This is a genomic window from Tenacibaculum ovolyticum DSM 18103, from assembly GCF_000430545.1.
Lineage (GTDB): Bacteria > Bacteroidota > Bacteroidia > Flavobacteriales > Flavobacteriaceae > Polaribacter > Polaribacter ovolyticus.
This window is the reverse complement of sequence record NZ_AUMF01000014.1, coordinates 1-115,343: the sequence shown is the minus strand read 5'-3', so window position 1 is coordinate 115,343 and position 115,343 is coordinate 1. Positions and strand designations below refer to the sequence as shown.

The 115,343-nt window shown below is 29.0% G+C and carries 97 protein-coding genes, 1 rRNA gene and 3 pseudogenes (1 of these 101 running past the window's edge); 69 read left to right on the top strand and 32 right to left on the bottom strand.

Annotation, left to right across the window (positions count from 1 at the left end; all coding sequences use genetic code 11):
* Both H518_RS0105080 and H518_RS0105075 read left to right on the top strand, forming a co-directional pair.
* Positions 1–84, top strand: the 3' portion of a protein-coding gene (locus tag H518_RS0105080; protein WP_028888065.1) for a DUF2271 domain-containing protein. The gene continues 390 nt to the left of window position 1, outside the view; only the last 84 of its 474 coding nucleotides appear in the window; the start codon falls outside the window, past its left edge; it ends in the stop codon at positions 82–84.
* Positions 85–126: 42 nt separating this feature from the next.
* Entirely contained in the window at positions 127–2,295 is a 2,169-nt protein-coding gene (locus H518_RS0105075) for a PepSY domain-containing protein (RefSeq protein ID WP_028888064.1), read from the top strand.
* 425 nt (positions 2,296–2,720) lie between these two features.
* Here H518_RS0105075 and H518_RS0105070 read toward each other — a convergent pair whose 3' ends face one another.
* Positions 2,721–3,017 (bottom strand): DUF721 domain-containing protein, encoded by a 297-nt coding sequence (locus H518_RS0105070; RefSeq protein ID WP_028888063.1) that lies wholly within the window; start codon positions 3,015–3,017, stop codon positions 2,721–2,723.
* Positions 3,018–3,097: 80 nt separating this feature from the next.
* Complete coding sequence (recF, locus tag H518_RS0105065; RefSeq protein ID WP_028888062.1) at positions 3,098–4,177, bottom strand: DNA replication/repair protein RecF; 1,080 nt, start codon at positions 4,175–4,177, stop codon at positions 3,098–3,100.
* 114 nt (positions 4,178–4,291) lie between these two features.
* Between recF and H518_RS0105060 the strand changes: the two genes are divergently transcribed.
* The 7 genes from H518_RS0105060 (at position 4,292) to H518_RS0105030 (ending at position 10,632) form a co-directional block, all read left to right on the top strand.
* A complete protein-coding gene (locus H518_RS0105060; RefSeq protein ID WP_028888061.1) occupies positions 4,292–5,077 on the top strand; it encodes a tetratricopeptide repeat protein in 786 nt (261 codons plus the stop codon).
* Positions 5,078–5,173: 96 nt separating this feature from the next.
* Positions 5,174–5,680 (top strand): 6,7-dimethyl-8-ribityllumazine synthase, encoded by a 507-nt coding sequence (gene ribH / locus H518_RS0105055; protein WP_028888060.1) that lies wholly within the window; start codon positions 5,174–5,176, stop codon positions 5,678–5,680.
* Between the two features lie 177 nt (positions 5,681–5,857).
* A complete protein-coding gene (locus H518_RS0105050; RefSeq protein WP_028888059.1) occupies positions 5,858–6,142 on the top strand; it encodes a hypothetical protein in 285 nt (94 codons plus the stop codon).
* Positions 6,142–7,986 carry a DNA mismatch repair endonuclease MutL gene (gene mutL, locus H518_RS0105045; protein ID WP_028888058.1) on the top strand — a complete coding sequence of 615 codons (1,845 nt, stop codon included), beginning with the start codon at positions 6,142–6,144 and terminating at the stop codon, positions 7,984–7,986. The genes H518_RS0105050 and mutL overlap by 1 nt, the downstream gene beginning before the upstream one ends.
* 9 nt (positions 7,987–7,995) lie before the next feature.
* Positions 7,996–8,721: a rhomboid family intramembrane serine protease gene (locus tag H518_RS0105040; RefSeq protein ID WP_028888057.1), complete on the top strand. Its 726-nt coding sequence runs from the start codon at positions 7,996–7,998 to the stop codon at positions 8,719–8,721.
* A 20-nt stretch (positions 8,722–8,741) separates the two neighbouring features.
* A complete protein-coding gene (locus tag H518_RS0105035) occupies positions 8,742–9,614 on the top strand; it encodes a rhomboid family intramembrane serine protease (RefSeq protein WP_028888056.1) in 873 nt (290 codons plus the stop codon).
* Between the two features lie 4 nt (positions 9,615–9,618).
* Positions 9,619–10,632 (top strand): endonuclease/exonuclease/phosphatase family protein, encoded by a 1,014-nt coding sequence (locus H518_RS0105030; protein WP_028888055.1) that lies wholly within the window; start codon positions 9,619–9,621, stop codon positions 10,630–10,632.
* 79 nt (positions 10,633–10,711) lie between these two features.
* Here the strand turns inward: H518_RS0105030 and H518_RS0105025 are convergent, their stop codons facing one another.
* Together H518_RS0105025 and H518_RS0105015 are read right to left on the bottom strand one after the other, a co-directional pair.
* Complete coding sequence (locus H518_RS0105025; protein ID WP_028888054.1) at positions 10,712–11,917, bottom strand: MFS transporter; 1,206 nt, start codon at positions 11,915–11,917, stop codon at positions 10,712–10,714.
* Between the two features lie 102 nt (positions 11,918–12,019).
* A complete protein-coding gene (locus H518_RS0105015) occupies positions 12,020–14,467 on the bottom strand; it encodes a GNAT family N-acetyltransferase (protein ID WP_028888053.1) in 2,448 nt (815 codons plus the stop codon).
* Positions 14,468–15,007: 540 nt separating this feature from the next.
* Here H518_RS0105015 and H518_RS0105010 point away from each other — a divergent pair.
* The 4 genes from H518_RS0105010 to H518_RS0104995 all read left to right on the top strand — a co-directional run bounded on the left by H518_RS0105010 (position 15,008) and on the right by H518_RS0104995 (position 18,988).
* Positions 15,008–16,147, top strand: a complete 1,140-nt coding sequence (locus H518_RS0105010; RefSeq protein ID WP_028888052.1) for a geranylgeranyl reductase family protein — start codon at positions 15,008–15,010, stop codon at positions 16,145–16,147.
* A gap of 95 nt (positions 16,148–16,242) precedes the next feature.
* Positions 16,243–16,809 carry a nucleotidyltransferase family protein gene (locus H518_RS0105005; protein WP_028888051.1) on the top strand — a complete coding sequence of 189 codons (567 nt, stop codon included), beginning with the start codon at positions 16,243–16,245 and terminating at the stop codon, positions 16,807–16,809.
* An 18-nt stretch (positions 16,810–16,827) separates the two neighbouring features.
* Positions 16,828–17,706 carry a M90 family metallopeptidase gene (locus H518_RS0105000; RefSeq protein ID WP_028888050.1) on the top strand — a complete coding sequence of 293 codons (879 nt, stop codon included), beginning with the start codon at positions 16,828–16,830 and terminating at the stop codon, positions 17,704–17,706.
* A gap of 61 nt (positions 17,707–17,767) precedes the next feature.
* Positions 17,768–18,988: a glycosyl hydrolase family 18 protein gene (locus H518_RS0104995; RefSeq protein ID WP_028888049.1), complete on the top strand. Its 1,221-nt coding sequence runs from the start codon at positions 17,768–17,770 to the stop codon at positions 18,986–18,988.
* Between the two features lie 79 nt (positions 18,989–19,067).
* Here the strand turns inward: H518_RS0104995 and abc-f are convergent, their stop codons facing one another.
* Positions 19,068–20,699, bottom strand: a complete 1,632-nt coding sequence (gene abc-f / locus H518_RS0104990; RefSeq protein ID WP_028888048.1) for a ribosomal protection-like ABC-F family protein — start codon at positions 20,697–20,699, stop codon at positions 19,068–19,070.
* A 91-nt stretch (positions 20,700–20,790) separates the two neighbouring features.
* On the opposite strand from abc-f, the pseudogene H518_RS21600 reads away from it, so the two are divergent.
* Positions 20,791–20,892: pseudogene (locus H518_RS21600) on the top strand (IS110 family transposase); the annotation flags it as partial.
* A 126-nt stretch (positions 20,893–21,018) separates the two neighbouring features.
* Here H518_RS21600 and H518_RS0104985 read toward each other — a convergent pair.
* From H518_RS0104985 to H518_RS19250, 3 genes are all read right to left on the bottom strand, one after another.
* A complete protein-coding gene (locus H518_RS0104985; RefSeq protein WP_028888047.1) occupies positions 21,019–21,873 on the bottom strand; it encodes an alpha/beta fold hydrolase in 855 nt (284 codons plus the stop codon).
* Positions 21,874–22,438: 565 nt separating this feature from the next.
* Entirely contained in the window at positions 22,439–23,002 is a 564-nt protein-coding gene (locus tag H518_RS0104975; protein ID WP_043706495.1) for a Crp/Fnr family transcriptional regulator, read from the bottom strand.
* A 533-nt stretch (positions 23,003–23,535) separates the two neighbouring features.
* Positions 23,536–25,287 (bottom strand): WG repeat-containing protein, encoded by a 1,752-nt coding sequence (locus H518_RS19250; RefSeq protein ID WP_155995163.1) that lies wholly within the window; start codon positions 25,285–25,287, stop codon positions 23,536–23,538.
* A 159-nt stretch (positions 25,288–25,446) separates the two neighbouring features.
* Between H518_RS19250 and H518_RS0104965 the strand changes: the two genes are divergently transcribed.
* The 6 genes from H518_RS0104965 (at position 25,447) to H518_RS0104940 (ending at position 33,452) form a co-directional block, all read left to right on the top strand.
* Complete coding sequence (locus tag H518_RS0104965) at positions 25,447–25,932, top strand: hypothetical protein (protein ID WP_028888045.1); 486 nt, start codon at positions 25,447–25,449, stop codon at positions 25,930–25,932.
* Between the two features lie 101 nt (positions 25,933–26,033).
* Entirely contained in the window at positions 26,034–26,873 is an 840-nt protein-coding gene (locus tag H518_RS0104960; protein WP_028888044.1) for a LytR/AlgR family response regulator transcription factor, read from the top strand.
* A 125-nt stretch (positions 26,874–26,998) separates the two neighbouring features.
* A complete protein-coding gene (locus H518_RS0104955; RefSeq protein ID WP_028888043.1) occupies positions 26,999–27,661 on the top strand; it encodes a CPBP family intramembrane glutamic endopeptidase in 663 nt (220 codons plus the stop codon).
* 609 nt (positions 27,662–28,270) lie between these two features.
* Complete coding sequence (locus H518_RS0104950) at positions 28,271–28,711, top strand: hypothetical protein (protein WP_028888042.1); 441 nt, start codon at positions 28,271–28,273, stop codon at positions 28,709–28,711.
* A 138-nt stretch (positions 28,712–28,849) separates the two neighbouring features.
* A complete protein-coding gene (locus H518_RS19245) occupies positions 28,850–29,575 on the top strand; it encodes a tRNA-uridine aminocarboxypropyltransferase (RefSeq protein WP_262509209.1) in 726 nt (241 codons plus the stop codon).
* Positions 29,576–29,756: 181 nt separating this feature from the next.
* Complete coding sequence (locus H518_RS0104940; protein WP_028888040.1) at positions 29,757–33,452, top strand: YobI family P-loop NTPase; 3,696 nt, start codon at positions 29,757–29,759, stop codon at positions 33,450–33,452.
* Positions 33,453–33,718: 266 nt separating this feature from the next.
* On the opposite strand, the gene H518_RS0104930 is transcribed toward H518_RS0104940, so the two are convergent.
* Both H518_RS0104930 and H518_RS0104925 read right to left on the bottom strand, forming a co-directional pair.
* Positions 33,719–34,939, bottom strand: coding sequence for an ammonium transporter (locus H518_RS0104930; RefSeq protein ID WP_028888039.1), 1,221 nt, complete (start codon positions 34,937–34,939; stop codon positions 33,719–33,721).
* A gap of 4 nt (positions 34,940–34,943) precedes the next feature.
* Entirely contained in the window at positions 34,944–35,282 is a 339-nt protein-coding gene (locus H518_RS0104925) for a P-II family nitrogen regulator (RefSeq protein WP_028888038.1), read from the bottom strand.
* A gap of 872 nt (positions 35,283–36,154) precedes the next feature.
* Between H518_RS0104925 and rapA the strand changes: the two genes are divergently transcribed.
* From rapA to H518_RS0104895, 6 genes are all read left to right on the top strand, one after another.
* The gene (gene rapA, locus H518_RS0104920) at positions 36,155–38,980 is read left to right on the top strand and encodes an RNA polymerase-associated protein RapA (RefSeq protein WP_028888037.1); all 2,826 of its coding nucleotides are present in this window, start codon (positions 36,155–36,157) and stop codon (positions 38,978–38,980) included.
* Positions 38,981–39,030: 50 nt separating this feature from the next.
* Positions 39,031–39,588, top strand: a complete 558-nt coding sequence (locus H518_RS0104915; protein WP_028888036.1) for an RNA 2'-phosphotransferase — start codon at positions 39,031–39,033, stop codon at positions 39,586–39,588.
* Between the two features lie 49 nt (positions 39,589–39,637).
* Positions 39,638–40,327 (top strand): hypothetical protein, encoded by a 690-nt coding sequence (locus tag H518_RS0104910; protein WP_028888035.1) that lies wholly within the window; start codon positions 39,638–39,640, stop codon positions 40,325–40,327.
* Between the two features lie 76 nt (positions 40,328–40,403).
* Positions 40,404–41,327, top strand: coding sequence for a hypothetical protein (locus tag H518_RS19240; protein ID WP_051263666.1), 924 nt, complete (start codon positions 40,404–40,406; stop codon positions 41,325–41,327).
* Between the two features lie 44 nt (positions 41,328–41,371).
* A complete protein-coding gene (locus H518_RS0104900) occupies positions 41,372–41,815 on the top strand; it encodes a hypothetical protein (RefSeq protein ID WP_028888034.1) in 444 nt (147 codons plus the stop codon).
* An 11-nt stretch (positions 41,816–41,826) separates the two neighbouring features.
* Positions 41,827–42,513 carry a DUF6058 family natural product biosynthesis protein gene (locus H518_RS0104895; protein ID WP_028888033.1) on the top strand — a complete coding sequence of 229 codons (687 nt, stop codon included), beginning with the start codon at positions 41,827–41,829 and terminating at the stop codon, positions 42,511–42,513.
* A gap of 125 nt (positions 42,514–42,638) precedes the next feature.
* Here the strand turns inward: H518_RS0104895 and H518_RS0104890 are convergent, their stop codons facing one another.
* Together H518_RS0104890 and H518_RS0104885 are read right to left on the bottom strand one after the other, a co-directional pair.
* On the bottom strand, positions 42,639–43,553 hold the full coding sequence (locus H518_RS0104890) for a PorP/SprF family type IX secretion system membrane protein (RefSeq protein WP_028888032.1): 915 nt from the start codon (positions 43,551–43,553) through the stop codon (positions 42,639–42,641).
* Positions 43,554–43,556: 3 nt separating this feature from the next.
* Positions 43,557–50,378 (bottom strand): T9SS C-terminal target domain-containing protein, encoded by a 6,822-nt coding sequence (locus H518_RS0104885; protein WP_028888031.1) that lies wholly within the window; start codon positions 50,376–50,378, stop codon positions 43,557–43,559.
* Between the two features lie 233 nt (positions 50,379–50,611).
* Here H518_RS0104885 and H518_RS20400 point away from each other — a divergent pair, with 233 nt between their 5' ends.
* On the top strand, positions 50,612–51,259 hold the full coding sequence (locus H518_RS20400) for a CbrC family protein (protein ID WP_051263665.1): 648 nt from the start codon (positions 50,612–50,614) through the stop codon (positions 51,257–51,259).
* Between the two features lie 55 nt (positions 51,260–51,314).
* On the opposite strand, the gene holA is transcribed toward H518_RS20400, so the two are convergent.
* Both holA and H518_RS0104870 read right to left on the bottom strand, forming a co-directional pair.
* Positions 51,315–52,316, bottom strand: coding sequence for a DNA polymerase III subunit delta (holA, locus tag H518_RS0104875; RefSeq protein ID WP_028888030.1), 1,002 nt, complete (start codon positions 52,314–52,316; stop codon positions 51,315–51,317).
* 73 nt (positions 52,317–52,389) lie between these two features.
* On the bottom strand, positions 52,390–53,082 hold the full coding sequence (locus H518_RS0104870; protein ID WP_028888029.1) for a fibronectin type III domain-containing protein: 693 nt from the start codon (positions 53,080–53,082) through the stop codon (positions 52,390–52,392).
* A 101-nt stretch (positions 53,083–53,183) separates the two neighbouring features.
* On the opposite strand from H518_RS0104870, the gene H518_RS0104865 reads away from it, so the two are divergent.
* The gene (locus H518_RS0104865; RefSeq protein WP_028888028.1) at positions 53,184–53,627 is read left to right on the top strand and encodes a type I restriction enzyme HsdR N-terminal domain-containing protein; all 444 of its coding nucleotides are present in this window, start codon (positions 53,184–53,186) and stop codon (positions 53,625–53,627) included.
* Positions 53,628–53,673: 46 nt separating this feature from the next.
* Complete coding sequence (locus tag H518_RS0104860; protein ID WP_028888027.1) at positions 53,674–54,672, top strand: glycosyltransferase family 2 protein; 999 nt, start codon at positions 53,674–53,676, stop codon at positions 54,670–54,672.
* Positions 54,673–54,692: 20 nt separating this feature from the next.
* Here the strand turns inward: H518_RS0104860 and H518_RS0104855 are convergent, their stop codons facing one another.
* Entirely contained in the window at positions 54,693–55,142 is a 450-nt protein-coding gene (locus tag H518_RS0104855; RefSeq protein WP_155995160.1) for a hypothetical protein, read from the bottom strand.
* Between the two features lie 116 nt (positions 55,143–55,258).
* Complete coding sequence (locus tag H518_RS0104850; protein ID WP_028888025.1) at positions 55,259–55,879, bottom strand: L-threonylcarbamoyladenylate synthase; 621 nt, start codon at positions 55,877–55,879, stop codon at positions 55,259–55,261.
* 127 nt (positions 55,880–56,006) lie between these two features.
* Here H518_RS0104850 and H518_RS0104845 point away from each other — a divergent pair, with 127 nt between their 5' ends.
* From H518_RS0104845 to H518_RS0104835, 3 genes are read left to right on the top strand one after another with little or no spacing between them, the layout of a single operon-like run.
* The gene (locus H518_RS0104845) at positions 56,007–58,391 is read left to right on the top strand and encodes a TonB-dependent receptor (protein WP_028888024.1); all 2,385 of its coding nucleotides are present in this window, start codon (positions 56,007–56,009) and stop codon (positions 58,389–58,391) included.
* A gap of 19 nt (positions 58,392–58,410) precedes the next feature.
* Entirely contained in the window at positions 58,411–58,998 is a 588-nt protein-coding gene (locus H518_RS0104840; protein WP_028888023.1) for a Crp/Fnr family transcriptional regulator, read from the top strand.
* A 2-nt stretch (positions 58,999–59,000) separates the two neighbouring features.
* Positions 59,001–59,456: a DoxX family protein gene (locus tag H518_RS0104835; protein ID WP_028888022.1), complete on the top strand. Its 456-nt coding sequence runs from the start codon at positions 59,001–59,003 to the stop codon at positions 59,454–59,456.
* A 94-nt stretch (positions 59,457–59,550) separates the two neighbouring features.
* Here H518_RS0104835 and H518_RS0104830 read toward each other — a convergent pair whose 3' ends face one another.
* Positions 59,551–60,036, bottom strand: a complete 486-nt coding sequence (locus H518_RS0104830; RefSeq protein ID WP_028888021.1) for an IS1096 element passenger TnpR family protein — start codon at positions 60,034–60,036, stop codon at positions 59,551–59,553.
* Between the two features lie 58 nt (positions 60,037–60,094).
* Here H518_RS0104830 and H518_RS0104825 point away from each other — a divergent pair, with 58 nt between their 5' ends.
* From H518_RS0104825 to H518_RS0104815, 3 genes are read left to right on the top strand one after another with little or no spacing between them, the layout of a single operon-like run.
* A complete protein-coding gene (locus H518_RS0104825) occupies positions 60,095–60,511 on the top strand; it encodes a PaaI family thioesterase (protein WP_028888020.1) in 417 nt (138 codons plus the stop codon).
* Complete coding sequence (locus H518_RS0104820) at positions 60,512–61,351, top strand: alpha/beta fold hydrolase (protein ID WP_028888019.1); 840 nt, start codon at positions 60,512–60,514, stop codon at positions 61,349–61,351.
* On the top strand, positions 61,348–62,397 hold the full coding sequence (locus tag H518_RS0104815; RefSeq protein WP_028888018.1) for a chorismate-binding protein: 1,050 nt from the start codon (positions 61,348–61,350) through the stop codon (positions 62,395–62,397). Before H518_RS0104820 ends, H518_RS0104815 begins: the two co-directional genes overlap by 4 nt.
* 132 nt (positions 62,398–62,529) lie before the next feature.
* On the opposite strand, the gene H518_RS0104810 is transcribed toward H518_RS0104815, so the two are convergent.
* Both H518_RS0104810 and H518_RS0104805 read right to left on the bottom strand, forming a co-directional pair.
* The gene (locus H518_RS0104810) at positions 62,530–62,901 is read right to left on the bottom strand and encodes a PUR family DNA/RNA-binding protein (RefSeq protein WP_028888017.1); all 372 of its coding nucleotides are present in this window, start codon (positions 62,899–62,901) and stop codon (positions 62,530–62,532) included.
* 83 nt (positions 62,902–62,984) lie between these two features.
* The gene (locus H518_RS0104805) at positions 62,985–64,739 is read right to left on the bottom strand and encodes an ABC transporter ATP-binding protein (RefSeq protein ID WP_028888016.1); all 1,755 of its coding nucleotides are present in this window, start codon (positions 64,737–64,739) and stop codon (positions 62,985–62,987) included.
* A 162-nt stretch (positions 64,740–64,901) separates the two neighbouring features.
* On the opposite strand from H518_RS0104805, the gene H518_RS0104800 reads away from it, so the two are divergent.
* The 14 genes from H518_RS0104800 to H518_RS0104735 all read left to right on the top strand — a co-directional run bounded on the left by H518_RS0104800 (position 64,902) and on the right by H518_RS0104735 (position 82,727).
* A complete protein-coding gene (locus tag H518_RS0104800; RefSeq protein WP_028888015.1) occupies positions 64,902–66,002 on the top strand; it encodes a Glu/Leu/Phe/Val family dehydrogenase in 1,101 nt (366 codons plus the stop codon).
* Positions 66,003–66,079: 77 nt separating this feature from the next.
* A complete protein-coding gene (gene nusB / locus H518_RS0104795) occupies positions 66,080–67,018 on the top strand; it encodes a transcription antitermination factor NusB (RefSeq protein ID WP_028888014.1) in 939 nt (312 codons plus the stop codon).
* A 43-nt stretch (positions 67,019–67,061) separates the two neighbouring features.
* Positions 67,062–67,529 carry a DUF1573 domain-containing protein gene (locus tag H518_RS0104790; protein WP_028888013.1) on the top strand — a complete coding sequence of 156 codons (468 nt, stop codon included), beginning with the start codon at positions 67,062–67,064 and terminating at the stop codon, positions 67,527–67,529.
* Positions 67,530–67,531: 2 nt separating this feature from the next.
* Positions 67,532–67,849: a preprotein translocase subunit YajC gene (gene yajC, locus H518_RS0104785; protein WP_043706488.1), complete on the top strand. Its 318-nt coding sequence runs from the start codon at positions 67,532–67,534 to the stop codon at positions 67,847–67,849.
* A gap of 81 nt (positions 67,850–67,930) precedes the next feature.
* A complete protein-coding gene (locus tag H518_RS0104780; protein ID WP_043706486.1) occupies positions 67,931–68,854 on the top strand; it encodes a CdaR family protein in 924 nt (307 codons plus the stop codon).
* Positions 68,854–69,444 (top strand): dephospho-CoA kinase, encoded by a 591-nt coding sequence (gene coaE / locus H518_RS0104775; RefSeq protein WP_043706485.1) that lies wholly within the window; start codon positions 68,854–68,856, stop codon positions 69,442–69,444. The genes H518_RS0104780 and coaE overlap by 1 nt, the downstream gene beginning before the upstream one ends.
* 109 nt (positions 69,445–69,553) lie before the next feature.
* Positions 69,554–71,119, top strand: a complete 1,566-nt coding sequence (locus H518_RS0104770) for a sensor histidine kinase (protein ID WP_028888009.1) — start codon at positions 69,554–69,556, stop codon at positions 71,117–71,119.
* A 10-nt stretch (positions 71,120–71,129) separates the two neighbouring features.
* Positions 71,130–71,828: a response regulator transcription factor gene (locus tag H518_RS0104765; protein ID WP_028888008.1), complete on the top strand. Its 699-nt coding sequence runs from the start codon at positions 71,130–71,132 to the stop codon at positions 71,826–71,828.
* Between the two features lie 113 nt (positions 71,829–71,941).
* The gene (locus tag H518_RS0104760) at positions 71,942–72,841 is read left to right on the top strand and encodes an ABC transporter ATP-binding protein (protein ID WP_028888007.1); all 900 of its coding nucleotides are present in this window, start codon (positions 71,942–71,944) and stop codon (positions 72,839–72,841) included.
* A 7-nt stretch (positions 72,842–72,848) separates the two neighbouring features.
* Positions 72,849–73,697 carry an ABC transporter permease gene (locus H518_RS0104755; protein WP_028888006.1) on the top strand — a complete coding sequence of 283 codons (849 nt, stop codon included), beginning with the start codon at positions 72,849–72,851 and terminating at the stop codon, positions 73,695–73,697.
* A 442-nt stretch (positions 73,698–74,139) separates the two neighbouring features.
* A complete protein-coding gene (locus H518_RS0104750) occupies positions 74,140–75,522 on the top strand; it encodes a T9SS type B sorting domain-containing protein (RefSeq protein WP_081411154.1) in 1,383 nt (460 codons plus the stop codon).
* Between the two features lie 64 nt (positions 75,523–75,586).
* Positions 75,587–79,666 (top strand): T9SS type B sorting domain-containing protein, encoded by a 4,080-nt coding sequence (locus tag H518_RS0104745; protein WP_028888004.1) that lies wholly within the window; start codon positions 75,587–75,589, stop codon positions 79,664–79,666.
* Between the two features lie 66 nt (positions 79,667–79,732).
* A complete protein-coding gene (gene uvrB, locus H518_RS0104740) occupies positions 79,733–81,721 on the top strand; it encodes an excinuclease ABC subunit UvrB (protein ID WP_028888003.1) in 1,989 nt (662 codons plus the stop codon).
* A gap of 88 nt (positions 81,722–81,809) precedes the next feature.
* Positions 81,810–82,727 carry a PhzF family phenazine biosynthesis protein gene (locus H518_RS0104735; RefSeq protein ID WP_043706484.1) on the top strand — a complete coding sequence of 306 codons (918 nt, stop codon included), beginning with the start codon at positions 81,810–81,812 and terminating at the stop codon, positions 82,725–82,727.
* On the opposite strand, the pseudogene sucC (H518_RS20765) reads toward H518_RS0104735, so the two are convergent.
* The 3 genes and pseudogenes from sucC (H518_RS20765) to sucC (H518_RS0104720) form a co-directional block, all read right to left on the bottom strand.
* A pseudogene (gene sucC, locus H518_RS20765) lies at positions 82,728–82,910 on the bottom strand (succinate--CoA ligase subunit beta); the annotation flags it as partial.
* 73 nt (positions 82,911–82,983) lie between these two features.
* The gene (locus H518_RS0104725) at positions 82,984–83,547 is read right to left on the bottom strand and encodes a hypothetical protein (RefSeq protein ID WP_028888001.1); all 564 of its coding nucleotides are present in this window, start codon (positions 83,545–83,547) and stop codon (positions 82,984–82,986) included.
* Between the two features lie 88 nt (positions 83,548–83,635).
* The gene (gene sucC / locus H518_RS0104720) at positions 83,636–84,832 is read right to left on the bottom strand and encodes an ADP-forming succinate--CoA ligase subunit beta (RefSeq protein WP_028888000.1); all 1,197 of its coding nucleotides are present in this window, start codon (positions 84,830–84,832) and stop codon (positions 83,636–83,638) included.
* Between the two features lie 226 nt (positions 84,833–85,058).
* Here sucC (H518_RS0104720) and H518_RS0104715 point away from each other — a divergent pair, with 226 nt between their 5' ends.
* The 7 genes from H518_RS0104715 to H518_RS21395 all read left to right on the top strand — a co-directional run bounded on the left by H518_RS0104715 (position 85,059) and on the right by H518_RS21395 (position 96,297).
* Positions 85,059–87,524, top strand: a complete 2,466-nt coding sequence (locus H518_RS0104715) for a DUF5916 domain-containing protein (RefSeq protein ID WP_028887999.1) — start codon at positions 85,059–85,061, stop codon at positions 87,522–87,524.
* An 87-nt stretch (positions 87,525–87,611) separates the two neighbouring features.
* Positions 87,612–88,274 (top strand): ABC transporter ATP-binding protein, encoded by a 663-nt coding sequence (locus H518_RS0104710; protein ID WP_028887998.1) that lies wholly within the window; start codon positions 87,612–87,614, stop codon positions 88,272–88,274.
* A gap of 47 nt (positions 88,275–88,321) precedes the next feature.
* Positions 88,322–88,873, top strand: coding sequence for a CPBP family intramembrane glutamic endopeptidase (locus H518_RS0104705; protein ID WP_028887997.1), 552 nt, complete (start codon positions 88,322–88,324; stop codon positions 88,871–88,873).
* A gap of 1 nt (position 88,874) precedes the next feature.
* A complete protein-coding gene (locus H518_RS0104700) occupies positions 88,875–89,636 on the top strand; it encodes a TIGR02757 family protein (RefSeq protein WP_028887996.1) in 762 nt (253 codons plus the stop codon).
* A 575-nt stretch (positions 89,637–90,211) separates the two neighbouring features.
* Positions 90,212–92,851 (top strand): glycoside hydrolase family 19 protein, encoded by a 2,640-nt coding sequence (locus tag H518_RS20395; RefSeq protein WP_081411153.1) that lies wholly within the window; start codon positions 90,212–90,214, stop codon positions 92,849–92,851.
* Between the two features lie 71 nt (positions 92,852–92,922).
* Positions 92,923–95,685: an Ig-like domain-containing protein gene (locus H518_RS20390; protein ID WP_028887995.1), complete on the top strand. Its 2,763-nt coding sequence runs from the start codon at positions 92,923–92,925 to the stop codon at positions 95,683–95,685.
* Positions 95,686–95,916: 231 nt separating this feature from the next.
* On the top strand, positions 95,917–96,297 hold the full coding sequence (locus H518_RS21395) for a DUF6122 family protein (protein ID WP_081411152.1): 381 nt from the start codon (positions 95,917–95,919) through the stop codon (positions 96,295–96,297).
* A 159-nt stretch (positions 96,298–96,456) separates the two neighbouring features.
* On the opposite strand, the gene H518_RS0104685 is transcribed toward H518_RS21395, so the two are convergent.
* From H518_RS0104685 to rimO, 7 genes are all read right to left on the bottom strand, one after another.
* Positions 96,457–97,197, bottom strand: a complete 741-nt coding sequence (locus H518_RS0104685; protein ID WP_028887994.1) for a Dph6-related ATP pyrophosphatase — start codon at positions 97,195–97,197, stop codon at positions 96,457–96,459.
* 54 nt (positions 97,198–97,251) lie between these two features.
* On the bottom strand, positions 97,252–98,163 hold the full coding sequence (locus tag H518_RS0104680) for an NmrA family NAD(P)-binding protein (protein WP_028887993.1): 912 nt from the start codon (positions 98,161–98,163) through the stop codon (positions 97,252–97,254).
* A gap of 1 nt (position 98,164) precedes the next feature.
* Complete coding sequence (locus H518_RS0104675) at positions 98,165–98,560, bottom strand: hypothetical protein (RefSeq protein WP_028887992.1); 396 nt, start codon at positions 98,558–98,560, stop codon at positions 98,165–98,167.
* A gap of 10 nt (positions 98,561–98,570) precedes the next feature.
* On the bottom strand, positions 98,571–99,485 hold the full coding sequence (locus tag H518_RS0104670) for a DUF6268 family outer membrane beta-barrel protein (protein ID WP_028887991.1): 915 nt from the start codon (positions 99,483–99,485) through the stop codon (positions 98,571–98,573).
* A 170-nt stretch (positions 99,486–99,655) separates the two neighbouring features.
* Positions 99,656–100,231, bottom strand: coding sequence for a Crp/Fnr family transcriptional regulator (locus tag H518_RS0104665; RefSeq protein WP_028887990.1), 576 nt, complete (start codon positions 100,229–100,231; stop codon positions 99,656–99,658).
* Between the two features lie 142 nt (positions 100,232–100,373).
* Positions 100,374–100,661, bottom strand: a complete 288-nt coding sequence (locus tag H518_RS0104660; RefSeq protein WP_155995159.1) for a hypothetical protein — start codon at positions 100,659–100,661, stop codon at positions 100,374–100,376.
* A gap of 227 nt (positions 100,662–100,888) precedes the next feature.
* Entirely contained in the window at positions 100,889–102,253 is a 1,365-nt protein-coding gene (gene rimO, locus H518_RS0104655; protein ID WP_028887988.1) for a 30S ribosomal protein S12 methylthiotransferase RimO, read from the bottom strand.
* A 315-nt stretch (positions 102,254–102,568) separates the two neighbouring features.
* Between rimO and H518_RS0104650 the strand changes: the two genes are divergently transcribed.
* The 6 genes from H518_RS0104650 to H518_RS0104620 all read left to right on the top strand — a co-directional run bounded on the left by H518_RS0104650 (position 102,569) and on the right by H518_RS0104620 (position 107,835).
* Positions 102,569–103,501 (top strand): RHS repeat domain-containing protein, encoded by a 933-nt coding sequence (locus tag H518_RS0104650; protein WP_028887987.1) that lies wholly within the window; start codon positions 102,569–102,571, stop codon positions 103,499–103,501.
* A gap of 393 nt (positions 103,502–103,894) precedes the next feature.
* On the top strand, positions 103,895–105,019 hold the full coding sequence (gene tssD, locus H518_RS0104645) for a type VI secretion system tube protein TssD (RefSeq protein WP_028887986.1): 1,125 nt from the start codon (positions 103,895–103,897) through the stop codon (positions 105,017–105,019).
* A 14-nt stretch (positions 105,020–105,033) separates the two neighbouring features.
* On the top strand, positions 105,034–105,534 hold the full coding sequence (locus H518_RS0104640; protein WP_028887985.1) for a hypothetical protein: 501 nt from the start codon (positions 105,034–105,036) through the stop codon (positions 105,532–105,534).
* Between the two features lie 285 nt (positions 105,535–105,819).
* Complete coding sequence (locus H518_RS0104635) at positions 105,820–106,332, top strand: hypothetical protein (RefSeq protein ID WP_155995158.1); 513 nt, start codon at positions 105,820–105,822, stop codon at positions 106,330–106,332.
* 105 nt (positions 106,333–106,437) lie between these two features.
* Positions 106,438–106,908: a hypothetical protein gene (locus tag H518_RS0104630; protein ID WP_028887983.1), complete on the top strand. Its 471-nt coding sequence runs from the start codon at positions 106,438–106,440 to the stop codon at positions 106,906–106,908.
* 366 nt (positions 106,909–107,274) lie between these two features.
* Positions 107,275–107,835 carry a hypothetical protein gene (locus tag H518_RS0104620; RefSeq protein WP_028887981.1) on the top strand — a complete coding sequence of 187 codons (561 nt, stop codon included), beginning with the start codon at positions 107,275–107,277 and terminating at the stop codon, positions 107,833–107,835.
* Between the two features lie 57 nt (positions 107,836–107,892).
* Here the strand turns inward: H518_RS0104620 and H518_RS21595 are convergent.
* A pseudogene (locus H518_RS21595) lies at positions 107,893–107,982 on the bottom strand (transposase); the annotation flags it as partial.
* A 693-nt stretch (positions 107,983–108,675) separates the two neighbouring features.
* Here H518_RS21595 and H518_RS0104615 point away from each other — a divergent pair.
* The 4 genes from H518_RS0104615 to H518_RS0104600 all read left to right on the top strand — a co-directional run bounded on the left by H518_RS0104615 (position 108,676) and on the right by H518_RS0104600 (position 110,945).
* Positions 108,676–108,909 carry a hypothetical protein gene (locus H518_RS0104615; protein WP_028887980.1) on the top strand — a complete coding sequence of 78 codons (234 nt, stop codon included), beginning with the start codon at positions 108,676–108,678 and terminating at the stop codon, positions 108,907–108,909.
* 62 nt (positions 108,910–108,971) lie between these two features.
* A complete protein-coding gene (locus H518_RS0104610; RefSeq protein ID WP_028887979.1) occupies positions 108,972–109,229 on the top strand; it encodes a DUF2024 family protein in 258 nt (85 codons plus the stop codon).
* A gap of 404 nt (positions 109,230–109,633) precedes the next feature.
* Positions 109,634–110,374, top strand: a complete 741-nt coding sequence (locus H518_RS0104605) for an AAA family ATPase (protein ID WP_028887978.1) — start codon at positions 109,634–109,636, stop codon at positions 110,372–110,374.
* A complete protein-coding gene (locus tag H518_RS0104600) occupies positions 110,364–110,945 on the top strand; it encodes a MarR family winged helix-turn-helix transcriptional regulator (RefSeq protein WP_028887977.1) in 582 nt (193 codons plus the stop codon). The genes H518_RS0104605 and H518_RS0104600 overlap by 11 nt, the downstream gene beginning before the upstream one ends.
* Before the next feature lie 12 nt (positions 110,946–110,957).
* Here the strand turns inward: H518_RS0104600 and pdxR are convergent, their stop codons facing one another.
* Positions 110,958–112,364 (bottom strand): MocR-like pyridoxine biosynthesis transcription factor PdxR, encoded by a 1,407-nt coding sequence (pdxR, locus tag H518_RS0104595; RefSeq protein ID WP_028887976.1) that lies wholly within the window; start codon positions 112,362–112,364, stop codon positions 110,958–110,960.
* 89 nt (positions 112,365–112,453) lie between these two features.
* On the opposite strand from pdxR, the gene H518_RS0104590 reads away from it, so the two are divergent.
* The 3 genes from H518_RS0104590 to H518_RS0104580 all read left to right on the top strand — a co-directional run bounded on the left by H518_RS0104590 (position 112,454) and on the right by H518_RS0104580 (position 114,807).
* Positions 112,454–112,912, top strand: a complete 459-nt coding sequence (locus H518_RS0104590) for a cupin domain-containing protein (RefSeq protein WP_051263662.1) — start codon at positions 112,454–112,456, stop codon at positions 112,910–112,912.
* Between the two features lie 21 nt (positions 112,913–112,933).
* The gene (locus H518_RS0104585) at positions 112,934–113,818 is read left to right on the top strand and encodes a dihydrodipicolinate synthase family protein (protein ID WP_028887974.1); all 885 of its coding nucleotides are present in this window, start codon (positions 112,934–112,936) and stop codon (positions 113,816–113,818) included.
* A gap of 263 nt (positions 113,819–114,081) precedes the next feature.
* Complete coding sequence (locus H518_RS0104580) at positions 114,082–114,807, top strand: YggS family pyridoxal phosphate-dependent enzyme (RefSeq protein WP_028887973.1); 726 nt, start codon at positions 114,082–114,084, stop codon at positions 114,805–114,807.
* Positions 114,808–115,118: 311 nt separating this feature from the next.
* Here H518_RS0104580 and rrf read toward each other — a convergent pair.
* Positions 115,119–115,227: ribosomal RNA gene (rrf, locus tag H518_RS0104575) — 5S ribosomal RNA — on the bottom strand.
* Positions 115,228–115,343 lie beyond the last annotated feature (116 nt).

Below are 115,343 nucleotides of genomic sequence, written 5' to 3'. Positions count from 1 at the left end.
GAATTTGAACTAACATCTGAAAATGTAAAAAGTAAAATCGAAGGAAAGGGTTTTATACGCTACATTAGAATGATACCTCAATAAATCTCAATTTAGCTTGATCTAACATACATTAAAGTATTAAAAATGACCATTTCAATTTGGAGATATAGCCATTTAACATTGGCTATATCTTCTTTCTTATTTATAGTTATTGCTGCTATTACAGGTATAATTTTAGCTTTTGAACCAATATCTAATCAGCTAAAACCATATGCAATACAAACCGATGAAATTACACTTTCACAAACTATCTCTTCATTAAAAAAAGAGTACGAAGAAGTTATTACCTTAAACGTTAACCAACATAATTTTGTTACTGCTTCTGTAATTACCAAAGAAGGAAAAAGCGAAACATTTTACATAAACCCCACTACAGGTAAAAAAATTAGTCGCATTATTTCTAAATCACCTCTTTTTAAATGGACTACAAACTTACATCGTTCTTTATTTTTAAAATCTACTGGTCGTTTTTTAGTTGGACTCTTCTCTTTCTTATTATTCTTAATTACAATAACAGGAAGTATTTTAATTATAAAAAGGCAAGGTGGAATTATTCAATTTTTCACCAAAGTTGTTAATGAAAACTTTAAACAGTATTACCATGTAATTATAGGGCGTTATACATTAATACCTATCATTATAATTACGCTAACAGGAGTATACCTATCTTTAGAAAAATTCTCCCTTTTACCAGAAACCAAAATCAAACATACTTTTGAGTTTTCTTCTATTTCTTCTGATAAAAAAACTCCCATTGAAGAATTTTCAATCTTTAAAAACATCAAATTAAATGAAGTTAAAAGTATTGAATTTCCTTTTTCTAATGATATTGAAGATTATTTTTTCTTAAAATTAAAAACCAAAGAACTTATTATTCATCAATACTCTGGTCAAATAATTAGCGACAAAAATTTATCATGGGTTCATATTTTGTCAGACTGGAGTTTATTCTTACATACAGGTAGTGGTACTATTATTTGGTCTACAATTCTAATTCTTTCTTGTATTGCTATTTTATTTTTTATTTACTCTGGTTTTTCAATGACCTTAGAAAGAAAGCGTAAAAATTTACTTCCTAAAAATAAATTTAAAAAAGACGCTGCTAAAATCATTATTCTTGTAGGTTCAGAAACAGGTAATACTTTTAGCATTGCTTCATCTTTATTTAATTCTTTGCTATCTAACAAGCAACCTGTTTACATAACACACCTTAATAAATACAGCACCTATAAAAAAGCAACTCAATTAATCGTCTTAACATCAACTTATGGTGATGGAGAACCTCCTACAAATGCAGCTAACTTTTTAACTCTTTTAAAAAACACCAAGCAACAAAATAAAATAAACTTTGCTGTAATAGGTTTTGGCTCTTTAGCATATTCACACTATTGTAAATTTGCTATTGATGTTGATAATGCTCTAAACAATAAAGATAATTTTAGAAGTACACTACCTATTCATAAAATAAATAATCAAAATTTTACTGACTTTAAAAACTGGGGCTTACAATGGAGCAATAAAACAAACATTGAATTACAATTAAAACAGCAACAATTTAAACCAAAAAAACAACAACCTTTTTTGGTAGTAAGTAAAACTGACATAAATATAGATAGTTCTTTTTTAATTCGATTAAGACCTGCTAAAAAGCTAAAATTTACTTCAGGTGATTTATTAGCAATCACTCCAAAAGAAGACAATATTGAGAGACTGTATTCTATAGGTAAAATTGATAATGATATCTTATTAAGTATTAAAAAGCATGAATTAGGTATCTGCTCTAATTTACTTTTAAACCTTAACATAGATGAAACGTTATTTGCGAGAATTCAAGAAAATAAAGAATTTCATTTTCAAAAAAAATCAAAAAATAATATTTTAATCGCTAACGGAACAGGAATTGCTCCGTACTTAGGAATGTTAAACGCTCCATCAACAACTCATTTGTTTTGGGGAGGAAGAACTGAACAGTCTTTAAAAATATATACTCCTTATTTAAATACTTTAAGCACTAATAATATTCATATTGCTTATTCCAAAGAAAAAAATAATCAATATGTACAAGATATTATTTTAAAAGAAAAAAAATTAATTGCCTCAATATTAAAGAATGGTGGTACAATTATGATTTGTGGTTCTATTAGTATGATGAACGGTGTTTTAGCAGTATTAGAAGAAATTACCTTAACTCAGTTAAACACCCCGTTAAACACATTTCAAAAAACAAAAAAAATTAAAACAGATTGTTATTAAACAAACGGCCTAAATTTATAAATAAGTATATAAGAGATTGAGAGGTAATTGAACCTTTTTAACATCTTCTATCATTAAAAAAAGAAAATAAATTAGGATTAAAACATCCAAAATATTAAATTCTCAAGATTTTATTGTGTTTTTAAAGATAGACTAAATCAACTTTACCTAAATTATACATCTATACCTAAACACGTTATCTTTTCATTTATTATCAACATCAACTTACTAAAACTTAAATCTATTTTGATATAAGTTTTTTCTATCAAAATAAATATTAACATCTCTATTAAATTTATAATTTTGCCGCCATAATTATTTCGGGGGATTTAATTAAAAAAAAGAAAGAAGCTGTAATGGTTTCTTTCTTTTTTATTTTAACAGAAAAATAAATGAACGTAAATGTTTCAACTAGATTAAAAAAATTATACTAGCATTAGTTTTTTTACTAATTCCTCTCCCATTTCTTCATTAATCATTCTTATAATTTTTTCTTTACCGTAACTTAATTGTTCTCTTAATGCCGAAGAAGACAAACGAACAATCAAAGTTTTATTCTGTAATTTAACTTCCTGAGTATATGAAACTACACCAGGCCCCATCATTTTACCCCAAGCTTCATCTATATGAATTTTCTGAAAGCCTTTATTTAAGCTTCCTTCTTTTATATAAGTTCCTAATAAATCTTTTATAGAAAAACTATCATTTTCTCTTTTTGCCATAACTAACTGTGCTAATAGTATTTTATTGCGAACAAAACCACGCAATTAAAATTACGCTGCCATTCTTTATCGTAATAACATTACATTTTAAAAATCTGATATTCTTGGTTACTCTTTTTTATAACGCTCTCTGTACGGTCAAAATGTGTATCTGTAATAAATATTTGCCCAAAAGCATCATTATTTACTAAATCTACAATTTGTTTTACTCTGTTCTCGTCTAATTTATCAAAAATATCATCCAATAATAAAATAGGAGTTACTTTTGATTGTTTTTTAATAAACTCAAATTGCGCCAATTTTAAGGCTATTAAATACGATTTTTGTTGTCCTTGAGAGCCAAATTTTTTAATCGGATACTCACCTATCTCAAAATTTAAATCATCTTTATGAATTCCTGACGATGTATATTGCAACATTCTATCTTTTTCTAAACTTTTTGCAAATAACTCTTCTAATGAAGCTTCGTGTAACTGACTTTTATAGCCTAAATTAACTACTTCTTTAGCACCTGATATAATTTCATGCTTTTCATTAAAAATAGGCACGAATTCCTCTAAAAAAGCTTTTCTCTTGCTATAAATAATGTTTCCATATTCAACTAATTGCTCATCATATACTTTTAAGTTTAACGCATCAAAAGTTCTATTAGCTGCAAAATATTTTAACAATGCATTACGTTGACTTATGATTTTATTGTACGAAATTAACCCTTGCAAATAGTTTTTATCTTGCTGAGAAATAACACCATCAATAAATTTTCTACGAGTATCACTACCTTCTACAATTAAATCTCTATCGGCAGGAGAAATAATAACCAATGGTAACTGCCCAATATGTTCAGAAAACTTTTCATAAGCCTTTCCGTTTCTCTTTAGCATTTTTTTCTGCCCTCTTTTTAAAGAACACAAAATTTTCTCATTTCTATCACCTAAAAGGTAATCTCCTTCAATCATAAAAAAATCTTCACCATGACGAATATTCTGTCCTGCAACCGAATTAAAATAACTTTTAGCAAAAGATAAATAATAAATTGCATCCAACACATTGGTTTTACCAATTCCGTTACTCCCAACAAAACAATTTATTTTCTTCTGAAAATCAAAAGTTTGAGTCTCAATATTCTTAAAATTTACTAATGATATCTTTTGTAAATACATGAATTTGGATTGTTTCAAAAAAGAAAGCGCAAATTATTGTTTTTTTTACGAATAATCGATTTTTAAAATCCAATTTAAAAAGCTATTTTTGTCGCCACTAATTTTCAAGCAATTATGGCTACATATAAAAAAAGAGGATACAAACCTAAGAAAGAAAAAGTTGCACAAGAAGTAGAAGAAAACTTTGATGAATCTCAAAGTACTACTGCCGAAGTATTTAATACTTTAGATGAAACTGCAAACAAATCTGAGCAGTGGATTGAAAAAAACAGCAAACCTTTATTTTTTGGACTAATAGCTGTAGCGGTTATAATTCTTGGATATTTAGGGTATACTAAATTTATATCAGAACCGAATCAACAAGAAGCTTCTAACGAATTAGCGTTCCCAAGAACTTTCTTTGACAAGGCAGAAAAATCAGCTGGTGTTGCTGCAGATTCTTTATATAACATTGGTTTAACTGGTGGTAGTACTGGAAAATACGGTTTTACAGACATTGCTGATGAATTTAGCGGTACTAAAGCTGGAAACATAGCAAATTATTATGCTGGTATTTCTTACTTAAAAATGAAAAAATACGAAGAAGCAATTGAGTATTTAAGTAATTTTAATTCTGATGATGAATTATTAGGTGCAACTGCATTAGGTGCAATTGGTGATGCTTTCGCTGATATTAACCAAACTAAAGACGCGTTAGATTACTATCAAAAAGCAGCTAATAAAAAACAAAATGATTTTACATCTCCTTTATTTTTATTTAAAGCAGGGCAAACTGCAATGTCTTTAAAAGAATATAGTACTGCTGAAAAATTATTTACAACAATTAAGCAAAAATACGCTAATACTGATCAAGGTAGAGATATTGAAAAATATATCAATAGCGCTAAATATGCTCAATAATTAAAATATTTCGTCATTTCAAAATAAAAAATAACGAGGTGAAATAATACTTTTTAGAGTACCTCATTTTTATTAGAGATGACATAAAAATGATATATGGCAACAACAAATTTATCTTATTACGATAAAGCTTCAATCCCAAATTCGAAATCTTTTCGATTTGGGATTGTTGTTTCAGAATGGAATCCTGAAATCACAAAAAACTTACAAAAAGGTGCTATTGAAACACTTTTAGATTGTGGAGCAGAAAAAAACAATATTGTTTCTTGGGATGTACCAGGTAGCTTTGAATTAGTTTACGGTTGTAAAAAAATGATTGAATCACAAAAAGTGGATGCAATTATAGCTATTGGAAACGTAATTCAAGGAGAAACAAAACATTTCGACTTTGTTTGCGATGGTGTTACTCAAGGAATTGTAGATTTGAATATTAAATACGATGTTCCTGTAATTTTTTGTGTATTAACAGACAATACTAAACAACAATCAATAGATCGTTCTGGAGGTAAACTAGGGAATAAAGGTATTGAGTGTGCCGTGGCTGCAATTAAAATGGCTGCTATGAAAAATCTTGACACTCCATCTAATCCTTTAGGTTTTTAGGCTAAAAACAACATAATATACTTATAAAAAAGAATCAAAACACTTTCTGTTTTGATTCTTTTTTTAACTTTAATTTACTGATAATTTTTGACCGCTAATCTATAATTCAGTAACTTTGAATTTCGTCTTAATTTGGTGTGATTTTTGTTGCACTATACCTTTAAACAAGCAACTTTTATGGGATTTATTAAAAGAGAAAATAAAAAATTTGACTACAAACCTACTTATTACAAAGGTGAAGGGAATCCATATCAAGTAAAACATAAATTTGATAAATTCAGAACAACTGTAGGAAAAAACAAAGGACTAAAAGGTAAATTTAATGCTGCTATAGATGAATTTAAGAATTCTGAAAATGGCGGATTTAATAGTACTATTTTAATCATAATTGGTATTTTGATATTTCTTTTTTTATTATTTATCGATTTTGACCTTTCTATCTTTTTATCAAAAAACAACTAATGTCAGATATTATACAATTGCTTCCAGATCATGTAGCAAATCAAATTGCTGCAGGTGAGGTAGTACAACGTCCTGCTTCTGTTGTAAAAGAATTGATAGAAAACTCTATTGATGCAGGTGCTAGCTCCATTAAACTCTTAATAAAAGACGCTGGAAAAACTTTAATTCAGGTTATTGACGATGGTAAAGGTATGAGTGATACCGATGCTCGCTTAAGCTTTGAGCGTCATGCTACCTCAAAAATTAAAGATGCTCAAGATTTATTTAATTTAAACACCAAAGGGTTTCGTGGTGAAGCATTAGCCTCAATTGCTGCTATTGCTCATGTTGAATTAAAAACAAAACAAGAAAACGAAGAACTTGGTTCTCAAATAAAAATAGAAGGTAGTAAAATAGTTTCTCAAGAAACTATATCTGCTGCTAAAGGAACTAGTATTGCTGTTAAAAACTTATTTTACAACATACCTGCTCGTAGAAATTTTTTAAAATCAGACACGATTGAAACTCGTCATATTGTTGATGAATTTCAAAGAGTCGCTTTAGCACATCCTGATATTTCTTTTTTATTACACCACAATAACAACGAAGTTTATCACCTAAAAAAAAGTAACCTACGTAAAAGAATTGTAGCTATTTTTGGTGCTAAAATGAATGAAAAATTAGTTCCTATTTCAGAACAAACGGATATTATATCTATTAATGGTTTTACTGCTAAGCCAGAGTTTGCAAAGAAAAAACGTGGTGAGCAATACTTTTTTGTAAACAATCGTTTTATAAAAAGTTCTTACTTAAACCATGCTGTTATTAATGCTTTTGAAGGGTTATTAGAATACGGATCGCATCCTTCTTACTTTTTATATTTACAAGTACCTCCAGAAAGTATTGATATAAATATACATCCAACAAAAACGGAGATTAAATTTGATAACGAAAAAGCATTGTATGCTATTTTACGTGCAACTGTTAAACATAGCTTAGGGCAATACAATGTAGCGCCAGCTTTAGATTTTGATAGAGACGCGACCTTAGATACGCCTTATGACTACAGTAAGAGTAGTTCGTCAGCAATACCTCCTATAACTGTAGATCCTACATTTAATCCGTTTAAAACTGAAACTAGTTACGAACCAGAAACAAATGTTTCTAACAATTCGGGTTCTGTAAGTTTTCAATCAAATTTTAAAAAAGACACAGGAAACTGGGAAGCTTTATATACCAATACCGAACCTTTAGAAACAACAAAGCAAGAACAACTTTTTGAATCTCACCAAGAAACAGAAACAGGTAAAACTTTTCAAATTCAAAAAAAATACTTGTTAAGTTCTATTAAATCAGGTGTTGTTTTAATTAACCAATCACTCGCACATCAACGTATTTTATACGAAGAGTTTTTAGAAAACATTACAGTTAAAGAAGCAAGTAGTCAACAATTGCTGTTTCCTGTAAGTATTCCTTTTTCTAAAGCTGATATAGAAATGATATATACCATAAAATCAGACTTAGAGAGTGCTGGGTTTATGTTTGATGAATTTACAAAAGAAAGTGTTACTATTGGCGGTATACCTACTTCTATAACAGAAAGCCAAATTACTTTAATTCTAGAGCAATTATTAGACGATATTAAATTAGAAGTACCTGATACTAGTTTTAGTCATTTTGATGTAATGGCAAAGTCTTTCGCAAAATCTTTAGCTATAAAAACAGGAACAGTATTAGCTGTTAAAGAACAAGAAAATTTGGTAGATGACCTATTTTCGTGTAAAGAACCAAACACATCTCCATTTGGTAAACCAACATTTAAAACATTGACTTTAAACGAAATTGATACCATTTTTAATAAATAAGATAAAAATATGGGAAAATTAACTGACGCTATAAAGCATTTAATAATCATTAACGTGATTATGTATTTTGCTCCACAGTTTTTAAACTTAGATTTAACAAATATTTTTGCCTTGCACTTTCCGCAAAACGAACATTTTGGTGTTTGGCAATATGTTACGCATGCTTTTATGCATGGTGGTACAATGCACTTACTTTTTAACATGTATGCATTATGGGCTTTTGGTACACCTTTAGAACAAATGTGGGGTAGAAATAAATTTTTATTTTTTTACTTCTCTGCAGGTATAGGTGCAGGTTTAATTTACACACTTGTAAATTACTATCAGTTTAACGGAATCTATGAGCAGTTAGTTACATTAGGAATCTCACCTTCTGAAATACAAAACGTTTTAAATACAGGTCAATATAATGATGACATTATAACACTTTCTAATAAAACAATGAGTGAGTTTTATAGCTTATATCACACCCCCGCTGTTGGAGCATCTGGGGCTGTTTATGGTATTTTAGTTGCCTTTGGATTAACTTTTCCAAATGCTAAACTGGCCTTAATATTTTTTCCGGTACCAATTGCCGCGAAGTACTTTATTCCATTAATGATTGCTAGTGATTTATTCTTTGGTGTTACAAAATACTCTATTGGAAATGTAGCTCATTTTGCACATGTTGGAGGAGCTCTAATTGGTTTTATAATTGCTTGGTATTGGAGAAAAAAACAACTTAAATCTTACTAATTTATTAAAGTAAAAAACTGATGAACATATTAGATAACTTAAAATATAGATTTAAAAATGCTGGTATCATAGAGAAACTTATCTATGTTAACCTAGCTGTTTTTCTATTAGTTTTCATAACCAACACTTTCGGTTTTTTATTTCAATCTAGCAATAACTTGCTTATTGAATGGTTTGCTTTACCTGCAAATTTCAATGAATTCTTATCAAAACCATGGACGATTATAACTTATGGTTTTTTACACACCGGCTTTCTTCATATACTCTTAAATTTAATTGCCTTATTCTATATAGGTCATTTATTTAAACAATATTTCACTTCAAAACAATTACTTAATTTTTATATTTTAGGAACACTTTTCGGAGGAGCTATTTTTATTGCTAGTTATAGTTTTTTTCCTGCACTACAACGAGTAGCAGACAATAGTGTATTACTAGGAGCATCTGCTGGTATTTCAGCTATTTTTATAGGTATAGCTACTTATATTCCTACTTATGAATTAAAATTTCCTTTAGTTGGCTTCGTTAAATTATGGATACTTGCATGTATTTGGATAGCTATTGACATTATTCAAATTCCTGCTGGAAATGCAGGTGGACATTTAGCACATATAGGTGGTGCTTTATTTGGTTTTTTATATGTTGCTAGTGCAAGCAATAAAGAGTTAGAAATTTTTAAACCTTTTAAAAAATTCTTTGAGAAGAAAGAAAAACCTTTAAAAACAGTTTACAAATCTGGTAAAAAACCAGTTAAGAAAACAACACCTAAAGGAACTTTTAATAAATCGAAAAACCAACAAGAAATAGATAATATTCTAGATAAAATTGGTAAATCGGGTTATGATACATTAACTAAAAATGAAAAAGATTTTTTATTTAAACAAGGAAAATAATTAAATGAAAAGATATTCAATTTTACATAAACTTCTTTTCTTTATCAATTCAGTTCTTGCAACTGTTTTGTTATTTTCTTATGTTTTACCATATGTGTCACCTAAAGTAATACCTGCAGTAGCAGTTTTTAGCTTATTTGTACCTTTATTAATAGTATTGAATTTTGCTTTTTTTATATACTGGGCATTTAACCTTCATAAAAATGCGTTACTTTCTTTTTTCATTTTAACTCTTGGTGTTTTTATTTCTTCACCACTTATTAAATTTTCAAAAAAAGAACTTATTTTAAATAACGATGTAAAAGTAATGAGCTATAATGTTCGTTTATTTAATCATTACAAACATTTAGAAGATGAAACTACCGAGCAAAAAATATACGAATTCATTAATAATGAAGATCCTGATATTCTTACAATGCAAGAGTTTTATCAATCTAAATCATTAGACATAAAACTTCCATATAAATTCAAAAAATACAAATCAAAAGCTAATAAATTTGGTCTTGCAATTTACTCAAAATACAAAATTATAAACTCAGGTTCTTTAGATTTTAAAAACAGTGCCAATAATGCTATTTTTGTAGACATTATTAAAAAAAAGGACACTATTAGAGTATATAATGTTCATCTAGAATCATTAAAAGTAAACCCTAATAAAGAGAATTTTGGTGAAAAAGATTCTGAACGCTTATTTAAACGTTTAGCAAAAGGTTTTGTAAAACAGGTAGACCAAACAGAACTTATTTTACACCATGAAAAAGGTTGGAAAGGTAAAAAAATTATTTGTGGAGACTTTAATAACACTTCCTTTTCTTGGGTATATAACCAGCTTATAAAAGATAAAAAAGATGCTTTTATAGATGCCGGTATTGGTTTAGGTAAATCTTTTAGATATGTGTACCCAATGCGAATAGATTTTATTTTAACTGACAATGAAGCTACAATAAATCATTATAAAACTTTTCATATGGTTAAATTATCAGACCACTACCCTATTATGACTCGTTTGCATTGGTAATTTTTTACACTTTAAAACTAAAAAAAATGGATAAGAGAAAACTCATCCATCTTTTTAATTTTATTATTAATATCCTTTTTTAAAAAGTACTTTTTTTAAGTTCGTTATTCTTATTTTTCACAAAAACAAAAGCTACAACAAGTAAAACAATCATGAAAACCCAGGTTTTTGCATACCCTAAATAGTCAACTAACTGTAATCCTACATTTAATCCAACAAGTTTACCTATTGCCACAGAAATAGTAAAATACCCCATATCTCTTCCTTTAGTTTCAGAAGAACTTTCATTAAGTACTAATGTGTTTAGAAAAGGAAAACCAATAGACTGTGCTAATGAAAATAATATAATAGATACTATTATAAATACAATATGGCTCGGCATTGCTAATAGTAAAAAACTGGCACTAAACATCACTAAGCTAAACTTTAAGATTTGTTGCTTTGCAATACCTTTTCTCTCTAGATAATGAACTAATGGCATTTCAAAAACAAAAATTAAAAAACCATTTATTCCTATGATAATCCCTATAACAACTTCAGAAAACGAATATATCTGTTTATAAAACAATGGTAGAGTAGCTAACAGTTGTATGTAAACAAAAGTCATGATAAATGTAACAATCATATAACTAAAGAATACTTTTGAAACTTTTAAAGTTTTTTTAGATTTAACTTTCTTTAAACTAGCTGTTATTTCATTTTTTTTCAAAAATAAAACGACAAAAACCCCTGATAGTATGCAAGTAATTCCATCAATAAAAAAAAGGCTCTTATATGTTGTGTATACGATTAAAAAACCACCTAAAAAGGGCCCTAATGATAAACCTAAATGAATAGAAAGTCTTAATAACGATACTGATCTAGTTCTATTTTCATCACTACTATAATTAAAAATTGCCACAAAAGCTGCTGGTTTTGAAAACTCAGCTAGCATTGCAATGATAAAAACACCTGTACAAAGCATATAAAATTCCGTTAGATAACCTAACGGAATTAAAAATAAACCTGGTGTTATAAAACCTATTAGTAGTATTGGGTAAAATCCTTTTTTATCTGATAAAACTCCTCCAATATAAGAGCCAAACACGCCTCCTAATCCAAAAGAAGATAATACCCAAGCCACATCTGTTAACGAATACTTATAATGCGATGTTAAATACAAAGACATAAAAGGAATAACCATAGTACCTGCTCTGTTAATAAACATTGCTATCGATAAATACCAAACTTCTTTAGAAAGTCCCTGAAATGAAGAAGCATAAGTAGTTAGTAATTTCTTAAACATTTATACTTTTTAAAATAAGAGATTCACCCAAAGCTACCAAACCGATATTAAAAGGCGCTAACCGAACATTTAAATAATCTATTATCTTGGTAATGCCCATAATTATTTATTTAGCGCTAATTCTTTTTTTGCTATAGAGGGAAATTGTTCCGAAAAATTTGATTTTGTATTATAAAAAAGATTCGATGTTTTATGAGGTTGCTCAATTACCTTATCTAAATAAAACCCTGCTCTTTCTAAAACAATAGCCATTGCTTTAGCAGCTACATCAGGTTCTAGAATACACTTTTCTACCTGTGGAAAACTAAATAAATAGTCTGCCACCGCTTTTAAACAAACAACTGTTTCTCTCTTTTCTTTTTCTTCTGTTGCTATTAAAAAATGAAAACCATAATCGGTAGGCTTAGCATCATAACATCCACCTACAACATCGCGCATTGCCCAGTAAGGCTCAAAAGTAAAACAAGTATCTCCGTTAACTTCACCTATATATGCATGTGAAAAATCCATATCTAATAGAGAAATATAAAATGCTTCTAACTTTTTTATCGATCCATCCATTTTCCAAAAAGCTAAAGCTCGCTCTCTATTAAACCAATCATGAACCATATTTAGATCTTTATTTATATTAAAAGGGCGAATCTTTATAGCCACACCTTCTTTTTCAAAATAGTTTTCATAACAATAATCCATAGATGAAGGGTGCAATAATTCATTTTCGTAATATGCATATAATAAAGGATTTTTATAAGCAACATGTATTACTCCATCTACAGGATTCATTGCCTCATCTTCTCCACTTAATCGGGTTAATAAATTACTTTTCACCTTCCATGTTCTTCTTTTTAAAATGAAATCAATAATTCCTGAATCATCCTTATTTTCCCATTTTTTAAGTCGCTTAGTAACCATTTTTAATAAAGTATGCTCCTCTTCTAACCCGTTACTTCCAAAAGTATTAATTAGCCCTATAATGTTACTAATCATTATATAATTTACATAAATAGGTGTAAGTACATCATCCGACAGGAAAGAATGAGATTCTAAGGCAATATGTGGAATGTAAGCAGCTGCTAATTTCAATTTATTTTCTCGAAAAATAATCCCTTGACTATCTCTAAAATACACACTACTAGGATATCCTTTTTCATCAAGTTCAATCATAGTATTTTGACCATGCGCTTCGAAAAACATACCAAAATTTATATAACCATCTAAAATTCCTTCTAAATAAAACTCTAAATACAAATCAAACCATCTTCTAGATACTTCACTTACTGAAATACCATCTTGTTTTGCTATATCTGTTATATTTTTATGCAATCGATTGCTATGCCCTAAAACTCCATCTTGACATATTTCACCCAGCATTGTTACTTTTTTATCATTAAAAATGGCTTTTGTATTATCTCTAAAACTGGTATTAAATCCTTTTATAACAACACCCTCATGATCTTGTAATGTAATATATGCAGGGTCTTCAATAATTTTAAAATTAGGGTTTGATGCTTTAAACTTTGCTCCGAATTCTGTTCTAAACAACGCACTTACCTCGCAACCTCTTAATAACTCATGATATAAATTACAACGTTCAGAATTTGTTATTTTAACATGTAATGATAATTTAACCATAAATCGACTGTCTTTATTATATAAAGTTCTAACAGAAGAAGTTGGTGTATATAAAGGTCCTAAAGCACCTAATTCAATTAATTTGTTTTCTGAAATTAGTTTTTGAACTGATGTATTATTTTTCTTCAAGTAAGAAAGTTCCCACGGATGTATTGGTATCAATTTCCAATCTTTATGAGAATCAAACAATACTTCTATTTCAGGAGTTATATACCCTCCTTCTTGTAGATCCTCTTTAATTTCTGTTGTAATAGCCTTTTTCCTAGCGCTATTTTCTAAAACAAATTTTGGATTTGCTAATAAATAAACAATTTGAAAACTTGCTTTAGTTTCTGGTGAATACTTAAACAATTCTTCATCTGTCATTCTAGACCTACTTTTTGGTACTGGGTGCATAGAATGCCCTGTTAATAATGATTGTTCAGCATCAATAAATGAAATTTCTTTATTAAAAATAGTTGAAATGTCATTCGTTTCTTCATTTCTAAACTTTAAAAATGCTGCTGTGTTTGCTTTACTATTTTCTAAACTTTTTACAAATTGAACAGCAGCATTTGATTTAGAAGAAACAGTAGAATTGTGTTCTTCTATTAATAACTCAGAAAGAGCTAAAAATTCTAACTCTTTAATAGCACCACTATTTCTATCTTTAACAATACAAGGAAACTCATACTGATGTCTTCCTGTTAAAGAGTAGTAACTTAAAGCACAAAATACATCTTGCTCTAAGAAATTTAATGCAATTTTTAACCACTTTGTATGTGCTCTTTCTTCAAAATAAGAAGCTAATACTAAATCATGTTTTGGTTTTCTAAAAAACTTTTCTCCACCTTGCTTAACATCTCTTATATAACAGTTTAAAAAAGCTGTTTGAGTCATCTTAGAAGCTAATTGCGTGTAATTAGTTTGTTTTTCCATAATTTCTTCTTTTATAAATAATCATTTCAATAATATTTTTTATTGTTAACGGGGGTTTAACATGTTAAATTTCAGATATTTTGCAATTGCTATCTCATTTCTTATTACTAAAACAGTATTTGTTTAATCTGCATATTAATTAAGTCATGGATTTTATCTTCTTGAAACTTATTTACACATACAATTCCTTTTTATATATTTTTCATCTATAAACTACCAGAAGAAAGATCAAATAACTGTTAATAATTATTTTCACTTTCTTTTTTATTATTTTTATTAAGTCTAAATAACAATACATCAAATATATATAATAAATACTTACAAATAATATAATTTTAAGGCTAATTAAATTAGCCTTAAAAAAAAGAAACTTTACTTCTGTAAATCAAACAATTAACACTCCTAAAAACGATTAACAAAAATTTTCAAAAAAAGATATCTTCCTATTTATAAAGCAATTAAAATCTGAATATTATACGGCTACCATATACTATCATATTTTGTTTGTAATCCTTATATTGCAACTCCAAACAACTAACTATGAAGCATTATGATGTGGCAATTATTGGTAGTGGACCTTCAGGGGCTTCAACTGCTTTTCATTTGGCCAAAAACGGTATATCAACTGTACTAATAGAAAAAGAAACTTTACCTCGCTATAAAACTTGTGGCGGTGGTTTTGTTTACAGAGGTCGTAAAGATTTACCTTTTGATATTTCTTCAGTTGTTGAAAGAGAGTTTCACACTATTGATATTTACTTAGGAGATAAACTACACTTTAAAACTGAAAGAGAAGACCCAACAGTTACTATGATTATGAGAGATTCTTTTGATCATTTAATTGTGAAAAAAGCAAAGGAATTTGGAGTTACCTTATTAGAGGATCACAAATTAAAAAAACTTCATTTTTCTGATGATAAAATTACCTTAGAAACTTCTCAAGGAGAACTTACTGCTAAATTTGTAATTGCAGCTGACGGTGCTTTAAGTCCTACCGCAAAAATGGCAGGATGGAAAGAAGATACTCGTAAACTAATACCTGCTTTAGAATATGAAGTAGAAGTACCTGAAGAAGATTTTAACCGTTTAAAAGACGAAGTTCGTTTTGATATTGATGCGATTCCTTATGGATATGCTTGGAATTTCCCTAAAAAAAATCACTTATCGGTTGGTGTTGCTTCTGCTCGTAGAACAAAAATAAATTTAAAAGAATATTATAACGAATATTTAAAAACAATAGGGATTACTACCATTCTTAGTGAATCACAACATGGTTTTCAAATTCCGGTAGCTCCAAGAACAGATGGTTTTGTAAAAAATAACGTCTTTTTAATTGGTGATGCAGCTGGTTTTGCAGATCCTATTACTGCAGAAGGTATTTCTAATGCAATTTACAGTGGTAAATTAGTTGCAGATGCAATTGTTGAAGCTAATTTAGATAGTGCAAAAGCAGAAGAATTGTACTTAGAAAAACTAAATGAAAAATTAGTACCAGAATTAGAAACAGGGTTATTTTTATCTAAATGGTTTTACGAACAAAAAACGCTTCGTAACATGGTCTTAAAAAAATATGGACAGCACTTTAGTGAAGCTATGGCTGATGTTTTTCATGGTAAACGCTCATATCCTAAAGACATAAAAAAATCTTTAGCAAACAAAATAAAATCACTAGTATCATAAAAAATAAAAAACAATTTAGTCTATCTAAATTGTTTTTTTACTTTAAACGTAACTTATCTGTCAATTAAAATACAAAACATCGTTCTTTACAGGAAATGAATCAAACATTAGAACACAAGCTTATACAAATTATTAAAAGTGATGAATGGATGCTTACTGTTTTAAAAACAGTAAGTAATTTAAACCTTAGTGATTGTTGGATTGGTGCTGGTTTTGTTAGAAATAAAATTTGGGATGAAGAACACCAAAAAACCAGAACAATACTTAATGATATAGATGTTATACATTTTAACAAAAATAACATTGTAAAAACGTACGATATAACACTTGAAAACGGCTTAAAAAAAAAGAATCCCAATATAAATTGGTCTGTAAAGAATCAAGCAAGAATGCACGTAAAAAACAAACACAAACAATATATAAATTGTAATGATGCTATTTCTTTTTGGCCCGAAACTGCAACCGCAATAGCAGTAAGATTAAATTCAGAAAATAAAATTGAGTATATTGCTCCTTATGGTTTAGATGATTTATTTAACCTTTTGGTGATACCAACACCAAATTTTAATTTATCTGTTTACAAAGCTAGAATTGAAAATAAAAATTGGATTGCTAAATGGCCTAATTTAAAAATAAACACCGATTACAAAATAATTAATTAAAAATTGCACGCTTAATAAATGATCTTATTTTCCTCTGTAATAATTATTCTTGTTATTTTTTTAATAAGTAATAGTAACAAAAAAACAGCAACTCCTAAATCGATAACACCAAGTACTTCTTTTTCTAAAGAATGGACTATTACTTTAACAAACAAAGTTGCCTTCTATAACGCCCTATCTGTTGATGAAAAAAAGTTATTTGAATATAAAGTACATGAATTTATACTAAGCTGTAATATTATTGGTGTAGATACCTCTGTTACTATTACAGACAAACTTTTAATAGCCTCGAGTGCTGTAATACCTATTTTTAATTTTCCTGAATGGAGATACCCAAATATTTCAGAAGTTATATTATATCCAACAATGTTTAACGAACAACTTGAAACCGAAGGAGACAATCGTAGGGTTTTAGGAATGGTTGGTAATGGTTATTTAGAGGGAAAAATGATTTTATCAAAACCTGCTTTACATTTAGGTTTTGACAATGAATCGGATAAAAAAAACACAGCCATTCATGAATTTGTACATTTAATCGATAAGCTCGATGGTAATATAGATGGCGTACCCAACGTATTGTTAGAAAAACAATATACTATTCCCTGGATAGATTTAATTAATAAAAAAATGGAAGAAATTTACAATGAAACTTCTGACATTAATCCTTATGGTGGTACTAATAAAGCAGAATTTTTCTCAGTAACTAGTGAATATTTTTTTGAACGTCCTAAATTATTAGCAAGAAAACACCCTGAACTATACCTTCTTTTAGAAAAAATATTTAAGCAAGATATGGATGATAAAAACTTACATTTAAAACGAGTTGATGCTTCTAGAAACGATCCCTGCCCTTGCAACAGCGGACTTAAATATAAAAAATGTTGTAGCCTTAATTAAACAGTGCTACTATTAAACGAACATAAATCTTATATATTTACAGAAACTATATTCTCATTAAATGGATCTAAACACTTTCAATCTTAAAAGAAATATAGTTTTAGTAAATAAAACAGCAATTATATTGCTATTATTTAATCTATTACTTAGCTGTGAATATCAAAAAGAGTATAAAAACATAACCAGTTCACGAAGTTCACGTTTTAAAAATACGAAGAGCTTTAGTGAAACTAAATGGGACAGTCTTAATCACATTTCTAACAAAAAGACGATACATAAAAAAGGAAAGTTGAATTCAAAATACAAAACCTTTGGTTGGCATTTATACTCAAATGGTTCTTCTTATAAAAACTATAATTTTGAAATGCTTTGGGGAATTTCATATTTCTCATATATTGTTAAACCAGAAACTGGTGGTTATAAAAGCATTCATCAATGGAAAACAACTGCGTTAATTGATAGCGCGAAAGCACACAATTGTAATGTTTTTCTTTCTGTATCTAACTTCGGAAGAAAAAATAATAGTACTTTTTTAAATAATACAAAATCTCAAGAAACTTTAATAAATAACTTAATTGATTTACTAGCTTACAGAAAAGCTAATGGAATTAATATTGATTTTGAAGGTATTGCTAGAAAAGACAGAAAACAACTTAGCTCCTTTGTTTCTCTAATTTCAAAAAGGCTAAAAAAAGCGAATCCAAACTATATGATTTCTTTGTGTTTGTATGCCAATGACTGGAATAAAGTTTTTAATATTAAAGAACTGAACCCTTTCATTGATTTTTACACTTTAATGGGCTATGATTATTATGGAAGTTTTAGCTCTTATGCGGGGCCTGTAACGCCTTTAAAAAACAGCAAAAAATTTGGTAACGGATTAGAGAGTTCAATAAACAATTACTTAAAAAAAGGTGTAAAAGCACAAAAACTAATTGTTGGATTGCCTTATTATGGGGCGGAATGGTACACCTCTAATAAAAAAACACCTTCAAAAGTAAAAAAGTTTAAATCTCACCCAGCTTATAAAACTATTAAAAGAATTTACATCGACTCTTTAAAAATACCATTACAGTTTGATTCTGAAAGTGCCTCTACTTATCTTAGCTTTAAAGATGTTAACGCATATAAAGAAATTTGGTTTGAAAATAGCAAATCTTTAGCCATAAAATACGATTGGATAAAAAAGAACAATATTGGCGGTGTTGGTATTTGGGCTTTAGGTTACGATGATGGCTACCCTGAATTATGGAATCTTTTAGCTGATAAGTTTTCAGAATAAATAACCAATTATATCTAATTGAGTGCAATCGAGATTCTTTTTGATAACCAAAAATTATCGACCGCACTCAAACGGACATTTATAAGTCGATTTCTTTTAATGCTTTAATTTTATTTCTTTCTAAGAACACATCAATCGTTTCAAAGTGTTCAATAACACGTTGCTCTTTAAATTCGAATACTTTTTCTGATAAACCTTGTAAGAAATCACGATCGTGAGACACTAAAATTAAGGTTCCGTCAAAATGTAATAAAGCTTCTTTAATTACATCTTTCGATCGTAAATCTAAGTGATTTGTAGGCTCATCTAATATTAACACATTTACTGGCTCTAATAATAATTTAACCATTGCCAAACGTGTTTTCTCTCCACCAGAAAGTACTTTTACCTTCTTTTCAATATCATCACCAGCAAACATAAAACGACCCAGAATGTTTTTAATTTGCGTACGTACATCACCTTCAGCAACTTCGTCTACCGTTTGAAAAACGGTTAATTCAGGATCTAATAATGATGCCTGGTTCTGTGCAAAATACCCAACCTTAGCATTATGCCCTAAACCACATTCACCATCAAAATCTATTTCTCCCATAATAGCTTTTATCATAGTCGATTTCCCTTCTCCGTTACGTCCTACAAACGATACTTTTTCACCACGAGCAATTGAAAAACTAGCATCTTCAAATACTGTTAAGTCTCCGTATTTTTTGGTTAAACCTTCCACTTTTACAGGATAGTCACCAGAACGTGGCGATGGTGGAAAACGTAATTTTAAAGAAGTAGTATCTACCTCATCTATTTCAATAGGTACAATTTTCTCTAACATTCGAACACGCGATGCTACTTGGTTTGTTTTTGAATATGTTCCTTTAAAACGCTCTATAAACCCTTTAATATCAGCAATTGTTTTTTGTTGCTCTTGATACGCTTTTATTTGATGCGAACGACGCTCTTTACGTAGCTCTAAATAGTGGGAATAATTCGCTTTATAATCATGTATCGTTCCCATAGTAACTTCAACAGTTCTATTGGTAATATTATCAATAAACGCTTTATCATGCGATATTACTACAACTGCTTTTGCTTTGTTTAGTAAGAAATTTTCTAACCAAATTACCGACTCAATATCTACGTGATTGGTAGGCTCATCTAATAAAATTAAATCGGGTTTTTGCAATAAAATTTTAGCCAACTCAATACGCATACGCCAACCACCACTAAATTCTGATGTTAAACGATCAAAATCTTCTTGTTTAAACCCTAAACCTTTTAGTGCTTTTTCTACCTCTGCTTCGTAATTAACTTCTTCTAAAGCATAATAGCTTTCTCCTAAATCGGTAACACGCTCAATAATTTTCATGTACTCTTCCGATTCGTAATCGGTACGCGTTTCAAGCTGTTTATTCAACGATTCCATTTCATCTTTCATCGTAAAAATAGCGTCAAACGCTTTTGATGCTTCTGCGCGTACCGTGCAATTGTCTTCCATTAACAAATGCTGTGGTAAATAAGCAATTACTGTATCTTTCGGACTTCTAACTCCGCCTTTAGTAGCTTTAGAAACACCTGCCATAATTTTCATCATGGTCGATTTTCCTGCACCGTTTTTACCCATTAAGGCTATTTTATCATTCTCGTTTATTACAAACGAAACGTCTTTAAATAAGGTTTTTCCACTAAACTCAACCGTTAATTGATCTACAGTAATCATGCGTATATATTTTGAGCTGCGAAATTAATAAAAAGTGTCAATAATTTCTTAAAAACTTTATGCTACACAACTTATTGATTTTGTTTGCCTATTAGTAAATAAAGGAAAGAGTAAAAAACTATCTTTAATAGCTGTTTCTAATAAGTTAATAAAACCTTATGATGAAAAATACATTTCGGTTTTGCCTAAATAAGTAGTGAATATACAGGGAATAAAAACTCAAAATACAAGTAGTAGTATTTTGAGTCTAGACTCATATTGCGAAAAATTAACGAAGAATTTGTTTGTTTTTCATCTCAGTTCTTTGTTAGGTGGCGATTTAGCTAATAAATTTCAATACCTCCTGTGCTACAATATCTGGTTTTTCTTCATGAGGAAGTAATGAAGCCTTGCTGATAGTTTTAAATTCAACTTTGCTTGTAAATTGATTTATCATTTCTTTCCCCAATCCTATCGGAAATGTTTTGTCGTTTTCTCCCCAAATAAATAATACATTCGCTTTTATATTTTTATGAGTTTCAGCGAATCCATCAATTAACTTCCAATCGATACCCCTTAGGAATCTGAACGCTCCCTTTACTTTAGCCCTTGATTTTATTAATGGATTTAAATAAGGCTCAAGATTTTTGTTATCATCGAGCATAGTTCGATCATAGTATGCTTGTTTGAAGCCCATCGATGACTTTACAAATTTTAATTGACTCAATTTCTTTTTAAAATGGAAAGATGAGAATGGTAGACGAGAAATTCTTTGAAATAGTTCAATGAAAGGAGGTCTGTGATTTGGGATTTCAGTATTTATTAAAATTAAGTTTTTCACACTGTCTGGTTGTTGAATCGCTACCAACCTCGCAATGGTTCCTCCTGAATTATGTGCTAATAAATTGAATTTATCAACTCCTAATTTGTTTAAGATTTGAGTCAAATTTATCGCTTGTACATCAATGTTTAAATTCGAGGTACTTCTCCATTCACTATCCCCAAGTCCAGGTAAATCAAAAATATGACATCTAAATTTTTCGCTCAATTGAGGTAGTATCTTTCGCCATGTATATCCATGTGTTGGAAATCCATGTATGAGAACTAAGTCATCTCCACTTCCCACTTGTCTTAAGCCAAAGGTAACTCCATTAACTTTAATTTTTTGAACCGCTATGTTGTTATATTCAATCATGTAACTATGTTTTAATGACACTTAACGTTTAGAACGTAGGTCAGTTTATATGTACTTTGTTTTGGCGGACTTTGTAAATATTCATAGGTCTTTGGAGTTAACACAAATGCCCTATGTTTTTTATACCTTTTTAGCAGTAGTTTTTTTAATGCAATCATTTGATTTATTCCCATATACAAAACTATTAAGGCAATAATTCCAATTATAAGATTTCCTATTTGGGTAATTTGAAAAGAATTAATGATTACGAGTATTAAACTACCTATTACCCAAGTATAATCTTGAATAATAATCTACAAAACAGCAAGCCTCCTTTGTTTTATTTTTCATACCATGTTGTTATGGCAAAGTAGATTCCTATTAGTCCAACCATTCAAAAAAGAGTATTGTTAGTTGTTCCAAATAAACCAGCTATTTGACGATTTAATAAAACCATTATTATACCTGATGCATTTTGAGAATAAAGGATTGACTTTTAAAGTTTTTTGTAGTTCGTTCATTGGAATAGAATTTTATTCCTGCAAATTTCTATAAATGAAACGATCTCTCTCTTGACAAATGATAGTTAATTCATTTTTCTCAATCTACTTAATGATTCTGGCGTAATTCCTAACATAGAAGCTATATACTGAAGAGGAATATTTTTAAAAAGTTCAGGTTTTTCTTTGATTAAACTATCATAACGTTGTTTAGCTGTTGTGTGTAGTTGAGAGAACATATTCTTTTCCAGCAAAGCAAAAGAATTCGCTAATAATATATTGTCAAACTCTAACCATTTAGGTTCTGTTTTATTAAGTCTAAAGTGATTTTTTCGATTGATGATATAAAGTTTACAATCGGTGATTGCTTGTATATTCCAATTATTTTTTGTTTCAAAAATAAAACTTGAAAGAGAGGTTATAAATCTACCATCACTACCAATCCATAATGTTATTTCCTTTCCGTCTACTATATCATACATTCTCATATATCCAGATTCAATAAATGCCATTTTTTGACAAATTTTCCCTGATTTGAGTAAAAATTCCCCTTTATTTATTTCTAATGGCTCAAAAACAGAAAGAATATTATCCATTGATCTTTTCTCAATAGCTACTTGACTTAAAATACAGTTCTTTAATTTTTCCATTTTTTTAATTACCACCAACGCTATTATGTAAGATTAGTTCCGCGTTTCAAGCAACTAATTTACTAGATTAAACACGAACGGCGAAATTCCGAAGGAATTTCCCAAGTGAGCTAAAGCTAGCAATTAATTTTACACGGTTTAAATTAGTAATTTAATAAAAAGGTTAAATTTAAGAGTTATAAATCAGCAAGAATAAAAGAGAGAATTAAGGTTAATTTATACAGTGAAGCATAGACTTCGACAATATTGTAATTGGCTTTCTTTTCTACTAAAAATCACGTTGGCTGTTTCAAATAAGTTAATAAAACAAAGTTTTTGTGTTGCAAAATCGGGTTTACCTTATGATGAAAAGTATGTTTTCGTTTTGTCAAAATAAGTAGTGTTTATCTAAAAAATAAAAGCTCAAAATACCAAGTAATAGCATTTTCAACCTAGAATAATATTCTATTAATTTAATGAAGAAAAGATTTGTTTTTTACCTCAGTTCTTTGTTAGCAACTGGCTTTACTTGTTTTAAAACCAATATTGTTAGCTTAATTATTTTTATCTATATAAAAGACTTTTCCTGATGAATCTTTATATGCAAATGGAACACCTTTTGTATAAAATGAAAACGAATATAGACCATTATAAAGCTTTTCAACACTTATTCTTTCTTCAAATTCGAGTGGAAGTAAGACATCTCCTTTTTTATCATACACCCCATATTTATTGTCTTTATGAACAACAAAAAACGAATCACTTCTATAAATCCAAGAATTAAATTGAATTGGTACTAATAGCTTTCTATCTTTAACATTATAAATTCCCCATTTATTTTTTCTAGAGTTAGTACCTATTTTTTTTCCGAGATAAACAAAATGAGTGAAAATTGATTCTAAAATCATATCATAATCATTATCCAAAATAATATTGTAATTATTGTCCATAATTCCATATTTACCATCTTTTTTGAAATAAATAAATCTGTTAGGGTGATTTGCTGTCATATTAAACTCCTCATGCAAGCTGTAATTACCTGATATGACATAACATTCCGGAATGATTTTTTCGTAGTCAAAGTTGGATGCAAGTTTTCCTTCTTTATCTATAATTGCCAATTTCCCATCTTTACTCATAAAATGAAAACTTTCAACGATATCTTTGTATTCATTTGTTTTTAAAATAATCCTATCATATTCCACATTAAATTTTATGGTTTCTCCTTTAAAATTTAATAAAGTATATTTTTTATCAATAGTTCCTAGTATAAGGGTATTTGAATGTGAAATGTATCGATACAAAAAATCTGTAATAGGCTTAAAATTCATATCAAAAATTGCCTTTTTCCCTTCCTCGTTTGTAACAACAAAAGCACTTGTTTTTGATCCACGAATTTCACGTATATTTTTAAAAGATAAATTGTTAATTTTTTTCCCTGAAGCATCTAAGAAGTACTTTTTTTTGTTTTTTGATACTATAAAATAGTTTTCTTTACTTACTTTAGGTGTGTATTGAAAAAAATCATATTCAATTGGGACTATTATTTTTTTTTGAATTGTATCATAGATACCTTTAAGGTACTTTTTGTTTTTTACCTTTTTAACTTCAAATAAATGATTTTCATAAGGTTTTGCTTCTCCTAATTCTTTAGGTATATTGTAGTTATTCCCTTTAATATTTAAGCGTATTTCTTTGTTTTGATTGCTTAAGCTTCTTCTTTGTTTTTCCTCTTCCTCCATTTGCTCTTGACGACCTAAGAAGTTAATTTTTTCTCCTTTTAAGTTAAGATATACGTACTTTGTGCCGTAAGGATCAAGGTACGCTTTAAAAATAGAGTCCTTAAATATAGAAATACTTCTATTATTTGGAAATTGTCTTTCATCTATCTTTTTAGATTTTTCAAATGAAATAAAGTCATACTCGAATTTTGAAAGCAATTTCCCACTAATATTTGTCAAAGCCCATTTTTTTCCTTTTTTTAATAATAAATGATTATGGTATTCATAGAAAGGGCTTTTAGTTTCTTCAATTCCTACAATATCATTGTATTCATTTTTTAAAATTTCATTTCCACTACTATCAATTAAGCCTAGTTTACCGTTTTTCATGGTCAATGCATATAATAAAATAGGATTGGTGCTGATTTTGTTAAATGATGATATCAAATCGTAGCCTTTCTCTTTCACTAATCGTTTATAACTCCTTTTATTTAGTTTTAAATCTCTATCCAGTTTCAATGGCTTTTGACAGAATCCATTTATGGTAAATATGCATGTAAATATTAGTAATATTATTTTTTTCATCTATTTTTTTTTAGCTTGTGTACAACAGTTGGATAAACACACTAGTGTGTTTATTTTTATTATATACGCACCAAGGTAGTAAATATTTAATCTCCTTAAAAAGGTTTTATACAACACATTTAAAAATTGTTATATACCATTTGAAAACAATAATCAAGAATGAAAAGTTATTTTAAATATAAAGACGAAAATAACACAGAATGCTTTCTAGAATTAGATGAAGAGCTCTATTGTGAAAGAGCCATCTATAAGACAGAAAATAATTTAACCAATACGTATTTAACTATTGAACACGAATCATTTTTTCTACCAGAAGGAAATCTAAAGGATAGCTTAGAGTTTATGAACTATAGCTCTAAAGAGGAATTTGACATTTTATGGAAAGAATCAATGATCAGATTTGAATTAAACTGGAATAAGTTAAAAATGAAATATAAAATTGGAGAAAAAGTTAAAACTCATATTTTATGTTTTTACCCACAAGGAATTATCTCAAATTTTGGTGAGATATTTAACGCTATATCTAACTTCAAAGCTTGTGAAGAGGAATTTGGGAAAGAGAAAATGTATCCAAATAATGAAATGGAATTAATAATTTCTAATTTTGACGACATCAATAAAATTGTTCAGCTAAAAACGAATTAATATAAAGAGTAAAAGTGAATGACAAGCAATATCCTTAGTAACAATTTATAGAAAAAATAATTCTTTACTTTTGAATCTGACAAAAAAAGAGCTTCTAATTCATGAGTACTATACAACCAACCAAGAATACCATAAAAACAGTATGGCATACATTTATAAGTAGTGCTACATGGTATTGGTTTAAGAAAGTAATTATATTAATTCTTTTTTCCTTAGTCCTAAATCATTTAGCAACACCCGATAGCTTTCCATATTATAGTGAATCCTATAGATTTCCCTTAGAAGGTTTTCTATCAACTATTCTTTTATGTGTTCTCATTGAAATCATAGCATCTCTTAATTTTAAATTTTACAAAAAAAAGCATTTCTCTAAAAAAGTAGAGGCTGTAACTATCTCATGGTTTATGGGGTCTACTTTAGGATATATTACAATCGTATATATTCCTGTAAACATTCTTTTAAATATAGTTGCAGGTGCTCAAACAGAATTCTATTATTTATTAATTGGTTTACTAGTTAGCTTATTAATAAGTTTTATTCTCATAGGTTTATCATATACACAAAACATATACAATTTACATAAGCTTTCTATAAAAGATGCTGAAATTACAATTGAAACTGGCGCCAAAATGACGAAGCTTACCTATGAAAATATTGCCTGCTTTTACAGCGAAAACAAAATTGTGTATACAGTTAAAAATAATGGTACAATAATTACCACCGATTTTACATTAAATGAACTCGAAGAAAAAATAAACGATCAATTATTTTTTAGAGCCAATCGACAAATTATCATTCACAAAGATGCTGTAGATCAAATTGAAAAAATTGAAAATGGTAAGTTGCGTATCCAATTAAAAACTTCCATCGAAAACGATGCGATTGCTGAAATTAATATCAGTCGTTACAAACGAAAAGCATTTATCGATTGGTTTCAATAAAAGAAATCAAAAAAATACCGACTATTCAGTTATAAATTTATGACCACTCAGTAAAAACACACGTATTTAAAGAGGTTATCAGTTATTTTGTTCATTATTTCGTTTAGAATTTAAAATCAAAAAAAATGAATAAGATTACCTTACCACAAGTATTAATTCCATTAATTACCATTGCAATCATCTGCCTTTTATGGTTTGGACCAATACATATCGACTTCATCGAAAACATCATTATTTCTATACTAATCATTATAGCGAATTATATAGAATACAAAGGGAAACCATTTTCTGCACTTGGTTTTAAACGTGAAAAATTCACCTTCAAAAATATCTTTGTCCTTGCTCCATTAGTTGCAATAGGTCTCTTTGCTTTTTATGTTTTTGCATTAGTTCCAGGAATTACAAAACTCACAGGAGCTCCTATAGATTATTCTAGTTTTGACCAATTAAAAGGAAATCTTCCTGCCTGTTTAATTGCTTTAGCATTAGTGTGGGTTTCTGCAGGATTTGGAGAAGAAATAATCTTTCGTGGTTATTTTATGCGACAATTTGTAAAATTCTTTGGAGAGAGCAAAGTCAGTATACTGCTTAATATCGTATTACTAGCTTGTTTTTTTGGCTTTATGCACAGTTATCAAGGAATTACAGGGCAACTTGTTACAGGAATTGTCGGGGCGCTATTAGCATTGATATTCTATTTACGTAAATACGATTTGTGGCTTGTTATTGCCGTACATGGTTTTTTTGACACCATTGCTTTAATTTGTATTTACTTTGGCTTAGGGTAACAAATAAGCAACGAATAATATTTACATCTTTAATTTGCCCTATAAAATACGTCCTCGCCCCTACTCGTGTATGTATCAAATTAGAAATAAATACTTAAAATTTTATTTACATAAAAACAGTAGCAAAACACTTATACCATTATGAAGGAGTCTACTACATCAATATATTTTCTTTTTTAGTATTTTTTGTACATTTATTTTTAAAAATAATATAGAAATGTACAACGCTGTACACTCTTTTATTTATGAAAATTCTTGAGTGTACAGTGCTGTACACCCGTGTATATTTATTCACTTATGAGTGTACGATAATTTCACTTCACATCGTAAAGTTTAAATAACTTATAAAAAAAGACTACGAAACTAGAAAAATAACTTGTATAAAATTAAAGTAAGTTCCTTTTAAAAACTTCTTAAAATTTTACTCTTTACCGCTTATTGATTTTGCTATATTTGATGAAATAAAAAATTGCACGAGCTTCGTTTTATCACATTTTAAATAACTAATAAACCGAATAAAATTCTGCTTATAATTAGTTGTACGCAAACTGAACAAACCTTATGGAGGCATTCAAATATCTGATTTTATTAATAATTCTCATTCTCATAATGGGTTTTGGATTTTTTATTCTATTCAAAGGAATTATAAAAAAAGATAACAGATTAAAAAATTTTAGTTTAACATTTATTGGAATCCCATTAACTGTTATTCTGTATAATTTATTTCAACTCTATTTCACTGACAAACCAACTAAAAAAGAATTAATAGGTGTTTATAAAATTGTAAGTGCAGAAAATGGAATTCCAGAATCTGACTTCAATAAACACACTCTTTATTTGAAAAAAAACGGAACTTTTGAATTCACCAAAACAATTGGAATTAATCTTTCTGAAAAAGGGAATTATAACCTTGATTATAAATTTGAGGGAAATGAACTTTCTTTTCAATGCGGACAAAATTGGACTTCAGCTCATATAAAAACGAAAATAATCGGATTTGAAATAGAATTTTTTAATAATGAAAAGGAGATTCGATTTGCAAAAAAATAAATAAAAAACCAGACAACAAAGTGCTTATTTATTTCGATAAAATAAATCTCATCAACAAATACTTCGCTTTTTAATTAACTTTGCGATATAATTGCGTAAAAACATTATTACCAATTAGAAAACAAAAAGATATTCATTTTGCAAGCAGAAATAAAAAACCCAAGAATAAAATGTTACAAATGTATGCGACCTTCAAGCACGTGTATTTGTAAACACATTCGTCCTTTACAAACCAAGACTCGTTTTATTATTTTGATGCACCCAAAGGAATATAAAAGAGAAAAAAACGGAACGGGACATATTACGAATATTCAGCTTGAAAATTCAGAAGTTATTGTTGGGGTAGATTTCACCAATAATACCCGTGTAAATGAAATACTGACAGATGAAAAAAGTGCTTCTTTCTTATTGTATCCTGGAAAAGATAATTTTAACTTATCTACAAGAAAAGGTTCAGAAACAAATTCTTTTATGGGTACCAATCCATACATCTTTATTCTAGATGGAACATGGCCTTGCGCTCGTAAAATGCTTAAACTAAGTAAGAACCTGCAAAAACTACAAAGAGTGAGTTTTGATAATAAAATAAAATCAAAATTTATTATCAAGCAACAGCCAGAATCTCTTTGTCTTAGTACGATTGAATCTGTTTACACTGTTTTAAATTTACTTAAAAAAGGTAGTTTAGAACAATGCGATACGAAGAATTTCCTTGTTCCTTTTGAAAAAATGATTGCCTATCAGCTTGATTATATTCTAAATCCAAATAGTAAAAACTATAGTTCAACAGCAAACAAAAAGATTACTCCTAAAAATAGGTATAAGAAAAATACACAAAGAAATATTATTCTTAAACAAGAATAGCTGTGATTATTGAATCAGTAAAAAATAAAAATGTCAATAACTTCTTAAAAACTTTATACTTTACAACTTATTGGTTTTCTTATATTTGATACAAAGAAAAAATTGCTAGAACTTTTTTATACTTTGTATTAGGTATAAACCTCTTATACAGTTTAGCTACAATTATGAGAAAACATCATCTATGAAAAAAAAACTACTTAAGACCTTATTAAATACTTCAAAAAAACTAGAAAAATTACATTTTAAACTTTCTGACAAAAAAAAATTAGAACTAGATTATTCATCATTATCTCCAATTAACAATGGTGGTGATAAAAATCATTATTCCAACGCTTTACAATGGGCTATTCATAATCGTAAAAATGAGAGCATAAAAAACATTGCACTTACAGGACCATATGGTTCTGGTAAAAGTACTATAATCAAAACTTTTACAGAAAATTATCAAGGAAATGACTTAAAGTTTCTGAACATCTCTTTAGCTTCTTTTAAAGACGAAAAAACAAAACTTGATGAACCAATTAAAAAGAATAAAGAAGAACTTTTAAGTCGTATTGAAATAAGTATTTTACAACAAATATTTTATCACGAAGAAGATAAGAAAATTCCTGATTCGAGATTTAAAAAAATTAAGAGCTATAGTAAGCGAAAATTAATTTTAACCTCATTTGGTCTTTTATTATTCATAATAGCATTACTTAATTATTTTAAACCTCATCTAGTCCAAAGTATTTTTAAGGACTATCCTTTAAGTACAACTACATGTAATATCTTACATTATACTAGTATTCTCTTTATTCTACTAGGTTTTTTCGTTCTAATTTACAAATCAATTAGAGTTTTTAGTTCTATTACAATTAATAAACTTAAGTTTCAAAACGCAGAAATTGGATTAGGAGAAAATGTTAATAAATCAATCCTAAATCACCATTTAGATGAAATTCTTTATTTCTTTACCGTAACGGCTTATAACGTTGTAATTATTGAAGACCTTGATCGTTTTCAGGAAACAGAAATTTTTACAAAGCTAAGAGAAATCAACCTTTTATTAAACGAATCTAAAAAAACCAAGGAGAAAAATATTGTATTTATTTATGCGGTAAGAGATGATATGTTTTCAGACAATGAAAGAATTAAGTTTTTTGATTTTATTATTCCTGTGATTCCTGTAATTAATTCGTCTAATTCAAGTGAAATTCTACTTAACAAAAATAAAAATTGTGAATATGGTTTAACAGACTCTTTTATTGAAGACATCTCCTTTTTTATAGATGATATGCGTTTACTTCACAATATTACAAATGAATTTTATCTATATAAGATAAAACATGGAGAAACTCCTTTGAATCAAGATAAATTATTCGCCTTAATTACTTATAAAAATAAATACCCTAATGATTTTGTTGCATTAAGTAAAAACGAAGGTGACTTATATAATATTCTAAACTCCAAATCAAAACATATAAATCAAGAGATAAATCGAATAAAAGAGGAAATATCTATTCTGAAAGAAAACATTAAAACTCTGGATTTAGTAAACATCAAAAACACAAATGAACTTAGACAATTATATATAATTAGAGTAATAGAAACATTAGATAACTTTAACTCATTTGTTATTAACAACCAAACTGTTTCTTTTAATGACTTGATTAAAGATGAAAATTTTGAATATTTAAAAACAAATGAAGTTTATTATAAATCTACAATACTGAGCAACCGCTATAATCATACGTTAGAATATCCAATAAAAAAAATACCAATTTCTTTTTCAGAAATAGAGAATAAAGTAGATTATGTAAAGTCATACAATGAGAAAGAACAAGAAATTACTGATATCAAATCAAATAAGTCGAATTCGTTAAGACAAAAAACACTAGAACTGGAGAGACAAAAAATAAAGGTCAGAAACTTGAAAATCTCTAAATTATTACAATTAAATGAAGAAATTGATTTAAACATAAATGAAGATTTAGACAAGAATTTCATAACAACATTAATCAGAAACGGATATATATCAGAAGATTACTTTGATTATATTTCTTTATTTCACGAAGGTAGTATTACAAGAAATGATCATAAATTTATTATCAATGTAAGAAATAGACAAAAATTAGAACTTGACTATAAGCTTTCGAAAATTGAAAAAATAATTTCAAAAATAAATCTTTCCGATTTTAGTACAGAATTTATTTTAAATTTTGATTTATTCGATTTTCTTCTTAAAAAAAATAATATTTATAAAAGTCAAACAGACTTAATATTCAATCGCTTAAAAAACGAATCAGAATCATCAATTGAATTTATAAATCGATTTATTCAATTTTCTAATAATCATGGAACGTTTATTAAGAATCTTTGTAATTATTGGGACAATTTTTGGAATTATATAGAAAACAAATCAGTTTATTCAATTGAAGAAAAGCAAGAGATATTAAAAAACATCCTAAGATATGCTGACATAACTTCAATTAAAAAAATCTCAAAACAATCTAATCTTGTTCAAACAATTATTAACGATAAAGATTTTTTAAATATTATACCAAATCATTCTAAAATCGAGAAAATAATTAAAGAATTAGATTTACTATTTACAGATATAGATTTTGATAATTCTCCTGAAGATTTATTAGACTTTATTTATAAAAATAACCATTATGAATTTAACAAAAATATAATACCTAAATTTATCAAGAAATGTGGTGATTTTGAACAAGTAAGCTTTGACAATTCAAATTACGCTGCTATTAAAAATTCAAAAGCAGATAATCTAATTGGTTATATCAATACAAACATTGATCATTACGTTAAGAATATATACTTAGAAATTGATACTAATATCAACGAAGAGCAAAACACCTATTTAGAATTATTAAATAATTCTAAATTAAGTTTAAAACTCAAAAAAGATATAATCAAGAAAGTAACAACCAAAATAATAGATATTTCTCAGATAGATAATAATGATTTAGCACTGTTTATTCTTGAAAACAACAAAGTAGAACCTAAATGGGATAATTTGTTATTCTACTTTAAAAACTCTGAGAATAAAATATTAGACTCAACTGTTAATTTTATTAATGAAATTGAAAATGCAAGAGAGTTATCTACAACAACAATCTCTACTAAAGTTGAAGATGAAGAGACTTCTAAAATGTTTTGTATTGAGCTAATTAACAAAAATGAAATTGAAGACGAAGTCTATAATTTAATAACAAAATCAATTCCTTGGAGATATACTCATCCTAGTATTAGTTCTTTAAATAAACAAAAAATTAATTCTTTAATTAGAAACTCTATTTTTATTTCAAATATTGAAAACTACAATAACTTAAAAGAAAAATTTGAAGGGTTAAATATTGAGTTACTAGAAAAATTTAAAACTGAATTTTTAGAAAAAATAGACGAACTTGATTTAGATGGAAATGATTTAGCTTTAATATTAAATTCAAGAATTTTAAATGATTCAGAAAAAATAAAACTCTTAGAATCTTGTTCTGATAATACTATCCTATCAAACGTTAAAAACTTAAACCTCATTAGTCAACTATTGTTAAGAGATAATTCATTTAATATAAATAAAAAAATTATTGAAAAAATTCTTCTAAATAATAATATTTCTTCATCTAATAGAATTGAAATTTTTAATAAAAATATTTTTAATACTGAACATATTTTTATAGAGAAGTTTTTAATTTCTTTAGGTTCTATATATGAAAAAATCACTCTAAAAAACAAAAAAGCAAAAATTGATAATAATCTTAATCATAGAAATTTATTAGAAAACTTAATGAGCAAAGGTTATATATCAAGCTACTCTAGAGAAGACTTCCGTCTTACATTAACTGTTAATCATAAAAGGAAACTTAAACAGTAATATAATCAAGTTTTAAAATAGCAAAAAGTATGTGAAACCACAGATTTAGGTTATGCAGAAGTGTTAACAATACACTTAACCACACGCTAGCGCGAGCATCTTGCTCATGTAGATATTGCATAACTACAAACGCAACGCTTGCGCCAGCGTGAAAACTAAAAGAACACAACAAAAGTTGGGTTTTACATCAAATTCATTAGCCTAACAGAAAAATCAATCATAGCAAAAGCTAATTATTCCAATATGTTTATTAACTCTATAGCTGATTAATCAAAATCTGGGTACGCTTTCATACCATGTTCATGACTATCTAAACCTTCTAACTCTTCTATTTCACTAACTCTAATGCCAATTGTTTTCTTTAGTGTATATATAATGATAAATGAAGTTGATAAACAAAATAAAGCATAAAAAACGACTCCTATTAACTGACTTAAAAACTGTGTTACGCTCGCTAATTCACCTAAAAAACCTACAGCTAGTGTCCCAAAAACTCCACAAATTAAATGAACAGCAATAGCACCAACAGGGTCATCTAATTTTAATTTATCGATGAAGCTAACAGCAAGTACAATTATAATTCCGGCTACAGCCCCAATTATAACTGCATCAGTTGGATGCATTTGATCAGCTCCTGCAGTAATAGCAACCAAGCCACCAAGTATTCCGTTTAAAAACATCGTTAAATCTAAATTTTTAAACATAATTGTTGAAACTAAAGCTGCAAAAACACCTCCTGTAGCCGCAGCTAAACATGTTGTTACGAGTGTTAGTGATGTCGCTTCAGGATCGGCAGAAAGAACAGAACCTCCATTAAAACCAAACCAGCCCAACCAAAGTATCAATACTCCTGCTGTTGCTAAAGGTATATTGTGTCCTTGAATAGCTTGTGGTTTTCCATTTTTGAATTTGCCTATTCGAGGCCCTAATAAACATACCGCTATTAAAGCTGCCCAACCACCAAGTGAGTGCACTAAGGTAGCACCAGCAAAATCATAAAAAGGAGTTTCTAAGGTTTGTAAAAAACCACCACCCCATTTCCAAGAACCAGCTATTGGATATACAAACCCCACATAAATGATTGTAAAAATCATAAAAGGTAAAATTTTCATACGTTCTGCTACCGCGCCAGAAACAATCGTTGCGGCTGTTGCTGCAAACATTCCTTGAAATAAGAAATCTGTCCAATAAGTATATCCTTTATTATATGTTAAATCTAAAGAACCAATAGCAGTTAATGGAGAAGATAACCCAAACCCAGAAAAGCCAATAAAACCGTTAAAATCTCCAGGGTACATTAAGTTAAAACCTACCATACTGTATAATAATAACCCTACTGTTATTATAAATATATTTTTGAATAAAATATTGATTGTATTCTTTTGTCTTGTTAACCCAATTTCTAAAAACGCAAACCCTAAATGCATAAAAAAAACGAGTGCTGTACAGATCATCATCCATACATTATTTATTATTAATGAATCCATATTTTTAGTTTAGTGTATTTTTTCCTTTCTCTTTTGTTCTAATTCTATATGCGTCTTTAATTTCACTAACAAATATTTTTCCGTCTCCAACTTCACCTGTATTAGCGGAATCCAAAATTGTTTTTATCGTTATCTCTTCAAAATCATCGTTAACAACAATTGATAAGTAACGTCTTTGAATGTCGCTCGTACTAAAAGTAACTCCTCTATAAACATGTCCTTCTTTTTCATTTCCTAAGCCAGTTACATCCCAATATGAAAAAAAATTTACACCAACTTTATGCAATGCCTCTTTAACAACTCGGAATTTAGATTTTCTAATAATTGCTTCTATTTTTTTCATGATTAATTATTTAGATCGTTTTTTAAAATGAATAAATAACAGCGAATGTTTTCTCTATTAACTTTAATTTTTTATTTGCTGCCAATATTTAATTAACTGTTCCTAACCCGAATTTGTTTGCTACTTTATCTAGTAATATCACCGTTCTTTCGAAAGCATTTATTAATACGTTTTTTGAAAAAAGAGTATCAATACTTTCTGGAATAGTAAACCTATTTTCCGTAGCTAGTTCTTACTCAACAATAATTAATCGTCAAATAATTATTTAAGACTATAGCAATTAACTTTCTGTAAAACATATTTTTAGACTTGGTTATCTGTGTATAAAATTGTGTTAAAAAAAACTTATATCCAAATAACCACATGTTATCAATAGCTATAAAACCGTTTAAAGCAGAATGTGGTCTCAAAAAAGAGGGTGCTTTTTTTTCAATCTTTTAAAATAGGGTTTTTAAAAGCATCTAAAAATATGAAGTTAAAAAAGTGAGCGCTAAAATATAGCAATATGATAAAAGTGATACACTCATTGATAAAATCATAAAAACACCTTAAAAAAAGGTATTTTTATTGATAAATAACCATAAAAAAATATGTAAAAACGACCAAAAACGTCAAATACACAAAAATAATTACGAAAAACACAATTTAAAAACTCATACATTCGCCATAAAAACAATTCAAGAAACAATATTTAATTTAATGTGTTTTTAAAATCTCAGCGAACACAAAACATTTGTGCCAAGGCGCGATAAATAACTTTTATAATTTATCCATAGTCCTCGCCTATTTATTATAGTTTTGCTTGTATTTACTATTTGTGACTTACTAGATAAGTTCCATTTTCTACAAACATAAAGAGCTACTAAAAAATTATGACTGTTTTTTTCCCTAATCAAAGATATACGAGTAAAGGTGAACCTGAATTAGGTGTTGGCATTTTAACAAACTCCAACAAAGGAAAAGTGCAATTGTATTTTCCTACAGCTGATGAAACACGAATGTACGCTCTTGAAAACGCTCCTTTACAACGTGTGGTTTTTAAACCAGGCGATACGATAAAAGACATCAAAAATCAGCCATTAGTTATAAAACGTGTTGAGGAAGAGGACAACTTATATGTCTATTACGGAAAAGACCAAAAAATATCGGAAGCAGCACTTGGCGATGTATCGGTAATTCACGGAGTAGATGATAGACTTTTTATGGGCGATGTAGATACTCCTAAAGCCTTTGCTTTACGTAGAGAAACCTTACAACACGAATATGAGAGAAGATTATCACCTGTAAACGGATTTGTTGGTGGTAGGATAGCTCTTATTCCGCATCAATTATACATTGCACATGAAGTAAGTTCGAGATATGCACCTCGTGTATTATTATCCGATCAAGTTGGTCTTGGAAAAACCATTGAAGCCTGTTTAATTTTACATCGTTTATTAGTAAGTGGTCGAATTTCTAGGGTACTAATTTTAGTTCCAGAATCATTAGTACATCAATGGTTTGTTGAAGTTTTACGTCGTTTTAATATGTGGTTTCATATTTTTGATGAAGAACGCTGTGCTTCACTTGATGAGAGTGCGCCAGACGGTAATCCTTTTCTAGACAATCAACTTATTATTTGTAGTACAGAATTTTTAGCAAATTCCGCAAAGCGAACCAAACAAGCATTAACTGCTGGTTGGGATATGCTTGTAGTAGATGAAGCTCATAATTTAGAATGGTCGGTTAACAAATCTAGTACTGAATATAGTATTGTGGAATTGTTAAGCAAAGTAGCAAAAGGATTATTACTTCTTACAGCGACTCCAGAACAATTGGGCGTAGAAAGTCATTTTGCCCGACTCCGATTATTAGACCCTAACAGGTATGCCAATTACGATGATTTTGTAAATGAATCTTCTGATCATAAAACTATTGCTAATATTGTTGAAAAATTGCATCTCGAAAAAGATTTGAATACGAAGGATACCACAATTTTAAAATCTCTTTTTCCGAAAGAAAACCTAAAAGCAATAACAAAAGGGAAAAGTGTAGTAAAGGATAATCTTATTGAGAATTTATTGGATCAACATGGTCCTGGTAGAGTATTATTCAGAAATACCAGAGCTAGCATGAGTGGATTTCCAAAACGAAAAGCACATCTTATTTCTTTAGAACCTACAAAAGATAAAGAACTCTGGATGGATCGTTTAAACAATGAGTTTACACGTGAAATAACCCAAAACGAAACAACCAATAAACAACAATTTTGGTTTACTAAAGACCCACGTGTTGAATGGTTATTAACCATGATTAAAGAAATTCATCCTGCAAAAATATTGCTTATTTGTAAGAGTAAAGAAAAAGTACTGGCACTAGAAAAAGCATTAATTAAACATGCTAATTTAAAAACAGCCGTATTTCATGAAGATCTTACTATAGTGCAACGAGATAAAAATGCGGCATGGTTTTCTGAAGTAAATGGAGCACAAATACTACTTTGTTCTGAAATAGGAAGCGAAGGACGAAATTTTCAATTCGCGCATCATCTTATCTTATTCGACTTACCGTTGCATCCTGAATTATTAGAACAACGAATAGGTCGTTTAGATAGAATCGGACAAACTGAAGATATACATATTCATATCCCCTACCTGGCTAATAGTAAACAACATTTGCTTGCGCAGTGGTTTCATAAAGGCTTAAATGCTTTTGAAAGTAATATTGAAGGTGGAAATAAAATTGCTGAATTATTTGGTAATCGATTGCTTACGCTTTTAAAAACACAAGAAAACACAGTAAATAATTCAGAAATAGAAACGTTGATTTCTGATACTTCTAGTTTTCAAACAGCACTTTTAAAAAATTTAGCTGATGGTCGTGATCGATTGTTAGAAATGAATTCTTTTCGCCCTAAAGTAGCTGAAAAATTAATTAAACAAATTAAAGCAGCAGATAAAGATAAAAGTCTCGAAAAGTATTTAACAAAAGTCTTTCGTCATTTTGATATTGAAATGGAAGATCGACCATCTCGAACCTATTATTTAAAACCTACTTCTATAATTACCGAAACATTTCCATCAATACCGCAAGAGGGTGTATCTGTTACATTTAACAGAAAACATGCCCTTAGTAGAGAAGAAATAAGTTTTCTTAGTTGGGGTCATCCAATGATAACCGATGCTATTGATGTTGTTTTAAGCTCAGGAACTGGTAGCGCTAGTTACGGTGTTTTAAAAGCAGCTAAAAGTCCAGGTCTTTTATTAGAAATTATTTTTGTTCTTGAAACACCAACAGGGCAAAATATTTATGTAGATCGTTTTTTACCAAATACACCAGTAAGAGTTGTAGTTGATCATACAGGAAAGGAAGTAACAGATAAATATTCTGTTGAACTCTTAGATAAAAAATTAAGTACGGGGCAAATAGACCCTTTACTTGATAGTGAAACATTGGTTGAAACGCTTTTACCAAATATGATTAAAGTTGCTACAGAAATTGCGGAAGAACAACGAACTAAAGAAATAGCAAACGGACTAACTCGAATGAATCGTACTTTGAAGCATGAAATAGATCGTTTAAAAATATTACAAAACAATAATAACAATATTAGACCTGAAGAAATTGAAACAGCATTGAACGAACAACTAGCATTAACATCGCTCATTAAAAATGCACGCATACGAATGGATGCTATTCAATTAATTAGAAAAGAATAACTATTATTATAGAGTTTTCTAATAACACCACTAAAAAATTAAAAACTATGATAAACGAAAAAAACAACACAAAACTAAGTAAGTTCTTAAGTTTAATACTTAGGCATGCTCCCGAAAAAATAGGCATTGAACTTGATGCTGCTGGTTGGACGAGTGTAGCTGATTTATTACTAAAAATGAATTCAAACAAACAGGCAATTGATTTTGAAATACTACAATTTATTGTTGAAACAAATAAAAAGAAACGTTTTAGATTTAATGCTGATAAAACAAAAATTAGAGCAAACCAAGGGCATTCAATTGATATCGACCATGGTTTTAAATCAGTAATACCTCCAGAGATTTTGTATCACGGAACCGGAGAAAAATCTGTTGCAAGCATTTTAAAAACGGGTATAGAAAAAATGAATAGACATCATGTTCATTTAAGTGCCAATAAAGAAACGGCTTTAAAAGTCGGACAAAGACACGGTAAGCCTGTTATTCTTGAAATAATGTCTTTAAAAATGGCAGAAAATGGACACGTATTTTATTGCTCTGAAAATAATGTTTGGCTAACAGATTTCGTACCAACTGAATTTATAAGCGATAAAAATAATTATAGTTAAATTTACTTTTAAGTTATTTTTTTTATTCATTAATATCTCATAAACTATTTTGGACGATTATTTTAATCAAATTGACAAGCAAAAAATTAAAGCAGAATTAAATTTTCTTAAAAAAAGATTACCAAAAAAATGTACAAAATATAACTATCAATTATTAAATACTTTTCTTACATCCAAAATAGAGTTTGGAATGCATATTCAAGAAAAGTTGCAGAAAGTTGCAGATGCGATGAGAGAACATTTGCTGATTAATGAACCTATTAAAATTATTACAATCAAAAATATTGATGCTGGAAAATTTGAAACGATAGGTGATTTAAATTGTATTTATATAAATGAAAACACTTCTACTCAAGATTTTTTTCAAAAAACAGCAATTTTAGCACATGAAATGTCTCATTACTATTTAATAAGAAAACATGGGATCATTAGAAAAAATGAAAACGAAAATGAACTTTTAACTGAAATAGCTACTATTTATTGCGGTTTCGGGCTCATATTATTTGAAGGTTATAAAAACATTAAGTCAGATAGAGGAAATTACTCCTTAGAATCTAAAGTTGGCTACATTAATACAAACACCATTAAAGAGGCAATAATACAAACTGCATATTTAAGAAAGCAAAATCCTGAGTTTATAATGAATAATTTAAACTTAAATATGTTCGATAAATTAATTATTCGCTGGAGGTTTAGAGAATTAACTAAAAAATATAAAGAGGCTATAAAACGAAAATAAATCAATAACCACCACTTACTAACCTTCAATTAGTTGCTTAGTTTTAGGCTATTTTTACAAAAATCTGTTATTAAAAATGAAAAGAATATCAATAATTTTAATACTAATATTTATCGGATTTGTTTCTTGTAAACAAAAAGAAAAAAGTAGTAAAGAAAATATCGGTTTTACCGAAATCATAAAAGATGATTACGAACTATATAAACCAAATAACAGTATTGATGCTGTTTTAATTCTGTTTGGTGGTTATCCTGAAGTCGCTGAAGACATTAAAAGAGAATTTAAAATTCTTGAGATTGCTAAAAAAAAAAATATTGCAGTTATATTATCTAACTTCAATCAAAAATTATGGCTTGAGGAAAACGAACAACAACAGCTTGCAAAAAGTTTACAAAATATAATTGAAGACAATCAATTACCGACTAACAACATTTTTATTGGTGGCTTTTCTAGCGGCGGAGTTGTTAGTCTTTTAATAAGTAATTACATCACAAGGATGAAAGAATCTTATAGTGCTCCAAAAGGAGTATTTATAGTAGATTCCCCTATTGATTTAGCCGCACTATATTTTTCTTCTGAAAAAAATATCGAACGAAAATTTTCAGAACCAGCAATTCAAGAAAGTACTTGGTTATTAGAAACTCTTGGGCGTAATTTTGGAACGCCAACAGAGGACATTAAGAAATATGAAGACAAAGCTGTTTTTACTTTTAGTACAAACAACATTTCAAATTTAAAGAGTTTAAAGAATACTAAGATTAGACTTTATACGGAGCCTGATACTCTTTGGTGGAAAAAAAACAGAATGGCAGATTATAAACAAATGAATGCTTTTTATATCGAAAAACTATCTAAGAGTTTAAAAATTAAAGGGTTTAAAAATGTTGAATATATTCCTACAGTAAACAAAGGTTATAGAGCAAATGGAGAAAGGCATCCTCATAGTTGGTCTATAGTTGATAAAAAGAATTTAATAGATTGGATTTTGAATAAAGAATAACTTTCATTCGATATCTAAAATTCAAACACATATTACGAAACAGTATGAAATACTTAATAAAAAAGAGATCTTTAAAAGCACCTATTTTTATAGCAACGGGAGTTTTTCTTGTTTTTTCATTTAGTTATCAATTGTATAAATACCTACAAACAAATCAGTTTATCTATAGTTTCCCTGGAGATTGGGATAAACCGCTTGGAATTACAGTTGGTTTATTTTTAATTATTAGAGCTCTAAAATTTATTGGAGAATCTAAAGAACTGTTTATTAAAACCTCAGCCAATTATTTAGAATACAGAACAAATCCTTCAGATTCGATTCGTAAAATTACTTTATCGAACATCGAAAAAACACAAGTAAAGAATGAAAAAATTATTATTTTAACCAAAGATGCTACTAAATTAATAGTTGTTGATTTTAATAAGGTTAGAATGAGAGATACCGATATAGCATCTATTAAAAAGTCTTTAATTGAATTAAAAAAATAAAAAACCGAACAATGGATATTGATATTAAATATATTGAAGATAATTTTATTGAATTAAATGAATTATGCAAAATTTCAGAAATTTCTAGTCAAGAATTAAATGCATTAATAGAAAACGAATTAATTCCGAATAGTTCTTATGAAATTAATGCAACCTACAAAATAAATTCTCCTCTTGGTGACGAGAAGACAATTTCTGAAGTCAAAAAATACTATCCAAAAAGTGTTATCGCTTTAATACAGAAAAACAAAAAATTAAATGATTCTTCTGAATTTAAAGAATCGTTGAAAACAGCATTTATAAATACGTTTCTTAATAACAATAACAAGAAGTTTGGTTATGATAATATAACAGAAAATGACGGAACTGTAAACATGGATAAATTAAATTCAGCTTTTGAACAAGAATGGCAATACTATTTAAAAGGTATTTACGGAATCTGTACTTTAAACGGAACTGGTGCTGAAATTGCTAAAAAGGAAATAGCTGTTAAACGGTTAATTGATTTTAATGAAAAACATGGTGCTGAAAAATTATCTGACAACAACAAAAAAATACTAACTCTTTTAAATAATGAGTTTAATGAGGTTTCGAATTTATTTGCTCCATATCAACGTGTAAAAAGCAGCAGAGGTAAATATCTTGATAAAATACTGGAATCAAATTCTTTGTCTGATTTAATAAAAAAATACAATTAATAAAACAACGAAATAACACAAAAGGAATCCTTTTTCTTAATAAAAAGAATTTATTATAAAGCAAAACAGCTAACCTTTAAATACGGTTAGCTGTTTTTGCTTTACAAATTAGCTACCTATAAGTTTTATCTACCTCCAAAACCTTCTCCTAAACGAAGGTTTAAAACAATACCATGAGTATCCATTATTGAGTTATCAATACTTTTATTATAATTATATAATATTCTAAAACGTTTAGAGATATGAAAACCTGCTAGTATATTTACTGATGAGTTTGTTCTGTAACCTACACCAAATTCATATTTATTTTTATAATTAATTTTTGTGTTTAGATCTGCTTGCACAGGAGCTCCCGAAATATACTTAACAAGTATACTTGGATTTATCATTACTTCCCTAAAACGTGTAGCAAAAAATCGATATCCTGCGTTAAAATAGTAAGTACTTTTTATGTTTATATTATCATTAGATGACAATGAATTCCCTAGTAAATTAGGAATAGAAAGCCCTACATAAACACGCTCTCTGTTATAAAAAACCCCTGCTCCAATGGTAGGTACAATTGTACTTACATTATTTGCAAAATTAGGATCGTTATTAATATTTAAATCTAAAAGGTTCTCATTGTAAAACATAGCTCCTCCTGTAATTCCGAAAGATAATACATGTGGATTGTAATCCCACCAAGTACTATTATCTGAGTTAAAGTGTATTTTATATGAATACGCTCCAAACAAGCTTGTAATATTCGTTACTCCTATTCGATCATTAGAAATACCTGCTCCTATTCCTACATTTTTAAAGCTTTTAGGGAAATTAACTGTTACCCCAATATTCTTAGGACTTCCTTCAATACCATTTAAATGACCTCTATTAGTTACTGTAATATCAATATCTGGATAATACCCTGCATGCGCTGGGTTAATAACTACATTATTATAACTATAATTTGCAAAAACTGGTGTTTGCTGTCCAAATGCAGCATGAAAAATTCCTGTTGATAGTGTTACTACTATCAATATTATATTTTTAATTTTCATTGATTATCTTTTTAGAATAAGGAAACCTTTTTCCTTTTTTAAATTATGAGAACCTTTAATTTTAATATGAAATAAGTAGGTACCTTCAGGTAATTTACCTGCCCCTAAATTTCTTTTTTTGTTTGCTATTCCTCTAAATACATTTGATCCATTGTTATAACCTGTAGTTTCAAAAATTAAATCTCCCCACCTATTATAAATCAACACTTGGTTATTAGGATAATTTTCGATGCCATCTATTTCCCAATATTCATTAATACCATCACCATCTGGAGAAAAACCATATTTAGTCTCATCTTTTTCTAATGGTGTTACAAAAACTGTAATCGTATCTTCTGCTACACAACCTTCAGTATTAACAAATCGAATTGTATAGGTTGTTGTTTCTGTAGGACTTGCTATTGGGTTTGCTATCGTAGTACTACTTAACCCAACTGAAGGTGACCACTCTATAATTCCTGCTCCTGAAATCACTGCATTTAACGTTACCTCATCTCCTTCGGTAATATCAAAATCGGTTCCTGCATCTACAGTACACACTAGTGGATCTTCTGCTTCAATAGTTATAGTAAAACTACACGTTGCTGTGTTCCCTGCTGCATCGGTAGCTTCAAAACTAATCGTATTAATTCCTATAGGAAATTCTACTCCTGAAGGTAAACCTGCTGTTTGATTTATTGTTACGGCGGTACAATTATCAGTAGCTACAGGATTTGTAAAGGTTACTACTGCTGTTAATAAACCTGAATCTACTTTTTGAGTACTATTAGCAGGGCAGGTTATTATTGGAGCTGTATTGTCATTTACAATAATCGTTTGTGTTACGTTTGTAAAATTACCTACAGCATCTGTTACACTATAGGTTCTTGTAATAATCTCAGGATTACTATTTCCATCACTTACATCATTTACAAAAGCAACCGTTATAGTTCCTGTACAATTATCCGTCTCATCAGCTACTACTGTAATATCTGCTGTTGGAATATCTCCTACGCAAGAAACAATAACTCCCGCTGGGTTCGTTGCTGTTGGGGCAATTGTATCACTTACCGTAATCGTTTGAGTTACATCAGTTGAGTTACCTGCCGCATCCGTTACACTATAAGTTCTAGTGATAATACCAGGACTTGTATTTACATCATTTACAAAAGCTACCGTAATAACTCCTGTACAGTTATCGGCTTCATCAGTTACAACGGTTATATCTGCCGATGGAACATCTCCAATACATAAAACATTAATTGGTAACGGGTTCGTTGCTGTTGGGGAAATCGTATCGCTTACCGTAATTGTTTGCGTTACATTTATTGAGTTTCCAGCAACGTCCGTTACACTATAAGTTCTAGTAATAACACTTGGACTAGTATTTACATCACCTACAAAAGCTACCGTAATAACTCCTGTACAGTTATCTGCTTCATCAGTTACAACATTGATATCTGCTATTGGAACATCTCCAATACACGAAACATTAATTGCCGTTGGATTACTTGCCGTTGGATTTATTGTATCACTTATATTTATTATTTGCGTTACATTTATTGAGTTTCCTGCTGCATCAGTTACACTATAGGTTCTAGTAGTAACGCTTGAACTTGTGTTTACATCACTTACAAAAGCAACTGTTATAGCTCCCGTGCAATTGTCGGCTTCATCGGTTACTGCAGTAATATCTGCGATAGGAACATCCCCAATACACGAAACATTAATTGGTAATGGATCACTTGCGGTTGGTTTTACAATATCGCTTATGTTTATTGTTTGCGCTACATTTATTGTATTTCCTGCAGCATCGGTTACACTATAAGTTCTAGTGATAATACCTGGGCTTGTATTTACATCACTTACAAAAGCTACAATTATAACTCCCGTACAATTATCCGCTTCATCTGTTACTACAGTAATATCTGCTGATGGAATATCTCCTGCACACGAAACATTAATTGGTAATGGATCACTTGCGGTTGGTTTTACAATATCACTTATGTTTATTGTTTGTGTTACATTTATTGAATTTCCTGCAACATCGGTTACACTATAAGTTCTAATAATAATACCTGGGCTTGTATTTACATCATTCACAAAGGCTACAGTTATAGTTCCCGTGCAATTATCGGCTTCATCAGTTACTACAGTAATATCTGCTACTGGAATATCTCCTGCACATGAAACGTTAATTGGTAATGGATCACTTGCAGTTGGTTTTACAATATCACTTATATTTATTGTTTGCGTTACATTTATTGTATTTCCTGCAACATCGGTTACGCTATATGTTCTAGTAATAAGCCCTGGACTTGTGTTTACATCACTTACAAAAGAAACTGTTATAGCTCCCGTACAATTATCTGCTTCATCTGTTACTACAGTTATATCTACTATTGGAACATTTCCAATACATGAAACATTAATTGGTAATGGATTACTTGCTGTTGGTTTTACAGTATCGCTTATATTTATTGTTTGCGTTACATTTATTGTATTTCCTGCAACATCGGTTACACTATAAGTTCTTGTGATAATACTAGGGCTTGTATTTACATCACTTACAAAAGCAACTGTTATAGTTCCCGTACAATTATCCGCTTCATCGGTTACTACAGTTATATCTGCTGTTGGAACATCTCCAATACATGAAACATTAATTGGTAATGGATTACTTGCTGTTGGTTTTATAATATCATTTACTGTAATCGTTTGAGTAACATTTATTAAGTTTAAAGCTTCATCTGTTACACTATAAGTTCTGGTAATAACGCTAGCACTTGTATTTACATCGTTAACAAAAACTACAGTTGGGGGTGTTCCGCTATTATCAGCTTCATCAGTTACAACTAAAGGGTTTGGTAATGGTACATCACTCAAACACTGAACATTAATAGGTAATGGATTCGTTGCCGTTGGATCTATAATATCTGTATTATCAGTTACAATAAAATCACAATTTGCTGAATTTCCTTTTTTATCAGTTGCTGTAAGTGTAATTGTCATGCCAGGAGTATAAACACTCCCTGCAATAGGTGCTTGAGTAATTACGGGACTAGTATCGCAATTATCTGTTACCGTTGCTAAAGAAGTATAATCAGGCAACAAACTACCTGACACTAAAATCTGATCTGTGGGACAAGTAATAACTGGAGCTTCAATATCTGTAACAGAAAAACCATAAATTACGTTTGCTCTTCCGGGGTTTAAACTAGCACCACTATCATAATACAATCTCTCTTTTTCTCCTACAATAATATCTGTAATACCATCACCATTAATATCTGCTAAATCAGACACTGAATAATCAGACGAAAGACCTGTTACTTTAAAAGCTTCTGATGATGGCAATGAAAATGGATTCAATGTAGCATCCCAAGGAGTACTCTTACCATAAACAATAGCAATTGATGAACTTGAACGCCCTATGATTAAATCATCAATCCCATCATTGTTAAAATCACCTCCTGCACTAGATTTTCTATAAGTACTCCCTATAAATTCTACACCTCTTATTCCATCTAAACTTGTTATGTCTTCTGATGCAGAGAATGCTGTATTCTTACCAAAAAGAAGAAACTTGTTTCCAAATAACATGTCTTTTATCCCATCATTATTAACATCTCCAACTCCCATTATACTTCTATAATAACTAGATGTAAAAGAAGAGATATCAGCATAAAATCCGTTTGATCCATTTATAGTTGCTGTTGCTACTATAGCAGGAAAACTTCCTGTTTTCCCAAAAAGGACATACGTTTTTTTCTTTCCTCCACCTTCAAAACCTACATCATCAATTCCATCTCCATTAACGTCTCCTAATCCAATTACTCCATAACCAATTTGTTCTCCATCGACATCACCTTTTATTATAAATCCGTTGGCTCCATTTAAATCACTTCCTCTTAATTGCGCGGGGAAACTTCCTGTTTTTCCATAAATAACATAACATGTACCACTGTTATTTGTACCTCTACCGGTACTTGCACCTATTATTATATCATTTATTCCGTCATTATTAATATCTCCTGCAGAATCAATAGATTTCCCTGATTGATCATAAGCATCTGTTCCTAAAAAAACAAAACCATTTGTACCATTTATGTTAGACAAATTAAAAACAGGCGAAAAACCAGTTGTTTTACCAAAAACCACATAAATAGTTCCCAATTCAGATCCCAATGGATTTCTACGGAAAGGGTCACTAAACATTAAATCATCAATTCCATCATTATTAATATCACCAGCAGTACTTACCTGATATCCTGAATATTGAAAATTACCACCTCCTATAACATCATTATGAATTTTAAATCCATCCGTTCCATCTAATAAAGCCGTATCTATATTTGGAAGAAAATTATTTCCTTTTCCAAAAATAACAAATACATTTCCAGGGTAATTTCCTCTCTCCCTTCCATAGGCTGCGTTATAATTATAGGCCTTATTAGGTGACCCTACTAAAAAATCTTGAATCCCATCACCATTAACGTCACCTGCTCCTCTTACATCGTGTCCTAGTTGTGCTTTTACTGCATCTCCATCTATTTGAAATCCATTACTACCATCTAAATCATTAATGTTTATTGAAGTAGTATTACAATCTACAGGTGGTGTAGCTGATTTAACTGTTACAGGAAATACACAAGTTTCTGAGTTACCATTCTCATCTGTAACTGTAACAGTTACATTTGTTGTTGCTGTAAATGATGTGCCTTGTGTAGGAACCTGTGTATACGTAAGATTAAATATTGAAGTGCAATTATCTGATGCTTTTAATTTAAAAAAGTAATTAGGTAATGTTGAATTTATAAATAACGATTCTGATGTTAAACAAGTTATTGTTGGCTTTACAGTATCAGCTCCAACAGTTACATTAAATGTACAACTAGCACTATTTAAACTTGCATCGGTAGAAGTCATTGTAATTGTCATACCATCTACAAAAGTAGCTCCTGCTGCAGGGCTTTGTGTAACTGCAGGACTTGGATCAACAATATCTGTCGTTGTTACCAATCCTGTATAATCTGGTATTACTGTAGTACCACATGTTACCGTTTGGTTGGCAGGGCACGTAATTGAAGGAGGTGTAATATCTCCACCCGCCAAAGTTGTTACATCATTTAAATGATAAATTATACTTTTATTCCCTATACCATCTTCTAAAAACAAATGAACATCATATGTTGTAGCTGCTGTTAATGATGAAATAACCTCATTAATGTTAGCATTTGCTGTACTCATTAAAAAATTACCGTTTGCAATAGCTCCTGTTCCTGCTAAAATAGTATTATGATTAACAGCTCCAGAAAAAGTACCCGGTAAAATTGCATAATGTATAGTTCCTGTTTCTGGTCCGTTAACAAGTATATCGAATCCGGTAGTTGTTTCGTTATTTGCTTGTGGATGCGTTGCATTTAAAGGCATTGCATAATGATCACCTCCAAAAACGACATAAACTTCTCCTGTACTTCCAGCTCCTGTATCTCCAAATATAAAATCAGCAACACCATCTCCGTTTATATCTTTACTTCCATCAACAGGTCTTCCTGTATTCGAATTATTAACAGGAATTTGAAAACCATTAACACCATTTAATGTTGAAGAATCAAAAAGAGCTGGGTATCCACCAGCCTTACCAAACACAACATAATCATTACTACCTGCTACTATAAAATCATCTATTCCATCATTATTTATATCTCCTGTGGGAGCGACACATGAAACATAATTATCTAAAACAAATCCATTCGTACCATTAAAATCACTAATTAAAAAACTAGCTGAAAAAATAGTATTCGAGCCAAAAATTATATTATTTTCTGAAAAACAATCGTCTATTCCATCATTATTTACATCTCCAATAGCTCCTACATTTGTTATAAAACCATTACCTGTATTATCTATCTTAAACCCATCTGTTCCATCTACTGCTACAATATTTTCAAGAGAACTGAAAGGTGTATTCTTTCCAAAAAATGCATAACTCCATGGATCTGATGTACTATTCCAACTACCAACTAACATGTCATTAATACCATCATTGTTAATATCTCCTGCTCCTCCAACTTTATATGAAGGCCTGCTACTTGGAAAACTACTTGTTCGAAACCCATTAACACCATCTAACCAAGCAGTATTAATTAACGCAGGATAATTACTTAAACGTCCAAAAACAATCCATGATTGTCCAGACCAATGTGGTGTTCCTATGATAAAATCATTAATACTATCTCCATTCACATCTCCCAAAGCAGCTACTTGACTACTCCCTGGTGTATCTAACAAAAAACCATTTGTACCATTAATATCATTAACGGTAAATAAAGCAGGAAAAGTTACAGCTCCATAAATAACAATATCGTCAGAAGAGTTACTCGTACCAATAATTAAATCGTCTATCCCATCTCCATTTATATCTCCTGGCCCAGCAACTGTTGTACCTCTTCTTTCATTATAAACTATACCTTCTACTATAAATCCGTTTGTACCATTTAAAGTTGTAAGATCAAATGGTATAGGAAAACCTGTTGCAGAACCAAAAATAATATAAGCTCTACCTGATAAATCATTAACACCAACCTTTTGATTTCCATTACCAATACATATATCACCAAAACCATCATTATTAATATCTCCTATAAACTGAGACTCTCTTCCTAATTTATAACCTGTATCCAATCCAGGTATTACAAACCCATTAGTTCCGTTTAAAGTTGTAACATCAAAGGTTGTAGGATAAAACTGTTGTGCCCTAAGATCATTACTATGTATTAAGCTTAACACAACGAGTAATAGGCCTATTTCCCCTCTCTTAATATAACTTTTTAAATTCCCCATTTTAAAATAATAATTTATACTCTACAAAATTATTTGTTCTTTCACTTATACACATCACTATAAAAGGTTCTTTTTATTAAACTTTACCCCCCTGTTTTCAGGGGGGTGTTTTTCTAAAAAATATTTTATTTTCGAAGTATGGAATTCTTCTATTTTACAAAGCTGGTTTTTCTTACTTAAATATCGTTAACCTAATAAATCATACACTAATACACCTAAAACAAAAGCTGCATATGAAACCTATTCATTTTAAATATTTTGAATCTCCTATTGAGGAAAGTATTTTCGATACAAACGATGAGAAGCGTAGCTGTTCCTTTTGTGGAAAAAGTAATTTTCCAATAGCAGAACTAGATGACAGTATAACTATTATTGCAAACGAAAATATTGATAATGCAGAAAACGTTTGTTTAAAATGTCTTAGCGACAGAAAATACGGATTTGTACAAGAAATAGAACACGATGCATTAGTTACAAAAGAAGGGGAGATTATAAAAGCAGATCACTCTTCACATACCAAAAAATCGACATATTACACTTCTTATATCTTACCTATAGAAAAGCAATTAGATGCAATAGATAAATCAAAATCTTTAGAACTAATACATACACCACCATTTAGAGCATGGCAAGGCGAAAAATGGTTAGTTCATTGTAATGATTTTATGAAATATATAGGTACTTGGCAACATGAAGATTTCTTAAAGAACTCACCTAATAATAATGCTGAAGAATATTATGAAAACATCTGTTTATATGGAGGTGATGATCTTTATGAAAGTCAATTTGGGCCTAATAAATCAGAATATGCTAATTGTACATTTTACGCCTTTGAATGTTTAACTTGTAAGGAAAAAAGAGGCTACATTGATAACATTTAATAAAAACAATTAATAGAAAAATAAAAGTTACGTTTGTTAAAACGTAACTTTTATTTTAATGTAAAATTTTAAATAATAATTCTTTTAAAATATCACTATGAGATTGACTAGCTCCTACTCCTTTACTTTTAACATCTGCTTCTCGTAATAGGCCTATTATTTGTGATACTTTTCGCATTGGGTAGTTCCTTGCTGCAGAACTATAGTCATCAACAAAATAAGGACTTACTCCTAAATTCTTGGCTACTGATGATTTTGATTTATCTTTTAAACCGTGGTACATTAATAGTTGCGTAAAAAAACTATTTAGCAAGGATATACTCATTACCAAAGGGTTATTTTTAGGATTTTGTGCAAAATAATTAATAATTCTATTTGCTTTTACCACCTCTTTTTGACCAACTGCTTTTCGTAATTCAAAATTATTAAAGTCTTTAGATATACCTATATTTTCTTCAATATGTTTGTCTGAAATAATAGTTTCTTTAGGCAGTACAGATGTTAACTTATCTAATTCATTAGAAATTTTACTTAAATCCGTTCCTAAAAACTCAACTAGCATTTGAGATGCTTTTGGTTCGATATTATATTTTTGACCTCCTAAAACTCTACGAATCCAATCTGCAACTTGGTTATCATATAATTTCTTGCTCTCATAAATCAATCCGCTCTTAGCAATAGCCTTATATGATTTTTTTCGCTTATCTAATTTCTTATACTTGTAATTAAAAACTAAAACAGTAGTTGCTTGCGGGTTTGCTGCATAGGCTTCAATCTTATCTATCGTACGGCTTAAATCTTGTGCCTCTTTTACAATGATTACCTGTTTATCTGCCATCATTGGGTAACGTTTTGCAGATGACATAATTTCTTCTATCGTTACATCTCTTCCATACATTACCACTTGATTAAATCCTTTTTCAGATTCGTCAAGTACATTTTTTTCAATATAATCAGATATTTTATCAATATAATAAGGTTCTTCACCCATTAAAAAATAAATAGGCTTAATGTTTCCTTCTTTTATATCTGATATAATAGCTTTAATTTCATTCATAACTTTTAGTACGTAATCTAGTTAAATTTTAAAACAGACAATTAAATCTATTATATGTTTTAACTGTAAATTTTTAATATTTTGTTGCATTCCAACTTTTATCATCCTCTGTACCAAAAGTGTATGTACCACTCATTTCATTTCCTAATAAAGTTCCCGTAAATTGGTATACGTTTGCAGAACTTGATGAATTTAAATCATAAGTTAGCACATTCCCTTTTAAAGACCAAGTTCCGTAGGTTGTGTATTCATTTGGATAATCAGGTTCATCATATACAGTTGTTCCATCATCTTTAAAAAGAACATCTGCATGCCAAGAAACAGTAGCACTATGCATTAATAAAAAATCCCAAGTAGTCATATTCAATGATGATGTTTTAAATGACTGCTCTGTTGCATAACCTGTACCAATACTATTTGTCGCATAAGCTCTAAAATAATATGTTGTATTAGCTACTAAATCAGTAATTATACTTGTAAAGGTATCTATATTTTCTGTAGTTGTATTATCTTCAATAGTTGGATTTGGGTTAATACTCCAACAAAAACCACGAGCTATAACTTCACTTCCTCCATCTGAGGATACATTCCCTTTTAACTTAATTGTCGTGTAATCAACTTCTACATCCTCACTTGTTGTTTCGCTTATTACTAATGGCTTTAAAAAATCAGGTTCATTAGTTTCACAACTTGTGATTATCATTAAAAGGAATAATAAGTTTATTGATTTAAAAAAATGATGTTTCTTAATTAATTTATTTTTCATAGTTCTTTTATAAATAATTCTCAAATTTCGTTAATTTTTTTTAATTTAAAATTCTACTGTTTCACTCGCAATGATTTTCTATTTTTACATATATTTTAATTATGCAAAAGCTAAATCTTCCTAACTATACATTTAAGCTCAAAAGTAACGAAAATAAGACGCTTATTTTTGATAATTTAAGAAAAAAAGATGTTGTATTAACTCCTGAAGAATGGGTTCGTCAACATTTTGTACAGTTTTTAATTCAAGAAAAAAACTACCCTGTTTCTTTAATTGCTATTGAAAAACAACTGATTATAAACAATTTAAAAAAACGTACAGATATTGTTATTTTCTCACCTGATGGAACTCCCAATATTATAGTGGAATGTAAGGCTCCAAAAATTAAAATTGCACAAAACACATTCGATCAAATTGCACGCTATAACTTAAAATTAAATGCTAATTATTTAGTTGTTACGAATGGATTGCAACATTATTTTTGCAAACTTGATAAAGAAAAAGAAACCTATATATTTTTAAAGGATATTCCTTCTTATAATTAACAAATTATTACATTTTAAACCACAATAAAACTATAATTTCGCACTCTTGAAAACAGCAATCGTCATATTAAATTGGAATGGTAAAAAATTATTAGAACAATTTTTACCTAGCGTCATAAATTTTAGCAGTCAAGAAGCCGAAATTTATGTGGCCGATAATGCATCTTCTGATGATTCTATTAATTTCATTAAACAAAAATACGCTTCAGTTAAAATCATCCAAAATAGTACTAACGGTGGATATGCCAAAGGCTACAATGATGCTTTACAGCATATTAATGCTGATATCTATTGTTTATTAAATTCTGATATTGAAGTTACTAAAAATTGGTTAACTCCTATTTTAGCAAGCTTTAAAAAAGACGATAATACTGCAATTATACAACCTAAAATTTTAGATTTTAAAGACAAAACAAAATTTGAATATGCTGGTGCTGGAGGAGGTTATGTTGATTTATATGGTTACCCATATTGTCGAGGACGTCTCTTTAATCATTTAGAAACTGATAATGGACAATTTAATGATATTGCCGATATTTTTTGGGCATCAGGAGCTTGTTTATTTATTCGATCAAAAGTATATCACCAATTAAATGGTTTTGATGAAGATTATTTTGCACATCAAGAAGAAATAGATTTATGCTGGCGTGCACAAAATGAAGGTTTTAATATTAAATATGTTGGTAATTCTACTGTTTACCATGTTGGCGGTGCTACATTAAACGAAACAAACCCTCATAAAACATTTTTAAACTTCAGGAATAGTTTATTAAACGTGGTTAAAAATGTTCCGAAACAATGGTTCTTATTTATCATTTTTTCTCGATTAATTTTAGACGGAATTGCGGGGCTAAAATTTTTAACAGAATTAAAACCAAAACATACCCTTGCTATTTTAAAAGCGCACTTTAGTTTTTATGCGAACTTTTTTAAGTTTTTAGGAAAAAGAAAGCTATTACAGAAGAAAGCTAATTACAACTTACACACTTCTGTTATTTGGCAATATTTTGCTTTGGGAAGAAAAAAATTTAATGAGTTGAAATAATCAATCAACTAGAGACTCTTCTATTCATCTTCATCAAATTCAATTATTTCTCCAAAAATATGATATTTACTATTAGGAATTAATTGCTTCATTACTTTACAATAATCTCTAACAATTACATCTCTTTGATATACTCCTTTTGTATAAAATTTTAAACTACTTGTATCTGATTTAATCGAAAAGATTACTGAATCATCTTCTTCTCTATCTTTCTCCCGATACAAACTTAAGAATTCTCCAAATTTCCAAACAGAATCTTTTTCGTGTATTGAAATAGCTTGTTGTTTTATGTATTTATCATTACTAAATGCTCTTCTTTTAAAATAAGGCTGAATCAATAATGAATCTTTTTTCTTTGATATCACAAGTCTTTCTAAAGTATGATATGTACAAGCCCCAATAAACATTCCTACTTTTAAAGTATCTAATTCAGTCATTTTAATCTTAAAATCTTTGAAATCTCTTTTCAAGATAAAACTGGACTTTTTAACTTCTACACTACCTTTATTACAAGAACAGCACAAGAAAACAATAAATATTAATATGGGGTATTTCAAATTCAATTATATTGAGCTTATGTTATTACTTACAAAATATCTAAACTCCCTTTTCCTTCACGAATTACTTCTGGGTAATCATCTGTTAAATCTATTACTGTTGATGCATAGTTATCACCAAAACCACCATCAACAACAAGATCAACTATGTTTTGCCATTTCTCGAAAATTAACTCAGGATCTGTAGTGTATTCTATAACCTCATCTTCATCGTGAATAGAAGTTGAAACTATTGGGTTACCTAAAGCGGCAACAATTGCGCGAGCAATATTATTATCTGGCACACGAATACCTACCGTTTTACGTTTCTTAAAAACTCTTGGTAATGAATTACTTCCAGGTAAAATAAAAGTATAAGGCCCTGGTAAACCTCTTTTTAAAATTTTATAGGTAGCTGTATTAATTTGCTTTACATAATCTGATAAATGACTTAAATCATTACACACGAATGAAAAATTAGCTTTATCAAGCTTAACTCCTTTTATTTTAGCTATTTTCTCTAATGCTTTTGTATTTGTAATATCACACCCCAAACCGTAAACAGTATCTGTTGGATAAATAATTACCCCTCCTTTTTGTAAGATTTTCACAATCTTTTCAATCTCTTTAGAGTTCGGGTTATCGTTATATAATTTTATAAATTCTGCCATAATATAAAAGTAATCTTTTGTGAATAAATACTCCTAATTTTTAGTTAAAAAATACGTTATTGATTATGATCAATGAAAAGGTAATTGTTATAAAACATCTTTGTATGAAATTAACATTTATTTTATTATGAAAAAAATAAGCAGTATTCTTTTATTTTTATTAAGTTGTTTTTTATACGGTCAAAATGGAGTTATCAAAGGCTTGGTTATAGATAAACAGTCTGAACTTCCTCTTATTGGCGCGACAATAGAATTACTAAATTCAAAAACACCTATAGGTACAACTACCGATATTGATGGCTATTTTACTCTTAATAATATTCCTTTAGGGAGACAAGTTATAAGAGTTAGCTACGTGGGTTATGAAAACAGCACCATACCAGACATTGAAGTAAATTCAGGTAAAGATATTTCTCTTACAATTACATTAACTGAAAACTTTAATCAACTTAGCGAAATAGTTATTACAAGCTCTAACACAAGTAAACTTAAGGCCAGAAATAAATTCACAGCAATATCAGCCCGCCAGTTTGGTATTAAAGAAGTAGGTCGATATGCTGGTGGTAGAAGTGATGTTGCTAGACTTGCTAGTAATTTTGCGGGAGTTGCTGCTCCTAACGACAGTAGAAATGATATTGTAGTTAGAGGAAACTCACCTACCGGATTATTATGGCGTTTAGAAGGTATTCCAATACCAAGCCCTAATCATTTTTCAACCTTAGGTACTACAGGAAGCCCAATTTCTGCTCTAAATCCAAATATGCTTAAAAATTCTGACTTTATTACTTCTGCTTTTCCTGCTGAATATGGAAATGCTATTGGTGGTGTTTTTGATTTAGGTTTTAGAAAAGGAAATAAAGATACTAACGAATTTTCTTTTCAAATGGGTGCTTTTTCAGGAATAGAATTAAGTGCTGAAGGGCCTTTTAACAAAAAAAATAATGGTTCTTTTTTAATTGCTGCCAGATATTCTTTAATAGGCTTAATAAATGGTGGAGGTACTAGTGATACTCCTAATTACATGGATATTTCTTTTAATATAGATTTTGGAAAAAGTAAGTTAGGTGAGTTTTCTTTATTTGGAATTATTGGAGATTCTAGTATTGATTTTTTAGGCAAAGATTACGACAAAGATGATTTATTCTCTGCTCCAGATGAAAATTCTTTCGTTATATCTAATGTAGCACTTGTTGGCTTAAAACATAAATTACAACTTACAAACAACTCTTATTTAAAGACAATTATAGCTGGTACTTTTAATAAAAATGATTACAAAGAAGAACGTATACTAAATTTAAACACACCTTTACAAAGTAATTTAAAATATACAGAAAATATAGATAAGGAGACTCGTCTTATTTTTTCAACAATGTATAACACCAAAATAAATCAAAGACTAACGTTAAGAACAGGGTTTTTAGCTGAAAATTTTAATATAGATTATGACAGAAAAGATAGATCGGAACAGCCTGATAACGACAACGATGGTAACCCTGATTTAGTTACTATTAGAAAAATTAAAGGTGACTACACCATTTTTCAACCTTATATACAAAGTAAATATAGGCTTTCGAAAAAGTTGATTCTTAACACAGGGTTACATGCAATGTATAGTGATTTAAACGAGCAATTTGTTATTGAGCCTCGTGCATCTATAAACTGGCAATTGCATCCTAAACACGCTCTTAATTTTGGATATGGATTACATCATCAAAACACACCGAGCCCATTAGTATTTTTAAATAAGAAAATAGATGGTATAAATACACAACCTAATAAAAATCTTGATTTTATTAAAAGTAATCATTTTGTGCTTGGATATGATGTAAAAATAGCGCCAAAATGGAGAGGTAAATTAGAATTATATCATCAAACAATTAAAAATGCGGCGGTTGATAAAACTCCATCTAGCTATTCTTCATTAACAGAAGGAGCCGATTTTACTTTTTCTTCAGATAAAACCAATTTAACGAATGCTGGTACAGGAATTAATCAAGGACTTGAACTTACTTTAGAAAAATCATTTAGTAAAGGTTACCATGCCTTAATTACAAGCTCAATATTCGATAGTACTTACAAAGGAAGTGACGGTATAGAAAGAAATACCCCTTTTAATAATGGTTATGTTTTTAATTTTTTAACAGGAAAAGAGTTTAAATTAGGAGCTAGTAAAAACACGATACTCTCAATAGACACTCGTTTTGTTACTGCAGGTGGTAAATATTTTACACCTGTAAATCTTGAAGCTTCAAAAGTTGCTGGTTATCAAATACTAGATAACTCCAATGCGTTTAGCAAGCAATATGACAAATACATGCGTTTAGATTTAAAAATAGGAGTAACTTTTAATAGTAAAAAACGAAAAAGTTCTCATAAATTCTATGTTGATCTGCAAAATATTACAGATAAAGAGAATATTTTTGTAAAAAAGTACAACAGAACAACCAATACGGTAGAACAAGTAAATCAAGCTGGTTTTTTTCCAGACTTTGGATATCGTTTTCAATTTTAACAACAAAAGTTTACCAACCATGCATAAACAAGTTATTGATTTCTTTAAGCAATTTATCTCTATGAGCGAAGAGTCTTCGAACTTTATCAAAGCTAATACGGTCGTTAAAAAAATAGCTAAAAATGATTTTTTACTAACACAAGGAAAAGTGTGTGATTTTGTTGCTTTTATTAACGAAGGCGCTTTTAGATCTTTTTATAGTGTTGATGGACAAGAATACAGTAAACAATTTTTCTTTGAGAAAAACTTTTGTACAGATTATAGTAGTTTTCTTACTCAAAAAAATTCACTTAGCTATTTACAAGCTATTGAAGATAGTACTGTAATTATATTTAACAAGAAAGTAGTTGATGAAGCTTATAAAGTTATACCTAACTTTACTGTTTTTGGCAAAAAATTAGCCGAGAACTTGTACATTATTGTTTGTGATATTAAAGCTTCTTTTATTTTAAACACTCCAAAAGAAAGATATGAGAATTTAGTAAAAGAGAGACCTAAGGTTATACAAAGAGTACCTCAATATATGATTGCCTCTTACTTAGGTATTACTCCTGAAGCTTTAAGTCGAATAAGAAAGAGAATTATTAATACTAAAAAACTAAATTAATAATGAAACCTTTAATCGTTTTACTTTTTACATTTATAGTTAGCTTATTATTTATAAAAATTATCAATAATAAGTACATGATACCTTTTTCAGCTCGTATTGCAATGTCGGTTATGTTATTATTTACAGCATTAGGTCATTTTATATATACAGAAGGCATGATTATGATGGTTCCTAATTTTTTACCTTTTAAAAAAGAAATAATTTTTCTTACTGGTTTTATAGAAATAATGGCAGCTATCGCAATTCATTTTTCTTCAATAAATACTTTAATTGGATGGTTTTTAATTTTGTTTTTTATACTTATGTTACCTTCAAACATTAAAGCAGCTATTAATCAAATAGATTACCAAACTGCGACCTATAATGGTAAAGGAATTAGTTATTTATATTTTCGTATTCCTTTACAAATTTTGTTTATTGCATGGGTATATATAAGTTGTATTAAACCGCTATAATAATTTTAATTATTCATAAAAAAGCCCCTTTGTTTTAAATAAAACAAAGGGGCTTTTTTATAATGCAAATAATATTTCACATGAAAATTAATTCTTAAAAATCAAAATCATCTATATTTTCAAAACTTGGAAAACCATCATCTAAATCATCTAAATCGTCAGAAATATCAGCTTTAAACTCTTTCTCTGGCGCTTCATCAGGAATTTCACCTACTGTTAAAATTATTTTAGACTCAACAACATCTTCGTTAGATTGCTCTACAATCTCTACATAAAATGTCCACATTTGTAAAAAATCATATACGTATATCAACTTATCATTTATAGTTGGTAATGTTTCTTTTAAAACACAAGTAGCCATTGACACCTCCTCACCTGCTTCAGCCATATTAAATAACGGAATCTCTTCTCCTTGATTCCAATCTTCATCTGTTCGATAAAAAGAAGCCATTTCCTGCCCGTTAAAACCAAACGATTTAGCGATATCAAAATGTAAATCTTCTAATGATTTTGCTTCATTAAAAACTAACGTTCTAATAACATCTTCTTTTGTGTCTAATATTACACGTACTTTATACATTCTATCATTTTTAGTCACCACAAAAATACGTATTTTTGAATGATAATTTTTTAATAAAATGAATAAGCAAGAATCTTTAGCTACACTTAATAGTTATAATAAAAACACTTTAATGGAAACGCTTCAAATTGAGTTCGTTGAAATTGGGGATGATTTTATTACAGCCAAAATGCCCGTAACTTCAAAAGTACATCAACCTTATGGTATTTTACATGGTGGAGCTACAGCTGCATTAGCCGAAACAGTTGGTAGCTGTGCTTCGGTTTTCTTTTTAAATGATACTAGTAAAATAATAAAGGGAATCGAACTAAGTATTAATCACTTAAAAAGTAAAAGAGAAGGAATCGTATTTGCTACTGCAAAAGCGATTCACCAAGGAAGAACTACTCATTTATGGGAGGTTAAAATTGCAGATGAAAACGATAATTTAATTTCTTTATGTAAAATAACCAACATTATATTAGATAAAAAATAAATGAAGTTATTAAAAATAGCAGGGTTCTTTTTTCTTGTAATTCTTATCGTTGTTTATTATTTCTTTTCAACTTTTACAACTCCAAAATCGGATGCAGCTGTTATTAAAAAGTTTAGTGAAAGTATTCATAAACCTATAATAACAGAAGAAGTTTTTAAGCATTATAAATATAGGAAGCTTACAATTAAAAGAGATACTACTTTACCTACATTAGTTTTTGTTCACGGAACTATTGGTTCTTCTATCGATTTTATTAGATATCTGAAAGATAGCTTACTTTTAACTAAAGCTAATATGATTTCTTATGATAGAATTGGATACAATTACAACGATAATAATTCGGTACAAGAAAGTATTACTTTTGAACGTGACATGTTAAATCACGTTATTAACAACCTAGATCCTAAAAAAACTATTCTTGTAGGTTATTCTTATGGAGGACCAATTGCTTTAGCTCTTCAGAAAAAAATAAAAAAAATTATTTTAATCGCTCCTGCTGTTTATAGTAAAGTTGAACCAATGCCATGGGCCCTTAACTTATACAAATCGAAATTAACTAGGTGGTTAATTCCTAAAATTTGGAAAGAGGCTTCAAAAGAAAAAATTTCTCATAAAAAAGATTTGCAAAATTTCGAAAACAACTGGAAATCTTCTTCAAATAATATTATTAGTATTCACGGAACCAATGACTGGATTGTTCCTTATAAAAATTCAATATTTTTGCTAAACCAATTTCCTGAAGAACAGTTTAAATTAGTTACAATTAAAAATGCAGGACATAGTTTGGTTTGGAGTAACTTTAAAGAAATTAAACAACAATTATTAAATCAATTAGATTGAATATATTTTCAGAAATAGAAAACGCTTACAAAAAAAAGCTTCCGTTTGTGGTTTATCGAAAACCAAATACAACCGTACTAAAAGGTTGGTTTCAAAAGAATAATGTACTATACACCTCTAAAAAACATACAAAAAGTGGCTTTATTTTTGCTCCTTTCGATGATAAAAATATTGCTATCTTACTTCCTCTTGACCAATCTATTTTTAAACAAGAAGAAATTAAACTTCCCCCTAATTTAATTCACAAGAACAATATCTCTCTTCTTAATGCTACTACAGAAGAAACACATATTAGCATTGTTAAAAAAGGTGTTAAAGCAATTGAGAATGGCTTATTTAAAAAAGTTGTTTTATCTAGAAAAGAAGAAGTAAATCTCACTGAGTTTAATTCTATTGAAGCCTTTAAAAGATTACTTATAAATTACCCAAATGCTTTTACTTATATATGGTTTCACCCCAAAATTGGAATGTGGCTAGGTGCAACACCAGAAACTTTAGTGAAAATTAACGGTAGTAATTTTAAAACAATGTCTTTAGCAGGAACACAGGTTTATAAGGACACTAATGATGTTTCTTGGCAACCAAAAGAAATTGAAGAACAAGAATTTGTTACCAATTACATAACTGACAAACTCTCTAATGTTTGCAAAAAACTAGAAACTAGTAAAGTTGAAACTATAAAAGCGGGGAATTTACTTCATTTAAGAACATTAATTTCTGGTGAGATATCTACAGAAACTTCTACTCTAATAAAAAAATTACATCCTACTCCTGCTGTTTGTGGACTACCTTTAGAAGCTTCTAAAGAATTTATTTTAAAAAATGAAAATTACAAAAGAAGCTACTATACTGGTTTTTTAGGTGAACTAAACTTAAAAGAAGATAACAAAAACACTTCCGAACTTTTCGTAAATTTAAGGTGTATGGAAATTAAAGATAATACTGCTTTTATTTTTGTTGGTGGCGGAATAACTAAAAGTAGCAATCCTATAAGTGAATGGAAAGAGACTGTTGCTAAAACCAAAACAATGAAAAAAGTTTTATAAAACAACGGTAAGGAGCTACAACTACTATTAGATAAAATAAAAAGCATTAACTTTTAACAGTTAATGCTTTTATGTGTAAATTGAATTTGAATTGATTCTCTTTTAAAGTATAAATTTATACAATAATTTTGTCTATATATCATCGAAAGAAACATCAGTAAAACTTTCAGCTGACGCTGTTGTTTCACCTTCATTCTCCTCCTCTTTTTTATAATCTTTTTGGTGACGCTCACTAATTACTTCAGAACCTTTTTCATTTACAATAAAATCGGTTGCTTTATTTAACATCTCTTTAAAGTCTGAAAAATCTTCTTTATATAAATAAATTTTATGTTTTTGATAATGGAAAGATCCATCGTCATGTGTGAATTTTTTACTTTCAGTTACCGTTAAATAGTAATCATCTGCTTTCGTAGATCTAACGTCAAAAAAATACGTTCTTCTTCCTGCTCTTAAAACTTGTGAAAAAATTTCTTCTTGTTCTACTCTCTCTCTCTCACTCATAATTCATTTCTTAAATAATAGTTGTTTACTTAAAATTGTACTCAACAAATCTAACAAAATAATTGACTTAGAAGAACGAAACATTACATTTCTTTTTCTAAAAGCTGTTGTTTATATAATTCTTTATAATATCCTTCTTCATTTATTAACTGATTATGAACACCTTGCTGAATGATCTTTCCTTCTTCTAAAATAATAATTTTATCGGCTTTTTTAACAGACGAAACTCTATGACTAATTATTACAGTTGTTTTATCACTTGACACTTGTTCTAAATTTAACAAAATTTGCTCTTCTGTTTCAGTATCAACAGCAGACAAACAATCATCAAAAATTAAAATTTTAGGATTTTTAATAATAGCCCTTGCAATAGAAGTTCTTTGTTTTTGTCCTCCTGATAAAGTAACTCCTCTTTCCCCTAAAATAGTTTTATAGCCTTGTTTAAAACTTACAATATTATCATGGATTACTGCTTTTTTTGCAGCTTCAATAATTTCCTCTTCACTTGCATTTTCTTTACCAAATTTTATATTGTTTTGTATCGTGTCAGAAAATAAGAAAGGATCTTGCGGTACAAAGCCTATTTGACTTCTAACATCATATAAATTACAATCTTTAATATTTTTCCTATCTATTAAAACCTCTCCCTCACTAGCATCATACAAACGAGAAATTAAATTTATAATTGTCGATTTCCCACTTCCTGTTTTTCCTAAAATAGCTAAAGTTTCTCCTTTCTTAATCGTTAAGTTAATTTTATCTAAAGCTGTTATATTAGTATCATCATAAGTCAATGAAACAGCTTTAAACTCAATTGTTCCATCAATTACTGTCGCTATATCACTATTGTTTATAATTTCTGGTACTTGCTCTAAAAATTCATTAATTCTTTGCTGTGAAGCTTCAGCTTGCTGCACCATAGAGGTTACCCAACCAACTACCGCCACTGGCCAAGTAAGAATATTTACATACATTACAAAAGCTCCGATTGCTCCTAATTGAATTTCTCCAGCAATATATTGTTTACCACCTATATACAATACTATAATATTGCTAATACCAATTAATAATATCATTAACGGAAAAAACAACGCCTGAACCTTATATAAATCAATATTTTTATCCTTGCTACTATTTGCTATTTCATCAAACGACGAAATCACTTCGGTTTCAATAGCATAAGATTTAACTTCCCTAATTCCTGAGAAAAACTCTTGATTAAATGTTGTTAATTTTGATAAGTATTGCTGAACAATTGTACTTCGCTTATTAATTTGTTTACTCAATAGAAAAATTGATATAGACAAAATAGGAAATGGTATCATAGTATATAATGTAAGCCTAGGTGATATAGCATACATTTGACTAAAACCAATGATAAAAGAAATTATCATATTTAAAGAGTACATAATTACAGGGCCAAAATACATGCGCACCTTAGATACATCTTCACTTATTCGATTCATTAAATCGCCTGTCCTATTTTTTTTATAAAAATTAATTGATAGCCTCTGGTATTGTTGATAAATCTCATTCTTTAAATCAAATTCTACCATTCGAGACATTACAATAATTGTTTGCCTCATTAAAAAAGTAAAAAAACCACCAACTAAAGTAACCCCTACAATTAATAAAATATTATGAAATAAAACAGTTTTCACTTCTGCTAAATCATTCATTTTATTCAACTGATAATCTTCAACAATATTTAATGATTCTCCAACAAAATTAGGAATTTTAAGTATCAAAACTTTTGATAAAACTGTAATTAAAACCCCTAATAATAACCTCCATTTATACTTTGCAAAATATTTATTAAGGTATTGTAATGCTTTCAATATAAAAATAGTTTAAAGTTATAAAAATCAAATTAACAAGACTTCCTCATTAAAGATAACATAATTTAAGGCTCTTTTTTTGCTTATGTTTTAACGATTTCTTATTTTTGCATTCGAATTTTTAAGGTTTCAAAAAAAACCTTAAATAAAAAAACAAAACAAATGACATCAGAAATCATTGATACTAAAGACCTTAAGAATGACCCTGTATTTGGTCAATTATCTTTCGACAATCACGAACAAATCGTTTTTTGTAATGACGAAGATACAGGTTTAAAAGCAATAATTGGTATTCATAATACAACTTTAGGACCTGCTTTAGGAGGTACTAGAATGTGGCAATATAAAAGTGAATGGGATGCTCTTAATGACGTATTACGTTTATCTCGTGGTATGACATATAAATCAGCAATTACAGGATTAAATCTTGGAGGAGGTAAAGCTGTAATTATTGGTGATGCAAAAACTCAAAAAAATGACGCTTTAATGCGTAAATTCGGTGAATATGTGAATTCTTTAAGTGGAAGATACATTACAGCTGAAGATATTGGAATGGAAACTCGTGACATGGATGTTATTAGAGAAGTAACACCTCATGTAACTGGTGTTTCTGAAGCTATTGGAGGTTCTGGAAACCCGTCTCCCGTAACAGCTTATGGTGTTTACATGGGTATGAAAGCTGCTACTAAATATCGTTTTGGTACAGATAACTTAGATGGTAAAAAAATTCTAGTACAAGGTGTTGGCCATGTTGGTGAAACTTTAGTAAAACATATTACTGATGAAGGAGCTAAAGTTATTTTAAATGATATTAACGAAGCTCGTTTAGAAGAATTAAGTAAAAAGTACGGTGCTAACGTAGTGTTAGGGAATGATATTTATGGTTTAGATGTAGATATATACGCTCCTTGTGCATTAGGTGCAACTGTAAACGACGAAAGTATTTCTCAATTAAAAGCGAAAGTTATTGCAGGAGCTGCAAATAACCAATTAGCAGACGAATTAAAACATGGTAAATTATTAAGAGAAAAAGGAATCGCTTATGCTCCTGATTTCTTAATTAACGCTGGTGGAATTATAAATGTATATGCTGAAATTGCTGGTTATGACAAGGCTGAAAGCATAAAAAGAACTGAAAATATTTACAATACAACATTAGATATTTTTAATTTAGCTGAGAAAGAAAACATCACAACACATCAAGCTGCTTTTAATATTGCACAATCAAGAATTGATGCTCGTAAAAAAGAGCAAAATAGCTAGATAAAAAACAAAAAAGTTTTACTTTTGCAGAGCGTTAGAAATAGTTTCTATCGCTCTTTTTTTTAAAGTTCTTTAAAATGATTAACAGGAGACATATTCGAGTTAAAGTAATGCAGTCGGTTTATGCAATGCAGCAATCGCAAAGTGATAATATTGTAAAAGAGGAGAAATTCTTAAAAAACAGTATTCAAAAAATGTTTGATTTATATGTTCTCAACCTTCAATTAATGGTTGAAGTTCAAAAGTTAGCAAATAAAAAAATTGCACTTTCTAAGAAGAAAATGCTTGCTACTAAAGAAGAATTAAACCCAAACACCAAATTCATCGACAACAAACTTATTAACTTACTTAATGAGAGTGTTAGTTTAGAAGGGTATACTGAACTTAACCAGCTTAATTTTTGGGAACTTGACAATGAATATGTCAATATTATTTTAGACGAATTACAAAAAAGTGACTTGTATAAAAATTACATGAGCACTGTTGAGGATTCTTATCATATAGACAAGGCATTTGTAATAGAATTTTTCAGAGAAATTATTGCTCCTAACGAAAAATTAGCAGATTATTTTGAAGATAAAATGATTTCTTGGGTAGATGATATTCCTTTTGTAAACACTTGGATTATTAAATCTTTAAACAAACAAAAACCTCAGAATCCTTTTATACTTGGTAGTTTATATAAAGATAGTGAAGACAAGCAATTTGTATCAAGCTTATTTACAAAAACTGTATTACACCAACATAAATATCAAGATGATATTATAGAAAAAACTCCAAATTGGGAAGCTGATAGAATTGCAGATATTGATATGATAATTATTAAAATGGCAATCACAGAATTTTTACATTTCCCATCTATCCCTAGTAGAGTAACTATTAATGAATATATTGAATTAGCAAAAGATTATTCTACAAACAAAAGTGGATACTTTATCAATGGAGTTTTAGATAAATTAGCAAAAGATTATCTAGCTTCAGATAAGATGGTTAAAATTGGTAGAGGATTATTATAAAAAATTATTATTTTTACGAATAATTAAATTAAAATATTTTAAAATGAAGAAAATAGCCATAGCAATCGCATTTATTCTTTCAACAGGAATGTTAGTTTCTTGTGGGCAGGGAAATGCAGCATCAAAAGTAAAAAAAGAGAATGTACAAAAAGCTGAGAAAAGAGATGTTTCTATTAGCGCCGGTGCTGCATCTATTTCTTTTGATAAGGAAGAATACGATTTTGGAATCGTTAATGAAGGTGATGTTGTTAAAACTACTTTTATTGTAACAAATACTGGTAAAGGAGATTTAGTAATTACAAACGCACAAGCTAGTTGTGGGTGTACAGTTCCTGTTTGGCCTAAAGAAGCTATTGCTCCTGGAAAAACTGGAGAAATTCAAGTAAGCTTTAATACAAACGGAAAACCTAACAAACAGTCAAAATCTATAACATTATCAACTAATACAGAGAAAGGTAGAGAGGTTATTAAGATTTCAGGAATGGTAACTCCTAAAAAGAAAACTGTATAATAATGTTTACAACTATTTTTTTACAAGCAAGTACACAGGAAAGCATTATGAATATGCTTCCTTTTGTGGCAATGATTGGAGTTTTTTATTTTCTAATTATCCGACCACAAATGAAACGTCAAAAAAACGAAAAAAAATTCCAAACTACTGTTCAAAAAGGAATTAAGATCGTTACAACTAGTGGTATTCATGGTAAAATTGTTGAAATTAACGACAATGACAATACCATTACTGTTGAAACTGGTGCTGGAAAAATTAAATTTGAACGCTCTGCTATTTCAATGGAATTGAGTAAAAAATATAATACAGATACTAAATAATATTTTTTTTAGTATAAAAAAAAGGTGGGCTTATAAGCTCACCTTTTTCTTTTTTATGTAGATTGCATAATATTTATAAATTTGAAAAACACTTTTAACATACCTAAGACTTTTTTTGGCTTCCTAACAGCTTCTATTCTTTTTTGGTTGTTAATAAATCTATCAAAGGAATATACTACTCAAATAAATTTTGACTTGGTATACACGAATCTACCTATAAAAAAAACAATTATAGAAACCCCTATAAAACAAATCCCACTACTAGTAAAAGGGAGTGGTTTTAATTTAATCTCTACTAGTATATCAAATAATCATATAGAATTAGACTTAGAAAAAACCAATAAAAAAAGGGGAATTAAATATTATTTTTTAACAAAAAAATTACATTCAGAAGTACAAGAACAATTAAAATCAGGAATTAAATTAACAGAGATTCAAACAGATACAATTCCTTTAAAAATTGGAACTTTAAACTCAAAAAAAGTCCCTTTAAAAACTGATTTAAATATTACTTTTCAACTTGGACACGATTTTTCCAAGCCAACAATTGTAAAACCAGATAGTGTTTTAATTTCTGGTGAAGAATCTCTATTAAAAAATATAACTTTTTTAAGATTAGATAAGATTAACTTAAAAAACATATCTGAAAGTTCTAAAATCAATACAAACATCCTTAAACCAAAGGATATAAAAACAAATATTACTTCAGCTGAAGTTAATATAAGTGTTGATAAATTTACAGAAGGTGAAATTGAAGTTCCTGTTTTAGTAAAAAATGCACCTAAAGGACTAAATATTTACCCAAAAAAAGTGAAAATAATTTATAAAATAGGGTTAAAAAACTTCAACAAAATAAATGAAAACTCATTTAAAATAGAATGTGATTATAATCAAGAGAAAAACGGTGAAGTTTCGTACTTAATCCCTAAGTTTAAAAAATCACCTGATATAATTACACTTATAAGGATAGTCCCAGAAAAAATAGACTTCTTAATTCATAAATAATGGTAATAGGCGTAACAGGTGGTATTGGTAGCGGAAAATCTACAGTTGTAAAAATATTTTCAGAATTTAAAGATACTGCTATTTATATTGCTGATAATGAAGCAAAAAAACTAATGCATTCTTCACCTGATATTAAACATAAATTAATTTCAGAATTCGGCAAAGAAGTATACATTAAAGATCAGTTGAACAGACCCTTTTTAGCTAATATTGTTTTTAAAAACAAAATAAAACTTAATATCTTAAATGCGATAGTTCACCCTATAGTTAACGATCATTTTCAAGAATTTATTCTTAAAAACGTAAATAAACAATATATTATATACGAAAATGCTATTTTATTTGAAAATGGAAGTAATATTTTTTGTGATAAAATAATTACAGTAACAGCTCCTGAAAACATAAGGATTAAACGAGTTTTAGAAAGAGATAAGACGACTGAAAATACAGTTAGAAACAGGATTAAAAACCAATGGAGCGAAACAAAAAAGACATTACAATCTAACTATAAGATTGATAACCTTACACTTACAAACACTAAGAAGGAAATATTAAGAATTCATAATATTTTAACAAAAAATATTAAATAATTTACATTTAACCAACGATACATCTTAAAATTATCTTAATTTTGCAGCAACTTTGTTAATCTAAGTTAAAAGCATACCTCCCTTCACTTTATTGATTTATTTTTGAATAATGAACAAGAAAATCTTCATCCTTATTGTTGGTTTAATGAGCATTTCTTTAGTTGGGATTATTTCTATTCAAATATATTGGATTAAAGATGCCATAAAGAATAAGCAACAGCAGTTTGACAATAATGTTAAAATTGCATTAGCACGTACATCTGAAAAGATTAAGGATAGAGAGTACACTGAATTTATTCAAAACACTCAAGAATTCTTTGAAAACAATAAATACAGAACAGATGCAGAAATAAACACTTATTTATTTCAACAAATAGACACAACAAATAAGAAGAAATTTTCATTTGGAGGAACTATACTTGCAGAAAACTTTAAGATACCTGGAGATTTCGTTAATAATGATTCGATAATTATAAAAAGATATACAGGAAAAGAAGACATTTATTTTTCTCAAGTAATAAAATCTAAAAACAGTGATTTTAAATCATACATAGACGAGAACCATCTTTCTACTTTTAAACTTTACTCTGATTGGAATAAGCAGCAACTAGAACACATGTTTCGTCAAAGCAAAAGAATATTTCCTATAAACCAACGTATAAGCAACAACGAATTAAATTTCACAATAAGAGAAGAGTTAGCTAAAATGAATATAATTCAGGGCTTTAAATATGGAGTTTATGAAGATGGATTAGCTACGCAATTAAAATCTGGTTATTTTAACATACACCCAAACGATGTTAACTATCCTCTTTTAGCTGATGACAATGGTAATAGTAAATACAAACTTTATATAAAGTTTCCTGACGAGCACAAAAACTTACTTTCAGGTATGGTTAAAATTTTAGGTTTGTCTTTATTATTTATTGGAATAATTATTGCTGCTTTTTCAGCATCTCTATATCAATTAGTTCGACAAAAGAAAATTTCTGAAATTAAAACAGATTTCATTAATAACATGACGCATGAATTTAAAACACCTATTGCTACAATAAATTTAGCGTTAGATGCTATTAAAAACCCTAAGATAATATCTGATGAAGAAAAAGTAAAGCGTTATGTTAAAATGATACGTGACGAAAATAAACGTATGCACGGACAAGTTGAAAATGTATTACGTATTTCTAGATTAGAAAAAAATCAAATTGAGATTAGTAAGGATGCTACTGACATGCACGACACAATAGAAGAAGCTATTGAGCATATTCAATTATTAGTAGATGATAAAAAAGGAAAAGTAACCTCTCATTTTAAAGCAATATCAACAGAAGTACTTGGTAATCAATTCCACTTAACTAACATAATTGTAAACATGTTAGAAAATGCTATAAAATACTCAGAAGGTAGTCCAAAAATAGATGTATACACAGAAAGTACAAATAAATACTTTATCTTTAAAGTAAAAGATGAAGGAATAGGAATGGGTAGAAATGCTCAGAAATATGTTTTCGATAAATTTTATAGAGAACATAAAGGAAATATACACAATGTAAAAGGTCATGGTTTAGGTTTAGCCTATGTAAAAGAAATCATAGAAAGTCACCAAGGAACCGTTTATGTTGAAAGCGAAAAAGGCAAAGGAAGCTTATTTACAGTAAAATTACCATTAATATAAAATAAGGAAGATGGGAAGTAAAAAAATACTATTAGTAGAAGATGATCCAAACTTTGGAACAGTTCTTAAAGATTATTTAGCATTAAACGATTATAATGTTACACATGCTAAAGATGGGATAGATGGATTAATCATGTTTAAAAATGGTGATTATGATTTATGTATTTTAGATGTTATGATGCCACGTAAAGATGGTTTTTCTTTAGCAAAAGATATTCGTGTTACGAATAAAGAAATTCCTATTATTTTCTTAACAGCAAAAACATTAAAAGAAGATGTTTTAAAAGGATATCAAGTTGGTGGTGACGATTATTTAAATAAACCTTTTGACTCAGAAGTTTTATTACATAAAATAAAAGCGATCTTACAACGTAAAGAAAATGAAAAATCTAGTGAAACAGATCAATTTGAATTCAAGATTGGAGGTTTCGACTTTAACTCAAAACTACGTCATCTTTCTTATAATGGAGCTGAAGCTCAAAAACTTTCTCCAAAAGAAAACAAACTATTAAGAATGTTAGCTATTCATAAAAATGACTTAATGCCACGTGAATTAGCTTTAACAAAAATATGGAGAGATGATAATTATTTCACTTCTCGTAGTATGGATGTTTATATTGCAAAACTTAGAAAGTATTTAAAAACTGATGAGAATGTAGAAATCCTTAATATTCATGGTGAAGGGTTTAGACTTTTAGAAAAAATATAAATTCTTTTTTTTATTAAAGACTTCCTTTTAAAGGAAGTCTTTTCTTTTTTTATAAATTGTAACAATAATTCTATTAGGTCGTCAAATACTTATAATCAACAAAATCGAAAAACTTGGAAACAATTTTATCAATAAAAAATCTCGATAAAAAATACGGTAAAGTCCACGCTGTTAACAACCTTTCTTTTGATATAAAAAAAGGTAATGTTTACGGTATTCTTGGACCAAACGGAAGTGGAAAATCAACTACTTTAGGTATTATTTTAAATGTAGTTAATGAAACATCTGGTAAATTTAGTTGGTTTGACGGAAAACTATCTACACATCAAGCTTTAAAAAAAGTAGGTGCTATTATTGAGCGACCTAATTTTTACCCTTATATGACAGCTATTCAAAATTTACAATTGATATGCAAAATAAAAGGTGTTTCTTCTGATAAAATTGAAGAAAAATTAAAAGTAGTAAACCTTTACGAAAGGAGAAATAGCCAATTTAAAACTTATTCTTTAGGGATGAAACAACGTTTAGCAATTGCTTCTGCGTTATTAAACGACCCTGAAATACTAATACTAGATGAACCTACGAACGGATTAGACCCACAAGGGATTCATGAAATTCGTCAAATAATTAAAGACATAGCAAAAAACGGAACAACAATTTTATTAGCCTCTCACCTACTTGATGAAGTTGAGAAAGTTTGTACACATGTTCTTATTATAAGAAATGGAGTGAAATTATACAGCGGTAGCGTTGACAACATGGTTGCTTCTAATGGAGTTATAGAAGTTAAAACAGATACTGACATTGAAAAATTAGTAAATGTTTTAAAAAATTACTATGAAATAGCATCTGTTAATGTTGATGGAAATTTAGTAACTGCTCGTTTAGAAAATGAAATTTCTGCATCACAGCTAAATAAACATTTATACGAGAATGGAATAATTGTATCTCATTTAGTAAAACGCAAACTTAGTTTAGAACAACAATTTTTAGATTTAACAAACAACAACTAATAAAAATATGCTACGTCTTTTATATATCGAATTTCACAAATTAAAACATAATAGAGCTAGTAAAGTTCTTTCTATCATATACTTTGCACTACTAACTTCTGTAGCTTTAGTTGCTGCTATTAAGTTTGATATTGGTCCTATTAAATTTCATTTAGCAGACCAAGGTATTTTTAACTTTCCATACATATGGCACTTTAATACATATATTGCTGCAATTTTTAAATTTTTTTTATTGCTTGTAATAGTATCTATGATGGCTAATGAATATAGCTACAAAACACTAAAACAAAATCTAATAGACGGATTAAGTAAGCAAGAATTTGTGCTGTCTAAATTTTATACCGTAGTTGTATTTGCCTTAACATCAACTATTTTCGTGTTTTTTATTTCATTAATATTAGGATCAATTTATTCTGATTTTAACGAACTCTCGATAATTTTTTCTGATTTAAGTTATCTTTTTGCTTTTTTTGTTAAACTATTAGGTTTCTTTTCTTTTGGTTTATTTTTAGGAATACTAATCAAAAGATCTGCTTTTGCTGTAGCTGCAATGATTGTTTGGTTTATAATAGAAAGTATTGTTAAAGGTTACCTATACTGGACATTTAAAGATATAAAAACGAGTACTGATGAAGCTGTTAACTCTATTATGCAATTCTTTCCTTTAGAAGCAATGGCTAATTTAATTAAAGAACCCTTTTCAAGGTTAGGAGCTGTTAAATCTGTAGCTAGCCAAATAGGTACAAACTTTACTAAAAATTATTCTGTAAGCTTACTTAATATTTTCATTGTATTAATATGGACTTCTATTTTTATATACGTATCATATTTTTTATTAAAAAAACGAGATCTATAAAAAAATTCTAACAACAACTTAAAACCAATTTTAAAAGTCTAAAAAAACTAAGTTATTATATAATTGATAACTTAGTTTTTTTCAATTATAAAACTCTTTTTCTTTGAAACAATAATTAATTAAAGATGTTACTCTTTTTCTAACTCAAAAAACAGGAGTTATTATTTTACATAAGAGTATCAAATTTTAACATAAATAACTTACTAATAATTTTGCTTTTGATCAGTTTATTTAAAGCTATTAAAAAATCATTATTTTTCTATTTAAAACTCACCTAAGATAGGTAATTTTAATACTTGAAGCTATTTTAGTAATTTCTATTATAGAATCAATGAATTACAATCAAAAGAAACTATATTCGAAATTTTATAAATAGAATGGTAAAAACTATTTAACAAAAAAATATAGCAGAACTAAACTTTAAATTTATTTTACTTATATTATGATGAAAAAAACTATTTTTCTATTGTTTTTATTATCCTCTACGATTTTACTTTCTCAAAACGACTGTAAAAATGCAATTACTGCTTGTGGAAACAGTGGTTATTCTGACCTTACTGTTTCTGGTTTTGGTACCCAAGAACTATCTGGGTCAAATACTTGTTCTAGTAAGGAAAATAATAGTATTTGGTTTAAACTTCATATAAAAACAACAGGAACTCTCGGTTTTACTTTAACTCCTACAAATAATAACATTAACGAGGATTTTGATTTTTTTATTTTTCCCCCAACAGCAACATGTAGTAATCTAGGTACAGCTATCCGTTGCTCTACCACAAACCCTAAAGCTTCTGACCAAATAAATAATTTAACAGGCATGAATGAAACAGAGATTGACACCTCTGAAGGACCAGGACCTTCTGGTAATAGTTTTGTTAAATGGTTAGATGTTAATTCTGGTGAATCGTATTTTTTAGTTGTTGATAGGCCTGTAGGGAAAAGTAATTTTAATTTAACATGGACAGGAACTGCTACCTTTTTTGATCAACCCATAATTGATAAGACTATTTTACCTTATAATACATTAGATATAAATAAATGCGATAATGATGGTCTTAATGATGATATTACTGATTTTAATTTAACTCAAAATGATGTTATTATTGGTACTCAAACAAATATAGGTCTCACCTACCACCTATCCAATAATGATGCTATTTTAGGAATAAATTCAATTACAACGCCTCACGCTTATAAAAATATAAGCAACCCCCAATCTATTTTTATAAGGTTAACTAACAAACTAACAGAATGTTTTATTACAGAAAATTTTAGTTTAAATATAAACCCTACGATCAATAATGATGACATCATTATTGTTGATGACACTAATAATAATGATCTAGATATTTATTCTATCAAAATAACTTCGGGAAACAAAAATATTACTATCAATGATTATGAGTTTGCTCTTATAAATGAAGATAACTTTCAAACTAATTTTCAAGACAGTCCTTTATTTGAAAATATTACTGGTGGTTTTTACACTATTGTGGTTAATGGAAAGAATGGCTGTTTAACCAATTTTAAAATTGAAGTTTCAGTAATTCAATACCCTAAATTCTTTACACCTAATGGGGATGGGAATAATGACACCTGGAGAATTAGAGGAGCCAATTCTAGTTTTTATCCGTCAAGTAACATTACGATTGTTAATAGATATGGAAAAACTGTGGCCATCGTACCTATAGATAATCTAGGATGGGATGGAACTTATAAAGGAAAAACACTTCCTTCAAACGATTACTGGTTTAAAACTGAACTAGTTGACAAAAAAGGAAAAACTCATCAACATCATGGGCATTTTTCACTCCTCAGGAGGTAATCATTAATAATATAACCACTAATAAAAGTAGGGAAAATCATTTTAAAACTGTTTTAACTTTAATATGAAATTAAAATTATACATAAACATTGTAGCATTCTTTTTTGTGTTACCTCACTTAAAAGCACAAACAACCGTACAAGTAAATCAGAGCAGTGATATAGAAGCTAAATACTCCCCTAAAGAACTTATCGAAAAAGTTCTTATAAATAATAGTTGTACCACGATAACAAATATAACCTCATCTGTTTTTGGGAATCCTTCAGACACTGAAACCAAAAGTTATGGGTATTTTAAAAGTAAAACAGGAAGTAATTTTCCTTTTAAAGAAGGCCTCGTTATATCTACAGGAAAAGCTTTTCCTATAGGAGAAGCTGTTTTTGGTGATCTAGATTCCACTACAACAGGAAACACTGATGCTGATCTAAGTAATTTATTAAACGAACCTGAATTAAGAGATGCAAGCGTCATCGAATTTGATTTTATTCCAAAATCTGATCAAATCAGTTTTCGATATTTAATGGCCTCAGAAGAATACCAAAGCGACTATCCCTGTAGTTTCGCAGATGGGTTTGCCTTCTTATTAAGAAAGTCTGGAACAACAAATTATACTAACTTAGCTGTTATACCTAATACCTCTACACCAGTAAGTGTCGTTAATGTTCATGGCACTATTAATTCTGGCTGTCCTGCAAAAAATGAAACATACTTTGCGGGTAACAATCTTGGTGATACTAACTTTAACGGAAGAACAAAAGTATTTATTGCAAAAGCTACAGTAATCCCTAATGTAACTTATCATATAAAGTTAGTTATTGCTGATAATAAAGATAGTCAACTTGATTCTGCTGTTTTTTTAGAAAAAGGAAGTTTTAATTTAGGATTGAGCTTAGGTACTGATTTCTTATCTTCTAACGGAAGTTCAGTTTGTGGAACTGAAAAGATGTTAACTTCAAACATTACTGCTGATAGTTATCAATGGTATAAAGATGATGTGATTATACCTTTAGCAACCCAAAAAGATTATTTAGCTAATTTAGGCAATGGAAAATATACTTGTAAAATTATCAATGGCACATGTAAAGATGAAGATGACATAGTCTTAGAGTTTTCTTCAGCACCCCAAAATAATACAGCAATAAATTCTCTTTTTACTTGTAATAACAATTTAAACGTTAATATAGATTTATCTTCTAAAGTAAATGAAATTTTAAATGGTCAAAGCAATACTGTATTTGAAGTATTATTTTTTTCTGACATAACGTATACCTCAGAAATAACAACACCTAGTAACTACACCAACCTAACTACTAATGATACTATTTACGTTAGAATAAGGAATAAAACTGCAAAAAATTGTTTTGTAGACACCTCTTTTAAATCAATTATCACATCTAAACCAATACCACAAACTCCTATTAATTATCAAAATTGTGATGATGTTGTTAACGGAGGAGATACTGATGGTTTTTTTAATAACTTTCTATTAAATACAAAAGATACTGAGATTTTAGGATCCTTAGATCCGGTTATTTACAGTGTATCATATCACACAACTTTATCTGGTGCGCAAACAGATAATAATACGGATGTAATTATTAAAAGTACGCCTTATAGAAATACAATAATAAATTCTCAAACAATATATGTAAGAGTCGAAAATAAGAATAACACTGCTTGTAATGACACTTCTAAAACTTTTAATTTAGAGGTAAATCCATTGCCTGTAATTACAAATAATATTGTAACATTAAAACAGTGTGATACAGACCCTGATTTAAACACGACTATTAACTTAACGCTTGCTCAAAAAAACATTTCAACAAATCATACAAACGAAACCTTTAAATACTACCCTACCGAAAACGATGCTATAAACGATACTGCAGAAATCACAAATCAAACTGCACATTCAGTAGCCAATGGTGTTTCTGTTTGGGTTAGAACAATTTCTGATAAAAATTGTTATCAAATTTCAAGAATAAATATTGTTGTTGGTTACTCTACTGATGTAGCATACAATAATGAATTTAAATCTTGTGATGATTTTTTAGATATTGATGGTAATAACAATCTTAATAACAACGATACTGACGGTATTACTTTTTTCAATTTAAATTCTGTTACAACTGATGTAAAAGCACTATTTCCAATAGCTAACAGACCTAATTTAGATGTTTTAATCTTTGAATCAATTGCTGATAGAGATGCTGTAATAAATCAAATTACCAATCTTGCTAACTATCGAAATAAAAATATACCAGCAACAACTCCTCAACCTCTTTATATTAAAATAATAAACACCATAAATAATGATTGTACCGGTCTTGGTCGCTTTACTATTTGGGCTCAACAACCACCTATAGCTAATAATGTAGTTAATTTCGAGCTTTGTGATGATTTTGATAGCGGAGCTTTTGATGACGGTATAAATAACAATATAAACCTAAGAGATAAGCTTACTGATATCTTGGGAGCAACGCAACCAACAACAGACTATACTGTTACTTTTCACACAAATGCTAGTGATGCGAACTCAGGAAATTCTCCTATACCAAATGATACTAATTACACTAACCAAACTAGAGACAAACAGAGTATATATGTACGTGTTGTAAATAACAATACCGGCTGTTTTAATGATCATGTAACTTTTGATATCATTATAAACCCACTACCTACAATTACAAATGCAATTCCTAATTTAGAAATATGTGATATAGCGACTTCTAGTGATGGTGATTCTAGAAATAGGCTTGCTCAAAACATTAACTTATCTGAAAGAGATGTAGATGTTCTTAATGGTAGGGATCCTAACTTATTTGAAATTTCTTATCATAGAACTCTTCAAAATGCTATTGATGGTCTACTTCCTCTTAATAAAACAAACTATGCTAACGACCCTACAACAACTAATTTTCCTGCAAATTTATTAGGGGATGACCCTGCTTCTGAAATTATTCATATTAGCATACAAAATAAAACAACTGGTTGTAGATATGGGATTGCAACCTTACAACTAATAATAAATCCAGAACCAAAAATTCCTTTAAACATCATAGATTACATAGATTGCGACAATCAAACTGATAGTAATACTGATGATGCTAACGGAATTAATGGTGATATAACTCTTAAAAATAAGAGACCTGAAATATTAACAAATTACTCTGTAAGTGAACATAGTAATTTTAATATTACTTTTCATCAAAACTTAGCTGATGCTCAATCAGGAAATTCTCCTCTTGATCAAAACAAATATGAAAACACAGCTAATAATCAAATAATTTACGTGAGAGTAGTTAATAATAAAACTTCTTGTATAAATACAAACTTAACTTTTAATATTGTTATTAACCCTTTACCTAGTTTTACTGTAAATACTCCTATAATTGTTTGTTTAAATAATCCACAAACTAAATTAGAGCCAATTAATCCTAATGCAACGTACAGTTATGAATGGACATTAAAAGGAGATACTAAAATTCTTAGCACTGATGCTTTTTATGATGTTAGCATAGGTGGAACTTATATTCTTACAGCAACAATGATCGATGGTACTTCTTGTAAAAGAAGTAGAGAGATTGTGGTTAATGAATCTATAAACCCAACTTTAAATGAGGATGACATTGTTATTGTTGATGACACTAATAACAATGGCCTCGACAACTATTCTATAAAAATAATTACCGAAAATAAAAATTTAGGTATTGGTGATTATCAATTCGCTATTATAGATGAAGATAATCTTCAAACCAATTTTCAAGACGAACCTTTATTTGAAAATATTTCAGGGGGTCTTTATACAGTTGTAGTAAATGACAAAAATGGATGCTTACCAGATGCTACGCTAGAAATTTCAGTAATTCAATATCCTAAATTCTTTACGCCTAATGGTGATGGGAATAATGACACTTGGAGAATTAAAGGTGCTAATTCAAGTTTTTATCCCTCAAGTAATATTACAATTTTTAACAGATATGGTAAAACTGTAGCCATTGTGCCTATTGACTATATAGGTTGGGACGGAACATACAAAGGAAAAGTACTACCTTCTAATGATTACTGGTTTAAAATTCAACTTGTTGATAGAAAAGGAAAAATACATCAACATCAAGGGCACTTCTCCCTTCTTAGGAGGTAATAATATCTTGTTAACAACAAATAAATACGGATAGTTTTTCACATAAACTATCCGTATTTTTGTTGAATGGACTTTGAATTACACTCAGATTTTAAACCTACTGGTGATCAGCCAACAGCAATAAAACAATTAGTTAACGGACTAATATCAGAAGAAAAACACCAAACTCTTTTAGGTGTTACAGGATCTGGTAAAACTTTTACAGTAGCCAATGTCGTTGCTGAAGTAAACCGTCCTACTTTAGTCTTAGCACACAACAAAACTTTGGCTGCACAATTATATTCAGAATTTAAGCAATTCTTCCCTAACAATGCTGTTGAGTATTTTGTTTCATATTATGATTATTATCAACCAGAAGCATACATACCTGTTACTGGTACTTTTATAGAAAAAGACTTATCTATTAATGATGAGATAGAACGACTTAGAATTAGCACATCCTCTTCTCTACTCTCTGGCCGTAGAGATATTATAGTTATTGCATCTGTTTCTTGTTTATACGGTATCGGTAACCCCAATGAATTTAAGAAAAATGTTATTCCAATTAAAATTGACCAACAAATTTCTCGTACAAAATTCTTACATTTATTAGTTACCAGTTTATACTCAAGAACAGAAGTAGAAATAAAAAGTGGAACATTTAAAGTAAAAGGAGATGTTGTTACTATTTACCCATCTTATGGAGATAGTGGATATCGAGTTCACTTTTTTGGAGATGAAATTGAAGAAATTGAAACTTTTAATATTGAAGACAATCAAGTAATTGAAAAATTAAGTGAATTAACAATCTACCCTGCAAACCTATTTGTTACCTCACCAGATGTATTACAAAATGCCATTCATAAAATACAAGATGATATGGTAAATCACGTAGCTTATCTTAAAGAAATTGGTAAACACTTAGAAGCAAAACGTTTATTAGAACGTACTGAATTTGATTTAGAAATGATACGTGAATTAGGCTATTGCTCTGGTATCGAAAATTATTCTCGATATTTAGACGGTAGAGAACCCGGTACACGCCCGTTCTGTTTATTAGACTATTTTCCTGAAGACTATTTAATGGTAATTGATGAAAGCCATGTTACCATTCCGCAAACACATGCAATGTATGGCGGTGATAGAAGTAGAAAAGAAAATTTAGTAGAATACGGTTTTCGTTTGCCTGCTGCAATGGATAATCGACCTTTAAAGTTTGATGAATTTGAGCTGCTGCAAAACCAAGTAATTTATGTTTCGGCAACACCCGCTGATTATGAATTACAAAAAACAGAAGGTGTATTTGTTGAGCAAGTAATTCGCCCAACGGGATTATTAGATCCTGTAATAGAAGTCCGCCCGAGTTTAAATCAAATTGATGATCTAATTGAAGAAATTCAAACCAGAGTAGAAAAAGATGAACGTACATTGGTTACTACCCTAACAAAACGAATGGCAGAAGAATTGGCTAAATATTTAACTCGAATTCAGGTTCGCTGTCGTTATATTCATTCTGATGTAGATACTCTAGAACGTGTACAAATAATGCAAGATTTACGAAAAGGTTTATTTGATGTATTAATTGGAGTAAACTTACTTCGTGAGGGACTTGATTTACCGGAAGTATCATTAGTTGCTATTTTAGATGCTGATAAAGAAGGTTTTTTACGTAGTCATCGATCAATAACTCAAACCGTTGGTAGAGCTGCAAGAAATGTGAACGGTTTAGCTATTTTATATGCTGATAAAATCACCAATAGTATGCAACGTACTATGGATGAAACAGATCGACGACGTGAAAAACAAATAAACTACAATACTAAAAATGGTATTACACCAACTCAAATTAATAAAAAACTAGATAATACTCTTTCTAAAGAAACAACTGCTACTTATCAATACGATAATGCAATTCAAAAAGCGGCAGAACAAGATTTAGAATATTTACCTAAAGAAGAAATAGAAAAACGTATTCGTGCAAAACGTAAACAAATGGAGGAAGCTGCAAAATCTTTAGATTTTATGGTAGCCGCTCAATTACGTGATGAAATAGCTATACTAAGGAAAAATCTATAGAAAATTTCGTTTAATACTAAATTTCATTACCTAACAATATCCATCATTGAAAAAGCGGATATCTTAATTGTTAACAGTAAGCTGCAAAATGACAGAAATAGAATATTATTTAGTAGATGTTTTTACTTCATTAAAATACGGAGGAAATCAATTAGCTGTTTTCGTTGATTTCAAAAATGAAGTTTCAACAGAAAACATGCAAAAAATTGCAAGAGAACTTAATTTTCCTGAAATAACATTTATTAAAGAAAATCATAATAACGAAGTTTTTAATGTTAGAATTTTCACACCAGAATATGAAGTCCCTTTTGCAGGTCATCCATCACTAGGAACCGCTTTTATCATTTCTAAATACTTATTATCGAAACCTAAAGAAAGTATAACTCTTAATTTAAAGCATTCAAACATTATTATAAACTTAACTTCTATTAATAATATTGATAAGAGTAATTTTATAATGAAACAAGCAGAGCCAGAGTTTATCGAAACATACAAACATCAAGAAATTGCTAATGGATTAGGCTTACAACTAAATGTTCTTAATACTCAAAAACCAATAGAAGAAATAAGTACAGGCTTACCGTATATTATTATTCCTGTTCTCAATTTAGAGGAAATTAATCAACTAAATCTTGACTCAAGAAAAGTTATAGAATTTTTAACTCTAAAAAATAAATTTAAAACCAATAGCCAAACTGGACTAAAGACTTCTTTATTTTTTGTTACTGATGAAACCTTTTATAAATCGAGTAATTTCAATACTAGAATGTTTTGTGTAGAAAATGGACGTTTAATAGAAGATGCGGCTACAGGAAGTGCAAATGGCTGTTTCCTTGCTTATTTATTAAAAAATAAATCAACTGAAATATCTGCAATAGTAGAACAAGGCTTTCAAATGAAGAGAAAATCCTATATCCATCTAGATGGAAAAATTGAAAACGATAAATACAGTTTAAAAATTGGTGGTCAAGTTATTGACGTAAGTAAAGGTAAATGGAAATTATAATCAATTGCTTATCTTAATTTCTAAAACTTTATCTACAGCCTCTTGAAACTCAGTAGCAGAAATAATTTCCATTCCACTATTATCAATTAATTCTTTTGCTTCTTTAGCATTTGTTCCTTGTAAACGACAAATAATAGGCACATTAATTTTGTCTCCCATACTCTTATAAGCAGCTACAACACCTTAAGTAACATGATTCTAATAATATTTTTCTTGAAATATTTAGATCTGATAATTGTTATTTTGAGGAAAGCCTTTAATTCTCACTTCCCCATGGAGCACTTGGTGCCTCTATTTCTTTTGTTAAATCAAACTTTACAGAGAAAAACCTATCCGTTCCTATTCTACGTAAATTATACGTAAAACTTGTTTTATCAATCGTAACCCACCATATATTATTAGATGCATACGGAATTAAATTGGCTGTATGTTTATCCGCAGGAAAAAATTGAATATTAGACAATCCCATATTAGGGTTCGTTCCTCCATATTGCGTAATTTTATCTTCCGAGCCGTCTTTATGTCGATGATCGTGCTTTAATTTAATTAATTTATCTGTACTCATGGTAAAAACCCAAGTACGAGATTTATCATCACCTACAAAAAACGGAATTCTAATTGTGTTGTTTTCACAAGAACGAATATGCATTACTAATTTCTCTCCTGTAAAACCATCACCTTCTTTTCCTCCTGCTGTAATTTCCCCTTCAAATGCTTTTCCACAATGAATTTGTAAAGTATTCCAAAATAATTCAGAATTTGTTTTTTCTTGTGCTAGTAATTGAAAAGGAAATAAAATAAGGATTAATAATTTTCTCATTATGTAGTATTTATATTTCAACAAGATAAAACAAAAAATCCTCACTTTTAAAAGTGAGGATTTTTTATATTTAACTAAAAACTAATTCTTAAGCTCCTAAAACTTCTGCAACTTTATCTGCAGCTTCTTGAAACTCAGTAGCAGAAATAATTTCCATTCCACTATTATCAATTAATTCTTTTGCTTCTTTAGCATTTGTTCCTTGTAAACGACAAATAATAGGCACATTAATTTTGTCTCCCATACTCTTATAAGCATCTACAACACCTTGAGCAACACGATCACAACGAACGATTCCTCCAAAAATGTTTACTAAAATTGCTTTTACGTTACTGTCTTTTAAAATAATTCCAAAAGCTTTTTCAACACGCTCTGCATCAGCAGTACCACCAACATCTAAAAAGTTAGCTGGGTCACCACCTGCTTGTTTAATTAAATCCATAGTTCCCATTGCTAAACCAGCTCCGTTTACCATACATCCAACATTTCCATCTAAATCTACATAGTTTAAACCTGCAGCTTTAGCTTCTACTTCAATAGGATTCTCTTCACGTAAATCACGCATTGCTGCATAATCTTTATGACGATATAAAGCGTTTTCATCTAAAGTAACTTTAGCATCAACAGCCATAATTTTATCATCAGATGTTTTTAACACAGGGTTAATTTCAAACATTGCTGAATCTGATTTTACATACGCAGTATATAAAGCAGTAACAAACTTTGTCATTTCTTTTAATGCAGCTCCGCTTAAACCTAAGTTAAAAGCAATTTTACGAGCTTGAAAAGGCATTAATCCTAAAGAAGGATCAATTTCTTCTGTAAAGATTAAATGTGGAGTTTCTTCTGCTACTGTTTCAATATCCATACCACCTTCAGTAGAATACATAACCATATTTCTACCAGTTGCACGATTTAATAAAACCGACATATAATATTCATCTGGCTCACTAGCTCCAGGATAATACACATCCTCACAGATTAAAACCTGATTTACTAATTTACCTTCCGCTGACGTTTGAGGAGTAATTAACATCATTCCTAAAATATCATTAGAAATACTTTTTACCTCATCTAAGTTTTTAGCTAACTTAACTCCACCACCTTTTCCACGACCACCTGCGTGTACTTGTGCTTTTATTACGTGCCAACCTGTACCTGTTTCTTCAGTTAATTTCTTTGCTGCTTCAACAGCTTCTTCTGGTGTATTTGCAACAACTCCGCGTTGAATACGAACCCCAAAACTGTTTAATATTTCTTTACCTTGATATTCGTGTAAGTTCATTAGATATGAATTTTTAAAGTCGAACAAAAATACAAATTCAAATTATAATACATTACTATTTATTATAATTATTACTTTTTTTATTACATCTTTTTTTTGCATTTTTTTAACATTATAACTGTAACTAATACTTTTTTAACGTGTCCTTAAGGTAATTAACATGAATTTGTGATTTAAAAAGATAAATCCTAAATATTTTTGTAACTATTATAGCCATCAATTAATTATGTATAGAAGTATCACTCTATTAATACCTATCTTATTTATTTCTTTAGGAATAAGAGCCCAAAAAAACAATAAAAGTAGAAAGAAGTTAAATGCTACTCGTGTAGATACTCCTCCAAAAATAGATGGTATTTTAGAAGAATCTGTATGGAATAACATACCTGTCGCAAAAGATTTTATAATGATGCGACCTACTAATGGCGAAAAAGAACCTAATACACATAAAACTGAAGTTAAATTAGTGTATGATGATGAAGCTGTGTATGTAAGTGCTTTAATGTATTCTCCTGATCCTTCTAAAATACCTGCTGAATTTAACAATAGAGATCGTATAGGTAATTCTGATTTTTTTATGTTAATGATTAATCCAAATGATGATGGCCAAAATCCAACTTCATTTATTGTAACAGCAGCTGGTGTTCAAGCAGACTCAAAAGTTTCTACAGGTAGAGAAGACTTTAACTGGAACGCCGTATGGGAAAGCGCCATTAAAATAAACGAGAATAGTTGGTCTGTAGAAATGAAAATACCTTATAGAGCATTACGTTTTGCTAATAGACCTATACAATCATGGGGCTTTAATTTTCATAGAGAAGTAAAAAACATAAATGCTCGTTTTACTTGGAGTCATATAGATAATACTAAAGGAAATTGGACACAATATGATGGTTTAGTTGAAAACTTTAAAAATATTACTCCACCTACTCGTTTAAATTTTTACCCATATGCTTCTGCAACAACAAGTACTTTTGAAGGAAAAACAGATTTTGATTGGAGTGTTGGTATGGATTTAAAATACGGGCTTACTGAGAATTTTACATTAGATGCCACTTTAATTCCTGATTTTGGTCAAACTGCTTTTGATAATGTAACTTTAAACTTAGGCCCTTTTGAACAACAATTTTCTGAACAAAGACAATTTTTTACAGAAGGAACTGAATTATTTACAAAAGGACGTTTGTTTTATTCTCGTAGAGTTGGAGGTTCTCCTATAAACTCAGCATCAGTAGATGAAGATATAGAAACTCTAATTGATTCACCTGAAAAAGTACAAATGCTTAATGCTATAAAAATTTCAGGAAGAACAAAAAACGGTTTAGGTATTGGTTTTTTTAATGCCATTACGGGTAAAACTGAAGCTACCATTCAAAACAACACAACAAAAGAGGTTCGAAAAGAAGTTATTAACCCTCTTTCTAATTACAACATCTTAGTTTTAAACCAACAATTTAATCAAAATTCAGCAGTAACATTAATAAATACAAATGTTACTAGAGATGGTAGTTTTAGAGATGCAAATGTTACTGGTTTACTTTGGCATGTTGAAGATAAAAAAAGCAGGTACAATATAGATGGATCATTTAAAATGAGTAATATTTATGATGATGAAGACAATCCTAATACAGGTTACACCTTTGATACTAGTATTGGTAAACAATCTGGTAACTGGAGAGGTGAAGTTGGTTATAATTTCGAAGATAAAAACTTTAATCCAAACGACTTAGGTATTTTATTTAGTAATAACGAACAAACTATTTATGGTTTCGCTTCATATTTATTATTAAAACCAAAAGGTATTTTTAATGATTATAGAATTAACATGCGCTACAATGTTAATTTCTTACACAAACCTGGTACATATACTGGTACAAACTTACATTTATCTTTTAGAGCGCAAACTAAAAAACGTTTTGGTTTCGGAGCAAACCTTAACTATAGCACTGAAAGAAAAGACTTTAATGAATCAAGAGAAGGTAATACTAGTGGTATTTATTTTAAAAGACCTGAAAGACTAAACATAAATCATTGGGGGTCTACCGACTACAGAAAGAAGTTTGCTATTGATTATAACTGGTATTATACTTTCTTTAAAAACAATCCAAAAGAAAATTACGGTTTTAGAATATCTCCTAGGTATCGTTTTAACAACCAGTTTTCTTTAATTTACGGCTTTAGATATGGGCATACAAATAACGATCAAGGTTTTGCTAATAAAATTGATCAAGATGATATAGATGAAAACCCAACTCATGCTCCTTTTTTAGATGAAATTATTTTCGGACAAAGAGATTGGACAACCTACAATAATTCTTTAACAGGTAAATATAGTTTCAGTACAAAATCATCCCTTTCATTATCTTTCAGACATAATTGGAGTAAAGTTCCTTATGAAAACCAATTTTACACATTAAACAAAACGGATGGAGCCTTAACTGAAACTGATTATAATGATATTCATGATAAAAACTTTAACAGTTGGAATTTAGATGTAAATTATTTATGGCAATTTGCTCCTGGTAGTCAATTAATTGCTTTTTACAGAAACTCTATATCTAATAATAATGAAGAGTCTCATCAAAATTTTTCTGAAAACATAGAAAATCTTTTAGCAGAATCAAATCGACATACTTTTTCTGTTAGACTTGTTTATTTTATTGACTACAATAATGTAAAAAACATTTTTTAATAAAAAACATTTATAATTTGAAATCAGATAATCTTTAAAGTTTATCTGATTTCTTTTTTATACATTCGTTATATTGAATATAAGACTATGATTGTTGCTAAAAATATCCATAAAAGCTATGGTGATGTTGAAATACTTAAAGGAGTTAATCTTCATATTAAAAAAGGAGAGATTGTTGCTATTGTTGGCCCTTCTGGAGCAGGAAAGACAACTTTACTTCAAATTTTAGGAACCTTAGACAAACCGCAGACAACAGAAGACCATGAGTTGTTTCTTAATGAAATTTCAATAAAAAACTTTAATGACAAGGAAATTTCTTCTTTTAGGAACAAACACATTGGTTTTATTTTTCAGTTTCATCAATTATTACCTGAATTTACAGCTTTAGAAAATGTTTGTATACCTGCTTTTATTGGCGGAAAATCAAAATTACAAACTGAAAAAAGAGCAAAAGAATTACTTAATTTTTTAGGGTTGTCGCATAGAGAAAACCATAAACCAAATGAACTTTCTGGAGGTGAACAACAACGTGTAGCTGTTGCCAGGGCTTTAATTAACGAGCCTTCAGTTATTTTTGCTGATGAACCTTCTGGTAATTTAGATTCTACTTCTGCTGAGAATTTACATAAATTATTTTTTGAGTTAAGAGATAAATTCGGACAAACCTTCGTTTTAGTAACTCACAACAAAGAATTAGCTGAAATGGCAGACCGTACTTTAACCATGAAAGACGGAATTATTATTGACTAATGTAACAAACATCTCTTTTTAACTACTTATTAGCAAATAGATTTATAATGAAAGAGACATTCAGTGAATTAATTAAATATTTAAAAGCACCCGTTTTAGAAGAAGATAACAATCGAGATAATTTTTACCGATTCAAAAAATTCTTCCATTTACTTATTATAAGCATACTTACAGCAACGCTATTATCTCCTTTATTTGGTTTAATAGAGCATTTAGGTTGGATAGATATGGATACACATGCTATGGAAGAATTAATGAAAAACATGTCTAAAACAAAAGTTTTTCTATTTGCAGTTATAGTCGCTCCCCTACTCGAAGAATTATTTTTTAGAGCACCAATAACATTATTTCAAAATAAGAAATATTTCAAATTAGTTTTTTACATTTTTGCTATTGTTTTTGGATTTGTCCATTTATCTAATTTTAAAATAACCACCAACGTACTTATTTTAGCTCCTATTTTAGTAGCCCCTCAAATAATTTTAGGTGGCTATTTAGGATTTATTAGAGTACGCTTCGGTTTAATTTGGAGTATTCTTTTACACGCTAGTTATAATGCCTTTTTTGTTTTAATTAGTTTTGCAGTAGATTTAATATAATATGAATAAAACAGAACTTAAAGAATTTCTTGACGAAAAAGTAATAAAATACAATAATCCAGATTTTATAGAAAGTGATCCTATTCAAATTCCACATCAGTTTTCTTTAAAAGAAGATATTGAAATATCAGGATTTTTAGCAGCAACTATTGCTTGGGGAAATAGAAAAATGATTATTCGTAATGCATTAAAAATGGTTGAATTACTAGGTAATTCTCCATATAACTTTGTTATGAATCATACTGAAGATGATCTAGCTAATTTTGATGGCTTTGTACACCGTACTTTTAATGCTGACGATTTTAAATTCTTTATAAAATCACTCAAAAACATCTATACAAACCATAACGGATTAGAAGCTGTTTTAGCTACTAAAAGTACCAATAACTATCAATTAGCAATACATCACTTTAAACAAATTTTCTTTGAAGTACACCATCAACAAAGAACCTTAAAGCATGTTTCTGATCCATTAAAAGGCTCAGCATCTAAAAGAATAAACATGTTTCTCCGTTGGATGGTTCGTAATGATAAAACCGGAGTAGATTTAGGTGTTTGGAAAACACATTCACCATCTCATTTACATTGTCCGTTAGATGTACATTCAGGGAACGTAGCTCGTAAATTAGGAATTTTAACTAGAAAACAAAACGACTGGAAAGCTTTAACTGAATTAGACATCACTTTACGAAGTTTTGATGAAAGTGATCCTGTAAAATATGATTTTGCTTTATTTGGTTTGGGTGTTTTTGAAAAATTTTAAACATCTATTAAAATATTCATCTCTCTAAATACAAACGATCTCTTCTTACTATACTAGTGCCTATATTCTATGCTTAGTAACCTCTTAGTACATTCGTATTTTTCTACCGAAATTAATTTTACTTTTATTTACATATGCTATAAATACATAAAATAAAAAAATAACACCTTCCTTTTACAAGTCTAGTACCAAATCACATAAGGTTTTACGTAATCCGAACTACAAACAGCAATTATAATTTTTTATATCATCAATATCTTCCCATTAAACTATATAATTCCAATCATTTTCACAGTTAATAAACAAGAAAAAAACAAACACTTAACTAATTCATTTTCAAATAATAACAACAATCAAAAAACATAAAAGCTATTTAAATTATGAAAGAAAATTATACTAAAACGTTTTTTCATCTATTAACAAACTAGCAAAATAAGGCTAATAATCATTGTCATTTGTAAGTACCTTAAAGTTATTTATAGGTTAAAATAAGTTGTTTGCATATTTTATTTTTTAAAGGGGCTTGAAAAATAGAGATTTAACCACTTATTAATAAGTAATTTAAAACACAAACAATGAAAAAAAATCTAGTCCCCTCACAAATTTATTGGTTAATGGATAAGAAAATTCGGATGCTTATTCTCGTTTTCTTTTTCTCAATTATTAATCAAACTTTTTCTAATGAAAAAGAGGTATATTCTGAAACATTAACTTCAAAATACTCCTCCAAAACAGAAATACCGAACACATCAACTCAAATTAATGAGTTAATAAATAAAGAACTATGGAATACTTTATTTCCATATAGATTCGGAGCTAAAAATACAGGAAGCGATGGTTGGGTATTAGATCCTGCTGATGATTTTTACACATACGAATCTTTTATTGATGCTATTAATCGAATGAGTAATATTAAAGTAATTTTTGAACGCAGGTGTGGTACAAATGCATACAAGGTTACTCGTGTAGATAAAGTAACAAATATTTCTAAACTAATTCGAACAGATATCGATTTTGACGCTCCTAGAAACAGTGAAAAAGAAATTCTTATAGAAGAAGTTGATTACGGATTATTTTTAAAAGAAGGTAATCTTGAAACCAGAAAGAGAGAAATAACTGCTTTTTTTGCGAACATATCACATGAAACAACAGGTGGTTGGCCAACGGCTCCTGGAGGTCAATTTTCATGGGGTCTTCACTTTAGAGAAGAACCAACGCAAGCCTCATATGCATACCCAGATGTTAATTATCCACCAACGCCTGGTAAATCTTATAAAGGTAGAGGTCCAATTCAATTATCATACAATTATAATTATGGTCCTGCTAGTGAGTTTATATTTGGTGACAAACAAGTATTACTAGACAATCCTGAAAAAATAATAGAAGACGCTGCATTGGCTTTTCAAACAGCCATTTGGTTTTGGATGACTCCACAATACCCTAAACCTTCTGCACACAGTGTAATGGTAAATAAATGGACTCCTAATGAATTAGATATTACTAAAAATAGGGTACCTGGATTAGGAATGACAGTAAATATTATTAATGGCGGTGTAGAATGCGGACAAGGAGCAGAAAAGCCTCAGGTGTTAGATAGAATAGGATATTATAAAAGATTTACAACTATTTACCAGATTGGAACTGACATGGATGGTGTTAATGACCTTTCTGATTGTGGATGTAAAGACATGAGTAAGTACGGTGGTGATTCTGCTGATTTAACAGCTGAACCATGTGCACAAAAACCTCAAATTACATTTTCTAGTCCTGTAAATGACCAAATATTCAAGCAAACTACATTTACAGCGATTCCTGTTACTTTAGTAATAGATGAAAAAAATACGCAATTAAAAAGCGTTACTACATCAATAGGAAATCAAACCTTTAGTGGTGTAACATTTAACTGGACACCGTCTAGCTATAAAGCGCATACAATAACATCAAATGCTGTTTTTGTAAACGGAACTAGCGCAACATCTTCAATTAAAGTTATCGTTTGGGATGGAGTAAACATAGACTGCCAAGAAATTACAGAATGGAATTCTACCAAAATCTATAGCAAAAAAGATAATTATGTTAAACATAATAATATCATTTATAGAAACAAATGGTATGCAGGTAGCGGTAGTACGCCTGGCATAGATTCTGTATGGGAATTTATTAAAGAATGTGATATTATTGATGTTTCTGCTCCAGTTATAACATGGGAATCTCCTGCAAATGGGCAAATTATTGAACAAGACATACTGTCATCAATAATTTTAAAAGCCAAAGCTATAGATGCTGATGGTACTATTAAATCATTTAATTTTAAACAAGGTACTACTATTATTTCGGCTCCTCTTTCTGTAAATAGTTACGAGGCTAATTATACACCTACAGCATACGGAAAAGTAACAATTATAGCATCAGCTACCGATAATGATAATAACACTACAGAAAAAGAAATTACTTTTACTCTAAAAAAAGTAGGTGTAGTTGACAATAAGGCACCGTCAGTAAATATTACCTCTCCAGGTAACAATGCTTCTTTTAATGTAGGAGAAACTATTGCTATTACAGCAAATGCTTCTGATAGTGATGGAACAATTGCTAGTGTAGCTTTTTTTAATAATGGAACTAAAATAGGTGAAAGCACCACTACTCCATATAATTATGTAATTACAAATTCAACAGTAGGTAATCATACATTAACTGCAATAGCTACTGATAATCAAGGAGCAAAAACAACATCTTCTCCTATTGCTATTACAGTATCTGAAGTTGTAAGTGGAGGTTGTGGAACAACACAACAATACGCAGCAGGGACATCTTATAAATTGAATGAAGAAGTTGTTAATGAAGGCGAAAAATTTAAATGTAACATTCCTGGATGGTGTTCATCAACCGCTGCATGGGCTTATGCTCCTAGTACTGGTACTTATTGGGAAATGGCATGGGAAAGTGTTGGAGTATGTTCTAATAAATTAGCTCAAAATTCTAACTACGATGATACTGCCAATCTTACTATAAAAGCAAAGAATGCTTCTATGGTTAAAATTGATCTATACAATCTTTCTGGAAGATTAATTAAATCACAAACTTTCTCTAAAAATGAAGTAAAAAATATAAAAGCATTTACTGAATACTTAACAAATTTTGAGCGTGGTTTATACTTTTTCAAAATTCATATAGATCATAACATCTATTTCAAAAAAATAATTAAAAATAATTAAAACCTTTTTTAGATAGTTTACTCTTCAAATTAACAAAACATAAGCTATCTATTTAATTAACTATATATATTATGAAAAAAATACATTTATTTTTTGCACTATTTTTTTGTGCTTTATTTATACAAGCTCAATATAATTTTCCTGCATGTTCTCCTGAATGGGATGCTGCTAAAAAACCTTATAAACAAGGTCAAAAAGCCTCATATGAAGGCAATAACTATCGATGTAAATATTGGTCAAACGACACTCCTAAATCTGCCTCTTGGGAATTAATAAGTGCCTGTGGCGATGGAGGCTTAGGAGCTCCATATAACGGTAAACAAAGAATTATTGGTTATTTACCTACTTGGGTGGCTGATTATGATATCAAAAATAATTTTAATCCAGAAGTTGTAACAAATCTAAATATTTCTTTTTTAATGTTTAAAAAGAATAATGATGATTACAATAGTAATGACTTTGCTTCTATTTCTTTTGATAAATTTCAAGAAAGAAAAGTCGATTCTGTCCTTAACGATTTAGGAGTACTTCAAAAAGCAAAAGCTAAAAATGTAAAAGTATCCGTAGCACTTGGTGGAGCAACAGATTATGCTTTTTTATGGTTGATGACAAAATACGCTAATAACGATCAAAAATTAGACGAAATAGCAACACTAATCGCAAATTATGTTACTGTAAACAACCTTGATGGTATCGATTTAGATTTAGAATGTTGGTGGGCAGATCCAACAATAAAAGGTACCAAAGACCAAGGAGGTCGTGTACGTGGTAGTAAATGGGGAGATGCTGATAAAGGAGCACACCCAGCAGGAGTTGGACTAAAGAAATTAAGTCAAAAATTAAGAGCTAAAATGCCAAATAAATTAATTACTGCTGCTGTATTCGGAACATCTTGGTATGGTAATAATTATGATGATGGTATTGCTGATTATATGGATTGGGTAGCTTTAATGTCTTATGATTTTACTGGTTCTTGGGGAGACTCTCCAGTAGGGCCTCACTCTTCACTGTATAAAGTTCCAGCTGGAACATATCCTAAGCAAACAGCAGACAATCCTATTTATAGTGCTGAAGATGCGTTAGAATATTGGATGGGAATTGCACCTTCAACTTGGAATCATGCAGGTGGATTTAATGTACCAAAAGCAAAATTAGTTTTTGGAGTACCAATGTATGGATATGATTTTTCTGAAAAAAAACCAAATGGTGGTAACGGATCTAAATTTGTTCCTTATAAGGATATAATAGCAGAATTTCCTAACGCTGCTACAAGCTACGACCCTAAAGATACTAGTGGTTTAAATGGTTTTGTAGGAACAAATGGAAAAAACATATATTTTGACACTCCTAAATCAGCAGCTAAAAAAATAGTGCACTCTAAAAACCATGGACATCAAGGTATTATTATATGGGAGCTAACTCAAGATGTAGACTACAACTCTTCTTCTAGTATATTAAAAGCTATTAATGAAGCAGCAGGAAATAATAATACAGTAAACAATCCGCCAACAATAACATGGCAAGCACCTGCTAATAACCAAGTAATAGAAGTAGCTAAATTAGCTGCTATAACTTTAAATGCTACTGCTACAGATAAGGAAGGAACTGTTCAAACTTTTATATTTAAACATAATAATACTGTTATAAATGCAACAGCATCAGGATCGAGCTACACAGCTAGCTTTACACCTACTGCTTTTGGACAATACACTATTACAGCAGTAGCTACTGATGATAAAAATGCTACTTCTGAAAAATCAATTGTTTTTACAGTAAAAGAAAAAGGAGTTATTACTAATGAAGCTCCAAAAGTATCAATAACATCACCATCTAATAACGCTACTTTTAGCACAGGAGAATCTATTGTTATAAAAGCAAACGCATCTGATAGTGATGGTACTGTTAGTAAAGTAGAATTTTTTAATAATGGAAAAAAATTAGGAGAAAGTACTACGACTCCATATAATTATACCATTACAAATTCAATTGTTGGAAATTATTCATTAACTGCAATAGCAACTGATAATGAAGGAGCAACAACAACATCATCAATCGTTACAGCTGTTGTTTCAGATATTGTAAATGCAGCTCCAAAAGTAACAATAACATCACCTAGTAATAACACCTCTTTTAATGAAGGCGATGCCATTTCTATTACCGCAAATGCTTCTGACAGTGACGGTAGCGTTACAAAAGTGGAATTTTACAATAATGGAACTAAATTAGGAGAAAGTATTGCAACTCCATATAGTTATGCTATTTCAAATTCAACTGTAGGAGACTATTCATTAACAGCAATAGCTACTGATAATAGCGGAGCAACAACAACATCTGCTGCTGTTAGTATTACAGTTTCTAAAGTAATAGGTGGAAATTGCGGAAACTTACCACAATATGTAGCAGGTACATCTTACGCTTTAAACCAAGAAGTAGTTAATGGTGCCGAAATTTTTAATTGTGATGTTCCAGGATGGTGTTCATCTCCAGGCGCATGGGCATATGCACCAGGAACTGGAACATATTGGGAAATGGCATGGTCTAAAGCAGGAACTTGTTCAAATGTTTCTCCTAAAAACCCTCACCAATTGTCATTATTTCCTTCGGTAACAAAAAATGTTGTTAATTTAGATATAAAAGCAAAAAACAGTTCTTCTATAAAAATAGAATTATATAACCTTGCAGGTCTATTGGTAAAAACACAATCTTATAATAAAGAAAAAATAGAGACTATTGATTTATTTACACAAGATCTATCGAAATTTGAAAATGGATTATATCTTTTTAAAATTTACATTGATGATGCTGTTTATTTCAAAAAAGTGTTTAAAAAATAAGATTCATAATTATAGAATATAAGCTATAAATTAACCCCCTCTACAATTTTATCTGTAGAGGGGCTTTTTTTCATAAATCATTTAGTCATAACAGTTCTAATTATGAATATTCTTCTATAAATTTACAATAGCAAAAAATCTTATAAATGTGAAGTATCACTTCTCTTTTTTATTAGAAACAAAACCAACTCATTATTAGCTCTAAAGTGAGAAATTGTTTAATTTTATTTTATGCAATCCTTTATTCATTACTTTTTACATTTTGGCTTTCCTTTTATAATCGCTTATTTCTTCTTCAGAAAGAACTATAAAAAGGTGTATTTAATTTTAGTTGCTACCATGCTGGTCGATTTAGACCATATTCTTTCTTCTCCTATTTTTCAAGCCAATAGATGTAGCTTCGGTTTTCATCTTTTACATACTTATTATGCAATCGTTATATATATACTATTACTCTTTTTTAAAAAACCTTATAACATTATTGGTTTAGGCCTTTTACTACACATGTTAACTGATTTGATAGACTGTTTATTTATGTACAACAACTGTAAACAATGCTACATAAACACACCAGCAGAAGCTATTTTAAAACAAATAATGAGTCTATTTTAATACACAATCACAATTTTTTATAATGAGAATTCTTTGAAGCTAATTCCCGCTTTACGCACTCGCTCTTTGCAAGGAGCTCAAACAAATACTTCAATCGGGGCTAAGTCTATTTATAAACTATCTACAATCACAAAAAACTAATTACATCTTTAAAAGAAGCTATAATTCCTTTAAAATTAAATCACAATACCAAAAACTAGTATCATAATTTTTAACCTTTTCTGAAGTATCTTCATGACAATTTTGAGAATCGTCTTTGTTTAAAGTATATGATTTTAAAACCTTCTCTCCTATTTCAAATTCAACTGGATTTTTAAAAATTGGCCCATCAAAACAAAAAGTATGAAATTCGCCATTCTCTCCACAAACATCAACACTCTCTGGCAACTCATTTATAAAATCTTCATCTATAACTCTACCTACAAACTCTTTTCCTAATTTCTTAGCATTTACACAAACCGTAATGGTTTTAAAACCTAATTTTAAAAATTCTTTAAGTATTATTTTTGTGTCTTGTTTCCATAATGGATAAACGCCAGTAATACCTACTTCTTTTAATTTAGAATCTCTATACTTCTTTAAATCTTCTAAAAAAATATCTCCAAAAACAGCATGGTTAAGTCCTAATAATTTTAACTCAGTTGTTTTATCTTTCATTTTCTGGTTATAAAAATCCATCGTAACATCCGCAGGAAAATATATTTTCTCTAAAGGAATATTAATGCTTTTAGCTTGTGCTTCTAATAAGTTTTCATGAAGCCCATGCATAGAAACTCGTTGATAATCTTCATTTACATTTGTTATCAATTTTTCTATATGATACTCCTTTTGCTGTAAAATTTTATACAATGCAAATGCAGAATCTTTTCCTGAACTCCAATTAAAATAAGCTTTTTTCATAATTGTAAAGATGTAAAAAATAATCCTGCTAAAAGCAGGATTATAATTTCTTTATTAGCTGAAAAAATTCCATTTAGATGTTTTAAATAAATCACGAGACTCTTGTAAGTAAGCATCCATTATTCTAGGTTTTCTATTTAAAATAGCTTCAACAGTATCAGTTATTGGCTCAGGATGTTTAATTGCTAAAACATCTATCTCTACTAAATGTCTTGCCAACCAAGTTGGCAGTTTAGCTTGCTTTGTTAACTTTTTCATGTATTCATCTCTAGATATATTTTCATAAACAACATTTCTATTAGTAACATGAGATATTCTTTTTGCCATACTTGTATGAGATATTGCCTCTGGTCCTGAAATAACGATAGCCTCACCTTTTAAATTTTCTGGTTTTAATAAATAATGTACCGCTATTTCTGCTACATCTCTTGCATCTACATAATTCCTTTTTGCATTCTCCATAACACCAAATATCTTACCAAAATATTTAATTGTAAACGTATTTCGTTCCCAATTCTGCATAAATGAATGTGGTTGTAAAAGACAATAATCAATATTACTTTTTGCTAATCTTTTTTCTATCTGTCGATGCCAATCTCCAACCTCTACATGCGTATTGTTTGGTAAAACAGGTGCTGATAATTTTACAATTCGTTCAATTTTTAATTCTTCAGCTACCTCAATAATGTTTGTTTCATAAGTTATTTGATTCGGAGAAGTTCCTGTTAGTAAAAAAATAGCATCAGAGTTAATACACGCTCTTTTAATTTCTTCTTTTGAATCTAAATTTACAGCGATATAAGTAATCCTATTATTCTGTCCGTTTAATTCTATTGGAATCTTTCGTTTTGTATTTCTCAATATACCTCTTACAAAACAATTGCGTTTATTCAACTCTTTTAAAACTTCTACTCCTACGGTACCCGTTGCTCCGAAAACAACAATAGTTGATCTTTTTAAATTCATGCTATTTATATTGTATTAAAGGAAATTTCCAAGTTGTAATTATTGCACCTAATATTGATGAAGGAATAATATCTAACATATAAACTTCAAGTTTAAATAACTTAATTATTATTAAAGAAAATAATATCATTAATACCATCATTACTAAAATTCGTACATACTTGTTTTGTGGAAATTTTTTAAATAATTGCATTTGTCGTAAAATAAAGTATACTATTATTGTTGCAACCAACGATGGTATTGCTATGCTCGTGTAACTCGCCTTCATTAAAATTGTATTATCTAAAATCCATCCCGAAAACCAAGACATTACTGATGGAAAAAAATAAGCAGGAATTGCAACTAATAAAAGATTTTTGGTTGTAAAATTAGTCTCTATTAAATGTTCACTTTTCATAATTTGCTAGTTATTTAAATGGTTTAATTTTTATTCCGACTGATAAATAACCTCGCAATTTCGTATCATACTTGTAAACTTCGTTTTCATTAGCATCTTCAAAACCATATTTTTCATAAACTGAGTGTGTTCCTCTAACCATAAGACCAATGTTTTTAGAAACCCAATAATTATACTCTATCCCAGCTGAAACTGTAGTAAAAATAGAACGGTCTACGATTGTAGCATTTGGTTGATTTTGTACTAATGGCCTATTAATATTTGCTGTAAAATCATTCAGATCTCCTAAAACTTTAATAGCATGTTTTTTATTAAAATTATATTTCACGTAAGTATTTGGCAAACCAACAGCAAAAGTTATTTTATTATTAATATTACCCATAAAGTTTACTACTGGATTTACTGTTGTTTCACCAGACAATGTTAAGTAACCAACACCAAAAGTTAATACATAATAATTATTACTACCTTTTCTCCTAAACCTTTTTTCAGCAAATAAAATTCCATTTACATTTAAATCATCTGTTGTCATCTTATCATTAAAACTTGCAACAACATGGGGCATAAATAACGCATTTACCGACCAGTTTCTTGAAATTCTATACTGAGCTAATAAGCTATAATTTATATTGTAATATTTTTCTTTATCTCTAAGAAATGGTAATTTATTCCCTTTATATGCTATTGAATGATAATCCATACCAATAGTATTATACAAGGCTACTTTATTAAAAACTATTGGAGGTATCCCAAATTTGGTACTCATTCTTTGATAATCATACAATGAGTTGTCTTGTATTTCGGGTGTATAATGTAAATAGAACATATCTCTATCTTCATTTAAAACAAAAACATCACCCGTTACTTGCCCGTATATTTTACAGATAAGAAACAATGCTACAATTACTATTTTTTTACGAATCATTTTATTTGTATTAATTAAGTTTAATACAAAGATTGCCCGAAATAGCTTTTACAAAATTACCAAATGATAATTAAGAACATATTTAATAAGAGTTCAACATAAAAACTCTAATTTTCTAGTTTCATAATACATTCTCGAGTGCAGTCGAGAGGTATTTATCTACATTTAATCTATTTTTTTGTAGTACTAATCTCTTTTCTAATTCTACTAAGTGATTGTGGGGTGATTCCTAAAAATAAAGACAAATCTTTTAAAGGAACTCTAAATACTAAATCCGAACGTTTTAATAAATCTAAATATCGTTCTTTTGCTGTTAATGTTTGAAAATTATGTATACCGTACAATACACTTGCAAATGCATCTTCCCATACTAACCTTCCAAATTTTTGCCATGAAGGAAAACGATCATATAATATTTCCATATCATTATGAGAAATGCTAAATAACTCGGTATTTTCAATCGCTCTTATGTAAGATTTTGAGCGTGTTTTATTTTTAATCTTAGTTATATCACCTATAAATTCATTCTCAAAGGCTAAATATCTAGTATATTGAACTTCGTCTTTAATTTCATAAATAATAAGACCTCCAGAAACTATAAAGTAATAATCTGTTACTACTTGTTCTTTTTTCATGATAAATTTATCTTTCAATAATGTTTTACTTTTAAAAAAAGATAAAATAATATCTAACTCCTTTTTCTCTAGAGTTACATAACTATTAATGTACTTAATTAATCTTTCCATATTAACCGTTTCTAAACACTTTTTTTTAAAATTTATTATCAAATATAAATTAAAACAAGTTTTATTATTTGTCTAATATATTAATAAAAAATCCCGCTAAAAGCAGGATTTTTAAAGTTATTTTAAATTCTATTTGTAAAAATTAACAAGATAGTTGATTTATTAAGTTTTTTATTTCAGTTATCTTATCTTGTACAGATGAGCAATTTATATATGCGCTTATATAATTTTCTGCAGCTGTTTTATAAGCTTTACAGTTACTTATCGAAGGATTTGCTGCAAAGGATGAACCTGTATTACTTAAATCCTTCTCCAATTGAATTGCATTAATCGGATCACAAGAATATATAGATTCATCATCACTTGAAGAAGAACAACTGAGTATTGAAATAATAATAGTCGTGCAAAAAAATAATCTTAATGACTTCATATTTAAAATATTTATTACAAAACACTCAAAATTTGAGTGTTTTGTTTTTTCTTTGAAAACTGTCTTAATAATGTGTATTTTTCCTAGCATTTCCTATTGTATTACAATATATTAAGACTTTATTGCCATAACTTTTTATTGTACATCAACATCTGTTTTAATTATCTTCTCTTGATAATTAATAGCTAACTGAACCATTAATTCCTTTCTCGAAATTTTTAAAGTTCTTATTGGTGGTTTATTTTCTTTCTCTGATTTAAACTTGTTGGCTTTTCTTGTTTAACTAACGGAGTTCCATACAAATCAAAATCTCCAGCTTCATCAATTTTAACATCAATAAACTCTCCTAATTTTATGTAATGCTTAGTAGCATCAACAATCACATCATTATCAACATCTGGTGAATCAAATTCGGTACGTCCGTAAAAATACTCTCCATCTTTTCTATCAAATAAGCAACGGTAAGTGTTTCCAATTTTTTGTTGATTTAATTCCCAAGAAATTTGAGATTGCACTTCCATTATTTCATTTACTCTACGAAACTTTACATCGGCAGGTACATCATCTTCTAAAACAAAAGCGCCTGTATTTTCTTCGTGAGAATATTCAAAAGCTCCCATTCTTTCGAAACGCATTTCCTCTACCCAAGCTTTCAATTCTTCAAATTGCTCTTCAGTTTCTCCTGGATATCCAACAATTAATGTTGTACGAATTGCCATATTTGGCACTGCTTCTCTAAACTTATGAATTAATGAAGTTGTTTTTTCGTGTGTAGTACCACGCTTCATCGATTTTAAAATCTCGGTATTAATATGTTGTAACGGAATATCTAAATAGTTACAAACCTTTGGCTCACTTTTCATTACATCTAACACATCCATCGGAAAACCTGAAGGAAATGCATAATGCAAACGAATCCATTCTATACCATCAACTTTAACTAATTCTTTTAATAAATCTGCTAATGCTCTTTTTTTGTAAATATCTAAACCGTAATAGGTTAAATCTTGCGCAATTAACATAATTTCTTTAATTCCGCTTTTTGCTAATTTAGTTGCTTCAATTACTAAATTTTCAATTGGTGTTGATTTGTGTTTTCCTCTCATTAAAGGAATTGCACAAAAAGAACAAGGACGATCGCAACCTTCTGCAATTTTTAAATATGCATAATGTTTAGGTGTTGTTGTTAAACGTTCACCAATTAGTTCATGCTTATAATCTGCTTCTAAAACTTTTAGTAATGCTGGTAACTCATGTGTACCAAAATATTGATCTACATTTTTAATTTCTGCTTCTAAATCTGGCTTATAACGTTCACTTAAACAACCTGAAACAAATACTTTGTCAATTTCACCCGCTTCTTTACGTTGCGCATAATGTAAAATAGTATCAATACTTTCTTCTTTTGCTTTCCCTATAAAACCACAAGTATTAATCACAACAATATTTCCATCATCTTCAGGATCTTCATGAACTACATCTTTACCATTAGCTTTTAACTGCCCCATTAACACTTCACTGTCGTAAATGTTTTTAGAACACCCTAAAGTAACTACGTTGATTTTGTTTTTCTTGACTGTTTTTGTGCGCATTGTACTATAAAAATTTAGGATGCAAAGATACATCTTAAATATTTTACACACTTAATACTTTAGTTTGATTCTTACCTCCTATTTTTGATAGTTTATCTAACATTGAATTTAAATCATTAAAACGAATTCATATTCTTAAATGCATTGAAAAAAACAGTTATAAAACAAGCCTTTTTTTAGGCTACATGGTAAACCTATTAACGATATAAACCATTTAGAGTAAATACTGTTTTATCTATTTCAATTTTAGTATTCATTATCATAAACTCTGTCAAATTTAATTAAATTTGTTGTACAACATACTAAAATAAACTAATGAAATTTTATAAAATTATCGCAGGAGTACTATTATTCACTTCTTTTTGTTATTCTCAAGAAAACGGAAATGACTATAAAAATGAAAAACTTATAAATAAAGTTAAATCAGTAACGACTAAACATTATGAAGCTAATTTAGTTGACAAAAAAATAATAAGATTGAAGAGAGATAAACATGTTTTAAACAGAAAATACAGATATGATATTTATAAAAAATATGATACTAGAAAAAAATTGATTCAAACACATAAATATCATATAACTGGAGAACTTTATCTTTCTACTAATTTTTTATTCAATGAAAAGCAAAATAATACTGAGGAAATTATAGAATATCCTGATGGTCATAAAAGTAAAAAGACTTATGAGTATAATGATAAGAATTATTTAATTAAAAAAATTATACATGGCAAGAATTATTTAATTGTTGACACTTATAAATATGATAAAAATGGAAATTTAATAACCATATATAATACTGATGAGAATAATAGCAATAAAGGAAAAGAAATTTATAAATATGACATTAAGAATCAGTTAATAAAAAAAGGACAATATTACTCAGATGGAAGCTTTTCATATTTATGGGAATACAAATATGATGAAAAAGGTAATAAAATAATAGAAATTATAACTGGGTTATATGAAAGCTTAAGTCGTAAAAAATTATTCCGTTATGATAATAGAAATAATTTGACAAGAATTACTATATACGATATAAAAGAATCTCTTATTGGTGAAGAATTTTATCAATTTGATTCTAAAAACAATATAATTGAAGAACGTTTTAGCTACCCTGCTGACAAACGTAATGATTTATGGAATTATAAGTATGAGTTTGATAAAAATAGAAATTGGATTAAAAGAACGTCCTTCAAAAATAACATAGTACAGTTTGTTACTGATAGAAAAATAGAGTATTATGAATAATGTACGCTGTACAACACCGGTAACCGTTGCACAAGCCTATAATTTTATAAAAACAACGATAAAATAAGCCCTTTTTAGGGTTTTTATTTTTTACTTAAGCTTTCTAAAAACTAAAATTAAGTGAGCTTAAAACAAACACCTGTTTGTTTTTAAAAACATATTTAGAAAAATATGTAAACCGAAAGCCAGAATTCCTTTTTATTGCTTTGCCTATTATTACTACTTACAAAAAAAGATGGTTTTACCTTACTTTTTTTACGGCTTTTTAATGCCTTTTCTCTATTTCATGAAATACATTTGTAAAAAAAAAAGCAATGTTCTTGTTCTGAGAACAATACCTCCCAAATCAAACACTTATGATTTACAAACTTATTAATTGCAAAGAAAAAAATTATGGCAAAATCACAATTACATTTTTTAGGGCATGTAGTAGACCTATTAACAGTAGAAACCGTTTACACTAAAGACTTTAACAAATATAAGGGTGTTCCTATATTCTATAATAAAGGCGGCTTACTTAAATTTGTTTTAAATTACGAAGCAAATTTTCGTTTTTTAGAACGTATGAAAACTGTTAATTATAAACTTTATAAACGAGGCTATCCTGTTGACGACGGAAAAATTATTTTCTATGATGCAAATGGCGACCAACTAAAGGTATGGACCTTTAAAGATGCGCCTGTTGTTTATTATCAATTTAAATTTGATGCGAATGGTGGCGGATTAATTGTAGAAATGATAATTTCTCCTGCTATTCAAGATTATGGTTGTAAGCTTCATAGAAGCTGGCATATAACACCTATTGAAGAGGAAGGTTACAAATCGCCTGTCCAGGCTACTGAGAAGAAGGAAAAGAATAAAAACCTAAGAAAATATCAAATAAATCAAACAGGACACATTACTTTATATAAAGGAAAAATAGAAAATGTTGGAGATTATGACATTTTAATGAATCTTAAAGGAGAAGAAATTAAAATAGACGACACCAATATATTACCTCAATTAGAAAAAACGAAGATAGTTGGAAGTTATAAAATATCAATGGTTAAAGTGTCAGTTAAAAGTAAATATGACCTAGCTAAAGTATTTTTATTTTCTATAGACAACTCTAGTCCTGAATGGAGGTTTATTAGAACAACAAAAAATAAATATATTTTAGGAACACACTTTTCAGATGAAAATTCTCCAGGAAATTCAGAATTAGGGATAACTAGCTCTAAAATATTTTCAGACATTCACTCTCATCCAACTAAAGAAAAGAAATATACAATGATGGATGAAAAGAAAACACTTGGTTATTACCTAAACTCGAAAAACCCTTTAATGCCATATAGGGCGCTTTATAATGATTGGCAAATACATAGAGATGCTGTTGACGAAGGTCAGATTGTTCATAAGAAATATGTTTACATGACGGGTAGTACTAGATTATGGAAAATAACTTATTTTGGACCAGATCCTCAATATATAAGAGCAATTAACGGAGACTTTAATCGATTTTTCTTTGGAATTTTTTAAAAATATTTTATATCATGAAAAAATATATTTTTTTACTAATTATAATTATTCTAGGGTGCAAAAATTCTACAATAAAACCCTCTATTAAAAAAAGGCCGATAGTCGTATATGAAAAAAAGACTTTCAATAAAATTTCACATATAGAAAATATAAATAATTTCATAAAAAAACACGCATTAGAAAATGATGAATTTTATGGTGTAATATATGATGATACAAAGAAAAATATTAATTTAGGAGTAATAAAATATGCTAATAGCAAAATATTTGTAAAGAGTGGTTATAAAGGTTTTATAATGTATAAAAACAAATATCCCTTAGTAGTTATAAGTTTTCTAAATGATTCTTTAAATAAACAATTTATAAACTTAAGTAGTTTATCAACTAACTTGCCAAAAAAATATAATTATCACTATTCTAAAAAATATAGTAATAAACAACCTGTTTGGGATTTTATCATAAATAAAGACAGTGTTATTTTGTATAAAAAAGATACTCTAAGGATACGTTTTTAGAATTTTCAATTCTAAAAATAGCATTACAAGTGAAAAGACCTTACTCGAAATTGTATGAGTAATTACTAAAGATATAAAAGCATATTTTATTATTCGATTTATAGAAAATATTGGAATGTATTTATAATAAAGAATATACTATCGAAACACTCATACTAATTTACTGCTGTTTAAAGTAACGAGATGAATATTCATTTAGAAATTATGTTTATGTACCACAATCAGGAGTACTATGGCTTGTAGGCTACAATAAACCACATAACCTAAGACACCTAAAAAATAATTATGAGAGATTTTTCTTTGGCACATTTTAGCGTTAAAAAGGCTTATTTTATTCTATTTATAGTATTAAATATTGCTTGTAAACAAAATAATAATAATAAAGTTAAAGTGCTAAATATAGAGCAATCAAATTTTATTACTGACAGTATATTAAAAAACAAAATAATAGATTTTATTAATGTAAATGCTTTAGACAGTAATTATAAACAAGTTTATTTAATATCTTTTAACTTAAAAAACAAGGATACTTTATTAACTATCAGCAAAACATTTATGCCTAAAATTCATAATAAAAAAATGGAATACAAAGGAGGAAACTATATTAATTATTCTCCTATTTTAATTATTGACTTAATACCTGCTATTGGTAATAACTATTATGATTCTAAATATTTAAATGACAGTATTATTAATAAATATCGTTCAATTGAACATCCAACATTTTTCAGAAAAATAATGAAAAGTGAAAAATATTTAATTAAAAATAGAAATTGGCAACAGTTATTTGAAAATTAATAACCTTAAATAAAGCACAGTCATTAAAAATAATATATGATGTTATCTAGACTGCTTACTTAATTTTTTTTCGATTTCGAAGTAAACTTTCGTTTTTCAGAACGTATGAAGACTGTTAATTATAACCTTTATAAACGAGGATATCCTATTGATGATGAAAAAATTACTTTCTATGATGCAAATGGCGACAATTTAAAAGACTGGACCTTTAAAGATGCTCCTATTGTTTTTTATGAGGTGAAATTTGATGCTAACGGTGGCGGAATGAAGGTAGAGTTTTTACACAATAACAAAATTATTCAATCATATTATTCAGGAGAGCAAACTTTAGACGAGGTTATAGTAACCGCAAAAGGTTCGAAAAATTCTACTACTAATAATCAAAATATTCAGAGCAACTACCCAAAAGGAAAATGTCATGTTAAATGTGATGGTTTTGATAAGAATGGTATTTATGATAGTACTATTTTTACTACAGGTAAACTAAAAACTCACATAAAAGGGAAACGGAACGGTATAGAAAGTAGAATAGGGAATAAAACTCGTTTCTTAATGCTCGAACGAAAACTACTTTAGAAAAAAGCCAAGAAACAATAGAAAAGATTATGGATAAACTAAAAGATTTAAACCCTTTTGATTAATGAAACTATTTTGGAAGATTAACATATATGTGAGTATAATAGTATTTATACTTAATTTTATTGCAATGTATTTTGAAGTTTATATTCCCAATTTCTTTTTGGGAATATCTGGTCTTACATTTATTTTCTCTCCTTTTTTAGAAATAATTCAAGTTCCTTTATGCTTAATAGTCATTTTAACTACATTGAAAAATCAAAATAAGATTGTTTGGATGTATCTTTTAATGATGATTGTCTTTTTCATTATTAAAATTACTATTTATATTTTATTATTAGGAAGTATTGTCCCTTTAAATAATCAATGAAAAATTTAAAACGAATATTGCAAAGTATCTTGATTATAGTTTTAATTGGGCTTGTATTTCGAGGATCGGTTTACAGAAAAGTTATTACATATAAATCAATAGGAGAAAGAGTAAGCTATTCGGCTACAAATAAAAATCTTATTAAATATATTGAAGAAAACACTATTAATGCTAAAGACCCTAAAATTGAAAAAATAATAGATATGGGTCTTTCAGCAACCTCACGATTATTAAGATTTACAGCATCTAAAAATCATATTGAACCAAATAAACTTATAAATACTAAAACAGCTAACTGCATTGGTTATGCAACATTTTTTTCTGCAAATTGCAATTATCTATTAAAAAAGTACGCTCTTGATAATAATTGGATAGCTAAACCACACAAAGGGCAACTTTATTTATTTGGTATTAATATCCATAAATATTTCAAATCTGCCTTTTTTAAAGACCATGATTTTGTTATTATTGAAAATAAAAGAACAGGAGAAGTTTTAGCAGTTGACCCCTCAATAAATGATTATTTATATATTGATTATGTAACTATAAAAAACTAAAATTAAGTGAGCTTAAAACGAATACCTGTTTATATATAAAAACGATATTCCTGTATCATTTTTCACCTTTTTAGTAATGAACTTTAAGTATTTCTTTAAATTATAAGCAACAGTACATAAATGCATTTTCTTATTTGCTTGTTTTAATTATCATCATTTTATTCTTCAAACCTACTTAATAAGTAAGTTTAATTTTAAATAATTAGCGTAATTATTTTGTACACTACAAAAAAATAATTTTCAGGATTGCACAGCTATGTACATTTTTAAAAATTAAAAAAACAGGATTGTACAGTTGTGTACAATCCTGAAAAATAAAATTAAAAAACTGTACAAACATATACAGCTCTAAAAACATACAGTTTAAAACTGTACGAAAAATGAGCAAAAATAAAACTACGCTTATTGGTTAAATTCAAAATTATATAAAGAATTGTGTCATTTAAAATCAGAAGGATTTTTAGAAAAGTCTTAAATCCAAATACATCATTTTTAAATTGATCATCATCGCTTTTATTCTTTCTGGTTTATATCTATCCTAAGTAAGTTTTTACCTATTACTCCTCTCTATTTTAAATGCATTCATACTGTTAACCTAATCAACAACATAAAAAAACTACATAAATTCTCTTCCTTTTCAATCCCTATAGTACTCTCTAATTCATTAACTCAACTATATTTTATGGTACATAAACTTAGTGAAAAAGCTACTTCTTTTTAATGGGTAAAATCAAACTTCAAAAAAATAAATTCCAAAATATTTTTTTAGTTAGGATTCCTTACTATATTTGCAGTATGAATTCATAACATAATTATTTAATAATCTTAAAAAATAAACAAATGAGTAAATCAATTTTTTATCACGCAGGTTGTAGTGTATGTATTAGTGCAGAACATGATATTATAGCATTAGTAGGAAAAGACAATGTAGAGATTGTAAACATTGGCGAAGACAAATCAAGAATTAATGAAGCTGAACTAGCAGGTGTAAAATCGGTACCTGCATTATTAACACCAACTAAAAACGTGTTGCATCTTAATTTTGGAGCATCTATAGCAGATGTAAAAGGATAATAAAAAACATTAAAGTAGTGAGTCAATTTTACTAACTCACTACTTTAGCTTAACAAATACTTATGAAAATTTCAGTTTACGATACATACGTTCAAAAAAATAATAATACTGTTATGCACTTCGATATATTAGTTGAGGAAAGTAAAACATTAGAAGATGCTATTACTTTTGGAAAAGAATACCTGGCGTCAAAAAAATTATCTGATAAACAATTAACTACTAACGAATGTAAATTTTGCCATATGGAAACGGCACCTAACGAAGTAGAAGAAATTGTTTTAAGAGATGGCTATTATATTATAGAAATGGAAAACTGTTAAGCTATGAATGCTAAAGAAAGTATCTTTTTTCTTACGGAACGCCACACTTAAAAACGTTCAACTAAAAAACTATGGTAGAAGATAAATCGGTTATAAATATGTTCATGAAAATTACAAGCTAGAGCATCTTAAAATTACGGATAAAAACGTACTTGCTAAAAATCAACAATAATTTCATCTAATAGCCATCTCTTCAAAAAATAAAAAGAGTGTATTAAAAATGTCTTTTTTGAAATTACATCGCAAGAACTTATACAAACAGATGCATATGAAGTTTCTGATTATAAAAGAGTTTTAGAAACATTTTAATCTGATAAAAAAGCTTGGTTTTATATATCTGATAAAAATCATTAGGCATCTTTAATTAGGATTACTAACTTTGCTTTTTTTAAAGAAGAATAACAATGGCATTATATGATTTAATCTTAAACTCAAAAAATGAAACAACTATTGAATTAGGTAATATTCATTTAAGTTCGAGTAATAAAATTGTCTTACAGCAATTACTAAAAGAGTTTAAGTATATCAATATATTAAACGACTACAAATTACCTGTAGATAATAAATTACTTTTATTCGGACATACAGGTTGTGGAAAAACAACTACAGCTAAAGCAATTGCTAAAATATTAGATAAAAAAATATTTACCCTTAATTTAGGTGGTATTATATCTTCTCGTCTTGGTGAAACTGCCAAAAATATTACAGAAGTTTTTAAAAAAGCATCTCGAGAAAATGCTGTTCTCTTTTTAGATGAGTTTGATTATATAGGAAAAATACGTGACTACGATAATAAAGATTCTGGTGAAATGAAACGCTTGGTAAACACCGTTATTCAGCTGATAGATCAATTACCAAACGACACCTTATTAATTGCAGCAACCAATCACGCTAGTATTATTGATATTGCTTTATTAAGACGTTTTCAATTAAAACTAAAATTTGAGGCTCCTAATAATGGGGAACTAGATAAGTATTATGATTCTTTATTACTCCAATTCCCAGAAGAGTTTAGAAATGTAGAACGTTGTTATTCTATTTCGTATGCAGAGGCTAAAGACATAACTTTTAGGGCTCTTAAAAATAAAGTTATAGAAATTGAAGAGGCAAAAGAAATAACAATAGTAGCATTGGATGAAAAATAATAGCGTTAATCAAAAAATAATAAACGGATTAGAAAGAATCTCGAAAGCTTTTCGAGTTTTGCTTTGGGAAAAAAGTAAATTATATAAGATAAGTCCTATTCAAATACAGCTATTAATTTTTTGTAGTACTCATAAAAAAGAAGATTTAAAAGTTAGTTTTTTAGCTACAGAATTTGATTTAACAAAAGCTACAATTAGTGATTCTATTAAAGTATTACTTAAAAAAGAATTACTTACTAAAGCTATCAACGTTAAAGATTCTAGAAGTTTTACGGTACAGTTAACTAAAAAAGGAAAAGAAATTGTTGAAAAAACAGGTGATTTCACAACGGTATTAAATCAATCTATCAATTTCTTATCTCAATCAGAGAAAGGTGTTTTTTTAAAGCAGCTAATGCAACTTATTTATCAATTAAATCAAAGAGAGGTTATCTCTACCCAACGAATGTGTTTAACTTGCTATTATTACAAAAAAGATGGTAATCAACACTATTGTAATTTAATGGAAAAACCTTTGAAAAACATCGATCTTAGAATAGATTGTGATGAACATCAAATACTACAAAATTAAAATAGCTTTAACTTATAATATTTTATTTAATGCCATTATAACTTTTTCAATATTAGGTTTACTTAAACTCCCATATCCAAATCTAAATCCTTGAAAAGAGTTGTCAATACAATATTTGGAAGCATCTGTCATTCCAACTCCTGCCATTTCTAATTTACGAATTAAATCTTCAATCTTTATTCTCTTAAAAGGAGTTATCCAAAAAGCCAAACCTCCTGAAGGAGTAGTATACTCCACTTTATCTTTTAAATGAATTTTTAATAAGCTATCACAATATTTCCTTTTTTCAATATAATTTTTAGATGCCCTTTTTAAATGCCTCCTTATATCTCCATTCTTAATCAATTCCATAATGGCTCTTTCCATAATAGAATCATTTTGAATATCTATAATTTCTCTTAAAGAAGCTATTTTCTCAATAGATTTAACATTGCATACTAAAAAACCGATACGTAGTGAAGGGGCAATGATTTTACTAAAAGTACCTATGTATACATAGTTTTTTACATTTGATAAACTTGAAATAGGTAAAATTGGTCTATGATCAAAATGAAATTCATGATCATAATCGTCTTCAATAATAGTAAAGTTATACTTATTCGATAATTCTACTAATTTTAGTTTTCGTTTTAAACTAAGTGATACAGTTGTTGGATATTGGTGATGTGGTGTTATATATATTCCTTTTATATTAGTTCCTTTTAGAAGTAAGTTTTCTACCTCATTAATTTTTAGGCCAAGATCATCAACACCAATAGGCATAAGAATTGCTCCAGCACTTTCAAATGCTTTCCATGCTGGTTGATATCCAGGATTTTCAACTAAAATGATATCTTTTTTAGTAAATAAAGAATGAGCAATTAAATACAATGCCATTTGGCTACCACGAGTAATACATATTTCATCTGAAGTAACATTCATGCCTCTTCTATGATTCAGCATTTGTGAAATTATTTTTCTAAATTCACTACTCCCTCTACTGTCAGTATATCCTAATATATTTAATTTTGATTTTAAGCCAAATACTCTTCTGTACGCACTAGCCAACTCCTTTATGGGTGCTATTTTAGTATCAGGAACTCCATCATCAATTACGATTAAAGGTTTTTTGTTTATCAATTGATTCTGTTCAACCGCTGCTATTTCTTCATCCAATTCAATTGTTAATTCTGCGACAAAAACCCCAGTTCTATTTTTAGAAATAAGCCATCCTTCTACTATTAAAATATCTTGTGCTTTTATTATTGTATTTCTATTTACACCCACAATAGAAGCCAGTTTTCTTGAACTAGGTAATATTTCACCAGGCTTCAAACGTTGTTTTCTTATGGCTAATATAAAAGCATCCACTATTTGAAGGTATACGGCTTTATCCTCCTCTAAAGATATTTGTATATCAAAATCCCATAATCTGCTCATTGGTCTATCTATTTTTAATAAAACTGGATCATTTCAATAGACCAAATGTATTTTAAATTTGTCAATAATTAATATCTAAAACATATAAAATGTCAGAAAAAAAACAATTTAGTTCTAAAGATTTTCATCAAACATTCGCGAAACCAGAAGTAAGAATGCCTGAAAGAATCATTCACAAAGATGTTGAAACAGAAGAAGTTCATAGTCAGTTTTCAGAAGAGAGAAAACACCCCGTTCATTTTATTGACTTACCGAGTAAAAACGTTTCTATGACAATTGGAGGATTACTTCCAAATCAAACTACAAATAGACATAGACATACATATGAAACCCTTTTATATGTGATTGAAGGTTCGGGTTGGACTGAAGTAGAAGATAAAAAAGTAACATGGAAAGCTGGTGATGCAGTTTACATTCCTTCTTGGGCATGGCACAGACATGGTAATTTAAGTAACGATATTCCTGCTAAATATTTAGCTTGTGAAAATGCGCCACAACTTCAAAATTTAGGAGTCGCATTAAGAGAAGAAGAAGGAAGAGATTTCTAAATTATAATACTCATTAAATATATGAATAATAATAAATTTAAAGGAATAATTGCATACCCAATTACACCTTTCAAAGAAGATGAGAACATAAACCTTCCATTATTTAAAAAGCTAGTAGAAAGGTTAGTCATAAATAAAGCGAACGTTATTGCTCCTTTAGGAAGCACTGGTGTGCTACCTTATTTAAATGACTCAGAGAAAGAAAATATTGTTAAAGCAACTATCGAGCAGGTTAAAGGAAGGATTCCTGTTTTGGTTGGTGTATCAAATCTAACTACTGAAAGAACAATACACCATGCTAAATATGCAGAAAAACAAGGAGCTGATGCAGTGATGATAATTCCGATGAGTTATTGGAAATTAACACCTGATGAAATTTTTGACCATTATAATACAGTTGCTAAAGAAATAAGTATTCCTATCATGGCTTACAACAATCCTGCAACAAGTGGTGTTGATATGCCTACAGAATTGCTTGAAAGATTGTTAACTATTCCAAATGTTACAATGATAAAAGAAAGTACAGGTGATATTCAACGTATGCATTATTTGAAAAAAACACTTGGAGGTAAAGTTGCTTTTTTCAATGGATCAAATCCACTTGCTTTAGGTGCTTTTGCTGCTGGAGCTACAGGATGGTGTACTGCTGCCCATAATTTAATTCCAGCCTTAAATGTAAAATTATATGAAGCAATTGAAAAAAATGATCTCAAACAAGCTCAGGTTATTTTTCATAAACAACTAGAATTATTAAAATTTATTGTGAGAGTTGGACTACCTAGATCTATAAAAGCAGGCCTTAATATTCTTGGTGAAGATGGTGGATATTTAAGAAGTCCTCTGAAACCACTTTCTAATAAGGAGCAAGAAGAATTAAGGAATATCTTAACTTCTACATTGAATTAATACAATTTATAACCAACATAAAAAATAAACATTTTTTTGTGTTGGTTATTTTTATCTGAACAAAGCAAGTATTAACGTTATGAAAAAAGTTAAATTATAGTTATACTTAATCAGTTAGTTAAGAGATTCTCTTGTTTTGTCATTTCTATCAAGGACGTGAATTTTAAAGGAATTATTTGGTCGTATATCTATAAAATAATATATACTATTTAATTAACTTGATGACTAATCTTAAAAGCTTAATCTCTTTTGAATATTATAAAATGGAAAACATTATAAACAACATAAATATCATTCGCAATAGGATGAAGTATGCTTGCGAAAATGCAAGTAGAAAATCTGAAGAAGTACGTTTATTAATAGCTACTAAAACGGTAAATTCTGAGCGCATAAATTTTGCTTTACAACAAGGTGAAACTCTTATAGGTGAAAATAAAGTGCAAGAATTAAAACAGAAATGTAATTCAGTTAAAGAATTTAATCCTGAAGTTCATTTTATTGGTCATTTACAAAGTAATAAAATTAAAGAAGTACTTAAATGGGCAAGTTGCATTGAATCTATTGACAACATAAGTATTGCTAAAAAATTACAACAACGATTAATTTTTGAAGAAAAAGAAATAGACATTTATATTCAAGTAAATACTTCATTTGAAGAAAGTAAATTTGGCATTGCTCCTAACCAAACTATTGAACTTGTAAAGGAAATTTCCAAACTTAAGAACATTCACATTAAAGGCTTAATGACAATTGGATTATTAAGTTCTGAATCCACAGAAATAAGAAAATGTTTTCAACTTTTAAAACAATTACAACAAGATATTAAAACCCTTAACATTCCGAATGTAGAAATGAATGAACTATCTATGGGAATGAGTGGTGATTTAGAAATTGCTATTGAAGAAGGAGCTACAATCATACGAGTAGGAACTGCTATATTTGGCAAACGTATTTATCCTGATAGTTATTACTGGAATGAAACGACATGATAAACCCAAAAGTCTATCGTTAAAATATATTAAGTAGGAATACATCTATTTAAACCACATCTGCCACATTGATATAAACCTAAAATCAACAGCTTTAAATGTATTTATTAGTCAGCTATAATCACTTTTATATTACTTAAACAATACTTCAGTAAAAGTACTTAATGACAGACTCTTATAAATTCAACTCTTATTAAAACAACATTCTCATACCCCTTAGATTGGTAGTTTTATTAAATACTAATTGTTTGTTTTGATTTCAATTTAGCGCAAAAAAAAACCTCAATCTAAATATAGATTGAGGTTTAAAAGAAAGGCAACGACCTACTCTCCCACCATTGGCAGTACCATCGGCGCAAATGGGCTTAACTTCTCTGTTCGGGATGGAAAGAGGTGAGCCCCATTGCGATAATCACCTTAAATCGTTCAGTATATTTCAACTGTATAAGTTAACATATTAGTAAAATCATATCGTAAATTATCAAAAGAGTTTGCGTCCCGACCCGAAGGTCGGGAACTATACATAAGCCTATGGG

Coding starts and splice junctions, on each gene's coding strand:
- H518_RS19250 (WP_155995163.1), bottom strand. CDS start 25,287: ATGAAAAAAATAATATTACTAATATTTACATGCATATTTACCATAAAT.
- H518_RS0105060 (WP_028888061.1), top strand. CDS start 4,292: ATGGCTACATATAAAAAAAGAGGATACAAACCTAAGAAAGAAAAAGTT.
- H518_RS0104975 (WP_043706495.1), bottom strand. CDS start 23,002: ATGGAAAAATTAAAGAACTGTATTTTAAGTCAAGTAGCTATTGAGAAA.
- H518_RS19240 (WP_051263666.1), top strand. CDS start 40,404: ATGAAAAGAATATCAATAATTTTAATACTAATATTTATCGGATTTGTT.
- H518_RS0104735 (WP_043706484.1), top strand. CDS start 81,810: ATGACAGAAATAGAATATTATTTAGTAGATGTTTTTACTTCATTAAAA.
- H518_RS0104955 (WP_028888043.1), top strand. CDS start 26,999: ATGAATAAGATTACCTTACCACAAGTATTAATTCCATTAATTACCATT.
- rimO (WP_028887988.1), bottom strand. CDS start 102,253: ATGCGCACAAAAACAGTCAAGAAAAACAAAATCAACGTAGTTACTTTA.
- H518_RS0105010 (WP_028888052.1), top strand. CDS start 15,008: ATGAAGCATTATGATGTGGCAATTATTGGTAGTGGACCTTCAGGGGCT.
- H518_RS20395 (WP_081411153.1), top strand. CDS start 90,212: ATGAAAAAAAATCTAGTCCCCTCACAAATTTATTGGTTAATGGATAAG.
- H518_RS0104840 (WP_028888023.1), top strand. CDS start 58,411: ATGCATAAACAAGTTATTGATTTCTTTAAGCAATTTATCTCTATGAGC.
- H518_RS0104850 (WP_028888025.1), bottom strand. CDS start 55,879: ATGGCAGAATTTATAAAATTATATAACGATAACCCGAACTCTAAAGAG.
- uvrB (WP_028888003.1), top strand. CDS start 79,733: ATGGACTTTGAATTACACTCAGATTTTAAACCTACTGGTGATCAGCCA.
- H518_RS0104610 (WP_028887979.1), top strand. CDS start 108,972: ATGAAAATTTCAGTTTACGATACATACGTTCAAAAAAATAATAATACT.
- H518_RS0104890 (WP_028888032.1), bottom strand. CDS start 43,553: ATGAAAATTAAAAATATAATATTGATAGTAGTAACACTATCAACAGGA.
- H518_RS0104605 (WP_028887978.1), top strand. CDS start 109,634: ATGGCATTATATGATTTAATCTTAAACTCAAAAAATGAAACAACTATT.
- H518_RS0104825 (WP_028888020.1), top strand. CDS start 60,095: ATGAATAAGCAAGAATCTTTAGCTACACTTAATAGTTATAATAAAAAC.
- H518_RS0105030 (WP_028888055.1), top strand. CDS start 9,619: ATGAAAAGATATTCAATTTTACATAAACTTCTTTTCTTTATCAATTCA.
- H518_RS0104705 (WP_028887997.1), top strand. CDS start 88,322: ATGAAAGAGACATTCAGTGAATTAATTAAATATTTAAAAGCACCCGTT.
- H518_RS20390 (WP_028887995.1), top strand. CDS start 92,923: ATGAAAAAAATACATTTATTTTTTGCACTATTTTTTTGTGCTTTATTT.
- H518_RS0104940 (WP_028888040.1), top strand. CDS start 29,757: ATGAAAAAAAAACTACTTAAGACCTTATTAAATACTTCAAAAAAACTA.
- ribH (WP_028888060.1), top strand. CDS start 5,174: ATGGCAACAACAAATTTATCTTATTACGATAAAGCTTCAATCCCAAAT.
- H518_RS0104750 (WP_081411154.1), top strand. CDS start 74,140: ATGATGAAAAAAACTATTTTTCTATTGTTTTTATTATCCTCTACGATT.
- H518_RS0104640 (WP_028887985.1), top strand. CDS start 105,034: ATGAAAAAATATATTTTTTTACTAATTATAATTATTCTAGGGTGCAAA.
- H518_RS0104985 (WP_028888047.1), bottom strand. CDS start 21,873: ATGATTGAATATAACAACATAGCGGTTCAAAAAATTAAAGTTAATGGA.
- H518_RS21395 (WP_081411152.1), top strand. CDS start 95,917: ATGCAATCCTTTATTCATTACTTTTTACATTTTGGCTTTCCTTTTATA.
- H518_RS0104635 (WP_155995158.1), top strand. CDS start 105,820: ATGAGAGATTTTTCTTTGGCACATTTTAGCGTTAAAAAGGCTTATTTT.
- H518_RS0104820 (WP_028888019.1), top strand. CDS start 60,512: ATGAAGTTATTAAAAATAGCAGGGTTCTTTTTTCTTGTAATTCTTATC.
- H518_RS0104685 (WP_028887994.1), bottom strand. CDS start 97,197: ATGAAAAAAGCTTATTTTAATTGGAGTTCAGGAAAAGATTCTGCATTT.
- H518_RS0105040 (WP_028888057.1), top strand. CDS start 7,996: ATGGGAAAATTAACTGACGCTATAAAGCATTTAATAATCATTAACGTG.
- H518_RS0104900 (WP_028888034.1), top strand. CDS start 41,372: ATGAAATACTTAATAAAAAAGAGATCTTTAAAAGCACCTATTTTTATA.
- H518_RS0104615 (WP_028887980.1), top strand. CDS start 108,676: ATGAGTAAATCAATTTTTTATCACGCAGGTTGTAGTGTATGTATTAGT.
- H518_RS0104995 (WP_028888049.1), top strand. CDS start 17,768: ATGGATCTAAACACTTTCAATCTTAAAAGAAATATAGTTTTAGTAAAT.
- H518_RS0104830 (WP_028888021.1), bottom strand. CDS start 60,036: ATGTATAAAGTACGTGTAATATTAGACACAAAAGAAGATGTTATTAGA.
- coaE (WP_043706485.1), top strand. CDS start 68,854: ATGGTAATAGGCGTAACAGGTGGTATTGGTAGCGGAAAATCTACAGTT.
- H518_RS0104765 (WP_028888008.1), top strand. CDS start 71,130: ATGGGAAGTAAAAAAATACTATTAGTAGAAGATGATCCAAACTTTGGA.
- H518_RS0104715 (WP_028887999.1), top strand. CDS start 85,059: ATGTATAGAAGTATCACTCTATTAATACCTATCTTATTTATTTCTTTA.
- H518_RS0104925 (WP_028888038.1), bottom strand. CDS start 35,282: ATGAAAAAAATAGAAGCAATTATTAGAAAATCTAAATTCCGAGTTGTT.
- H518_RS0104930 (WP_028888039.1), bottom strand. CDS start 34,939: ATGGATTCATTAATAATAAATAATGTATGGATGATGATCTGTACAGCA.
- H518_RS0104790 (WP_028888013.1), top strand. CDS start 67,062: ATGAAGAAAATAGCCATAGCAATCGCATTTATTCTTTCAACAGGAATG.
- H518_RS0104950 (WP_028888042.1), top strand. CDS start 28,271: ATGGGTTTTGGATTTTTTATTCTATTCAAAGGAATTATAAAAAAAGAT.
- yajC (WP_043706488.1), top strand. CDS start 67,532: ATGTTTACAACTATTTTTTTACAAGCAAGTACACAGGAAAGCATTATG.
- H518_RS0104865 (WP_028888028.1), top strand. CDS start 53,184: ATGCAAAAGCTAAATCTTCCTAACTATACATTTAAGCTCAAAAGTAAC.
- H518_RS0104585 (WP_028887974.1), top strand. CDS start 112,934: ATGAATAATAATAAATTTAAAGGAATAATTGCATACCCAATTACACCT.
- abc-f (WP_028888048.1), bottom strand. CDS start 20,699: ATGATTACTGTAGATCAATTAACGGTTGAGTTTAGTGGAAAAACCTTA.
- H518_RS0105075 (WP_028888064.1), top strand. CDS start 127: ATGACCATTTCAATTTGGAGATATAGCCATTTAACATTGGCTATATCT.
- H518_RS0104700 (WP_028887996.1), top strand. CDS start 88,875: ATGAATAAAACAGAACTTAAAGAATTTCTTGACGAAAAAGTAATAAAA.
- tssD (WP_028887986.1), top strand. CDS start 103,895: ATGGCAAAATCACAATTACATTTTTTAGGGCATGTAGTAGACCTATTA.
- H518_RS0105000 (WP_028888050.1), top strand. CDS start 16,828: ATGATCTTATTTTCCTCTGTAATAATTATTCTTGTTATTTTTTTAATA.
- H518_RS0104965 (WP_028888045.1), top strand. CDS start 25,447: ATGAAAAGTTATTTTAAATATAAAGACGAAAATAACACAGAATGCTTT.
- holA (WP_028888030.1), bottom strand. CDS start 52,316: ATGAATGAAATTAAAGCTATTATATCAGATATAAAAGAAGGAAACATT.
- H518_RS0104580 (WP_028887973.1), top strand. CDS start 114,082: ATGGAAAACATTATAAACAACATAAATATCATTCGCAATAGGATGAAG.
- H518_RS0104665 (WP_028887990.1), bottom strand. CDS start 100,231: ATGGAAAGATTAATTAAGTACATTAATAGTTATGTAACTCTAGAGAAA.
- recF (WP_028888062.1), bottom strand. CDS start 4,177: ATGTATTTACAAAAGATATCATTAGTAAATTTTAAGAATATTGAGACT.
- H518_RS0104710 (WP_028887998.1), top strand. CDS start 87,612: ATGATTGTTGCTAAAAATATCCATAAAAGCTATGGTGATGTTGAAATA.
- H518_RS0105070 (WP_028888063.1), bottom strand. CDS start 3,017: ATGGCAAAAAGAGAAAATGATAGTTTTTCTATAAAAGATTTATTAGGA.
- H518_RS0104885 (WP_028888031.1), bottom strand. CDS start 50,378: ATGGGGAATTTAAAAAGTTATATTAAGAGAGGGGAAATAGGCCTATTA.
- sucC (WP_028888000.1), bottom strand. CDS start 84,832: ATGAACTTACACGAATATCAAGGTAAAGAAATATTAAACAGTTTTGGG.
- mutL (WP_028888058.1), top strand. CDS start 6,142: ATGTCAGATATTATACAATTGCTTCCAGATCATGTAGCAAATCAAATT.
- H518_RS0104660 (WP_155995159.1), bottom strand. CDS start 100,661: ATGAAGTCATTAAGATTATTTTTTTGCACGACTATTATTATTTCAATA.
- H518_RS0104960 (WP_028888044.1), top strand. CDS start 26,034: ATGAGTACTATACAACCAACCAAGAATACCATAAAAACAGTATGGCAT.
- H518_RS0104770 (WP_028888009.1), top strand. CDS start 69,554: ATGAACAAGAAAATCTTCATCCTTATTGTTGGTTTAATGAGCATTTCT.
- H518_RS0105015 (WP_028888053.1), bottom strand. CDS start 14,467: ATGGAAAAACAAACTAATTACACGCAATTAGCTTCTAAGATGACTCAA.
- pdxR (WP_028887976.1), bottom strand. CDS start 112,364: ATGAGCAGATTATGGGATTTTGATATACAAATATCTTTAGAGGAGGAT.
- H518_RS0104895 (WP_028888033.1), top strand. CDS start 41,827: ATGGATATTGATATTAAATATATTGAAGATAATTTTATTGAATTAAAT.
- H518_RS0104745 (WP_028888004.1), top strand. CDS start 75,587: ATGAAATTAAAATTATACATAAACATTGTAGCATTCTTTTTTGTGTTA.
- H518_RS0104590 (WP_051263662.1), top strand. CDS start 112,454: ATGTCAGAAAAAAAACAATTTAGTTCTAAAGATTTTCATCAAACATTC.
- H518_RS0104755 (WP_028888006.1), top strand. CDS start 72,849: ATGCTACGTCTTTTATATATCGAATTTCACAAATTAAAACATAATAGA.
- H518_RS0104835 (WP_028888022.1), top strand. CDS start 59,001: ATGAAACCTTTAATCGTTTTACTTTTTACATTTATAGTTAGCTTATTA.
- H518_RS0105050 (WP_028888059.1), top strand. CDS start 5,858: ATGGGATTTATTAAAAGAGAAAATAAAAAATTTGACTACAAACCTACT.
- H518_RS0104630 (WP_028887983.1), top strand. CDS start 106,438: ATGAAGACTGTTAATTATAACCTTTATAAACGAGGATATCCTATTGAT.
- H518_RS0104680 (WP_028887993.1), bottom strand. CDS start 98,163: ATGAATTTAAAAAGATCAACTATTGTTGTTTTCGGAGCAACGGGTACC.
- H518_RS0104620 (WP_028887981.1), top strand. CDS start 107,275: ATGAAAAATTTAAAACGAATATTGCAAAGTATCTTGATTATAGTTTTA.
- nusB (WP_028888014.1), top strand. CDS start 66,080: ATGATTAACAGGAGACATATTCGAGTTAAAGTAATGCAGTCGGTTTAT.
- H518_RS0105025 (WP_028888054.1), bottom strand. CDS start 11,917: ATGTTTAAGAAATTACTAACTACTTATGCTTCTTCATTTCAGGGACTT.
- rapA (WP_028888037.1), top strand. CDS start 36,155: ATGACTGTTTTTTTCCCTAATCAAAGATATACGAGTAAAGGTGAACCT.
- H518_RS0104800 (WP_028888015.1), top strand. CDS start 64,902: ATGACATCAGAAATCATTGATACTAAAGACCTTAAGAATGACCCTGTA.
- H518_RS0104650 (WP_028887987.1), top strand. CDS start 102,569: ATGAAATTTTATAAAATTATCGCAGGAGTACTATTATTCACTTCTTTT.
- H518_RS0104725 (WP_028888001.1), bottom strand. CDS start 83,547: ATGAGAAAATTATTAATCCTTATTTTATTTCCTTTTCAATTACTAGCA.
- H518_RS0104670 (WP_028887991.1), bottom strand. CDS start 99,485: ATGATTCGTAAAAAAATAGTAATTGTAGCATTGTTTCTTATCTGTAAA.
- H518_RS0104600 (WP_028887977.1), top strand. CDS start 110,364: ATGAAAAATAATAGCGTTAATCAAAAAATAATAAACGGATTAGAAAGA.
- H518_RS20400 (WP_051263665.1), top strand. CDS start 50,612: ATGAAACCTATTCATTTTAAATATTTTGAATCTCCTATTGAGGAAAGT.
- H518_RS0104870 (WP_028888029.1), bottom strand. CDS start 53,082: ATGAAAAATAAATTAATTAAGAAACATCATTTTTTTAAATCAATAAAC.
- H518_RS0104845 (WP_028888024.1), top strand. CDS start 56,007: ATGAAAAAAATAAGCAGTATTCTTTTATTTTTATTAAGTTGTTTTTTA.
- H518_RS0104810 (WP_028888017.1), bottom strand. CDS start 62,901: ATGAGTGAGAGAGAGAGAGTAGAACAAGAAGAAATTTTTTCACAAGTT.
- H518_RS0104675 (WP_028887992.1), bottom strand. CDS start 98,560: ATGAAAAGTGAACATTTAATAGAGACTAATTTTACAACCAAAAATCTT.
- H518_RS0105035 (WP_028888056.1), top strand. CDS start 8,742: ATGAACATATTAGATAACTTAAAATATAGATTTAAAAATGCTGGTATC.
- H518_RS0105005 (WP_028888051.1), top strand. CDS start 16,243: ATGAATCAAACATTAGAACACAAGCTTATACAAATTATTAAAAGTGAT.